Annotated in this window: 107 protein-coding genes (1 of these 107 running past the window's edge); 59 read left to right on the top strand and 48 right to left on the bottom strand. The window is 60.1% G+C overall.

What is annotated here, in order from left to right; all coding sequences use genetic code 11:
* Positions 1-401 precede the first annotated feature (401 nt).
* On the top strand, positions 402-5,690 hold the full coding sequence (locus BN3544_RS01245) for a beta strand repeat-containing protein (RefSeq protein WP_156417348.1): 5,289 nt from the start codon (positions 402-404) through the stop codon (positions 5,688-5,690).
* A 250-nt stretch (positions 5,691-5,940) separates the two neighbouring features.
* Positions 5,941-6,531 carry a helix-turn-helix domain-containing protein gene (locus BN3544_RS01255; protein ID WP_019431044.1) on the top strand — a complete coding sequence of 197 codons (591 nt, stop codon included), beginning with the start codon at positions 5,941-5,943 and terminating at the stop codon, positions 6,529-6,531.
* On the opposite strand, the gene BN3544_RS01260 is transcribed toward BN3544_RS01255, so the two are convergent.
* The 6 genes from BN3544_RS01260 to BN3544_RS01285 form a co-directional block, all read right to left on the bottom strand.
* Complete coding sequence (locus BN3544_RS01260; RefSeq protein ID WP_019431045.1) at positions 6,518-7,492, bottom strand: Bug family tripartite tricarboxylate transporter substrate binding protein; 975 nt, start codon at positions 7,490-7,492, stop codon at positions 6,518-6,520. The genes BN3544_RS01255 and BN3544_RS01260 overlap by 14 nt on opposite strands.
* A gap of 142 nt (positions 7,493-7,634) precedes the next feature.
* A complete protein-coding gene (locus tag BN3544_RS01265; RefSeq protein ID WP_231733880.1) occupies positions 7,635-8,078 on the bottom strand; it encodes a universal stress protein in 444 nt (147 codons plus the stop codon).
* 283 nt (positions 8,079-8,361) lie between these two features.
* Positions 8,362-8,940 (bottom strand): YceI family protein, encoded by a 579-nt coding sequence (locus tag BN3544_RS01270; protein WP_026036845.1) that lies wholly within the window; start codon positions 8,938-8,940, stop codon positions 8,362-8,364.
* 66 nt (positions 8,941-9,006) lie between these two features.
* Positions 9,007-9,573 carry a YceI family protein gene (locus tag BN3544_RS01275; protein WP_019431048.1) on the bottom strand — a complete coding sequence of 189 codons (567 nt, stop codon included), beginning with the start codon at positions 9,571-9,573 and terminating at the stop codon, positions 9,007-9,009.
* Positions 9,574-9,642: 69 nt separating this feature from the next.
* Positions 9,643-10,173 carry a cytochrome b gene (locus BN3544_RS01280; protein WP_019431049.1) on the bottom strand — a complete coding sequence of 177 codons (531 nt, stop codon included), beginning with the start codon at positions 10,171-10,173 and terminating at the stop codon, positions 9,643-9,645.
* Between the two features lie 20 nt (positions 10,174-10,193).
* The gene (locus BN3544_RS01285) at positions 10,194-10,979 is read right to left on the bottom strand and encodes a DODA-type extradiol aromatic ring-opening family dioxygenase (protein WP_019431050.1); all 786 of its coding nucleotides are present in this window, start codon (positions 10,977-10,979) and stop codon (positions 10,194-10,196) included.
* A 138-nt stretch (positions 10,980-11,117) separates the two neighbouring features.
* Between BN3544_RS01285 and BN3544_RS01290 the strand changes: the two genes are divergently transcribed.
* The 3 genes from BN3544_RS01290 (at position 11,118) to BN3544_RS01300 (ending at position 14,087) form a co-directional block, all read left to right on the top strand.
* Positions 11,118-12,005 (top strand): LysR family transcriptional regulator, encoded by an 888-nt coding sequence (locus BN3544_RS01290; RefSeq protein ID WP_019431051.1) that lies wholly within the window; start codon positions 11,118-11,120, stop codon positions 12,003-12,005.
* Between the two features lie 127 nt (positions 12,006-12,132).
* Positions 12,133-13,569 (top strand): NAD-dependent succinate-semialdehyde dehydrogenase, encoded by a 1,437-nt coding sequence (locus tag BN3544_RS01295; RefSeq protein WP_019431052.1) that lies wholly within the window; start codon positions 12,133-12,135, stop codon positions 13,567-13,569.
* Positions 13,570-13,658: 89 nt separating this feature from the next.
* Positions 13,659-14,087 carry a c-type cytochrome gene (locus BN3544_RS01300; RefSeq protein ID WP_019431053.1) on the top strand — a complete coding sequence of 143 codons (429 nt, stop codon included), beginning with the start codon at positions 13,659-13,661 and terminating at the stop codon, positions 14,085-14,087.
* Between the two features lie 35 nt (positions 14,088-14,122).
* Here BN3544_RS01300 and BN3544_RS01305 read toward each other — a convergent pair whose 3' ends face one another.
* Entirely contained in the window at positions 14,123-14,680 is a 558-nt protein-coding gene (locus BN3544_RS01305; RefSeq protein WP_231733881.1) for a lipocalin family protein, read from the bottom strand.
* A 28-nt stretch (positions 14,681-14,708) separates the two neighbouring features.
* On the bottom strand, positions 14,709-15,482 hold the full coding sequence (locus BN3544_RS01310; RefSeq protein ID WP_019431055.1) for a FadR/GntR family transcriptional regulator: 774 nt from the start codon (positions 15,480-15,482) through the stop codon (positions 14,709-14,711).
* Positions 15,483-15,673: 191 nt separating this feature from the next.
* On the opposite strand from BN3544_RS01310, the gene BN3544_RS01315 reads away from it, so the two are divergent.
* A complete protein-coding gene (locus BN3544_RS01315; RefSeq protein WP_019431056.1) occupies positions 15,674-17,392 on the top strand; it encodes an FAD-dependent oxidoreductase in 1,719 nt (572 codons plus the stop codon).
* An 18-nt stretch (positions 17,393-17,410) separates the two neighbouring features.
* Entirely contained in the window at positions 17,411-17,653 is a 243-nt protein-coding gene (locus tag BN3544_RS01320) for a DUF2783 domain-containing protein (RefSeq protein WP_019431057.1), read from the top strand.
* Positions 17,654-17,748: 95 nt separating this feature from the next.
* Here BN3544_RS01320 and BN3544_RS01325 read toward each other — a convergent pair whose 3' ends face one another.
* The 5 genes from BN3544_RS01325 to BN3544_RS01345 form a co-directional block, all read right to left on the bottom strand.
* The gene (locus BN3544_RS01325; protein ID WP_019431058.1) at positions 17,749-18,690 is read right to left on the bottom strand and encodes a ribose-phosphate diphosphokinase; all 942 of its coding nucleotides are present in this window, start codon (positions 18,688-18,690) and stop codon (positions 17,749-17,751) included.
* A gap of 27 nt (positions 18,691-18,717) precedes the next feature.
* Positions 18,718-20,304: a thymidine phosphorylase family protein gene (locus tag BN3544_RS01330; protein WP_019431059.1), complete on the bottom strand. Its 1,587-nt coding sequence runs from the start codon at positions 20,302-20,304 to the stop codon at positions 18,718-18,720.
* 167 nt (positions 20,305-20,471) lie between these two features.
* Complete coding sequence (metW, locus tag BN3544_RS01335) at positions 20,472-21,056, bottom strand: methionine biosynthesis protein MetW (RefSeq protein ID WP_019431060.1); 585 nt, start codon at positions 21,054-21,056, stop codon at positions 20,472-20,474.
* Positions 21,053-22,210, bottom strand: coding sequence for a homoserine O-succinyltransferase MetX (locus tag BN3544_RS01340; RefSeq protein ID WP_019431061.1), 1,158 nt, complete (start codon positions 22,208-22,210; stop codon positions 21,053-21,055). Before BN3544_RS01340 ends, metW begins: the two co-directional genes overlap by 4 nt.
* Positions 22,211-22,342: 132 nt before the next feature.
* Complete coding sequence (locus BN3544_RS01345; protein ID WP_019431062.1) at positions 22,343-22,906, bottom strand: TMEM165/GDT1 family protein; 564 nt, start codon at positions 22,904-22,906, stop codon at positions 22,343-22,345.
* 167 nt (positions 22,907-23,073) lie between these two features.
* On the opposite strand from BN3544_RS01345, the gene BN3544_RS01350 reads away from it, so the two are divergent.
* Positions 23,074-24,276, top strand: a complete 1,203-nt coding sequence (locus tag BN3544_RS01350; RefSeq protein ID WP_019431063.1) for an ammonium transporter — start codon at positions 23,074-23,076, stop codon at positions 24,274-24,276.
* Positions 24,277-24,504: 228 nt separating this feature from the next.
* Positions 24,505-25,080 carry an RNA recognition motif domain-containing protein gene (locus tag BN3544_RS01355; RefSeq protein WP_019431065.1) on the top strand — a complete coding sequence of 192 codons (576 nt, stop codon included), beginning with the start codon at positions 24,505-24,507 and terminating at the stop codon, positions 25,078-25,080.
* A 92-nt stretch (positions 25,081-25,172) separates the two neighbouring features.
* On the opposite strand, the gene lptC is transcribed toward BN3544_RS01355, so the two are convergent.
* The 3 genes from lptC to BN3544_RS01370 are packed head-to-tail and all read right to left on the bottom strand — an operon-like array spanning position 25,173 to position 27,326.
* Complete coding sequence (gene lptC / locus BN3544_RS01360) at positions 25,173-25,772, bottom strand: LPS export ABC transporter periplasmic protein LptC (protein ID WP_019431066.1); 600 nt, start codon at positions 25,770-25,772, stop codon at positions 25,173-25,175.
* A complete protein-coding gene (locus tag BN3544_RS01365; RefSeq protein ID WP_019431067.1) occupies positions 25,769-26,347 on the bottom strand; it encodes a KdsC family phosphatase in 579 nt (192 codons plus the stop codon). The genes lptC and BN3544_RS01365 overlap by 4 nt, the downstream gene beginning before the upstream one ends.
* A 1-nt stretch (position 26,348) precedes the next feature.
* Entirely contained in the window at positions 26,349-27,326 is a 978-nt protein-coding gene (locus BN3544_RS01370; RefSeq protein ID WP_019431068.1) for a KpsF/GutQ family sugar-phosphate isomerase, read from the bottom strand.
* Positions 27,327-27,446: 120 nt separating this feature from the next.
* On the opposite strand from BN3544_RS01370, the gene BN3544_RS01375 reads away from it, so the two are divergent.
* Positions 27,447-29,432, top strand: coding sequence for a monovalent cation:proton antiporter family protein (locus BN3544_RS01375; RefSeq protein WP_019431069.1), 1,986 nt, complete (start codon positions 27,447-27,449; stop codon positions 29,430-29,432).
* A gap of 62 nt (positions 29,433-29,494) precedes the next feature.
* Here BN3544_RS01375 and mnmE read toward each other — a convergent pair whose 3' ends face one another.
* The 5 genes from mnmE to rpmH form a co-directional block, all read right to left on the bottom strand.
* Positions 29,495-30,907, bottom strand: a complete 1,413-nt coding sequence (gene mnmE, locus BN3544_RS01380) for a tRNA uridine-5-carboxymethylaminomethyl(34) synthesis GTPase MnmE (RefSeq protein ID WP_019431070.1) — start codon at positions 30,905-30,907, stop codon at positions 29,495-29,497.
* Between the two features lie 56 nt (positions 30,908-30,963).
* A complete protein-coding gene (yidC, locus tag BN3544_RS01385; protein WP_019431071.1) occupies positions 30,964-32,655 on the bottom strand; it encodes a membrane protein insertase YidC in 1,692 nt (563 codons plus the stop codon).
* On the bottom strand, positions 32,652-32,924 hold the full coding sequence (yidD, locus tag BN3544_RS01390) for a membrane protein insertion efficiency factor YidD (RefSeq protein WP_026036846.1): 273 nt from the start codon (positions 32,922-32,924) through the stop codon (positions 32,652-32,654). Before yidD ends, yidC begins: the two co-directional genes overlap by 4 nt.
* A complete protein-coding gene (locus BN3544_RS01395) occupies positions 32,924-33,361 on the bottom strand; it encodes a ribonuclease P protein component (RefSeq protein ID WP_026036847.1) in 438 nt (145 codons plus the stop codon). Before BN3544_RS01395 ends, yidD begins: the two co-directional genes overlap by 1 nt.
* Positions 33,362-33,428: 67 nt before the next feature.
* A complete protein-coding gene (gene rpmH, locus BN3544_RS01400; RefSeq protein ID WP_005798102.1) occupies positions 33,429-33,563 on the bottom strand; it encodes a 50S ribosomal protein L34 in 135 nt (44 codons plus the stop codon).
* Between the two features lie 240 nt (positions 33,564-33,803).
* Between rpmH and dnaA the strand changes: the two genes are divergently transcribed.
* From dnaA to fic, 4 genes are all read left to right on the top strand, one after another.
* Positions 33,804-35,204, top strand: a complete 1,401-nt coding sequence (gene dnaA, locus BN3544_RS01405) for a chromosomal replication initiator protein DnaA (RefSeq protein WP_081499408.1) — start codon at positions 33,804-33,806, stop codon at positions 35,202-35,204.
* Positions 35,205-35,392: 188 nt separating this feature from the next.
* Positions 35,393-36,502 carry a DNA polymerase III subunit beta gene (dnaN, locus tag BN3544_RS01410; RefSeq protein WP_019431075.1) on the top strand — a complete coding sequence of 370 codons (1,110 nt, stop codon included), beginning with the start codon at positions 35,393-35,395 and terminating at the stop codon, positions 36,500-36,502.
* 85 nt (positions 36,503-36,587) lie between these two features.
* Positions 36,588-39,191, top strand: coding sequence for a DNA topoisomerase (ATP-hydrolyzing) subunit B (gene gyrB, locus BN3544_RS01415; RefSeq protein ID WP_019431076.1), 2,604 nt, complete (start codon positions 36,588-36,590; stop codon positions 39,189-39,191).
* A 185-nt stretch (positions 39,192-39,376) separates the two neighbouring features.
* Positions 39,377-40,492 carry a protein adenylyltransferase Fic gene (fic, locus tag BN3544_RS01420; RefSeq protein WP_019431077.1) on the top strand — a complete coding sequence of 372 codons (1,116 nt, stop codon included), beginning with the start codon at positions 39,377-39,379 and terminating at the stop codon, positions 40,490-40,492.
* Here the strand turns inward: fic and BN3544_RS01425 are convergent.
* The 6 genes from BN3544_RS01425 to BN3544_RS01450 all read right to left on the bottom strand — a co-directional run bounded on the left by BN3544_RS01425 (position 40,489) and on the right by BN3544_RS01450 (position 45,423).
* The gene (locus BN3544_RS01425) at positions 40,489-40,806 is read right to left on the bottom strand and encodes a DUF3427 domain-containing protein (RefSeq protein ID WP_231733882.1); all 318 of its coding nucleotides are present in this window, start codon (positions 40,804-40,806) and stop codon (positions 40,489-40,491) included. The genes fic and BN3544_RS01425 overlap by 4 nt on opposite strands.
* A gap of 142 nt (positions 40,807-40,948) precedes the next feature.
* Entirely contained in the window at positions 40,949-41,725 is a 777-nt protein-coding gene (locus BN3544_RS01430; protein ID WP_019431079.1) for an HNH endonuclease, read from the bottom strand.
* Between the two features lie 25 nt (positions 41,726-41,750).
* Positions 41,751-42,173 (bottom strand): hypothetical protein, encoded by a 423-nt coding sequence (locus BN3544_RS01435; protein WP_019431080.1) that lies wholly within the window; start codon positions 42,171-42,173, stop codon positions 41,751-41,753.
* A 250-nt stretch (positions 42,174-42,423) separates the two neighbouring features.
* Positions 42,424-43,479 (bottom strand): STAS-like domain-containing protein, encoded by a 1,056-nt coding sequence (locus BN3544_RS01440; RefSeq protein ID WP_019431081.1) that lies wholly within the window; start codon positions 43,477-43,479, stop codon positions 42,424-42,426.
* Between the two features lie 101 nt (positions 43,480-43,580).
* Complete coding sequence (locus BN3544_RS01445) at positions 43,581-44,270, bottom strand: metallophosphoesterase family protein (RefSeq protein WP_019431042.1); 690 nt, start codon at positions 44,268-44,270, stop codon at positions 43,581-43,583.
* A gap of 7 nt (positions 44,271-44,277) precedes the next feature.
* The gene (locus tag BN3544_RS01450) at positions 44,278-45,423 is read right to left on the bottom strand and encodes a Fic family protein (RefSeq protein ID WP_019431041.1); all 1,146 of its coding nucleotides are present in this window, start codon (positions 45,421-45,423) and stop codon (positions 44,278-44,280) included.
* Positions 45,424-45,543: 120 nt separating this feature from the next.
* Between BN3544_RS01450 and BN3544_RS01455 the strand changes: the two genes are divergently transcribed.
* Positions 45,544-46,158, top strand: coding sequence for a 3'-5' exonuclease (locus tag BN3544_RS01455; protein WP_019431040.1), 615 nt, complete (start codon positions 45,544-45,546; stop codon positions 46,156-46,158).
* A 118-nt stretch (positions 46,159-46,276) separates the two neighbouring features.
* Positions 46,277-47,455, top strand: a complete 1,179-nt coding sequence (locus BN3544_RS01460; RefSeq protein ID WP_231733883.1) for a Fic family protein — start codon at positions 46,277-46,279, stop codon at positions 47,453-47,455.
* Positions 47,456-47,483: 28 nt separating this feature from the next.
* On the opposite strand, the gene BN3544_RS01465 is transcribed toward BN3544_RS01460, so the two are convergent.
* The gene (locus BN3544_RS01465) at positions 47,484-48,083 is read right to left on the bottom strand and encodes a hypothetical protein (RefSeq protein ID WP_019431038.1); all 600 of its coding nucleotides are present in this window, start codon (positions 48,081-48,083) and stop codon (positions 47,484-47,486) included.
* A gap of 249 nt (positions 48,084-48,332) precedes the next feature.
* Here BN3544_RS01465 and phaP point away from each other — a divergent pair, with 249 nt between their 5' ends.
* The 3 genes from phaP (at position 48,333) to BN3544_RS01480 (ending at position 50,987) form a co-directional block, all read left to right on the top strand.
* Positions 48,333-48,890, top strand: coding sequence for a TIGR01841 family phasin (gene phaP, locus BN3544_RS01470; protein WP_019431037.1), 558 nt, complete (start codon positions 48,333-48,335; stop codon positions 48,888-48,890).
* A gap of 85 nt (positions 48,891-48,975) precedes the next feature.
* A complete protein-coding gene (locus BN3544_RS01475) occupies positions 48,976-49,764 on the top strand; it encodes an enoyl-CoA hydratase/isomerase family protein (RefSeq protein WP_019431036.1) in 789 nt (262 codons plus the stop codon).
* A gap of 77 nt (positions 49,765-49,841) precedes the next feature.
* Positions 49,842-50,987, top strand: coding sequence for a hypothetical protein (locus tag BN3544_RS01480; RefSeq protein WP_155820569.1), 1,146 nt, complete (start codon positions 49,842-49,844; stop codon positions 50,985-50,987).
* Between the two features lie 48 nt (positions 50,988-51,035).
* Here BN3544_RS01480 and BN3544_RS01485 read toward each other — a convergent pair whose 3' ends face one another.
* Entirely contained in the window at positions 51,036-51,878 is an 843-nt protein-coding gene (locus tag BN3544_RS01485; RefSeq protein ID WP_019431034.1) for an EamA family transporter, read from the bottom strand.
* 180 nt (positions 51,879-52,058) lie between these two features.
* Between BN3544_RS01485 and yajC the strand changes: the two genes are divergently transcribed.
* From yajC to secF, 3 genes are all read left to right on the top strand, one after another.
* The gene (yajC, locus tag BN3544_RS01490) at positions 52,059-52,391 is read left to right on the top strand and encodes a preprotein translocase subunit YajC (RefSeq protein ID WP_019431033.1); all 333 of its coding nucleotides are present in this window, start codon (positions 52,059-52,061) and stop codon (positions 52,389-52,391) included.
* A gap of 70 nt (positions 52,392-52,461) precedes the next feature.
* Positions 52,462-54,342 (top strand): protein translocase subunit SecD, encoded by a 1,881-nt coding sequence (secD, locus tag BN3544_RS01495; protein ID WP_019431032.1) that lies wholly within the window; start codon positions 52,462-52,464, stop codon positions 54,340-54,342.
* A 12-nt stretch (positions 54,343-54,354) separates the two neighbouring features.
* Positions 54,355-55,305 carry a protein translocase subunit SecF gene (secF, locus tag BN3544_RS01500; protein WP_019431031.1) on the top strand — a complete coding sequence of 317 codons (951 nt, stop codon included), beginning with the start codon at positions 54,355-54,357 and terminating at the stop codon, positions 55,303-55,305.
* Between the two features lie 234 nt (positions 55,306-55,539).
* Here secF and dprA read toward each other — a convergent pair whose 3' ends face one another.
* Together dprA and BN3544_RS01510 are read right to left on the bottom strand one after the other, a co-directional pair.
* Complete coding sequence (gene dprA / locus BN3544_RS01505; protein WP_019431030.1) at positions 55,540-56,766, bottom strand: DNA-processing protein DprA; 1,227 nt, start codon at positions 56,764-56,766, stop codon at positions 55,540-55,542.
* A 68-nt stretch (positions 56,767-56,834) separates the two neighbouring features.
* Entirely contained in the window at positions 56,835-57,563 is a 729-nt protein-coding gene (locus tag BN3544_RS01510; protein ID WP_019431029.1) for a phosphatase PAP2 family protein, read from the bottom strand.
* A gap of 213 nt (positions 57,564-57,776) precedes the next feature.
* Between BN3544_RS01510 and BN3544_RS01515 the strand changes: the two genes are divergently transcribed.
* The 7 genes from BN3544_RS01515 (at position 57,777) to pgk (ending at position 63,611) form a co-directional block, all read left to right on the top strand.
* Complete coding sequence (locus BN3544_RS01515) at positions 57,777-59,387, top strand: phosphoethanolamine transferase (protein WP_019431028.1); 1,611 nt, start codon at positions 57,777-57,779, stop codon at positions 59,385-59,387.
* Between the two features lie 94 nt (positions 59,388-59,481).
* The gene (gene def, locus BN3544_RS01520; protein ID WP_019431027.1) at positions 59,482-59,988 is read left to right on the top strand and encodes a peptide deformylase; all 507 of its coding nucleotides are present in this window, start codon (positions 59,482-59,484) and stop codon (positions 59,986-59,988) included.
* Between the two features lie 7 nt (positions 59,989-59,995).
* Complete coding sequence (fmt, locus tag BN3544_RS01525) at positions 59,996-60,973, top strand: methionyl-tRNA formyltransferase (RefSeq protein ID WP_019431026.1); 978 nt, start codon at positions 59,996-59,998, stop codon at positions 60,971-60,973.
* The gene (locus tag BN3544_RS01530) at positions 60,973-61,704 is read left to right on the top strand and encodes an AzlC family ABC transporter permease (protein ID WP_019431025.1); all 732 of its coding nucleotides are present in this window, start codon (positions 60,973-60,975) and stop codon (positions 61,702-61,704) included. The genes fmt and BN3544_RS01530 overlap by 1 nt, the downstream gene beginning before the upstream one ends.
* Positions 61,701-62,048: an AzlD domain-containing protein gene (locus tag BN3544_RS01535; RefSeq protein ID WP_019431024.1), complete on the top strand. Its 348-nt coding sequence runs from the start codon at positions 61,701-61,703 to the stop codon at positions 62,046-62,048. The genes BN3544_RS01530 and BN3544_RS01535 overlap by 4 nt, the downstream gene beginning before the upstream one ends.
* Positions 62,049-62,158: 110 nt before the next feature.
* On the top strand, positions 62,159-63,472 hold the full coding sequence (locus BN3544_RS01540) for a phosphoglycerate kinase (RefSeq protein ID WP_059355975.1): 1,314 nt from the start codon (positions 62,159-62,161) through the stop codon (positions 63,470-63,472).
* Entirely contained in the window at positions 63,378-63,611 is a 234-nt protein-coding gene (pgk, locus tag BN3544_RS14500) for a phosphoglycerate kinase (protein ID WP_082688194.1), read from the top strand. The genes BN3544_RS01540 and pgk overlap by 95 nt, the downstream gene beginning before the upstream one ends.
* 214 nt (positions 63,612-63,825) lie before the next feature.
* Here pgk and BN3544_RS01545 read toward each other — a convergent pair whose 3' ends face one another.
* On the bottom strand, positions 63,826-64,941 hold the full coding sequence (locus tag BN3544_RS01545) for a fatty acid desaturase (RefSeq protein WP_019429717.1): 1,116 nt from the start codon (positions 64,939-64,941) through the stop codon (positions 63,826-63,828).
* Positions 64,942-65,177: 236 nt separating this feature from the next.
* Here BN3544_RS01545 and pyk point away from each other — a divergent pair, with 236 nt between their 5' ends.
* The 3 genes from pyk to BN3544_RS01560 all read left to right on the top strand — a co-directional run bounded on the left by pyk (position 65,178) and on the right by BN3544_RS01560 (position 68,918).
* A complete protein-coding gene (pyk, locus tag BN3544_RS01550) occupies positions 65,178-66,611 on the top strand; it encodes a pyruvate kinase (protein WP_019429716.1) in 1,434 nt (477 codons plus the stop codon).
* A gap of 216 nt (positions 66,612-66,827) precedes the next feature.
* Positions 66,828-67,892: a class II fructose-bisphosphate aldolase gene (fba, locus tag BN3544_RS01555; protein ID WP_026036607.1), complete on the top strand. Its 1,065-nt coding sequence runs from the start codon at positions 66,828-66,830 to the stop codon at positions 67,890-67,892.
* 117 nt (positions 67,893-68,009) lie between these two features.
* Complete coding sequence (locus tag BN3544_RS01560; protein WP_019429714.1) at positions 68,010-68,918, top strand: phosphoribosylaminoimidazolesuccinocarboxamide synthase; 909 nt, start codon at positions 68,010-68,012, stop codon at positions 68,916-68,918.
* Between the two features lie 73 nt (positions 68,919-68,991).
* Here BN3544_RS01560 and BN3544_RS01565 read toward each other — a convergent pair whose 3' ends face one another.
* Positions 68,992-69,357: a hypothetical protein gene (locus tag BN3544_RS01565; protein WP_019429713.1), complete on the bottom strand. Its 366-nt coding sequence runs from the start codon at positions 69,355-69,357 to the stop codon at positions 68,992-68,994.
* Between the two features lie 257 nt (positions 69,358-69,614).
* A complete protein-coding gene (gene trxA, locus BN3544_RS01570) occupies positions 69,615-70,568 on the bottom strand; it encodes a thioredoxin (protein WP_019429712.1) in 954 nt (317 codons plus the stop codon).
* Between the two features lie 80 nt (positions 70,569-70,648).
* Between trxA and purE the strand changes: the two genes are divergently transcribed.
* The 3 genes from purE to BN3544_RS01585 are packed head-to-tail and all read left to right on the top strand — an operon-like array spanning position 70,649 to position 73,327.
* Entirely contained in the window at positions 70,649-71,149 is a 501-nt protein-coding gene (gene purE, locus BN3544_RS01575; protein WP_019429711.1) for a 5-(carboxyamino)imidazole ribonucleotide mutase, read from the top strand.
* On the top strand, positions 71,146-72,315 hold the full coding sequence (locus BN3544_RS01580) for a 5-(carboxyamino)imidazole ribonucleotide synthase (protein WP_019429710.1): 1,170 nt from the start codon (positions 71,146-71,148) through the stop codon (positions 72,313-72,315). The genes purE and BN3544_RS01580 overlap by 4 nt, the downstream gene beginning before the upstream one ends.
* Before the next feature lie 19 nt (positions 72,316-72,334).
* A complete protein-coding gene (locus BN3544_RS01585) occupies positions 72,335-73,327 on the top strand; it encodes an L-threonylcarbamoyladenylate synthase (protein ID WP_019429709.1) in 993 nt (330 codons plus the stop codon).
* 8 nt (positions 73,328-73,335) lie between these two features.
* Here the strand turns inward: BN3544_RS01585 and BN3544_RS01590 are convergent, their stop codons facing one another.
* Both BN3544_RS01590 and dacB read right to left on the bottom strand, forming a co-directional pair.
* Positions 73,336-73,590: a SemiSWEET transporter gene (locus tag BN3544_RS01590; protein ID WP_019429708.1), complete on the bottom strand. Its 255-nt coding sequence runs from the start codon at positions 73,588-73,590 to the stop codon at positions 73,336-73,338.
* Positions 73,591-73,594: 4 nt separating this feature from the next.
* A complete protein-coding gene (dacB, locus tag BN3544_RS01595; RefSeq protein ID WP_231733884.1) occupies positions 73,595-75,196 on the bottom strand; it encodes a D-alanyl-D-alanine carboxypeptidase/D-alanyl-D-alanine endopeptidase in 1,602 nt (533 codons plus the stop codon).
* Between the two features lie 53 nt (positions 75,197-75,249).
* On the opposite strand from dacB, the gene BN3544_RS01600 reads away from it, so the two are divergent.
* The 4 genes from BN3544_RS01600 to BN3544_RS01615 are packed head-to-tail and all read left to right on the top strand — an operon-like array spanning position 75,250 to position 78,339.
* Positions 75,250-76,233, top strand: coding sequence for a DMT family transporter (locus tag BN3544_RS01600; protein WP_019429706.1), 984 nt, complete (start codon positions 75,250-75,252; stop codon positions 76,231-76,233).
* Complete coding sequence (gene tsaB / locus BN3544_RS01605) at positions 76,230-77,006, top strand: tRNA (adenosine(37)-N6)-threonylcarbamoyltransferase complex dimerization subunit type 1 TsaB (RefSeq protein WP_019429705.1); 777 nt, start codon at positions 76,230-76,232, stop codon at positions 77,004-77,006. The genes BN3544_RS01600 and tsaB overlap by 4 nt, the downstream gene beginning before the upstream one ends.
* On the top strand, positions 77,003-77,512 hold the full coding sequence (rimI, locus tag BN3544_RS01610) for a ribosomal protein S18-alanine N-acetyltransferase (protein ID WP_019429704.1): 510 nt from the start codon (positions 77,003-77,005) through the stop codon (positions 77,510-77,512). The genes tsaB and rimI overlap by 4 nt, the downstream gene beginning before the upstream one ends.
* A gap of 8 nt (positions 77,513-77,520) precedes the next feature.
* A complete protein-coding gene (locus BN3544_RS01615; RefSeq protein ID WP_019429703.1) occupies positions 77,521-78,339 on the top strand; it encodes a uracil-DNA glycosylase in 819 nt (272 codons plus the stop codon).
* Positions 78,340-78,430: 91 nt separating this feature from the next.
* On the opposite strand, the gene BN3544_RS01620 is transcribed toward BN3544_RS01615, so the two are convergent.
* Entirely contained in the window at positions 78,431-79,315 is an 885-nt protein-coding gene (locus tag BN3544_RS01620; protein WP_026036604.1) for a DMT family transporter, read from the bottom strand.
* Positions 79,316-79,403: 88 nt separating this feature from the next.
* Here BN3544_RS01620 and pyrF point away from each other — a divergent pair, with 88 nt between their 5' ends.
* The gene (pyrF, locus tag BN3544_RS01625; protein ID WP_026036603.1) at positions 79,404-80,246 is read left to right on the top strand and encodes an orotidine-5'-phosphate decarboxylase; all 843 of its coding nucleotides are present in this window, start codon (positions 79,404-79,406) and stop codon (positions 80,244-80,246) included.
* 58 nt (positions 80,247-80,304) lie between these two features.
* Here the strand turns inward: pyrF and BN3544_RS01630 are convergent, their stop codons facing one another.
* The gene (locus tag BN3544_RS01630; protein WP_019429700.1) at positions 80,305-81,483 is read right to left on the bottom strand and encodes an acyl-CoA dehydrogenase family protein; all 1,179 of its coding nucleotides are present in this window, start codon (positions 81,481-81,483) and stop codon (positions 80,305-80,307) included.
* 260 nt (positions 81,484-81,743) lie between these two features.
* Between BN3544_RS01630 and BN3544_RS01635 the strand changes: the two genes are divergently transcribed.
* Positions 81,744-82,364, top strand: a complete 621-nt coding sequence (locus BN3544_RS01635) for a glutathione S-transferase family protein (RefSeq protein WP_019429699.1) — start codon at positions 81,744-81,746, stop codon at positions 82,362-82,364.
* 165 nt (positions 82,365-82,529) lie between these two features.
* Here BN3544_RS01635 and BN3544_RS01640 read toward each other — a convergent pair whose 3' ends face one another.
* The 6 genes from BN3544_RS01640 to uvrA all read right to left on the bottom strand — a co-directional run bounded on the left by BN3544_RS01640 (position 82,530) and on the right by uvrA (position 90,212).
* On the bottom strand, positions 82,530-84,152 hold the full coding sequence (locus BN3544_RS01640; RefSeq protein WP_019429698.1) for a long-chain-fatty-acid--CoA ligase: 1,623 nt from the start codon (positions 84,150-84,152) through the stop codon (positions 82,530-82,532).
* A 28-nt stretch (positions 84,153-84,180) separates the two neighbouring features.
* Positions 84,181-85,356: a serine hydrolase domain-containing protein gene (locus tag BN3544_RS01645; protein WP_019429697.1), complete on the bottom strand. Its 1,176-nt coding sequence runs from the start codon at positions 85,354-85,356 to the stop codon at positions 84,181-84,183.
* Positions 85,357-85,481: 125 nt separating this feature from the next.
* The gene (locus BN3544_RS01650; RefSeq protein ID WP_019429696.1) at positions 85,482-86,093 is read right to left on the bottom strand and encodes a CYTH domain-containing protein; all 612 of its coding nucleotides are present in this window, start codon (positions 86,091-86,093) and stop codon (positions 85,482-85,484) included.
* Positions 86,094-86,108: 15 nt separating this feature from the next.
* Complete coding sequence (locus BN3544_RS01655; protein WP_019429695.1) at positions 86,109-86,669, bottom strand: cytochrome b; 561 nt, start codon at positions 86,667-86,669, stop codon at positions 86,109-86,111.
* Positions 86,670-86,823: 154 nt separating this feature from the next.
* Positions 86,824-87,222 (bottom strand): glutaredoxin family protein, encoded by a 399-nt coding sequence (locus BN3544_RS01660; protein ID WP_026036602.1) that lies wholly within the window; start codon positions 87,220-87,222, stop codon positions 86,824-86,826.
* A gap of 62 nt (positions 87,223-87,284) precedes the next feature.
* Entirely contained in the window at positions 87,285-90,212 is a 2,928-nt protein-coding gene (gene uvrA / locus BN3544_RS01665; protein WP_019429693.1) for an excinuclease ABC subunit UvrA, read from the bottom strand.
* Between the two features lie 166 nt (positions 90,213-90,378).
* Between uvrA and BN3544_RS01670 the strand changes: the two genes are divergently transcribed.
* The 7 genes from BN3544_RS01670 to tcuB all read left to right on the top strand — a co-directional run bounded on the left by BN3544_RS01670 (position 90,379) and on the right by tcuB (position 98,014).
* Positions 90,379-91,566, top strand: a complete 1,188-nt coding sequence (locus BN3544_RS01670) for an MFS transporter (protein ID WP_026036600.1) — start codon at positions 90,379-90,381, stop codon at positions 91,564-91,566.
* A gap of 35 nt (positions 91,567-91,601) precedes the next feature.
* Positions 91,602-92,099 carry a single-stranded DNA-binding protein gene (gene ssb, locus BN3544_RS01675; protein WP_019429691.1) on the top strand — a complete coding sequence of 166 codons (498 nt, stop codon included), beginning with the start codon at positions 91,602-91,604 and terminating at the stop codon, positions 92,097-92,099.
* Positions 92,100-92,211: 112 nt separating this feature from the next.
* The gene (locus tag BN3544_RS01680; protein ID WP_019429690.1) at positions 92,212-93,546 is read left to right on the top strand and encodes a DUF3422 family protein; all 1,335 of its coding nucleotides are present in this window, start codon (positions 92,212-92,214) and stop codon (positions 93,544-93,546) included.
* A 4-nt stretch (positions 93,547-93,550) separates the two neighbouring features.
* Positions 93,551-94,510, top strand: a complete 960-nt coding sequence (locus tag BN3544_RS01685; protein WP_026036599.1) for a LysR family transcriptional regulator — start codon at positions 93,551-93,553, stop codon at positions 94,508-94,510.
* A 118-nt stretch (positions 94,511-94,628) separates the two neighbouring features.
* Positions 94,629-95,384 (top strand): SDR family NAD(P)-dependent oxidoreductase, encoded by a 756-nt coding sequence (locus BN3544_RS01690; protein ID WP_019429688.1) that lies wholly within the window; start codon positions 94,629-94,631, stop codon positions 95,382-95,384.
* 34 nt (positions 95,385-95,418) lie between these two features.
* The gene (gene tcuA / locus BN3544_RS01695; protein ID WP_019429687.1) at positions 95,419-96,861 is read left to right on the top strand and encodes an FAD-dependent tricarballylate dehydrogenase TcuA; all 1,443 of its coding nucleotides are present in this window, start codon (positions 95,419-95,421) and stop codon (positions 96,859-96,861) included.
* Positions 96,848-98,014, top strand: coding sequence for a tricarballylate utilization 4Fe-4S protein TcuB (tcuB, locus tag BN3544_RS01700; protein WP_019429686.1), 1,167 nt, complete (start codon positions 96,848-96,850; stop codon positions 98,012-98,014). Before tcuA ends, tcuB begins: the two co-directional genes overlap by 14 nt.
* Positions 98,015-98,044: 30 nt before the next feature.
* Here tcuB and mnmA read toward each other — a convergent pair whose 3' ends face one another.
* Positions 98,045-99,184 carry a tRNA 2-thiouridine(34) synthase MnmA gene (gene mnmA / locus BN3544_RS01705; RefSeq protein ID WP_019429685.1) on the bottom strand — a complete coding sequence of 380 codons (1,140 nt, stop codon included), beginning with the start codon at positions 99,182-99,184 and terminating at the stop codon, positions 98,045-98,047.
* A gap of 137 nt (positions 99,185-99,321) precedes the next feature.
* Here mnmA and BN3544_RS01710 point away from each other — a divergent pair, with 137 nt between their 5' ends.
* Positions 99,322-99,987: a lytic transglycosylase domain-containing protein gene (locus tag BN3544_RS01710; protein ID WP_231733885.1), complete on the top strand. Its 666-nt coding sequence runs from the start codon at positions 99,322-99,324 to the stop codon at positions 99,985-99,987.
* Positions 99,988-100,113: 126 nt separating this feature from the next.
* On the opposite strand, the gene BN3544_RS01715 is transcribed toward BN3544_RS01710, so the two are convergent.
* Positions 100,114-100,608, bottom strand: a complete 495-nt coding sequence (locus BN3544_RS01715; RefSeq protein ID WP_019429682.1) for an NUDIX hydrolase — start codon at positions 100,606-100,608, stop codon at positions 100,114-100,116.
* A gap of 217 nt (positions 100,609-100,825) precedes the next feature.
* Between BN3544_RS01715 and BN3544_RS01720 the strand changes: the two genes are divergently transcribed.
* The 4 genes from BN3544_RS01720 to BN3544_RS01735 all read left to right on the top strand — a co-directional run bounded on the left by BN3544_RS01720 (position 100,826) and on the right by BN3544_RS01735 (position 106,661).
* Positions 100,826-102,433 (top strand): Re/Si-specific NAD(P)(+) transhydrogenase subunit alpha, encoded by a 1,608-nt coding sequence (locus tag BN3544_RS01720; RefSeq protein WP_019429681.1) that lies wholly within the window; start codon positions 100,826-100,828, stop codon positions 102,431-102,433.
* A 57-nt stretch (positions 102,434-102,490) separates the two neighbouring features.
* Positions 102,491-103,906, top strand: coding sequence for a Re/Si-specific NAD(P)(+) transhydrogenase subunit beta (gene pntB, locus BN3544_RS01725; RefSeq protein ID WP_019429680.1), 1,416 nt, complete (start codon positions 102,491-102,493; stop codon positions 103,904-103,906).
* 210 nt (positions 103,907-104,116) lie between these two features.
* Entirely contained in the window at positions 104,117-105,799 is a 1,683-nt protein-coding gene (locus BN3544_RS01730) for a long-chain-fatty-acid--CoA ligase (RefSeq protein ID WP_019429679.1), read from the top strand.
* Positions 105,800-105,899: 100 nt separating this feature from the next.
* Positions 105,900-106,661, top strand: a complete 762-nt coding sequence (locus BN3544_RS01735; protein ID WP_019429678.1) for a 5'-methylthioadenosine/adenosylhomocysteine nucleosidase — start codon at positions 105,900-105,902, stop codon at positions 106,659-106,661.
* Positions 106,662-106,668: 7 nt separating this feature from the next.
* Here BN3544_RS01735 and corA read toward each other — a convergent pair whose 3' ends face one another.
* Positions 106,669-107,655 carry a magnesium/cobalt transporter CorA gene (gene corA / locus BN3544_RS01740; protein WP_026036597.1) on the bottom strand — a complete coding sequence of 329 codons (987 nt, stop codon included), beginning with the start codon at positions 107,653-107,655 and terminating at the stop codon, positions 106,669-106,671.
* Positions 107,656-107,868: 213 nt separating this feature from the next.
* Here corA and BN3544_RS01745 point away from each other — a divergent pair, with 213 nt between their 5' ends.
* From BN3544_RS01745 to hprK, 4 genes are all read left to right on the top strand, one after another.
* Positions 107,869-109,089: an MFS transporter gene (locus tag BN3544_RS01745; RefSeq protein ID WP_019429676.1), complete on the top strand. Its 1,221-nt coding sequence runs from the start codon at positions 107,869-107,871 to the stop codon at positions 109,087-109,089.
* 190 nt (positions 109,090-109,279) lie between these two features.
* Positions 109,280-109,609 (top strand): ribosome hibernation-promoting factor, HPF/YfiA family, encoded by a 330-nt coding sequence (hpf, locus tag BN3544_RS01750; protein ID WP_019429675.1) that lies wholly within the window; start codon positions 109,280-109,282, stop codon positions 109,607-109,609.
* Between the two features lie 156 nt (positions 109,610-109,765).
* Positions 109,766-110,233 (top strand): PTS sugar transporter subunit IIA, encoded by a 468-nt coding sequence (locus BN3544_RS01755; RefSeq protein WP_026036596.1) that lies wholly within the window; start codon positions 109,766-109,768, stop codon positions 110,231-110,233.
* A 25-nt stretch (positions 110,234-110,258) separates the two neighbouring features.
* Positions 110,259-111,200, top strand: coding sequence for an HPr(Ser) kinase/phosphatase (hprK, locus tag BN3544_RS01760; protein WP_019429673.1), 942 nt, complete (start codon positions 110,259-110,261; stop codon positions 111,198-111,200).
* A gap of 15 nt (positions 111,201-111,215) precedes the next feature.
* Here the strand turns inward: hprK and fur are convergent, their stop codons facing one another.
* Positions 111,216-111,644 (bottom strand): ferric iron uptake transcriptional regulator, encoded by a 429-nt coding sequence (fur, locus tag BN3544_RS01765; RefSeq protein ID WP_019429672.1) that lies wholly within the window; start codon positions 111,642-111,644, stop codon positions 111,216-111,218.
* Positions 111,645-111,729: 85 nt separating this feature from the next.
* Between fur and BN3544_RS01770 the strand changes: the two genes are divergently transcribed.
* The gene (locus BN3544_RS01770; protein ID WP_019429671.1) at positions 111,730-112,269 is read left to right on the top strand and encodes an outer membrane protein assembly factor BamE; all 540 of its coding nucleotides are present in this window, start codon (positions 111,730-111,732) and stop codon (positions 112,267-112,269) included.
* A 59-nt stretch (positions 112,270-112,328) separates the two neighbouring features.
* Positions 112,329-113,046 carry the 5' portion of a 4-hydroxy-tetrahydrodipicolinate reductase gene (dapB, locus tag BN3544_RS01775; RefSeq protein WP_019429670.1) on the top strand. Its footprint extends 98 nt past the window's final position, so the window shows 718 of its 816 coding nt (coding positions 1-718); its start codon is at positions 112,329-112,331; its stop codon lies off the right edge, out of view.

Consider the following 113,046-nt stretch of genomic DNA (forward strand, 5'->3'; position numbering starts at 1 on the left):
CCAAACTGTGGCCGCAGGCGGCACAGCAAGCCCAGCGCTTAGCCCGGCAGACTTGGGCAAGATTGGCCTGGCCAACGTGACCCCCGAGAACTTGGACGCCGTGCTGGCGGCCATTGCCGGCAAAGACAACGGCGGCGGCGAAACCGACAGCTTGGGTGAACTGCAAACGCTGATCAACGGCTTGAACACCGCTGCAGCCAACCTGGGCGTGTTCGCCGAAGCCAACACCCAGGGCCTTGCTACACCGACAGGCACCGTGCCTGTCTTGGCCAACTACACCGCCGCAGGTGTGACGGGCGTGACCGATGGTGCCAACGGCAACATCAGCGCGATCAACGACGCACTGGCCAGCGCGGCAGTGACGGGTGCCAAGGCGGACACCCCTGCAGAGCTGCAAGCGATTGTCCAACTACACCGCCGCAGGTGTGACGGGCGTGACCGATGGTGCCAACGGCAACATCAGCGCGATCAACGACGCACTGGCCAGCGCGGCAGTGACGGGTGCCAAGGCGGACACCCCTGCAGAGCTGCAAGCGATTGTGGACGCGTACAAAGCGATCTTGGCCGAAGCCAACGACGCCGACAACACAGCAGGTGATGGCACAACAGATGCCACCCCGACCGTTGACCCGACACCAGCTCAATACGCTGTCATCGGTGCTGACATTGGTGCAGCGGCGACAGACGCAGACAACCTGGCCTTGCTCAACGACATCGTGGGCGGCAAGCAGTTTGCAGACGTGGACACGATCGCCGAGATCAACGAGTTGGCCCGGATTGCCAACGCGATCCAAACTGTGGCCGCAGGCGGCACAGCAAGCCCAGCGCTCACCGTAGAAGACTTGACCAAGATCGGGTTGTCCACCACCAGCCTGACGCCGGCCAACTTGACTGCTGTGCTGGCGGCCATTGCAGGCAAGGACAACGGCGGCGGCGAAACCGACAGCCTGCTTGAACTGCAAGCCATCATCGACAGTGTGGACACCGCTGGGCCAACCGTGGTTTCTGTGGCCTTTAACGGCACCACCGGCGCAAACGGTGGCTGGTTGAATGAGGGCGACACCGTCACCTTCACCGTTAACTTCAATGAAAACGTTTTTGTCACGGGCACACCTCAGTTGCAGCTCAACGTAGGCGGCACACTGGTGCAAGCCTCTTATGTGAGCGGCGCCGGTGGCATGGCCTTGACTTTCAACTACACCATCCAAGCGACTCAAAACGACTCGGATGGCGTCAGCATCGAAGCCAACAGCTTGGGCTTCAACGGCGGCAGCATCAAGGACAGCACAGGTAACGTGGCCATCCTGACGCATGCAGGCTCTAGCGCCACCAACCCGCAGGACTACCGAGTGGACACCACCGCGCCCGTCATCACCGCCATGGCGACTGGTGTGGCCGACAACGAAGGCACTTACCAAGGTAACGTGGCTTCGGGCAGCACGACCAACGACACCAGCTTGACCGTGACCGGCACTCTGGGCGGCGCGAATGCCGGGGCTGCTTTGGTCTCTGGCGAAAGCCTGCGCGTGTTCGATGGCAGCACTTATCTGGGCAACGCTGTGGTCACCGTCAATGCCGGTGGCCAAAGCATCTGGAGTTTTGACGACACCCGCACACTGGCCAATAACCAGACCGTGAGCTATACCGCTCGCGTGACCGACGCGGCACTGAACCAAGCCGCTGCAGGCACGGCCTATACCGTCACGGTGGACACCACAGTACCGACTACCCTGGCGGCTGTGACTGGCCTGACCGACAACTACGGTGCCTTACAAGGCAACGTGGCCTCAGGCGGCACGACAGATGACCAATCTCTGACGGTGACCGGCACTTTGGGTGGCGCGACAGCTGGGGCCAGCTTGGCCTCAGGCGAGACCGTGCGGATCTACGATGGTGCCACCTATCTGGGCAACGCCACGGTGACCGTGGTGGGCAGTGGCCAAAGCACCTGGAGCTACATTGACACCCGCACACTGGCCAACAGCCAGACCGTGAGCTACACAGCCCAAGTGGCAGACAATGCTTTGAACCAAAGTGCGGCAGGACCGGCCTACACCGCCACGGTGGACATCATGGCGCCGGCACAACCGGCAGCGCCTACGGCTTACACCGACAACGCTGGCCCCCTGACCAACGACAACAGCACAGCGCTGACCAGCGACGACACTACGCCTGGCATCGTCGTGGGCACTGGCCTGACTACGCCCAAGCTTTACGTGGACGGCGTCTTAGTGGCGGCCACCTACAACGCGACCACGGGTACGCTCACACCGGATGTGGCCCTCACGCCGGGCGGCAACCGCGTCTTCACCTACACCGTGAGCGATGCAGCTGGAAACGAGAGCCAGCAAAGCGCTGGCCTGAGCATCAACATTGACATTGCACCGCCAGCGAACAGCGCCGCTGTGACCGGCTTGGTGGACAACGTTGGCACTGTTACAGGCAACGTGGCCTCGGGCGGCACGACAGACGACCAATCTCTGACGGTGACCGGCACYTTGGGTGGCGCGACAGCTGGGGCCAGTTTGGCCGCAGGCGAGACTGTGCGCATCTATGACGGTGCCACTTATCTGGGCAACGCCACGGTCAGCGTGGTGGGCAGTGGCCAGAGCACCTGGAGTTACATCGACACTCGCACGCTGGCCAATAACCAGACCGTGAGCTACACAGCCCAAGTGGCAGACAGCGCTTTGAACCAAACCGCGGCAGGCACGGCCTACACCGCCACAGTGGACATTACTGCGCCAGCGAACAGCGCCGCTGTGACCGGCTTGGTGGACAACGTTGGCACTGTTACAGGCAACGTGGCCTCGGGCGGCACGACAGACGACCAATCTCTGACGGTGACCGGCACTTTGGGTGGCGCGACAGCTGGGGCCAGCTTGGCCGCAGGCGAGACTGTGCGCATCTATGACGGTGCCACTTATCTGGGCAACGCCACGGTGAGCGTGGTGGGCAGTGGCCAGAGCACCTGGAGTTACATCGACACTCGCACGCTGGCCAATAACCAGACCGTGAGCTACACAGCCCAAGTGGCAGACAGCGCTTTGAACCAAACCGCGGCAGGCACGGCCTACACCGCCACAGTGGACATTACTGCGCCAGCGAACAGCGCCGCTGTGACCGGCTTGGTGGACAACGTTGGCACTGTTACAGGCAACGTGGCCTCGGGCGGCACGACAGATGACCAATCTCTGACGGTGACCGGCACTTTGGGTGGCGCGACAGCTGGGGCCAGCTTGGCCGCAGGCGAGACTGTGCGCATCTATGACGGTGCCACTTATCTGGGCAACGCCACGGTGAGCGTGGTGGGCAGTGGCCAAAGCACCTGGAGCTTCATTGACAACCGAACACTGGCCAATAACCAGACCGTGAGCTACACAGCCCAAGTGGCCGACAGCGCTTTGAACCAAACCGCGGCAGGCACGGCCTACACCGCCACAGTGGACATTACTGCGCCAGCGAACAGCGCAGCTGTGACTGGCGTGCAAGACAACTGGGGTGCCTACCAAGGCAACTTGGCCTCGGGCAGTGTGACCGATGACAACAGTTTGAGTGTGAGCGGCACCTTCGGTGGTGCGACAGCCGGTGCCAGCTTGGCCTCAGGCGAGACCGTGCGGATCTACGACGGTGCCACCTATCTGGGCAATGCCACGGTGAGCGTGGTGGGCAGTGGCCAAAGCACCTGGAGCTACACAGAGACCCGCGCGCTGGCTAATAACCAGACCGTGAACTACACAGCCCAAGTGGCCGATGCGGCCTTGAACCAAACTGCAGCAGGAGCGGCGTACACCGTCACGGTGGACACCCAGGCGCCAGCAAACAGCGCAGCTGTGACCGCCGTGCAGGACAACTATGGTGTCTTGCAAGGTAACGTGGCCTCGGGTGGCAGGACCGATGACACCAGCTTGAGCTTGAGCGGTACATTTGGCGGCGCGACAGCTGGGGCCAGCTTGGCCGCAGGCGAAGCTTTGCGCATTCAAGACAACGGCAATTTCGTGGGCAACGCCACGGTGACTGTGGTGGCTGGTGGCCAAAGTACTTGGACCTTCATCGACACCCGCACACTGGTCAACAACCAGACCCTGAGCTATGTGGCACGAACGGTGGATGTGGCACTGAACCACACCGCACCAGGCACGGCATACACGATCACGGTGGATACTGCACCGCCAGCGAACAGCGCAGCTGTGACCGGCTTGGTGGACAACATCGGTGCCTATCAAGGCAACGTGGCCTCGGGCGGCACGACAGATGACCAATCTCTGACGGTGACCGGCACCTTGGGTGGCGCGACGGCTGGGGCCAGCTTGGCCTCAGGCGAGACCGTGCGGATCTACGACGGTGCCACTTATCTGGGCAACGCCACGGTGAGCGTGGTGGGCAGTGGCCAGAGCACCTGGAGCTTCAACGACACCCGCACACTGGCCAACAACCAGACCGTGAGCTACACAGCCCAAGTGGCCGATGCGGCCTTTAACCAAACCGCGGCAGGCACGGCCTACACCGCCACGGTGGACATTACTGCGCCAGCGAGCAGCGCCGCTGTGACCGGCGTGACGGACAACGTAGGCAGTGTCACAGGCAACGTTGCCTCGGGTGGCAGGACCGATGACACCAGCTTGAGCTTGAGCGGTACATTTGGCGGCGCGACAGCTGGGGCCAGCTTGGCCTCAGGCGAGACTGTGCGGATCTACGACGGTGCCACCTATCTGGGCAACGCCACAGTTAGCGTGGTGGGCAGTGGCCAAAGCACCTGGAGTTACATCGACAGTCGCACGCTGGCCAACAACCAGGCCGTGAGCTACACATCCCAAGTGGCAGACAGCGCCTTGAACCAAACCGTGGCAGGCACGGCTTACAGCATCACGGTGGACACTGCCCCGCCATTGAACAGCGCAGCCGTGACAGGCGTGGCTGACAACGTAGGCGCTGTCACAGGCAATGTGGCCTCGGGTGGCACGACCGATGACAGCAGCTTGAGTTTGAGCGGTACATTTGGCGGTGCGACAGCTGGGGCCAGTTTGGCCGCAGGCGAGACCGTGCGCATCTATGACGGTGCCACTTATCTGGGCGATGCCAGCGTGAGCGTGGTGGGCAGTGGACAGAGCACCTGGAGCTACACCGACACCCGGACACTGGCCAATGCCCAGACCGTGAGCTACACCGCCCGCGTGGCAGACAGCGTCATGAACGAAACTGCGGCAGGCACGCCTTACAGTGTCACTGTGGAAACCAATACTTTGGATTTAGGAACAGTGTCCGGCGTCAACTTGAACCTCATTAACAAGGTCACTACGGCCAACGGCAAGGTGTACTATTTCCTTGACAATTCTGGTGATGGCATTGCTGCAGCTGGGGATGGCATCACCCACAATCTGCTGGATACCTTGCTCAATGGCGGTCCTGATACTGTGAATACGCAAACCACTGGCGCGGTCAAGGGTGTTGACGATGCCCGCACCGTTTTGGTAAATGGGTACACCTTGGTGTTGCCAACCATGACCGAGTTGCTTGCGTTGTACAACGATCCGTTGTCGAATCCGCCACCGGGCTGGATGAGCGCAAACTACTGGTCTGCGACGCTTTCGTCTCTAAACCAGCACGGCTTTGTATCTCTGCTTAACGGCAATCAGACCTTTGCCTCCGCTGATGAAAATCCCGTCTATGTGGCGTTTCAGGTGTTGTGATGCTTGTTGTGCACAAAGTGCATTTTTTGAAGTTTGAGATGTGAACTTTGAATCTGAACTTCGGCCTGTGGCCGAAGTTTGGGTGTTTTTCGACGCGCAGCATCAGGTGTTGATCAACCCGCGCTTTACAAGCGCCCTGATCGTTTTTACGGTCGACCTGGCCCAAGACCTGACACCCCTTGGGCACGGGCCATTTTTTTGCAAAGATGACATAACTGAGCAACGTTCGCGTAACAGCGACAGATAAACCATGCTGAATGACATCACAAAATACATGAGCGCAGCCAAGACGGCTGCCGATTTGGCTTTGTCGATTGGGTCGATCCAAAACATGGTGACGCGTGGTGAATTGAAAGCCATGCGAACACAGGGTGGCCACTGGCGGATTGACACCCATTCAATTGATGCGTACCGCAAAGCCCACAACTACAGAGATCGTCCCAACAGCGGCAAGATTTGCATCTTGCACCAAGGCGATGACCTAGACCCTTTGCTGGTTCAAAGCCTGGACCCTGATGCGATTCAATTGATGTTGCATCCGCTGGAATTGCTGGGCATTGAGCCCCACATCAGCGTGTTGTTCATCGATGCGCGTTACGTCTTGCAGCAAACGATGCACGAGAGAATGATCGAGGGCTTGCAAAGAAAGTACAAGTTTTTCATCTACAACAGCCAGGTGTTGCCTGAAAGCAGCCCTTTCTTGCGCATCCCTGATCTGCTGTTCGTGCCGGGCATGATCAACGCAGAGTTCATTTCTGGTTATGCCGTGGCCCAGCGGCTGGAACAAAAAACCCAGCGCGGGCCATTGAGCATGCCAGAGGCGGTAGTCAGTCCAGGTTGATCTTGGCGTAGCTGGCCACCTTTTTCCACTGCGCCATGTCGGCTTGCATGAAGCTGGCCATGCCCTGCGCATTGACCCAAGTGGGCTCGGCCCCGGCTTTTTGGATTGCGGCTTTGACTTCGGCTTGGTTGGCTACGCGCTCGAGCGCTTGTTCCAGCTTTTGCTGCACCGGGGCAGGCAAGCCTGCAGGTGCGGCCAAGCCAAACCATGCAAAAACCTGATAGCCCTTGATGCCCGCCTCCTCCATGGTGGGCACGTTGGGCAGCGCGCTGCTGCGCTGGGGCGTAGTCACGGCAATGGCCTTGAGCTTGCCTCCGTTGATCAGGCCCAAAGCCGAGGGCAGGTTGTCAAACATCATGCTGACTTCATCGGCCATGACGGCCGTCAGGCCTGCCGCTGCACCCCGGTAGGGGATGTGCGTGATGAACAAACCGGACAGGCTTTTGTAGAGTTCGGCGCTCAGGTGCAAAGAAGTGCCTTGTCCGTTGGACGCGTAATTGAGTTGGCCGGGCTTGGCTTGGATGCGGCTGCTCAGGTCGGCCACCGACTGGATGCCCGACGCCGGGTTGACCACCAGCACATTGGGCACACGGCCCAGCAGGCCGACCGGCACGATTTGCTCGGGTTTGTAAGGCAGTTTGGTGTAGAGCGCCGGGCTTATGGTGAGCGGTGGTGACGCCATCAAGAGCGTGTAGCCATCGGCTTGTGCGCGGGCCGCTTCGGCTGCGCCCAAGTTGCCACCGGCACCGGGCTTGTTGTCGATGACGATCGGTTGGCCCAGTTCTTGTGCCAGTTTGGGCGCCACCAATCGGGCCATGTTGTCGATCAGACCACCCGGTGGAAAAGGCACTACCAATTTGATGGGGCGTGCAGGCCATGCCTGAGCCAACGCGGATGTGGTCAGCAAAGGCGATACCGCGACCAAGGCGGCGGCTGCCGCAATCCAGTTTCTGCGTTGCATGAGGTGTCTCCTGATTCAGATTAATCAGGTCATCATACAAATTTTGAAAGAGCCTGACATCAGGGAGAACACGGGGCCTGACGCAGCCATCCCATCACCCACAGGGCCAGCGCCTGCCATAGGCGCTGGCTTGTCGCGTGGCTCAGTCAAATCCCCGGACCATCAGCACAGGCACAGGCGACATGCGCATCACCTGCTCTGCGCCGCTGCCCAGCAAGACGCGGCCAATGCCGCGTCGGCCGTGCGTGCCCAGCACAATCAAGTCGGCACCCCAGTTGCCCGCCTCATCGGCCACCGATTCCCCCAAACGTTGGCCGACCCGATCCACCAAGCGTGTGTCTGCTTTGACCTTGGCTGCACTGGCCAGCGCCATGCCGCTTTGCAAAATGGTGTGGCCGCTTTCGCGGGCCAGTTGAACCATCTCGCCTGAATAGGCGTGGCTACTGAGCAGTGACAACTCGTCAATGCAGTAGATGAGGCGCACTTCGGCTTGGTCTGCCTGTGCCAACTTGAGGGCATAGTCCAGCGCTTTGTTGGACGTGTTGCTGCCATCAATGGGCACCAGAATTTTTTTGAACAAAGACATCGTGGTCTCCACAAATGAATGCGACCACCGTCCCATCAGGGGGCGTGTTTCCGGGCGCATGGGGTTGATCGGCTTCTGAATGAAAAGAGCCCCCATGTTAGAAAAGCAGCCGTCGATCTGCCAGTGATCGACCGGTCAATTTGAGGCAGCGAGATGGGCTATACCGAACTGTGTAGGCATCGGCCTGACCCGCAAAAAAGCCACGCCGGTAAGCCGGCGTGGCCTGGATGAACTGCGCTGCAAGTGCGCTGTATGTGCGCTTCAAAAGCGCAGGGGCAATGGCTTACTGTGCAACCGCTTCGATGGCGATGTCGATGCGAACTTCGTCACCCACGTAAGGCGCGTATTTGCCGGCGTTGAACTCGGTGCGCTTGATGGTGGTGAAGGCGTTGGCGCCCAGCGCTGGCTTTTTCATCATGGGGTGGGGCATGGCCTGGAAGCTGGTGACCGTGAGGGTCACGGGCTTGGTCACGCCTTTGATGGTCAGCTGGCCTTCGATGGCTTTGGGCTTGTCGCCTTCAAACACCACTTTGGTGGACTTGAAGGTGGCGGTGGGGAACTTGGCGGTGTCGAGGAAGTCTTCGCCCTGGATGTGGCCATTGAAGTCTGCAAAACCGGTGTTGACCGATTTCATGTCGATCACGACGTCCACCGCGCCGGTTTTGGCTTCGGTATCCAAAACGACTTTACCGGTGGTGTTGCTGAAGCTGCTCAGCTGGGTCGAGTAGCCAAAGTGCGAGTACGAGAAACGCGGGAAGGTGTGCGAGCCGTCGACGTTGTAGGTCACGGGCGCGGCCAGGGCCGAGCCTGCGGCCACCGATGCGAAGGCCAAAGCAGCTGCGATTTTTTTGAAAGATGTCATGGGAAAGCTCCTGTTGATGAAGAAAGGTTGAGGGGGGTTGAAAGAGGGGTCCATGTCTTGGGGGGCTTACTTGCTGAGCGTCGTGGCAAGCGAGAAGTTGACCTGGATGTCGTTGGCCACCACATCGAACTTGGCCCACATGCCTTCGCCGATGGTGTAGTCGGCACGCTTGAGGGTGAAGCTGCCGGTCAGCAGGCCGTCTTTGCCTTGGGCGGTGTGTTTCATGGGGAACTTCACATCGCGGCTCAGGCCCTTGATGCTGAGCGTGCCTTGCACTTCGTATTGGTTGGGTGCAGTTTGTTTGATTTGTTTGGCGACAAAGCTGGCCTTGGGGAAGGCCGCGGCGTTGAACCATGACTTGGTCACCACCTCTTGGTCGGCTTCGCTGGAGCCTGCGTCCACGCTGGCCAGATCGACTTCAAAGCTGGCTTTGGCCTGTTCGGCTTTGGCCGGGTCAAAGTTCACTTGGGCGGCAAACTTTTTGAAGCGGCCATCCATGGCCACGCCCATTTGCTTGTAGCTGAAGGTCACGCTGCTCTTGGCGGGCACGATGGACTGGTAAGGCGCGGCTTGGGCTTGCAAACCGAGTGCGGTGGCGGTCAGGGCCAGCAGGGTTTTCAAAACGGTGTTCATGGTGTTCCTCAAAATGGCAGGGCAACGATCGGGGTTTCAGTGTCGGGCAAGACGCGAATGGGCAAGACGCTAGCGGCTTGGCAGCATGCGGCGCAGCGTGTCGTCTTTGTGAAAAAAGTGGTGAAACAAGGCCGCAGCAGCGTGGCCTGCGATCAGCAGCAGCAAGCCGATGTTCAGGGCTTCGTGTAATTCGGCCAGAGTGTGGCCCAGTTCTTTGTCTTTGCTCAGCAGGTCGGGGATGGGCAGCACGCCGAACCAGACCGTTTGCACGCCCTTGGCCGAGCTCATGAGCCAGCCGCTCAGAGGGATGGCGATCATCAGGGCGTACAGCGCAAAGTGACCCGCATGTGCCGCCCATTGCATGTGGGCGGGCATGCTGGCGGGCAGCGCGGGTGGGCGGTGCGTGATGCGCCAGGCCAAGCGCAGCCAGACCAGGGCGAACACGCTGACGCCCGCCCATTTGTGCCAAGCGTAGTACTGCAATTTGTCGGGCGACAAGGGCAGGTCGCTCATGTAAAAGCCCAGGGCCAGCAGGCCGAAGATCATCAGGGCCATCAGCCAATGCAGGCTTTTGGCGGTGCGGGTGTAGTGGGTGTTCATGGTGTATCTGTTGAAAACGATCAGTGAAAGGTGTAGCCATCCATGGCGATCACATGGTCGCTGATGCCGCGAAAAAACGCCTCTGGCTGTGCGCCATTGCCCGCAGCGCCCAAGGCGGTGAACAGGGGCAAAAGGTGTTCGTCGGTCGGGTGGGCACGCTGGCCTTCGGCTTGTTGGCGATACGCCAGCAGGCCGGGCACGTCGTGCTGCGTCATGTGGGTGTGAATCCAGTCGGCAAAGGCCTGCACATACGGGGGCGTTGCCCCGCCTTGCATGCTGACCAACATGAAATCACGCAGGTTGTGGGTGACGTTGCCCGAGGCAATGACCCAGATGTTGTGCGCGGCCAGCGAGGCCAGCGCTTGCCCGACCCGGTAAGCGTGTTCAGGCCCCAGGTGGCTTTGCACCGACAGGGGCACCACCGGAATGTCGGCATCGGGGAACATCTGGCGCAGTGGAATCCATGCGCCGTGGTCCAGGCCGCGCTGGGCGTCTTGCGCCGTGGGCAGGCCGGCGTTTTGCAAAGCGGTGACCACTTGCGCGGCCACTTCGGGGCAGCCGGTGGCGGGGTATTGCATCTGGTACAGGCGCGGGTCAAAACCGCCAAAGTCGTGGATGGTTTCGGGCCGGGTGGCAAAGCCCACCGTGGGCACCGTGGTTTCCCAATGCGGGCTGACCACCACGATGGCGCGGGGCGTGCCCAGTTGCGTTGCCAGCTGGCTCATGGCCGCACCTGCCGCACCGGGGTGCAGGGCAAACATGGGCGAGCCGTGAGGCACAAAAAGAACAGGGCGGCGGGCGGTCATGGCTGGGGGCTTGAAGGTCAGGGTTGAACGGCGTGAAGGCCCAAGGGATTTGGGCGTTGTCGATGGGGGGACTTTAGGGGGTTCAGCTGCATTGAAAAAGTAGCCAATGAGCAAATATTTGTTGCAGAATCAGCAACAATGGACAAACTCGATGCAATGCAAATCTTTGTGCGCGTGGCCGAAGCGGGCAGCTTCACCGCCGTGGCCGACCAACTGCAGGTGGCGCGTTCGGCGATCACGCGCCAGATTGCTGCGCTGGAAAAGCACCTGCGCGTCAAGCTCATCACGCGCAGCACCCGCAGCCTGACGCTCACGCCTGCGGGCTCGGCGTATCTGGAAAAGTGCCGGGTCATTTTGAACATGGTCGATGCCGCCGAGTCCAGCCTGGACGAAGAAAAGGCCGTGCCGCGTGGCCGCATCCGGCTGGGTTTGCCCATCAGTTTTGGTTTGGAGCGGCTCATGCCCGCGCTGCTGGCCTTTGCCAAGGCGCAGCCGCACATCGAGTTGATGATGGATTTTTCGGACCAGCGCGCCAACCTGATCGAAGAAGGCATTGACCTGTCGATCCGCATCACCGCCGATTTGCAGCCCGGCGACATCGTGCGGCAGTTGGGCCAGGTGCGCTTGCTCACGCTGGCTTCGCCCGCTTATCTGTCGGAGCACGGGGAGCCCAGCCACCCCGAGGCCTTGGCGCACCACGAGTGTCTGGTGTATTCGATGTCCATGAATTCGGCGACCTGGCCTTACCGGGTGGCTGGCCAGTTGCAGCAATTCCCGGTGCGCGGGCGCATCCGGGCCAACAATGGTTTGGCCCTGACCCGCGCCGCTGCCCAAGGCATGGGCATCACCTTGCAGCCCGACTTCATTGCCGAGCCGTATTTGGCGCGTGGCGAGGTGCTTGAACTGTTGCACGACTTTGCCCCGCCGCCTTTGGGCATTTATGCGGTCTTGCCCAGCAACCGCTACATCCCGCACCGGGTCAATGTGCTGCTGGAGCATCTGGCCGCTTTTTTGCGTCCGGTGTGAATGCGCCCGCCTGTCCCGTGGTTGACGGGGCTGGCCCGAAATCCAGACACAATTTGCCCACGCTTGCATTCACCCCTTTTCCCGCCTCTTTTTCTTGCATTTCAAACCCCGACTGACGGACAACGACATGACCTACCCCAACACCCAACTTTTTATCAACGGCCAATGGTGCGATGCCCAAGACGGCCGCACCTTGCCTGTGTTCAACCCCGCCACCGGCACCGAGATCGGTCGCTTGGCCCATGCCGGCGTGCCCGATCTGGAGCGGGCAGCGCAAGCCGCACAAAAAGGTTTTGAGTTGTGGCGTGATACCCCGGCCAACGAGCGCAGCGCCATCATGCGCAAAGCCGCCGTCCTGATGCGCGAACGCGCCCCGCAAATCGCCGAATTGCTGACACAAGAGCAAGGCAAACCTTTGGGCGAAGCCAAGGTCGAGGCCATGTCGGCGGCCGACATCATCGAGTGGTTTGCCGAAGAGGGCCGCCGCGTGTATGGCCGCATCGTGCCGCCGCGCAACATCAACGTGCAGCAACAGGTGCTCAAGCAGCCTGTGGGGCCGGTGGCGGCGTTCACGCCCTGGAACTTTCCCATCAACCAGGCTGTGCGCAAGATGTCCGCTGCCTTGGCCACGGGTTGCTCGATTATCGTCAAAGCCCCCGAAGAAACGCCTGCCGCACCTGCCGAGTTGATCCGCGCCTTTCACGACGCGGGCGTTCCCGCTGGCGTGATTGGTCTGGTTTATGGCACGCCCGCAGACATTTCAAACTACCTGATCGCGCACCCGCTGATCCGCAAGATCACCTTCACTGGCTCCACGCCCGTGGGCAAGCAACTGGCCGCGTTGGCGGGCCAACACATGAAGCGCGTGACCATGGAGCTGGGCGGCCACGCCCCGGTCATCCTGGCCGAAGACGCCGACATTGCGCTGGCCGTCAAGACCGCAGGCGCTGCCAAGTTCCGCAACGCGGGCCAGGTCTGCATCTCGCCCACCCGCTTTTTGGTGCACCACAAGATTGCAGACGAATTTGCCAAGCTGTTGGCCGCGCACGCCGAGTCGCTGCAGGTCGGCGACGGCCTGGTGGCAGGCACCAGCATGGGCCCGCTGGCCAACGAGCGTCGCCTGCTGGCCATGCAGGCCATCATGCAAGATGCCCGCGCCAAAGGTGCCAAGGTGCTCACCGGCGGTGAGCGCATCGGCACGCAAGGGCACTTTTTTGCGCCTACGGTGTTGTCGCAGGTGCCGCTGGATGCCGACGTGGTCAACAACGAGCCCTTTGGCCCGATTGCCGCGATTCGCACTTTCGAGAAGATCGAAGACGCGATTGCCGAGGCCAACCGTTTGCCGTTCGGCCTGGCGGGTTACGCCTTCACCAATTCGATGAAAACCGCGCACCTGCTGAGTCAGCGCCTGGAAGTGGGCATGCTCTGGGTCAACCAGCCCGCAGCACCTTGGCCCGAGCTTCCCTTTGGCGGCATGAAGGACTCGGGCTATGGCTCTGAAGGTGGCCCTGAGGCGCTGGAGGCGTATCTGACCACCAAGACGGTGTCGATTTTCAACGCCTGAACCGATCTGCGTGCTTTAGCGCGACAGCACACAGACGCGACATGGTGATTTTCGGATCATGAGGTTCCTTCAAGACAACAGGAGCCAACATGAAAAGCAACACCATCAGCCAGGCCGTGATCGCCAGCATCCTGAGCGTCACGGCCACAGCGTGGGCACAAACATCGGTGGGCTTGGGGCGTGCTGACTACAAAGACAATTGCGCCAGCTGCCACGGCGTTTCGGCCAAAGGCGATGGTCCTGTGCATTCCTTTTTGGTCAAGCCACCATCGGACCTGACCACGGTTGCCAGACGCAACGGCGGCAAGTTTCCGCAAGAGCTCATGTGGGAGGTGATCGACGGCCGCTGGTCGGGCGAATCCGGTCCGCACGGCTCGCGCGAAATGCCGGTGTGGGGCAATGAGTTCAAGGCCCGCGCCATGACCCAAACTGGCGACTCGCCACGCACGGCAGAGTGGTCCGCACGCAACCGCATCGTGTCCTTGCTCATGTACCTGGAAACGGTGCAGGTGCCTTGAACGCCAAAGGGCTTGCGCTTTGATGGCGCGGGGTTTCAGGGTGGGCTGATTTCCAGCCGTTTCAGGTCAAAGCCCGCAGTGGCCAATTTGTCCAGCAACTGCTGGACCGTCGCAGGCGGCAATTGCGGTGTGCGCGACAAGATCCACAGGTAGTCGCGTCTGGGCTCGCTCACCACCACCCACTGGTATTGCGGGTCTAGGTCAATGATCCAGTAATCGCCCCAGACCATGGGAATGAAGGACAGCCATTCGGGGGCAAAGCGCACCTTGAGCTTGGCCGAAGTCGGTCCGCCGATTTGACGGGCCACGCCCAGCGCTTCGCGCCATTCGCCCTTGTCGGTTTTGCAGCGGTTGAGCACCTGCACCCGACCGTCGGGCTGCAGGCTGTAAGTGGCTTGTGTGCTGCTCACGCATTGCTTTTGAAACCAGTTGGGGTATTTGGCGATCTCATGCCAAGTGCCCATGTAGCGCGGCACGTCCACCGAGGGCACTGTGGCCAGTGGCGTCACGGCGTTCTGGGCGTGACAGGCCGCAGCCCAAGTGCCCAGACAGACCAGTGCAGAAAGAGCGCTTGCGCGCAAAGCTTGTTTCATGGGGGTGTGTTTCATGTCCGTAACGGGCTTAGTTGCGCAGCCCTTTGACCAAGGGCTGCGCCAGGCGTTCGCCTTCATGCTGCCAAAAGTCAGCGGGCGCACCCTGAATGCGCACAATGGCGTTGCCCATGTGTGTGGCCGCTGCTTGCCGGGCGGCTTCTGCGTCGCCTGCCTCCACCGCTTGCAAGATGGCGTGGTGCTCGGTTTGCACTTCGACAGCAAAGTCGATGCGTCGGGCTTCGTTGGCCCGCGTCACTTGCGTGGCCCCGTGCAAAAACTGGCCCAGGTATTCCAGCGTCTGGATCAAAAACGGGTTGCGTGTGGCGTCGGCAATGGCCCGGTGAAACTTCACGTCTTCGGCCACGCCGTTGCCTCCCGCTTTCACGGCAGTGTCCAGCGCTTTGACGGCTTGTTGAATGGCGCGAATGTCACGGGCGTTGCGCCGCTGGGCGGCCAATGCGGCCACTTCGGCTTCCAGTGCCCGGCGCACCTCGACCATTTGAATCACCGCTTCTTGCGAGGCCGCATGGCGAGCCTCGAAGTTGAGCGGCGCGAAGGGCAGTTTTTGGTTGACAAACACCCCGCTGCCCTGGCGCGAGTCGACCAAGCCCAAGGACTTGAGGCGCGACACCGCTTCGCGCACCACCGTACGGCTGACTTGAAACTGCTCGACCAAACGGGCCTCTGTGGGCAGTTTGTCGCCCGGCATGAGGCGGCCTTGTTTGATCTCGGTGGCCAGTTGCTCGGCCACTTGGTCCGACAGGCGGGCACCGCTGGTCACGGGGGTGAAGTTTTGAGTCATGAGCTTGTCATACAAAAAGACAAGTCCCGAGCATAGCCTGACTTCGTGCCCCTGGCTGTCGACCCGATTCAGGCCCTTGGTGTGGGTGAAATCCGGCCCATTAAAATTACGGATAGGTAAACTAATTTATCTATAGTAAATTACGGCCTGTCGCACCGAGAGGTGCTTTTGACCATTCTGGAGCTCTTCACATGGGTGCTTACGTCAACCCGATTTATCCCTATAAAGGGCCTGCCGACTTGATGTCGAACCCGCCCCAGCGCAAAGCGCTGATCGTGATCGGTGCCGGGCCAGTGGGCTTGGCGGCGGCCATCGACGCCCGACTGCAGGGCTTGGATGTGCTGGTTCTGGACGACGACAAAACCGTCTCGGTGGGCTCGCGTGCTGTTTGCTATGCCAAGCGCTCGCTTGAAATCCTGGACCGTTTGGGCATTGCCGAGCAAGCCTGCGACATGGGCGTGAGCTGGAACATTGGGCGCACCTTTCTGGAAGAAGCCGAGGTCTATCAGTTCAATTTGGTGCCCGACGCAGGCCACAAGCGCCCAGGCATGATCAATTTGCAGCAGTACCACGTCGAAGAGATGCTGATTGCCCGGGCCTTGGCGCTGGGTGCCGACATCCGTTGGCAACACAAGGTGACCGCCGTCACGCCGTCTGCTGACCACGCTACCCTCACGGTCGAAACGCCCGATGGCACGTTTGACATCGAAGCCGACTGGCTGGTGGTGGCCGACGGCGCACGCAGCCCGGTGCGCCGCCACTTGGGGCTTGACATCGAAGGCCGCGTGTTCCAAGACCGCTTTTTGATCGCCGACGTGATCATGAAAGCCGACTACCCCGCTGAGCGCTGGTTTTGGTTTGACCCGCCTTTTCACCCCAACCAAAGCGTGCTGCTGCACAAGCAAAGCAACAACGTTTGGCGCATTGATTTTCAGCTTGGCTGGGACGCCGACCCCGAAGAAGAAAAGAAGCCCGAAAAAGTCATTCCGCGCCTGCAAGCCATGTTGGGCGACGACCGGCCCTTTGAGTTGGAGTGGGTCAGCATCTACACCTTCCAGTGCCGCCGCATGACCGACTTTCGCCATGGCCGCGTGTTGTTTGTGGGCGACGCGGCGCACCAGGTCTCGCCCTTTGGCGCTCGCGGGGCCAACTCGGGCTTTCAGGATGCGGACGATCTGATGTGGAAACTGGCGCTGGTGATCAAGGGCCAGGCCAGCGAGAAACTGCTCGACACCTACGCGCACGATCGCCAGTTTGCCGCTGACGAGAACATCATGAACTCGACCCGCTCGACCGACTTCATCACGCCCAAAAGCCGCACCAGCAAGACCTTTCGCAACCAGGTGCTGGCGCTGGCCAAGCATTACCCGTTTGCCCGCAAGTTGGTGAATTCGGGCCGCTTGTCGGTGCCCTCGTTCTTGACTGGCTCGGTGCTCAACACGCCCGATGCCGACGCCTTTGAGGGCAATATGGTGCCCGGTGCCCCGATGGACGACGCGCCGGTGCAAGTGGCTGGGCAAGACGCCTGGCTGCTCGACCAAGTGGGCAAGGGCTTTCAGATTTTGTGGTTTGTGGATGCACCGCCCTCGCCCGCGCAACTGGCGCAGCTCGCCGATGTGGGCGTGCAGGCTGACTGCGCGCGTCCAGGCGCGGGCGCGCATGCACAGCCCCTCAAGCCCACCATCCTCATCGTGGCGCCGCGCTTGCTGAGCATCCCCGGCATGGACGTCATCGTTGACACCCAAGGCTTGGTGGCCAAGCGCTACGACGCCACACCCGGCACCACGTATTTGCTGCGCCCCGACCAGCATGTGGTGGCCCGCTGGCGCAGTCTGAACGCGAACGCCGTGCAAGCCGCCTTGGCCCGCGCAACAGGTCTCAATGTGGGTGGCCACATGGGCCAGGCCTGACCCGCAGCAAGAACTGACATGAGCACCGACATGAACACCGCTTTGAAAACAGACCCCAACTTCCACGAAGCTGGCCGCCGATTTTTCCGTGACTTCTCACCCGGCGACGAGTTTTATGAACACCTGATCGACGCCCACAACGGCCTGAGCGACGAACAAAGCGAAGCACTCAACGCCCGCCTGATCTTGCTGTTGGCCAACCACATTGGCAATTTGAAGGTGTTGCGGGAGGCGCTGGGGAAGGCTCGGGAAAGCGCCTGAGGAGGGTGCTGTAAAGACAGACTCGCACCGGTTGCAGTTGCTCATAAAGACCTGTTTTTTGTCAATCTGACTGCCAAGCTGGCATGGACACCTGATCAAGCCGGGTGTGACAGAAGGGCACCGTCATGCCCGACTTGAATCTCATTGAGCGCCCCCGCCAGCAATGACGCCAACCCCACCACATTGCTCGCATGCGCAATGCTGTCTGTGCTCCAGAACTCGCCCACACCTGCTGCGTGAATGCGTTGCAGCGCATCGCCTGCCAGCAGGGCGTGCGTGACGGCCACGTCCACACTGGCAGCGCCTGCGGCCAAGGCCAGCGCTGCGGCTGTCGCCAGGGTGTGGCCGCTGCTGGCCACGTCGTCCAGCAGCACCACGACTTGGCCGCGCAGATCGCACGGCGGCAGCGTGATGGCCACGGCGTGGTCGCCGTGGCGCACTTTGCTACACACCGCATGTTGCAGACCGTGGGCGGCAGCGGCTTGTGTGACCCATTGCGCTGATTCGCTGTCTGGCCCCAGCAAAAATGCGCCGGGGCGGTGCTGCGCAATCCAGTCGCCGAGCAGTGGTGCCGCACTCAGCGTGATGGCTTGGCGGGCCGGCACGGCCTCGGCCAAAGTGGCCACCCGGTGCAGGTGCGGGTCTACGGTGATGAGCGCATCGAACAGCGTGGCCAGCCATGCGCCCACGATGCGTTGGCTGACCGCCTGGCCTGGGGCGAACGCCATGTCTTGCCGCATGTAAGCCAGATAGGGCGCAACCAGGCTGATGTGTTGTGCGCCCAGCTGGCGAGCGGTGGGCGCGGCCAGCAGCAGCTCGGTCAGTTTGTCGCCCGGCTGGTGCAGGCTGCGCAGCAACACCACACGCGGCGGCAAGTGCGCGGGCAGTGTCAGCTGGATTTCGCCATCGGGAAAGCGGTGGCTTTCCACCCGGTGTGGCGCCAGGCCCGTGGCATTGGCCAGGCGCAAGGCGGCGGGGGCTTCGTCTTCAAAATACAGCAGGGCACCGGGGGCATCGGCGGTATCGGGTTTGGGCATCACAACTCCAGCGCTTCAATTTGGCGGTCAAAACTCGACAAACACACGCGGCACTTCATCGGCCTGGCCCAGTGTGTAGCCGCTGGCTTTGTGGCACAGCTGCGCGGCAAATTCGAGGTCGCTCGGGTAGGCGGCATGCACGCGGTACAGCGGCTCGCCTTGCGTGACGCTGTCGCCCAGTTTGTGCAGCAGGTCCACCCCGGCGCTTTGTACTTTGGGGGCTCCGGCCATGCGGGCCACGCGGGCGATTTGCAGGTTGTCGATGCCGATCACCACGCCGTCGGTGGGTGCACATATTTCCAGTGTGAGCGCCCCCAGCGGCGGGTGGTTGTGGTCAAACGGGCGTGCGCCTTGTGCGGCGATGATGGCTTGCATGCGGCTGAGGGCTCGACCCGAATCGAGGATGTCGCGTGCGATGGCAAAGCCGTCACCGCCGCGCACATCGGGGCTGGCTTCGATCAAACGCCCGGCCAGTCGCAGCGATTTTTGCCGCAGGTCGTTGGGTGCACGCGGGTCGTTTTCGAGCACGCGCATCACGTCGCGGGCCTCCAACATGGGGCCTACGCCTTGGCCTACAGGTTGGCGTCCATCGGTGATGACCACTTCGAGAGACAGGTGCATGCGCGTGGCCACGTATTCAAACAACCTGCGCAGGCGCTGCGCATCGGGCATGGAGCGCACTTTGGCCGTGGGGCCGATAGGAATGTCCAGCACCAGATGGGTGGAACCGGCCGCGATTTTTTTGGACAGGATAGAGGCCACCATCTGGGCGGGTGAATCCAGCGACAGCGGCCTTTCGACCGCGATCAGCACGTCGTCGGCCGGAGACAAATCGGCTGTGCTGCCCCAGGCCAGGCAGCCCCGGTGGGTGCGCACGATCTCTGAGAGTTTTTCAAACGGCAGTTCGACATCGGCCAGCACTTCCATGGTGTCGGCCGTGCCTGCGGGCGAGGTGATGGCGCGCGATGAGGTCTTGGGACAAAGAATGCCGTAGGCCGCCAAGATGGGCATGACCAGCATCGACGTGCGGTTGCCGGGGATGCCGCCGATGCAGTGTTTGTCGACCACCAGGGGCTCGCGCCAGTCGAGACGGCGACCGGCAGCCACCATGGCTTCGGTCAGAAAGTACACCTCTTCGCGGTCCATCTCGCCCCGGTTGGTGGCCACCACAAACGCCGTGAGTTCGATCTTGGAATAGTGGTGCGCTGCGATGTCCTGCACGATGGCATGGAAGTCGTCCTGGTTCAGGCGTTCGCCATCGATCTTGCGAAACAGCGCTTCCATTGACGCCGGAGGTTCGGCTTGCGAGACCGACGCGGTGTGTCCGTCGGGAATGCCCAAATGTTGAAAGGCGTCTTCGGACAAACCCACTTCGCCGCAGGCCACGATGCTGTCATCGTCCACCACATTCAGCGTGGCCAGCACATGCCGCCCATTGGCGCGTACTTGTATTTTGGACAGTGCCTGAAAACCCTCAGCGCGGTACACGGCGCAGTTGCGGTTGAGGTAGGCCACGTTTTCTCGGTAAGTGTCGATGGCCACACGGCGCAAGGACAAGGGCGATGCTCGCTCGGGCGGGCTTTGGGACGGGGCTGTGGGTGTTGTTGTGGCCATGATTTTCAGCCTACACCGAAACCACAGGCGGTGGCACGCCCGCCACGCGACAGGCGTTGATGTTGATCAAGGTTTGCGTTCTGGGCAGCCGCCGCGTTCGCGGGTGCGCGCGTTGTCAGTCCGTCACCCCGGAGATTTGGCCACACAGGCCATCCCCGTCATGGGGTTCAGCTGCGCTGCAATTTGTAGACGGCGGTGCCCGCCATCAGGTTGGGCAATGTCCGAACTTCATGGCCGTTTTGCAGGCCAAAAGCGTCCACCACTTGCAAATGGTTTTTGCGGGCCAGATCACCAAAGTCAGCAAACGTGCCCACGCGGATGTTGGGCGTGTCGTACCACTGGTAGGGCAGGCGCTTGGTCACGGGCATGCGGCCTTGCAGCACGCTCAGACGGTTGAACCAGTGCCCAAAATTGGGGAAGGCCACGATGCCTACGCGGCCCACACGCACCGTTTCGCGCAACATGGTTTCGGCATTGCGCAGGTGTTGCAGGGTGTCGATTTGCAGCACTACATCAAACGATTGGTCGGCAAACAGGCTCAGGCCTTCGTCCAGGTTCAGTTGCAGCACATTGACGCCGCGTTGCACACAGGCGTGCACATTGGCATCGCTGAGCTCCACGCCGTAGCCGGTGCAGCCATTGTGCTGTTGCAAATGGGCCAGCAAAGCACCGTCGCCGCAGCCCAGGTCGAGCACGCGGGCGCCGTGCGGCACCAAGCGGGCAATGGCTTGCATGATCAGGGGATCGCTCATGCAGCACCTCCTTGGTTCAGGGCTTTGGCCATGTTGTCAAAGTAGGAGCGCACCACATTCAGGTAACGCGCGTCGTCGAGCAAAAAGGCGTCGTGCCCGTGTGGGGCGTCGATCTCGGCGTAGCTCACGTCCCGGCGGTTGTCCAGCAGGGCCTTGACCATTTCGCGGCTGCGGGCGGGTGAAAAGCGCCAGTCGGTGCTGAAGCTGACCAGCAGGAACTGGCAGCTGGCACGGGCCAGTGCGGCCGACAAGTCACCGCCAAAGGCGCGCGCCGGGTCAAAGTAATCCAGTGCGCGGGTGATCAGCAAATAGGTGTTGGCGTCAAAGTATTCGCTGAACTTGTCGCCTTGGTAGCGCAAATAGCTTTCGATCTGAAACTCCACTTCTTGCGTGGAGTATTTGTAGCCAGTGGCGTTGTGCGTGACGGCCTCGCGCAGTTCACGGCCAAATTTTTCGTTCATCACGTCGTCACTGAGGTACGTGATGTGGCCGATCATGCGGGCGATGCGCAGGCCGCGCTTGGGCACCACGCCGTGTTCGTAAAAGTGGCCCTCATGGAAGTCTGGGTCGGTCACGATGGCGCGGCGGGCCACTTCGTTGAAGGCGATGTTTTCGGCGTTCAGGTTGGGGGCGCTGGCCACCACCACCGCGTGCTTGACGCGCTCGGGGTATTGCAGTGTCCAGCTCAAGGCTTGCATGCCGCCCAAGCTGCCACCCATCACAGCGGCCAGCTGTTCGATGCCCAATGCATCCAGCAAGCGGGCTTGCGCGTTGACCCAGTCTTCCACGGTGACCACCGGAAAGTCTGCGCCGTATACGCGGCCTGTGTCGGGGTTGACATGCATGGGGCCTGTCGAGCCAAAGCACGAGCCCAGGTTGTTCACCCCGATCACGAAAAATTGGTTGGTGTCGAGTGATTTGCCCGGGCCAATCATGTTGTCCCACCAGCCCAGGTTGTGGGCTTGGTCGGCATACACGCCCGCCACATGGTGCGAGGCGTTCAGGGCGTGGCAGATCAGTACCGCATTGGACTTGTCGGCGTTGAGCGTGCCGTAGGTTTCGTAGCTCAGTGAATAGCCACGGATGGACGCGCCGCTTTGCAAAGGCAAAGGGGCTTCAAAGGTCATCGACTGGGGCGTGGCGATCAAATTCATGGTGCAAATGAAAAAACCCGATAACACTCAAGAAGCGGTACCGGGTTGGATCGGCCTCTTTAGCTGCATTTTGGAATCCCTGAGGTTCCTGCGCCCGCAAGCTGGAGCAAATCGGCGCGATGCAAGTATAAATCAGCCCCAGCCCAGCAGGGCCACAGCGCCCAAGACGGCAAATATGCCCGCCGATATCAGGTGCACCAGTCGCAGAGGCACGCGCTGGGTGATGGCGTCGCCCAGCCACACCACTGGGGCGTTGGCCAGCATCATGCCCAGTGTGGTGCCTGCCACGACCAAAAACCAGGCGTTGTATTGCGCCGCCAGCATCACGGTGGCGATCTGGGTTTTGTCGCCCATTTCGGCCAAAAAGAAGGCCACCAAGGTGGTGAAGAAAACGCCCATGCGCGGTGCGCTGTCGCCTTCATCGTCGTCGAGCTTGTCGGGGATCAGCATCCACACCGCCATGGCGATGAACGAGGCGCCCAACACCCAGCGCAACATGTCGGGGCCCATCATGGTCGTGACCCAGCTGCCCACTGCGCCCGCCAAACCATGGTTGGCCAGTGTGGCGACCAGAATGCCCAGAACGATGGGCCAAGGCTTGCGGAAGCGGGCGGCCAAAACCAGTGACAGGAGTTGGGTTTTGTCACCCATTTCAGCCAAGGCCACGATGCCGGTCGAGACGAGGAATGCTTCCATATCAATACGCTGCGCAGTTTATAAAAGAACGAATCTTACGTGACCCACTTTCGGGCATGAGGGTGTCGTGCATCAATTTGGGCCTATTTCTTGCTTTCGTTTGGTGCGCCAAGGGTTTTTAGGCCCTTTATGCACCAAATCAATTCAAAAAACCTTGAGAGATGGCTATGGAAGCACTGAAACAGGGCGCGGACGCGCTATTTATATTGTTGGGCGGCATCATGGTCTTGGCCATGCACGCCGGTTTTGCGTTTTTGGAGCTGGGAACAGTTCGCAAAAAGAACCAGGTCAATGCGCTGGTCAAGATCTTGGTCGACTTCTCTGTCTCCACCGTGGTTTATTTTGTGGTTGGCTACAGCGTGGCCTACGGCACGAACTTCTTTGTCGGTGCCGAGCAATTGGCGGCCAAAAATGGCTATGACCTGGTCAAGTTTTTCTTCTTGCTGACCTTTGCTGCGGCCATTCCCGCCATCATTTCGGGCGGCATTGCCGAGCGTGCCAAGTTCTGGCCCCAGCTGATCGCCACTGCTGTGATTGTCGGTTTTGTCTACCCCTTCTTTGAGGGCATCGCTTGGAACCAGCACTTTGGCGTGCAAGCCTGGATCAAGGCGGCCACGGGCGATGAATTTCACGATTTTGCCGGTTCGGTGGTCGTACACGCCATGGGCGGCTGGATCGCTTTGCCGGCTGTGGTGCTCTTGGGCGCTCGCTACAACCGTTACCGCAAAGACGGCGTGGTTTCGGCGCACCCCCCGTCAAGCATTCCTTTTCTGGCGCTGGGCTCGTGGATCTTGATCGTGGGCTGGTTTGGCTTCAACGTGATGAGCGCCCAAACACTGGACAAAATCTCGGGCCTGGTGGCGGTCAACTCGCTGATGGCCATGGTGGGCGGCACGCTGGTCGCCTTGGTCTTGGGCAAAAACGACCCAGGCTTTGTGCACAACGGCCCTTTGGCCGGTTTGGTGGCCGTGTGTGCCGGATCGGACCTGATGCACCCGTTTGGTGCATTGGTGGTCGGCGCTGTGGCGGGTGGTTTGTTTGTGGTCATGTTCACCCTGACCCAAAACAAATGGAAGATCGACGATGTGCTGGGCGTTTGGCCTTTGCACGGCATTTGCGGCGCTTGGGGCGGCATTGCCGCAGGCATTTTTGGCGCGACATCGCTCGGTGGTTTGGGTGGCGTCAACCTGAGCGCGCAATTGATCGGTACCGCCATGGGCGTGGGCTGGGCGCTGGTGGGTGGGGTTTTGGTCTATGGTGTCCTCAAATTGACTTTGGGTTTGAAACTCAGCCCCGAAGAGGAGTTTGATGGCGCCGATTTGACCGTTCACAAAATCAGTGCCACGCCCGACCGCGAAGTGAGTTGGTAAAACAACGGAAATGTGCTGCAACGCACATTCTGTTGATTTTCCCGGGAATATCACTTGCATTTATTTTTGTTTTCTCGCTCATAATTGCCACACTTCACTGTCAGAAGCAGCGAAGTCATGTTCGCGGTGACCAGATCAGTTTCGCTTTCCATCCGAAGTTTTCAGGTTTGTTGAATGCGTTTTCGGAGCTTCATCGCTTTTATCTCTGTGTTTTGAGGAGTCCCTTTCATGGGCAACAAACTTTACGTCGGCAACCTGCCTTACTCGGTTCGCGACAGCGATCTTGAACAAGCTTTTGGTGAATTCGGTGTGGTCACCAGCGCCAAAGTCATGATGGAACGTGACACTGGCCGCTCCAAAGGCTTCGGCTTTGTGGAAATGGGCAGCGACGACGAAGCTCAAGCTGCGATCAACGGCATGAATGGTCAGCCTTTGGGTGGCCGCAATGCGGTGGTCAACGAAGCCCGCCCCATGGAAGCACGTCCTCCCCGCACAGGTGGTGGCGGCTTTGGTGGCGGTGGTGGCTTTGGCGGTGGCCGCCGTGAAGGCGGCGGCGGCGGCGGTGGCGGTTACGGCGGTGGCCGCGAAGGCGGTGGCGGTGGCTACGGCGGCGGTCGTGAAGGCGGCGGCGGTGGTGGTTACGGCGGCGGTCGTCGCGAAGGCGGTGGCGGCTACGGCGGCGGCGAAGGTGGTGGTGGCGGTTTCCGCAGCCCCTACGGCGCAGGTCCTCGTGGCGGCAACGGCGGTTCTGGCGGTGGCGGTCGCCGCGAAGGCGGTGGCGGCGGCTACGGCGGCGGTTACTGATTCACGCGTCTGGCCAATCTGACGGTTGGCCAATGAATTTGACAAAGCCCTGCTCTGCAGGGCTTTGTTGTTTGTGGCGCTTGAGCCCAGCGTCAGTTTTTAGGTTTGGGCATCAACATGCCGCGTACGCGACCTTGCAGCAGGTATTCCCCTGTGTTGCTGTTGAAGTTCATGGATTCGGCATTGAACACGTCGGTGTCGCGGGTGATCTGTACAGGGTCAGATGACACCACGCGGTCTTCGTCGGGCAGCGCCACCAAGCGTTCACCCCGGAGTTCAATCTTGGGGCTGCTGTCGTGCGGATGGCGGATGGCGTAGGCACTGCCTATCAGCGTGACTTTTTTGCCATCGTCTGTGGCGATGCCTTGTGTGGCGCGGGCATTCATTTGTGTGCCGGTTTCGCTTTCGGCGTAGATGCGCACTTGTTCAATGTTCAAGGCTTCGGTTGCCGGGTAATGTTGCGCTTGGGTGCCGCTGACTTCGCGCGTCATACGGCCGCGGGCATCGAACGATGTGACCGAAAAATCAGCCAGGCGGTAATCGGGGTCTTGGCGCACAGGTTTGTTGGCTGTTGCAGTCAACAGTTCGGGCACGCTTCTGACCAGCCACCAACTGCCCGATGCCAGCAAAGCCATCACGATCAAAGGCAGGTAAACGCTCAGTTTGTCGAGCAAGCGGCGTCCCCAGTTCATGCGGATGGGCCTGTGTGTGCGCTGATTCCGACCTGGGCCAACAGCTTGGCGTAATGCCCGCTGGCCACCAGCAGCAGATCGCAAAATGCGCGTGCAGCACCCTCGCCACCCCGTTCTGTGGTGATGTGGTGCGCGACCGCTTTGGCTTGTGCGTGCGCGTTGGCGGGTGCGCAAGCAAATGCGGCGCGTTGCATGACGGGCAAGTCGGGCCAGTCATCCCCCATGGCCGCAGCCTGTGACCAGCTGAGCCCCAGAGTTTGTAAAAAATCTTCGGCAGCAGGACGCTTGTCTTCTGTGCCAAAACGCGCGTGTGCAATGCCCAAAGCCTTCAGACGCAAGCGCAGTGCAGGCGAGTCGCGGCCGGTAATGACCACGGGTGTGATGCCTGCTTGTTGCAGCAATTTAAGGCCTTGCCCGTCCAGCGTGTTGAAGCGTTTGAGGGCCTCACCTGCTTCAGAGAAATAAAGGCCGCCATCGGTCAACACGCCGTCCACGTCAAAAAAAGCAACGCGAATGCCCTGGGCTTGCAGCAGCAACTCGGGCGGGTAGTTCAAGGCGGGGATGAGGGTTTGCATGTCAGATCACTTTGGCCCGCATCAGGTCGTTGGTGTTGATGGCACCGCACAAGTGCCCGGCATCGTCGATGACCAGAATGCTGGTGATGCGGTATTGCTCCATGATGTCGGCCGCTTCGACGGCCAGCGCATCGACGCGAATGGTGCGCGGCTGGCTGTTCATCACATCGCGTGCTTTGAGGCTGCGCAGGTCGGCGCCTTTTTCGATCAAACGACGCAGATCACCATCGGTGAACACGCCCAGCACGCGGCCATCGGCGTCGGTCACTGATGTCGCCCCCAGGCCTTTGCTGCTCATCTCGCGCATCAGCGTGGTGAACTCGGCGTCAGGCCCGACCTGCGGCACATCCGTGCCTTTGCGCATGACATCTGACACATGCGTCAACAGTCTGCGGCCCAAAGAGCCGCCGGGGTGTGAGCGGGCAAAGTCTTCGGGCTTGAAACCCCGCGCATCGAGCAATGCGACGGCCAAGGCATCGCCCATGGCCAGTTGGGCTGTGGTGCTGGCTGTGGGCGCCAGGTTCAAGGGGCAGGCTTCTTTTTCGACCGAGCAGTCAAGCAACACATCCGCATGACGGGCCAATGAAGAGGTTAAACCGCCAGTCATGGCAATCAGTGGCACGCCTTGGCGCTTCAACACCGGCAGGATGGCCACGAGTTCATCACTCTCACCGCTGTTGGAGATCGCCAGTACGACATCGATCGTCTGAATCATGCCCAGATCGCCGTGGCTGGCCTCGCCCGGATGGACAAACATGGCGGGTGTGCCGGTGGAGGCCAAAGTGGCGGCAATCTTGCGGCCAATGTGCCCGCTCTTGCCCATGCCGGTGACGACCACGCGGCCTTTGACACCCAGCACCATGTTCACGGCATTGACAAAACGATCATCAAGTCGGGCTTTGAGTTGCAACAAGGCCGAGGCCTCGATGTCGAGGGTCTCACGGGCGAGTTGCAGGGTTTGGGCGGTATTGGCGAGCATGGCTGCATTTTATCGGGCACCGTGCAATGGCCTGCGCAGATGGCGCTCGAGCCCACACAAGGCACTTGTTTGCTTGGGTGAACTGCCCGTTTTGTCACAAGTGCTTGTTACCATCGATGCATGAGTGCTTTGGAGTTGACCCTGCTGTATTTGCTGGCTGCCGTGTTGGGTGTGGTGGGCTGCCGCATGCTCAAGTTGCCGCCCATGCTGGGTTATCTGGCCGTGGGCGTGGTCATTGGCCCCAATGCGTTGGCGTTGGCACAAAATTCGGATGGGGTGAAGCACTTGGCCGAGTTCGGCGTGGTCTTTCTGATGTTCGTGATTGGCCTCGAGTTCAATCTGCCCAAGCTGCGCTCGATGCGCAAGCATGTGTTTGGTCTGGGTTTGCTGCAGGTGCTGCTGACGTTGGTGATCGTGACGGTGTTTTCCTTGTTCTTGGCTACCATGGCACCGACCTTGTGGAAGATGGAATGGCAAACCGCCCTGGTGCTGTCGAGTGCGATGGCCATGAGCAGCACGGCCATCGTGATCAAACTGGTGGCAGATCGTCTGGAGCTGGAATCAGAGCACGGCAAGCGAGTGATCGGGGTGCTGCTGTTTCAGGATTTGGCCGTTGTGCCCCTGATCGTGATGATTCCGGCTTTGAGTGCGCCCGCGGAAGAGATGTTTTCTGCCTTGATGCTGGCCGGTGCCAAGGCGGCGGTTTTGATCACCCTGCTCATGACGGGTGGGCAACGCGTGATGCGCTGGTGGCTCACGTTGGTGGCGCGTCGCAAAAGCGAAGAGTTGTTTGTGCTGAACCTCTTGCTGGTGACGCTGGGCTTGGCCTGGATCACCGAGTTGGCGGGCCTGAGCTTGGCCTTGGGCGCCTTCATTGCCGGCATGCTGATTTCAGAGACCGAATACAAACACCAAGTGGAGCTGGACATCCGCCCCTTCCACGATGTGTTGCTGGGCCTGTTCTTCATCACCATTGGCATGATGCTCGACTGGCACATTGTGGTCGACCGGTGGCCACTGGTCTTGTTGCTGACCACCTTGCCGGTGATTTTCAAATTGGTGCTGGTGACTGCGTTGGCCAAGATGACGGGTGCGCCCAATGGCGTGGCCTTGCGCACGGGTTTGTATCTGGCGCAAGCCGGTGAATTTGGTTTTGTGTTGCTCACGCTGGGATCGCAAAACAACCTGATTCCGCCCGCCTTGTTGAACCCGGTGTTGGCCAGCATGGTCTTGTCGATGATGGCGACGCCGTTCATCATCATGCACAGCAACGCCATGGTCATGAAGGTGGTCGCCAGTGAATGGTTGCAGCAGTCCCTGCAAATGACCACGATTGCGCGCAAGTCGATCAACACCAGCAAGCATGTGATCATTTGCGGCTATGGTCGCTGCGGGCAAAACCTGGCGCGCATGCTGGAAAAAGAAAACATTCCGTACATGGCGCTCGACTTGGACCCGGACCGGGTGCGCCAAGCGGCGGCGGCTGGTGATTCGGTGGTGTTTGGCGATGCCGGGCGTCTGCAGTCGCTGATGGCCGCGGGCTTGGCCCGTGCCAGTGCCGTGGTCATCACCTATCTCGACGTTCCTGCCGCCATGAAGGTGCTGGACCACACCCATAGCCATGCCCCGCAGGTGCCGGTGATCGTGCGCACACAAGACGACCTGGACTTGGAAAAGCTGCAACTGGCCGGGGCCACCGAGGTGGTGCCCGAAGCGCTGGAAGGCTCCCTCATGCTGGCCAGTCATGCGCTGGCGCTGGTCGGCGTGCCCATGCGGCGTGTCATCCGCATCGTGCAGGACCAGCGCGATGCCCGCTACAACCTGCTGCGGGGCTATTTTCATGGTGCGGACGACGACACGCTGGACGAAATTGACCATGAGCGCTTGACCTCTGTGGGCTTGCCCCTCGCCTCGCCTTGGTTGGGTCAGAAGGTCAAGGACCTGGCTTTCCATGCCATGGGGGTGCGCGTGGTCAATTTGCGCCGAGCCAATGGGCAGCCCGAAGACGTGACCGATGAAACTGAGTTGCACCCAGGTGACACCTTGGTGCTGTCAGGCAAATCACAAACGTTGGCGGTGGCCGAAGAAAAGCTGTTGCGCGGTTGAGGGCCAGGGCGATTTGATCGCATCAATCCCAGCGTGAGCTTTTGGGGCTGACCTTGGTCGATTCACTTGCCGATGCAAAAACTCGAGAAGATCACGCCCAGCAAATCGTCTGCGCTGAACTCGCCCGTGATCTCATTCAGGGCGTTTTGCCCCAGACGCAGTTCTTCGGCCAGCAGGTCGAGGTTTTGCGCTTGTGCGGCCAAGTGCGCATCGGCGATTTCAAGGTGCTCCCGCACCCGGTGTAGCGCTTGCACATGGCGCTCGCGTGCAATGAACAGGCCTTCGCTGGCTTGCTGCCAACCGGCTTGCTGCAGTAACCACTGGCGCAGCGCCTGCAAGCCGTCGCCCGTGCGTGCCGACAAGGTCAAGCCGGTGCGCTCATCTGACTGGGTGGCCGCATCGGCCTTGTTCCACACGTCGATCACGGTCACGCTGGCGGGCAGGCGGGCTTTCAGTGCGACGGCGATGTCGGCATCGGCGTTGTCGTAATCGGCCTGGCCTGTGCGTGTCAGGTCGTGCAAAAACAGCACCGCGTCGGCATTTTCAATCTGGCCCCAAGCGCGGGCAATGCCGATTTGCTCGACCTCGTCCACCCCTTCACCTTCGCGCAGACCCGCAGTGTCGATCACATGCAGCGGCACGCCCTCGATTTGGATGGTTTGTTGCACCACATCGCGGGTGGTGCCTGCAATGGGGGTCACGATGGCTAGCTCTGCCCCGGCCAGGGCGTTGAGCAGTGAGCTTTTGCCCGCATTGGGCTGGCCTGCAATCACCACCTTGATGCCTTCGCGCAGCAACGCGCCCTGCTTGGCTTTGCCCAGCACCGTCATCAAGGCCGATTGCAGGCGCGTCAGCTGTCCTTGCGCATCGGCTTTTTGCAGGAAGTCGATTTCTTCTTCTGGAAAATCCAGCGTCGCCTCGACCAGCATGCGCAGATGAATCAAGGCGTCTCGCAGCAGGTGAATTTCTTTGGAAAAGTCGCCCGCCAAAGACCGGCTGGCGCTGCGGGCGGCGGCTTCAGTGCTGGCATCGATCAAGTCGGCAATGGCTTCGGCTTGGGCCAAGTCGATCTTGTCGTTCAAAAAGGCGCGTTCAGAAAACTCGCCCGGTTGCGCCACACGCAAGCCCGTCAATCGTGGCTGCCCCGTGACCGTGTCGGCCTCTGCCGCAGCTTGCAGGCAGCGCGCCACCAGCAGCTGCAACACCACCGGCCCGCCATGCGCTTGCAGCTCCAGCACGTCTTCGCCTGTGAACGAATGCGGGGCCACAAAGTGCAGCGCCAAGCCGTGGTCGATCGGGCTGCCATCGGCATCGGCAAATGGCAGGTAGGTCGCTTCGCGGGGCTTGAGGCTGCGCCCGCACAGGGCCTGAATCAGCGATGAGAGGTTGCGGCCAGAGACACGCACAATGCCCACCGCGCCGCGACCGGGTGCGGTGGCGATGGCAACGATGGGTTCCTGGTGTCTGGCGAGCATGGCGTCAACGGTCGTGGTGAAGGCAAAAAAAGGCCGCTTGCGCGGCCCTTGGGGGTTTACTTGAAGTTCGGCAGATTGAACTGCGGTGGCACGCCCATGCGGGTGTTGATGACCCACTGCTGTGCAATCGAGAGCACGTTGTTGGTGATCCAGTACAACACCAAGCCCGCAGGAAAGAAGAAGAACATCACGCTGAACACCAGCGGCATGATCCACATCATTTTGGCTTGCATCGGGTCTGGTGGCGCGGGGTTGAGCGCCGTCTGCAGCAAGGTGGTGAGGGTCATCACGACGGGCAAGATGAAGAAGGGGTCGGGTGCCGACAGGTCATGAATCCAACCCACCCAAGGTGCGTTGCGCATCTCGACGCTGGACAGCAGCACCCAGTACAAAGCGATGAACACAGGGATCTGGATCATGATCGGGAAGCAGCCACCCATGGGGTTGACCTTTTCCTCGCGGTAGATCTTCATCATTTCTTGCTGCATCTTCTGCGGATCGCCCTTCAGACGTTCGCGCATCTCCATGATCTTGGGGTTGATGGCCTTCATCTTGGCCATGCTCGAGTAGGCCTTGGCGTTGAGCCAATAAAAAGCAATCTTGAGCAAGAGCACCAGCGCCACGATCGACCAGCCCCAGTTCTGGATGAAGCTGAACAGCTTGTCCAGCAACCAGTACAGAGGCTTGGACAGCATGGCCAGCCAGCCGTAATCCTTCACCAGGTCCAGGCCAGGAGCCAAGGCTTCGAGGACTTTTTCTTCTTGTGGGCCGCTGAACAACTGAGTGCTCACGGTTTTGGATTGGCCAGGTGCCAGGTCGGCCAAAGGCGTGATCATGCCCACGGCGTACAGGTTGGTGTCGACTTTGCGCACGAAGTTTTCGCGCTGAATGCCGTCGGGCAACAACCAGGCGGTCGCAAAGTAATGCTGCACCATGGCCACATAACCATTGGGCGAGGTTTTGTCGACTTCGGCCTTGTTCTTTTCAATGTCGCTGAACTCCACTTTTTGGTACTTCTTGGCATCGGTGTAAACAGCCGGGCCGGTGAAGGTGGAGTAGAAAGACGACTCGCCAGCGGGCTTGTTGCCATCCCGCACCAGCTGCAAATACAACTGGGGCGACACGTTGTTGGTGCCGGAGTTGATCACCTCGTGCTTCACGCCGATGGCGTAGCTGCCACGCTGCAAGGTGTAGGTTTTGACCAGTTTCACGCCGTTTTGCACGTCCGATTCGAAGCGCAAGGTCAGCTCGTTTTGGCCGTCTTTCAAGCTGCGTTCGCCGCTGAACTTCATGGGTGACTTGTGCGTTGGGAAATCACCGCCGATCAAGCCAGTCTGAGCCGTGTAGACGCGGCTGCTGCTTTGGTCCAGCAAGACAAAGGGCTTGCTGCTGTCGACAAAGTCAGCGTGCTGGGTGAATTCGGAGCGCACCAAGGTGCCGCCTTCGGTGTCAAAGCTGAGCTTGAGCACATCGGTGGCCACTTCGATCTTTTCGCGCGGTGCGTCCAAAGCGACCGGGGCAGACGTTGGCACCTGACCTGGTGTGGCTGCTGCCGCTTTTGTCGCGGCAGAAGGCACGCCATTGGCGCTGGCCGCAGAGGCCGCAGACGCTGCTGGTGCAGCCGCCGCTGTTTCTGGCTTGGGGAAGAAGGTGGCTTTGTGGCCGTTGTAGATCTGCCACTGGTCCCACAACAGGACCATGGAAAAACCAAAAATCACCCAAAGGATGGTGCGACGGATATCGTTCATGGGGTCTTCTTTGACGAAGTAGGGGAAAACAAATCAGAGAACAAGCGAGGGGCTTGTGCGGGAACAGGGTCGTGGCCACCCGTGCACCAGGGGCCGCAGCGCACCAGGCGGTGAACAGTCAAATAGCCGCCCTTGGCTGCGCCATGCTGCTCCAGTGCTTGCAAGGCATAAGCCGAGCAAGTGGGTTCAAAACGGCACGACGACCCAAGCCATGGGCTCAGCAACAAACGGTAACCGCGCACCACACCCATCAACAAACGCTGAACGATCATGCGCGAACCTCCGGCCTGACCGCACGTTCAAACAACTGCTCCAGCTCTTGCCTGACAGCAAGCTTCAGGTGCTCAGAGGTGGCGCTGATGAATTGTTTGCGGTCAAAAGTGGTGCGCAGACGCACCACATGGGCGGCCACAGGCAAGCGATCGCCAAAGCGCTCGCTCACGTTATAGATTTGTCGCTTGATGGCATTGCGTGTCACAGCGCGACGCGCCCAGCGTTTGGGCACCATGGCACCCAGCCAAACGTCAAACAAGCCAAAAAGGGCCTGCTCCGGTGAAGGTGCAGGCCCAACTTGTTCAGCAGGAGCCGATGGCTTGTCTGTGGGATGGGTCAAGGTCAGTCGGTGCAACACAAAATGCGTTGTCCGCGAGACTGTTCCACCCGCCAGGGCGGCCTGAAATTGTGGGCGTGTTTTCAAACGCTGCACGATGGCCAAACCCTGGAATCAACCGCCCGCAGTGGCATCCGGCCACAGCCAGACGGTCGAAAAGGCATTAGACAGCCAGACGCTTGCGGCCTTTGGCGCGGCGTGCATTGATCACAGCGCGACCGCCACGGGTTTTCATGCGAACCAGAAAGCCGTGGGTACGGGCGCGACGTGTCTTGGATGGTTGGTAGGTGCGTTTCATAACTCTTCCTTTGTGCCCAATGCCATGAATCAGCGTTGGGCGAAACCCAAGATTATCGCAAACTTTCGGGCACTCGGCAAATAAACCATCTTTTAAACCTTCGGGTGTTCCCGGTGCAAAACCGGAACGATGTGGTTTATGATCCCGCTTCGAATGCGAACTGGCATGTGGATAAGCTCTTGATAAGCCGGATTCCGCTACCGTTTTTTCTCTCAACTGTCCACAAAAAATAAATACAACATGTCCGAGGGACTCACCCCAGAATTTTCGATGGATGCCGGTCAGGCTTTGTGGCAGGCTTGCGTGGACGAGCTGTCCCGCGAGCTGCCCGAGCAGCAGTTCAACACCTGGATCAAACCCCTGACAGCACAGATCTCGGACGACCAGCAACGCCTCACTTTGTTTGTGGCCAACCGCTTCAAGCTCGACTGGATCCGTGCCCAATACGCAGGCCGTCTGGCCGCCATGCTGGAAAGCCTGCAAGGGCACCCAGTTCAAATCGAGTTAGTGCTTACTCCTCGTGATGGCGGCATAAGGCCTGTGCGTCAGTCCACGCCATCGTCCATGGAAAATGGCCCCGAGCCGATCGACTTGCCCGAAGAGCCCGCCACCAACACCTTCCGCAGTCGGCTCAACACCGCCCTGACTTTTGACACCCTTGTCGAGGGCACGGCCAACCGGATGGCGCGTGCGGCGGCCATGCATGTATCGGGTTCGCCCGGGCACTTGTACAACCCGCTTTTCATCTACGGCGGCGTGGGTCTGGGCAAGACCCACTTGATGCACGCCATCGGCAACAAGTTGTTGGCGGACCGTCCTGAATCCAAGGTTCTCTACATCCACGCAGAACAGTTTGTGTCGGATGTGGTTAAAGCCTATCAGCGCAAGACTTTTGACGAGTTCAAGCACCACTATCACTCGCTCGATTTGCTGCTGATCGACGATGTTCAGTTTTTTGCCAACAAAGACCGCACCCAAGAAGAATTCTTCAACGCGTTCGAGGCCTTGCTGGCCAAAAAGTCCCACATCGTGATGACCAGCGACACCTACCCCAAGGGGCTGGCCGACATTCACGAGCGCTTGGTGTCGCGCTTTGATTCTGGTCTGACGGTGGCCATGGAGCCGCCCGAACTCGAGATGCGAGTGGCCATTCTGATCAACAAGGCCATCAGTGAGGGCAGCGAAATGCCCGAAGAAGTGGCATTTTTCGTGGCCAAAAACGTGCGTTCCAACGTGCGCGAGCTCGAAGGTGCTTTGCGCAAAATTCTGGCGTATTCGCGTTTCAACCAGAAAGAAATCTCCATCCAGCTGGCCCGAGATGCCTTGCGCGATCTGCTGTCCATTCAAAACCGCCAGATCAGCGTCGAAAATATCCAGAAAACGGTAGCCGACTATTACAAGATCAAGGTCGCCGACATGTACAGCAAAAAGCGGCCCGCCAGCATTGCCCGGCCGCGCCAGATCGCCATGTACTTGGCCAAGGAAATGACCCAAAAGAGCCTGCCCGAGATCGGCGAGCTGTTTGGCGGGCGTGACCACACCACCGTTCTGCACGCCGTGCGCAAAATCAACGCCGAGCGTCTGCAGCTGACCGAACTCAACCAGCAACTGCATGTGCTGGAACAGACCCTGAAGGGCTGATGAGCGCCCGTGTTTTTTCAGCGGGGGCTTGCTCCTGCAAAGTCCAAGCCCGATTCCTGGCAAAAGAATGCCCAATCAAGGGTCTGCGGCCGGTAAAACAGCTAAAAAACGGCGAAAATGTACTCTGTTTGCATCCATCTGCCCATCGCGGGCTGACGCCTCAAAAGAACCACCAAAGGTAGACACCCATGATCGTCCTGAAGGCCACCCAAGACAAATTGTTGTCGGTCCTGCAATCCGTGTCCGGCATTGTCGAGCGCCGTCACACACTGCCCGTGTTGGCCAACGTGCTGATCCGCAAAACGGGCCACGCCGTGCAGCTGACCACCAGCGATCTGGAAATCCAGATTCGCACCACGGCCGAGATGGAAGGTGACCCGGGCGACTTCACCACCACCGTGGGTGCCCGCAAACTCATCGACATCCTGCGCACCATGCCCGCTGACCAAACCGTCAGCCTCGAATCGTCGCAAGCCAAGCTGATCCTGAAAGGCGGCAAATCCAAGTTCACCTTGCAGACCTTGCCTGCAGAAGACTTTCCGCTGGTTCAAGAAGCCGCCAGCTTTGGACCCGTGTTCAGCGTGCCGCAAAAAACCCTCAAGCAATTGCTGGGGCAAGTTTCATTTGCCATGGCTGTGCACGACATCCGTTATTACCTCAACGGCATTTTGTTTGTGGCCGAAGGCAACCGCCTGAGCCTGGTCGCCACCGACGGCCACCGCCTGGCCTTCACAGCCGCCACGCTCGACGTGGAAGTGCCCACCAAACAAGAAGTCATCTTGCCGCGCAAGACCGTGCTCGAGTTGCAGCGTTTGCTGTCCGACACCGACGGCGCGATCGACATGCAGTTTGCCAACAACCAAGCCAAGTTCAGTTTTGACGGCATGGAGTTCGTGACCAAGCTGGTCGAGGGCAAGTTCCCCGACTACAACCGCGTGATCCCCAAAGGCCACAGCAACAACCTGACGCTGGGCCGTCAAGCCCTGTTGTCTTGCTTGCAGCGCACCGCCATCCTGACCAGCGACAAATTCAAGGGCGTGCGCCTGAACCTCGACCCCGGCAGCCTGCGCGTGGCTTCGACCAACGCTGAACAAGAAGAAGCGGTAGACGAACTCGACATCGACTACGGTGGCGACAGCATTGAAATCGGCTTCAACGTCACCTACATCATCGATGTGCTCAGCAACATGGGCCAAGACATGGTCCGCATTGATCTGGCCGATGCCAACAGCTCGGCGCTGATCACGATCCCCGAAAACGATAACTTCAAATACGTGGTGATGCCGATGCGCATTTGAGGCCCGAGCCAGCAGGCGATAGACCTTATCGAAACCCGCGACCTCTCGCGGGTTTCGGCCATTCAAGCGACAGAGAAAAATTCACATGACCGACGAAATCAACCCCAGCGAAGAAGCGTTCACCACCGCTCAACCCAAGATCGACGCCCATCAGGCCGGCGCATCCGAAGGCTACGGCGAAGGCTCCATCCAGATTCTGGAAGGTCTGGAAGCGGTGCGCAAACGCCCCGGCATGTACATCGGCGACACATCCGACGGCACCGGTCTGCACCACTTGGTGTTCGAGGTCGTGGACAACTCGATTGACGAAGCGCTGGCAGGTCATTGCGATGACATCGTCGTCACCATCCACAGTGACAACTCCATCAGCGTGACCGACAACGGGCGCGGCATCCCCACCGGCGTGAAGATGGACGACAAGCACGAGCCCAAACGCAGTGCGTCAGAGATCGCCCTGACCGAACTGCACGCAGGCGGCAAGTTCAACCAAAACAGCTACAAAGTCTCGGGCGGTTTGCACGGCGTGGGTGTGTCATGCGTGAACGCGCTCAGCAAATGGCTGCGCCTGACCGTGCGCCGCGAAGGCAAAGTTCACCAGATCGACTTTGCCAAAGGCTTTGTGCAAAACCGCTTGCTCGAAACCGTCAGCGGCGTTGAAGTCTCGCCCATGCGCGTCACGGGTGCCACCGACAAACGTGGCACCGAAGTTCACTTCTTGCCCGACACTGAAATCTTCACGCAAAACACCGATTTCCATTACGAAATCCTGGCCAAGCGTTTGCGTGAACTCTCGTTCTTGAACAACGGCGTGCGCATTCGCCTGAAAGACGAGCGCAGCGGCAAAGAAGACGACTTCTCTGGCGCTGGTGGCGTCAAGGGCTTTGTCGACTTCATCAACGCCAACAAAAAAGTGTTGCACCCCAACGCCTTCCACGCCAACGGCGAACGCCCGGCCGACAGCTACGGCGGCATTCCTGGCACCAGCATTGGTGTCGAAGTGGCCATGCAATGGAACGACGGCTACAACGAATCGGTGCTCTGCTTCACCAACAACATCCCGCAGCGTGACGGTGGCACCCACCTGACCGGCCTGCGTGCGGCGATGACCCGCGTCATCAGCAAGTACATTGAGAAAAACGAGATCGCCAAAAAGCAAAAAGTCGAAGTCAGCGGCGACGACATGCGCGAAGGCCTGTGCTGCGTGTTGAGCGTCAAAGTGCCCGAGCCCAAATTCTCAAGCCAGACCAAAGACAAGCTGGTGTCCAGCGAAGTGCGAGCCCCGGTGGAAGACATCGTGGCCAAGGCGCTGAATGACTATCTGGAAGAGCGCCCGAACGACGCCAAAATCATCTGCGGCAAGATTGTCGAGGCTGCCCGCGCCCGTGAAGCCGCCCGCAAAGCCCGCGAAATGACGCGCCGCAAAGGCGTGCTGGACGGCATGGGCCTGCCCGGCAAACTGGCCGACTGCCAAGAAAAAGACCCGGCCCTGTGCGAAATCTACATCGTCGAGGGCGACTCCGCCGGCGGCTCGGCCAAGCAAGGTCGCGACCGTAAATTCCAGGCCATCCTGCCCCTGCGCGGCAAGATCCTGAACGTCGAAAAAGCCCGCTACGAAAAGTTGCTGACCAGCAACGAAATCATCACACTCATCACCGCCTTGGGCACCGGCATTGGCAAGGCCAGCGCCGAATCTGGCAAGAGCGGCACCGACGACTTCAACGTCGACAAACTGCGCTACCACCGCATCATCATCATGACCGACGCCGACGTGGACGGCGCGCACATCCGCACCTTGTTGCTGACCTTCTTCTATCGCCAAATGCCCGACTTGGTCGAGCGTGGCCACATCTACATTGCCCAGCCACCGCTTTACAAAGTCAAGGCCGGCAAAGAAGAGCTGTACCTCAAAGACGGCCCGGCGCTTGACGGCTTCTTGCTGCGCATCGCGCTCAAAGACGCCAGCATCACCACCGGTGGCGCTGCGCCGCAAGTGCTGACGGGTGAAACACTCGAAGCGCTGGCCCGCAAACACCAAGTGGCTGAACACGTCATTGCCCGCCTGTCCAACTTCATGGACGCCGAAGCCCTGCGGGCCATGGCCGACGGTGTGTCACTGAACCTGGACACGCTGGAGCAAGCCGCCGCATGCGCCCCCGCGCTGCAAGCCAAGCTGCGCGAACTCAACACCACGGGCATCCCAGCTGAAGTGGCCGCCGAGTTCGACGTGCGCAGCGACAAACCGATTCTGCGCATCAGCCGCCGCCACCACGGCAACATCAAGAGCAGCATCATCACGCAAGACTTTGTGCACGGTGCCGACTATGGCGCACTGGCCGAAGCGGCCGAGACCTTCCGTGCTTTGCTCAGCGAAGGTGCCAAAGCCAGCCGCGGTGAAGGCGAGCGCCAGAAAGAAGAAAAAGTGGGCGACTTCCGCCAAGCCATGCATTGGCTCATCAGCGAAGCCGAACGCACCACCAGCCGCCAGCGCTACAAAGGCTTGGGCGAGATGAACCCCGCCCAACTGTGGGAAACCACCATGGACCCCACCGTGCGCCGCCTGCTGCGCGTGCAGATCGACGACGCCATCGAAGCCGACCGCGTGTTCACCATGCTCATGGGCGACGAGGTTGAGCCACGTCGCCACTTCATCGAGAGCAACGCGCTGCGGGCGGGGAATATCGATATTTGATCGATTAATGACCCCCATGTTGTCAAAATCATATTTTGGCGACATGACAGGGTTGACGTGTACTCACCAAGAACATGAGGCTTCTCTCATGTTTGAAAAATTGAATTATTGCGACACATTTGCTTGACGTGTCGCTCTTGAGAACATATTCTTCGAACATGTTTCAATAATTAAATTTCAAGTACATGTACGATATCGAAACCGTTTGGCAGCCAGACCGGGCGCACAACCAGTTACCGACACTGCCTCCGGGGCACGACCTGGAAAGCAAAGCAGTGCTGCGTGCCTGCATTGCGGCCCGCGTTGCATTGGCAGAGTTGAAACAAGCCGCCGAGCTGATCCCCAACCAGACCATGCTCATCAACACGATTCCGCTGTTGGAGGCCAAAGACAGCTCGGAAATCGAAAACATCGTCACCACCACCGACCAACTGTTTCAACATATGGATGGTGATGGGCAAGCCGATCACGCCACCAAAGAAGCCTTACGTTACCGAACCGCACTGCACCATGGCTATCGGTCACTCCGATCCAGGCCCCTGTGCACGGCTACTGCGGTCGAGGTGTGTCGCACCCTCAAAGGTGCAGACATGGATATCCGGCGAACACCCGGCACCCAACTGGCCAACGACCGGACGGGAGAAGTGATCTACACACCGCCGGAAGGGGAAGACCGGTTGCGGACCTTGCTGGCCAACTGGGAACGGTTTCTGCACAACGAAACCGAACTGGACCCATTGATACGCATGGCCGTTGGGCATTACCAATTTGAAGCCATTCACCCCTTCACGGACGGAAACGGACGCACAGGCCGTGTCATCAACATCCTGTTTTTGATCCAGCAAGAGCTGCTGAACCTGCCCATCCTCTATTTGAGTCGGCACATCATCGCGAACAAAGCCGACTATTACCGCCTTTTGCTGGAAGTCACGCGGGACCAGGCTTGGGAGCCTTGGGTCTTGTTCATGCTCAAAGCGGTGGAAGAAACATCGCGATGGACCACCGGAAAGATCGCGGCCATCCGACAATTGGCTGAACACACCACCGAACACATTCGCCTGAGCTTGCCCAAAGTCTACAGCCGCGAGCTGGTGGATGTGATCTTTGAACAGCCCTACTGCCGAATTGGCAACCTCGTGGACAAGAAGATTGGGCAACGGCAAGCCGCATCGCGGTATTTGAAAGAGCTCGTGGCCTTGGGTGTGCTGCGCGAGATGACCTATGGGAAAGAAAAGCTCTTCATCCACCCCAAACTGATGCAATTGATCAGCCGCGATAGCAACGAATTTCAAGCGTACTAGGCGGTCAGCCCAAACACAATGCTCATGGGCCTGCTGCCCTGGTGCGACTGGTAGCGCACCCGGCCGTGGTACGTGAACGGTGCGGCCTTGCCAGCGGCCAGCTTGGTGTCGCGCACAAAGAGATGGATGTCGATGCCTAAAGCGGCGTGACGGATGATTTCGTCGCCGCGCTTGCTGCTCGGGTCGGTGGCGTTCTGGCTTTGCCAGTGAAAGTGCGTGCCATCGATCCAGTGGTCCATGTATTTGTGCTTGTCAGCCCGGCCTTGTTTGTTGAGCGTGACCAGCAGGATGTGCGCCTTTTTCTGGGCCAGCACCACATGGCCGACATTCCAATTGCCGGGTTGAATGTATCCCCAAAAAGTGCTGGAGCTATTTTTGCTCCGCGTACCTCACACCGTCATTGAATGAGATCGCGTGCGACTTAGGCAACCTAAAGCTTCACCATGCGCGCAGTGCTTACAAATAACCAAACCGTTCAGCGTGAGCCGCCAGAAACTTCGGCGCAGGTCGAAAGCGCTCTGGGAGTGTGATGACCCGCCCATCGCACGCAGCCAAAGTGTCACGTGTGAAGGCATCGGCTGTGGCATCTTTCAAGTCTTTTGACACTCTGATCGTCAGGTCGGGCAGAACGGTCATTAGCCCAATGTCATAAGCACGGTCGTGCAGAGCAGACAGACATAAGCCGTTGCTGGGATTCAAGCGGTTTTTGGCATCCATGCTCCACGGCACGATGTGGCTGGCCACCAGCAACTTGGGCACGCGCAGTCCGCTCATGCAGCAAGTGGCGTTGTAGCTGGCCAAGATGGCACGTCGAAACCGGGCTTGGTTGACGCGCACCTGAACAATGGCGGTAGTAGTTTTGCCTTCGGCGATTTCGGGCACTTCGTCGATGACGTCCACAAAAGCAGGGAGGCCGTTTTGTTCAGCATAGGCCGCATAGCAAGTGGATGCTTCTGTGATCACGCTATCACTGGCTCTCAAAAACTCTTGCCAGATCAGCCCGTCGAGTTTGGACGTATTGCCCATGCCGCGCCGCCCACTTGCCACAATTTGAGGGTCGAGGCTGGCCAGATTCACGAGTTTGAGCGCGACGGCATTGGCAGTGCGTCCCAGCCACTGTGACAGTTGGATAATTTTGGGTTGACTGCGGTGTAGCTGACCAAATGGCAACTGAAGGTAAATGTGAAATGCGGCCAAAGTCTCTTGGCGTGTCCAGTCGGTGGATCGTGGCATGAATGGTTCTCCCAGAATGCGGATATTAGCTGTCCTCGTCCCACGGGACCGGTTTTGCTTGCCTGCGCAAATCATTGGGCCTGTTGTTTTGGCGAAAGGTGTCGGGTGGCCTGAAGCACTCTTCGGGCGAGACCCAATACACCGTCCAGTCGCCGTACAGCTTGCCGTCAAAGCACAGCAGGTCGCCATTGATGGCCAAGTCCATGAGCGTGTCGTGGGTGCCTGTGAGCAGTTGGGCATCTGTGGGGCAGACAAATTCCATATTCACCGAACAGGCATAGGTGGTGTGAAAGTACCTGAGCGGCCCAATGGTCGGGCCATCAAAGCCCCAGTCGTTCATGGCTTCATTGGGCGTGTCGCGGCCATGAAACAAGCCCAGATACAAGCCGGGCTTGCTGGGGCGAACGCCATAAATGGGTGTGGTGCTTGGGTCGGGTGCGGTGTGCATGCTGCCTCCAGTGGAAGAAGGCGTTCAGCATAAAAATTGGCGACGCGTTTGTGCACCAGGGCTTTGCCTGGGTTGACGTGCCAGCATGCGTCCAAATACCTGCCCATGCTTCCTCCCAGACGCGACCTGCGCAAAGGCGTGATCGACTCTGTTGTCCTGATGATTTCCACGCGGCAGGTGGGGCAACAAGATCTGGCTTCGGTGCGGGATGGCGTCAATCGATTGAGCCACGGGCACGAGGCCTGTGGAATCAGGCCCCTCCAAACAAGCTCACGAGCTTGGCCACCTCGGGTGTCATGCCCATGGTCTTGAGCCGAACATGGGGGTGTGCGGTGGCAAAGACGCGAAAAACTTCATCCACAAAGGCTTGGCCGACGTGGGCCACGCCTTCAAAGTCAAGCACCACGGTCTTGAACTGTGTGGCGCGGTTCATGACCCATTTGGCTTGCGAGCGCGAGACCAGCTCGCTGCTCAGTTGGGCCAGACGCACCGGGATTTCTGTGGTGTGAAAGGCTTCACCGGGTTCTGCCTCGCCCACGTTGCTGGCTTCAAAGTATTTGAAATACACATCGTTGCAGGTGCGGGTGCTGTCCACCGCCAGCGACATGCGCACCACGGTTTGCACCTGTGACGGCTTCAGAGCGGCGTTCACGTCGATCCAGTCAAAACGGGCCAAGGGGGTGCTGGCCTCGTTGGGGTCAAAACGCAGGCCACACGATTCGATGACGAAGCCGTCCATCATGCGGGACGACACAAAAATGCCCATGCCCGAATGGCCTTGGGCAGCCGTGGTGAACTTGCCTTTGGCCAACTCCAAAATGGCCAAGCGTTCATCAAAAAGGTGTGCCGATCCGGCGATTTTGTAAAAGATCCCTTCGCCGTCATCGGCCACCAACATTTCCAACTGTCCGTCTTGCATGTGCATGCCCATGAGCACCTGCAAACCGTTGGAGTGGTCCAGCGCGTTGTTGAGCATTTCGGTGAATGCGGTGTTCACCAGGCTTTTGACGTTGGGCTTGAGGTCGGTCAGCAGGGGAGCAAGGCGCTGCTCCCAAACGGCCATTTCGCCGCCGCGCTGCAAAATGCTTTCGCGCTGCTGCAAGCCCAGCCAAAAGCGCTTGTTGCCCAGGCTGTAGGTTTGCCGCGTGCCTGTGCCGTGCCGCTGCAAATAGCCACTGTCGGCCAGCTTCTTGATGCGACGTGACACGGCCACCCGCGTCAGGCCGGTTTGCTCGGTCGCCACACTGGCCATGGCCCCGCCTTGGGCGGCACAAGCGAGGATGATTGCATCGTTAGGGTCAACCATTTGTATCGCTGTATGTGAGTTTTTATCTTTACATTGTATATATTTAATCAATTTATTGTATTGTTGATGTCAGTTAACGGTCAATTCCCCCCCCACCGCCATCACCCCCCACCGCCATCACCCCCCACCGCCATCACCCCCCGCAGCCCCACCCCAAAACTCTGAAAGCCTTGCTCAGCCCAGTGGGCGCTGCTGTCAATGCAGTCGTGTTGGTGGCCGTGCACCGTCATGCGCACGCCCATGCGGCGGGCCAGTGTGTCCAGCGCTTTGAAGCCGTGTTCGTGGTAGCCGGGCGCTTCGTGGGTGATGAGGATGTCGGCTTGCAGCGCGGCCAGTTGCTCCACCTCGTCGGGGTAGATGCTGGACCAGTGCTTGAGGTGCACGCTGCCTTGCCAGCGGTCTTGGCGCGGGGTGACGCTGGCGTGCGCTTCGCGGTTGTGAAACCTGGGCGCTTGTGCGTCTTTGGGGTACCACACCGCACCGCGAAACACGCCGCCCAGCCCGCCAATGCGCGTGCCGCAGGGCAGCGTGATGACGCGCCCATGCAGGCTGCGCTCGGTCAGCTCGGGGTGCCACACATTGGCAAAGTTGTCAGCGTGGTCTGTGTCGTGGTTGCCGTGGATGAACCAGACGCGATCCCAAATGGCTTTCAGCTCGATGTGCAGCGGCCGTGCCGGCTCCAGATCGCCGAGCAGGATGACGGCACGGGCGTGGGTTTGCTCGGTCGCATCGATGATGTGCTGCCATTGGCCGTGCGGGTCGCCGCAGAAGAGGATGGGGCCGGGGTGCATGGGTTGATCAAGTGCTCAGCAATTCCACATAGGTTTGGTAGCTGTAATGACGGTTCTTTTTTTGCCCGGTCTGCTCGACCACGATGCCGAGCTTTTCCAGTGTTTTGACCGCTGCATTGGCTGTGGGGAACGTGGTTCCCAGTCGTTCGCAGACTTGATCGATGGAAAAAGTGGGCATCAGTGGCAAGAGTTCAAATAGACGAAGACTGGCTGGCGTGATTCTGGGCTCTTGGAGCAGGCGACGCCGGTCGGTGTTGATCAGGCTGGCCAATGCGACGATGCCACGCTCAGCGGTGTCTGCTGCGCGGGCAACACCTTCCAGGAAAAAAACCACCCAGCCTTCCCAATCGCCATCCGTGCGGACTGCAGAAAGTCGTCGGTAGTATTCGGTTTGATGCTGCTTGAGGTAGGCGCTCACGTAGACCAAGGGCTCTGACAACAAGCCCCATTGCTCCATGAGTGCGGCAATCAGCAATCGCCCAATGCGTCCGTTGCCATCCAAAAAGGGGTGAATGGTTTCAAACTGAACGTGCACAAGCCCAATGCGCACCAGAGGGGGCAGGGTGGGCCGTGTGTCGTGAATGAAGCGTTCAAGATCGGCCAGCAGGGCGGGTACTTGCGTGGGCGGCGGGGGGACAAATGCAGCGTTGCCGGGCCGAGTGCCGCCGATCCAGTTTTGAGATTGGCGCAATTCGCCCGGTTGTCGACCTGAGCCACGGGCACCATCCATGAGCATGCGGTGGGCTTGCCGCATCAGGCGCACGCTCATGGGTAGGCCGTTGGGGTCCCGCAATGTTTGTTCTGTCCAGCGAAAGGCACGCAGGTAATTGGTGACCTCCTCCACATCGTCTGTGTTGCTGACGACCAGCCCCGCCTCTTTGTCAAACAGGTCGACCAGTGTCGCTTGGGTCCCCTCAATCTGGGATGTGAGCAGAGCCTCTTTGCGGATGGCACTGTAGAGTAACCAGTCGATCGAAGGTACCAAGCCTGCCACCCCTGCCAGACGTGCTAGGGCCAGTTCAGCCGTGCGGTTGAGTTCTGCATAGCAAGCAGCGTCCAGTTCGGGCTCTGCAGGTGGCAGCGCATGGGGCACAAAAGCGCGCACGCTCTCGCCGAGAGTGGTTGAGGTGACGTAGGTTCCGGTGACGCGCATGGCGAGATATTAAAGGGTGCTTGAATACAGGTCTTTCATATTAAAACCTTCTTTAATATGGCGCAAGCCTGTGAAAGCGGGTTTTAATCTGAGACCCGTTTGTGCATCGGCCAACTTACCATGACCCCCATCGCCATCATCGACTTCGAAACCACGGGCATCTCGCCCAATATGGGCGACCGCGCCACCGAGGTGGCCATCGTCATGCTCGAAGGTGGCCGGGTGGTGGACCGCTATCAAAGCCTGATGAACGCCGGGGTGCGAGTGAACAGTTTCATCACCCAACTCACAGGCATCACCAACGAGATGGTGCAGGCCGCGCCGCCGGCCGAGCAGGTGATGCGCGAGGCGGCCCGCTTTGTGGGCGGGCGGCCCATGGTGGCGCACAACGCGGCCTTTGACAAAAAGTTCTGGCAGGCCGAGCTGGCCCGTTGCGGCCAAGACGGTTCACACGCCTTTGCCTGCACTTTGCTGTTGTCGCGCCGCTTGTACCCGCAAGCGCCCAACCACAAGCTGGGCACGCTGGCGGCGCTGCACCATTTGCCGTCGTCAGGCCGTGCCCACCGTGCGCTGGCCGATGCCGAAATGGCCGCGCATTTGCTGGCGCAGATGCAGCACGACCTGAAAACCCGCTACGGCTGCCAGCAGCCCGACCACGCTTTGTTGATGGGCCTGCAGCGCACCAGCCGCCACTTGGTGGGGCCGTATTTGAAGCAGCGGGCGGGGGCAAAATAAAAGCCGCATTAAAAGTCGCAAAAATCCACGCATAATTTGTTAAAAACCTTTATATGACATAGACTTGCATGCTATGTCGAAGTCGCAAAAATTCCAGCTTTATGACCATCCCACACAGATGGAGCCTTTGCTGCCCACCGAGCATCGCATGGGGCCTCTGCTTGAGCGTGCGCATGACCTGATACGCAAGGCGGACCGTTTGTCGGGCTGGTGCCCGCGTGGGGCACTGCCGGGGCTGCGGTCATCTTTGCGGGCCATGAACTCGTATTACTCCAACAAGATCGAGGGGCAGCACACCTTGCCGCTGGAAATCGAGCAAGCCCTGCGCAACGATTACGCACAGGACGCCGACAAGGCCCGCCGTCAACGCATGGCACTGGCTCACATGGCCACTGAGTCGCAGTTGGAGGCGTTGTGGCCTGCGTGGGACAGCGCCCAAGTCTGGTCGGTGCAGACCGTATGCGACATCCACCAAGATTTGTTTGCCCGCTTGCCCGAATCCGATCGCCAGATCGAATCCCCCGCTGGCCCGCAAATCTTGCAACCTGGTGCCCTGCGTGAACGCGAGGTGAGTGTGGGGCGTCATGCTGCACCCGCTGCGGCAGCTTTGCCTGCTTTTTTGGCGCGGTGGTCTTCTGTGTATTCGGGCTTGCGCCGAGGCGAGCTGCAATTGGTGGCCATGGCGGCAGCGCACCAGCGGCTGGCCTGGATTCACCCCTTTGCTGACGGTAACGGGCGTGTGGCGCGGCTGCATAGCCATTTGGTGTTGGGCCATATGGGCTTGACCAACGATTTGTGGTCGCCTTTGCGGGGGTTTGCCCGCACACACGAAGCGTATTACGCCAACTTGGCTGCAGCCGATGAACCCCGGGCAGGCGATCTGGATGGCCGGGGCAACCTGACCGAGGCGGGCTTGATCCGCTGGATTGATTACGTGTTGGGTGTGTGCCTTGATCAAGTCGACTTCATGGCAGGCTTGCTGTCACTCGATGGCATGAAGGACCGCATGGCAGCGTGCTTGGCCTACGAACAAAATGTGGTCAAGCAAGGCGTGCGTTCCGAGGCTTTGCGGGCGCTGCACTACTTGTTTGCTTCGCAAGCCGAGCTGGACCGGGCCGATTTCAAGGCCATGTTGGGATTGGGCGATCGCTTGGCCACGGCACAGGTTTCTGCCTTGCTCAAAAGGGGCTTATTGGAAAGTGATTCACCCCACGGCAAGCTGCGCTTGGGCGTGCCGCAGCATGCGTTGCGTTTTTATTTTCCGAGTTTGTGGCCCGAGGCCGAAGCGCAGGCTTGACACCTATGCCGCCGCATGATGGCGTCTTTCAAACCTGCACCACGTCCAGATAAGCCTCTCGCGTTTCGGGGCTGACGGCGCTCAGGGCTTGTTCGTAGCGGGTTTGGTGTTGGGTCAACATGCGGGCCGAGGCGATGGTTTTGGATTTGCAAAACCAGTGGCAGCTGTGCTGCATCAAAAACATCTCGCCCATCATGCGGAAAGCGCGTGCTTTGGGGGTCAGGCCTTGACGGTTGGTCACAGTGCGCTCGATGCCTTGGGCGTGCACTGTCAGCATGCGGCGCATGTCAAAGCAGGCTTTCGGCGAGAGTTGGTCAAGAAAGGGCAGCGCTAGCTTGAGGCCCCGTGTGACAGGCGCCGGTAGTTTGGCAAATCCGAGGGCCAAATTCTGGAACTCGGTGGCCAGTTGCTGCTCGGCGGCTTCTTGCAGTTGCAAAATTTGCTGCTGCCGCTCGGGGTCACTTTCTCCCAGTGCCCGCATGTAAGCACCCGTGAGTTGCTCCATGTGCTTTTCAATTTGATACGGGCGCAATTGCTCGGCCAGCAGGGCGGTGCGTTTGCGCTGGCCTTGGGTGTTGAGCCAGTGGATGGCCGTGGCCAATAAGAACAGCAGACTGAGAAATTCCATAAATACAGTGTGTCTTGACCGGAATGGCCGTTGCGCCAAGTGTAGTGAGGTCGGGTGCTGCGTCGCCCAGCGGCGCTTGAAACACCTTCTGCCCGCTGTGTCAGGGCGCTGTTGCACACAGATGGCCATTTGGAGGCAAATTGGGGGCCAATTGGAGAGTGGACTCTAAAGTGCGGGTTTTCCCTTGTGTTGGGCACAGTGAACTGTTCAAATTGCTGCATTGCAACAAACCTTTCCAAGGAACACACCATGAACTTCAATGCCGAACAATTCGCCGCCGCCCAGCAAGCCAACCTGACTTCTGCTGCCGACCTGTCGCAAACCGCTTTCGCTGGTTTCGAGCGTCTGGTTGAGCTGAACATGGCCGCTGGCAAAGCCGCTGTGGGCGAAACACTGTCCAACATGCAAGCTTTGATGGGTGCCAAAACACCTCAAGACATGATGGCCGTGCAAGCCGCTTTGGTGCAGCCTGCTTTCGAAAAGTCGGTGTCTTATGGCCGTCACCTGTCTGACATCGCCAACAGCACAGGTGCCGAGTTCACCAAAGCTGTCGAAAGCAAAATGGCCGAATCCGAAAAAGCCGTCAAAAGCTTGGTCGAGACCAGCCTGAAAAACGCCCCAGCCGGTTCTGACGCTGCGGTTGCCGTCTTCAAGACTGCTTTCGAAGCCAGCCAGACTGCTGCTGAGAGCCTGAAAAAAGTGGCCAAGCAAGCCGCTGACACAGCCGAGACCAACCTCAAGGCTGCCACAGCCCAAGCCGAAGCTTCGGTCAAAGCCGCCATGTCCAAGGCCAAAGCCAAGGCCTGAGCTGCCGCTCAATAAGTGGGCGCTTGCCGCTCGCTTTCTACAATCAGGGTGTCTTCGGGCACCCTTTTTGTTTTGGAATTCACCCATGTCATCTGCCTTGGCCCAAGCCTCTGCCCCTGTTTTGCACATCGAAGGCGGCGTGGCCACCATCACCTTGAACCGTCCGGCCCAGCGCAACCGTCTGGAAAACGGTGACCTCAAGGCTTTGTTGGCGCATTTTGAAACCGTCAACCAGCAGCCCGATGTGCGTGTGCTGGTGCTGACCGCCAACACGGCGGGGCAGCCCAAGCCGGTGTTTTGCGCGGGTTATGACATTGGGGGTTTCGACGAGCCCGGTCATGGGTCGTCGTTCTTTGAAGAAATTCCCGATGCGTTGGCCGCGCTGCGCCCCGTCACCATTTGCGCCCTGAACGGCAGTGTGTATGGCGGTGCCACCGATGTGGTGCTGGCGTGTGATCTGCGCATCGGTCTGCAGGGCATCGAGTGGCGCATGCCCGCCACGGCGCTGGGCCTGCATTACTACCCCAGCGGTTTGCAGCGTTATGTGAGTCGGTTCGGGCTGGCGGGGGCCAAGCGCGCGTTTTTGACGGCGCGGCCTTTCACGGCCAGCCAGCTGGATGCCATGGGCTTGTTTGAAGCGCTGGCGACGCCAGAAGAATGGCGCACCACTTTGCTGGCGCTGGTGCAGGACATTTTGGCCCTGGCCCCGCTGGCCGTCCAAGAAACCAAAAAGTCGCTGCGCGAGATCGAAACCGGCCAGGCCAACACCGCCCGTTTGCGCGAGCGCGAGCACATGACCAGCCGCAGCGCCGACTTTGCCGAGGGGCGTGCTGCGTTTGCCGAGCGTCGCAAGCCGGTTTTTGTGGGGCGATGATGGGGCAGAGATGGGGCGAGGATGGGGCCGCCCTGGGGCGCTCAAGATCAGTCGGCTCGAGCCGATTCTTATCTGTCATGCAATCAAATTCAATCTGTCGACGCGCCCTGAATCTCGGGGGCTTTGTGGCCGCCCTTTTGGGGGGGCTGGCCTTGGCTGTGCCGGTTAAAGCTGGGCAATACCAGTTGTTGGCAGAGCAAGCCAACACCGTGGTCGTGGCTGCGCGTGTGCAAAACGCCGAGCAAGTGTGCAATCTGGAAATCTCGATCCAGGGTCAAGCCAGTTTGGAGCGCGAAGTGCGTGCCCCTCACTTTGAGGCCCGCATCGACATCACGCCGAAAGACGCCGAATCGGTTGTTGTCACTTGGCGCGGCAAATCCAAGCGGGTCAACGACGAGGTGGTCAACGCCTGCCCCACGCTGGGCCGCACCCAGTTTCAAGTCGTGAATGACAACGTGGCTTTGCGTGCCGCGTGGCTCAGTGGTTTGGCCGCCATGGGGCAGGCCAAAGCCGAATGCGTGCGAACGGCTTTGCAGTTGGACCGTGTGCGCATCGAGTGGTTCGACATGAACAGCCCAGAGTCGAGCCCCGAGGATTGGAAAATCCAGCGCGCGATGGGCCAATGTGATGCCTTTTTGGCACAGAAAAAAGCATGGGGCGAGCAAAACCCCAAGAGCTTCCCTTGTGTGCAATCCGGTGTGAAGACCCGGTGCGAGGGCTTTTACAGCGTGACTGAAAACGGCAAAAACCGGCCTATCAGCGCTGAGGCGGCCATTCGCAGGCAGCTGGACAAGCAGCCTTGGGGCACGGGCATGAGAGAAACCGCGGGTGCCAAAGTGGCCCGTCAAAAGCAGGAACAAGCCCTGAAAGACCAGCAGTTGGCCGAAGAACAAGCCAAAGTGAAGGCGGCCATCGAAGCGCGAGAGCGTGAAGAGCAAATGGCAATAGAGGCCATCGCGGCTCAAGCCCGTGAACGCAAAGCCAAGGCCGAGGCGGACCACGCCCGGCGTTTGCAAGAACTGGAACGGCGCGAGCAAGAGCGCTTGGAAAAGCGCAGCTGGATGCTCAAGCAGCTGGAAAAGCTCAAGAGTGACCCAAAGGCCGACGCCAAGTCAGACGCCAAACCTGTCGACGGCAAGGCACCCGAAGCCCAGGCTGAACAGGTCAAGCCGAAGGATGCTGCCACCAGCGACGTGAAGTCCGAAGAGCCCAAGCCCAAATAAGGTGCGCCGCGTGCAGGAGCGGGCCCCCGCTCGCGAATGGCTGTTTTGTTAATTGGACGTTGAGGCCGAGCGACCGGCTGACCATGCCGTGCCCATCGAGGCGGCCATCACCATCGCGATGGCCATACCCTGGAAAAGCGTCAAGCGCTCGGACAGCACCAACCAACCGGCCAGTGCGCCTACGGCGGGCTCTAGGCTGAGCAAGATGCTGAAGGTGTTTTTGGGCAGGTGGTTCAGCGCATACATTTCCAGCGCATAAGGAATGGCGCTCGACAGCAGCGCCACGGCCAGGCCTGCCATCAGCCACTGCGGATCAAACAAGGCGCTGCCTGTGTGAAGCACACCAATAGGTGCCACCACCAGCGCGGCGGCCAACATGCCCAGCGGCGTGGCCATGCCGCCGTAGCGCATGGCCACACGCTGGCCAAAGACGATGTAAAGCGCCCAACAAATGCCTGCTGCCAAAGCCAGACCCATGCCCTGCGGGTCCAGTGTCGTGGCCGCTTGGGCGCCGGGCAAAGGCAGCAACAATCCCAAACCCAGCGCCGCCAACGCCACCCACAGCCAGTCGCTGGCCTTTTGCGAGGTCCAGACGGCAACGGCCAGCGGGCCGGTGAACTCGATGGCAATCGCCACCCCAAACGGAATGGTCTTGATGGCGCTGTAAAACAGCAAGTTCATAACGCCCAAAGTGACGCCATACAGACCCAGCGGCAGGGCGTCGGCCCAGACCCAGCGGCGACGCCAGGGTCGGAACACGGCCATCAGCATCAGCATGGCAAACACGAGGCGATAAGCCGTGGTGCCCTCGGCCCCTAAGGCGGGAAACAGGCTTTTGGCAAACGAGGTGCCAACCGACAAAGACACCAAGCTGCCCATCAAGGCCAGCATGGCCCACAAACGCGAATTCAAGGGGGTGTTTCTTTCCGTGGGGCGCGGTTTGCGAGGGCATTCCGTCGTGTCAAAAGGCTTTTAGGCGGCATCATAGCGCCGCATACAATGGCGGCTTCGTCCGCGGGGCGCGCACGCGTCACCCGATCAAACCCGAATTTGCCTTTTTGTGGAGCTTTCATGTTCATTTCTTCCGCTTTTGCCCAAACTGCACCCGCCGCTGCCGCTGGTGGCGACATGCAGTCCACTTTGATGAGCATGCTGCCCTTGTTGCTGATGTTTGCGGTGTTGTATTTCGTCATGATCCGCCCCCAGATGAAAAAGCAAAAAGAGCACCGCAGCATGATCGATGCCTTGGCTAAAGGCGACGAAATCGTGACCGCTGGTGGTTTGCTGGGCAAAGTCAGCAAGATCGGTGACGCCTACATTGGTGTGGAATTGACGGCTGGCGTCGAAGTGCAAATGCAGCGCAGCGCGGTGGTTCAGGTCTTGCCTAAAGGCACCCTGAAGTAATTTACCCGGGCTCATCCATGGGGCTTTGGCCGTTGCCGGCCCCGATTTTTCATCCTGCACGCGAGTCACTATGAACCGTTACCCGGTCTGGAAATACGCGATCATCGTGATCGCCATGTTGCTGGGGGTGGTCTACACCCTGCCCAACTTTTTTGGTGAAGCCCCTGCGGTGCAGGTGTCTTCGGGCAAGGCGACCATCAAGGTTGACACCCAGGCTCTGCAAAAGGTCGAAGACGCCCTGAAGGCCGCTTCGGTCATCCCCCAAACAGTGATTCTGGAGGGTGGCTCGATCCGGGCCCGCTTCGAGAACACCGACCAGCAACTCAAGGCCAAAGACGCGATTCAAAAAGCCTTGATCCCTGACGGGGCCGATCCCCAGTTTGTGGTGGCTTTGAATCTGGTGTCGCGCTCGCCCGCTTGGTTGACTGCCTTGCACGCCTCGCCCATGTATTTGGGCTTGGACTTGCGCGGTGGCGTGCACTTCATGTTGCAGGTTGACATGCAGGCCGCATTGACGCAAAGGGTGGAGGCCATCGCGGGCGACCTGCGCAGCATGCTGCGCGAAAAAGACGTACGCCACGGCGGTATCAGCCGCAATGGCCAGACCATCGAAGTGCGTTTGCGCGACGCGCAGCAGCTCGAAGCGGCCAAGCGCGTGATGGCGGCCCAATTTCCGGATTTGCAGACGCAAGACGCGGCAGACGGCAGCGAGTTCCGCCTGAGCGCCAACATCAAGCCCGAAGCGGCGCGCAAGGTGCAAGAGCAGGCTTTGAAGCAAAACATCACCACACTGCACAACCGAATCAACGAGCTGGGCGTGGCCGAGCCGGTGATCCAACAGCAAGGACTGGACCGCATCGTGGTGCAGTTGCCCGGTGTGCAGGACACCGCCAAGGCCAAAGACATTTTGGGCCGCACCGCGACCCTCGAAGTGCGCATGGTGGACGAGAGCACCGAAGCGCGCGGTGCAGAGCAAGCGGGCGGCATCGTGCCGTTTGGCGCTGAACGCTACTTGGAGCGCGATGGCCGCCCCTTGATCGTCAAAAAACAAGTGGTGCTCACCGGTGACAACCTGACCGATGCCCAGCCGGGTTTTGATGGACAGACCCAAGAGCCGGTGGTCAACCTGACGCTGGACGCCAAGGGTGCACGCATCTTCAAAGACGTGACGCGCGACAACGTGGGTAAGCGCATGGCCATCATCTTGTTCGAAAAGGGCAAGGGCGAAGTGGTGACGGCACCGGTGATTCGCGCCGAGATCGGTGGCGGCCGTGTGCAGATTTCTGGCCGCATGACCACAGCAGAAGCCAACGACACGGCGCTGCTTTTGCGTGCAGGTTCTTTGGCCGCGCCGATGGAGATCATCGAAGAGCGCACCATTGGCCCCAGCTTGGGTGCCGAAAACATCGCCAAGGGTTTCAACAGCGTGACCTGGGGTTTCTTGGTGATCGTGGCCTTCATGATGGTTTATTACGCCATGTTCGGCCTGTTCTCGGGCATTGCGCTGGGCGTGAACTTGCTGTTCTTGGTGGCCATTTTGTCGATGCTGCAAGCGACCTTGACCTTGCCCGGCATGGCCGCGATGGCGCTGGCCTTGGGCATGGCGATTGACTCGAACGTGTTGATCAACGAGCGTGTGCGCGAAGAGTTGCGCAACGGGGTCAGCCCGCAAGCGGCCATTCATGCCGGTTACGACCGAGCTTGGGCCACGATTTTTGACTCCAACATCACGACCTTGATCGCGGGCGTGGCCTTGTTGGCCTTTGGTTCTGGCCCGGTGCGCGGCTTTGCGGTGGTGCATTGCATTGGCATTTTGACCAGCATGTTCTCGGCGGTTTTCTTCTCGCGGGGTTTGGTCAATCTTTGGTACGGCGGCAAAAAGAAACTCAAATCGGTGTCGATCGGCACCGTGTGGCGGCCTGAGGCTGGCACTGCGGTGAAAGCCGACTAAGGGGACAGGACCATGGAATTATTCAAAATCAAAAAAGACATCCCGTTCATGAAGCACGCGTTGGTGTTCAACGCGATCTCCTTCATTACTTTTGCGCTGGCGGTGTTCTTTTTGTTCAGCCGTGGCCTGCACCTTTCGGTGGAGTTCACGGGCGGCACCCTGATGGAAGTCAGTTACAGCCAGCCCGCAGACTTGCAAAAGGTGCGCGGCACGGTGAGCACGCTGGGTTTTAGCGAAGTGCAGGTGCAAAACTTTGGTTCGGCACGCGATGTGATGATCCGTTTGCCCGCGCAAAAAGGCGTGAGCTCGGCACAGCAAAGCGACAAGGTGTTGGCGGCCCTGAAAGCCGACAGCCCCGATGTCACGCTGCGCCGCACCGAGTTTGTCGGGCCTCAAGTGGGCGACGAACTGGCCGAAGACGGCTTGAAGGCGCTGGGCTTTGTGGTGCTGGGCATCATGATTTACTTGGCCGTGCGCTTTGAGTGGAAGTTCGCGGTCTCGGCCATCATCGCCAACTTGCACGACGTGATCATCATCTTGGGGTTTTTTGCCTTCTTTCAGTGGGAGTTTTCACTGGCGGTTTTGGCGGCGGTGCTGGCGGTGCTGGGTTACTCGGTCAACGAGTCGGTGGTGATTTTTGACCGAATCCGCGAGAACTTTCGCCGTTACCGCAAGATGAACACCGTCGAGATCATCGACAACGCGATCACATCGACCATCAGCCGCACCATCATCACCCACGGTTCGACCCAGATCATGGTGCTGTCGATGCTGCTGTTCGGTGGCGAGACGCTGCATTACTTCGCCATGGCCTTGACCATTGGCATTTTGTTCGGCATTTACTCGTCGGTGTTTGTGGCGGCCGCCATTGCCATGTGGCTGGGCATCCAGCGCGAAGACCTGATCAAGCCACTCAAGAAAGACAACGACCCCGGCGACGAAAATTCAGGCGCAGTGGTCTGACCTCGCCAAGCCGGGCTGGATCGTCGTCATGCCCGGCGTAAATGTCTGCACACCTTGCCGTGTTGTTGCCGCACCTGACATCAATGCTGTCATGCCCGGCCTGACCGGGTATCTATCTGCAACGACTGCGTGGACCCCCGATCAAGTCGGGGGTGACAGCGTCCTAAGTCGGGGTGACAGCGTCCTAAGTCGGGGTGACAGCGTCCTAAGTCGGGGGTGACGAAGCCTGTCAGCTTATCCCGCCCCTACCCGCTGAAACAGCCCACCCGGCAAGCGCCCTACTTGCCCCAGCAGTTCCAGTTCCAGCAATTGCGCTTGCAGTTGTGCGGTGCTCCAGCCGCAGCGGGCTTGCAGGGCGTCCAGGCTCACCGGGTCATGGCCCAAAGCGTGGAGCAGCGCATCCTCGGACTTGTCGGAGTGCGTGCCCCGCGTTTCGCTGTCTGCAGCGCTGTCCAGTGCCAAGGGCACTGCCCGCATCGTGTCGGGCAGGTGCAACTCTTCCAGCACGTCTTGTGCGGATTCCACCAGCTTGGCCCCTTGCTTGATGAGCCAATGACAGCCTTTGGATTGGGCCGAGTGAATGGAGCCCGGGATGGCCATCACATCGCGACCTTGTTCGAGTGCTTGTTTGGCGGTGATGAGTGAGCCCGATTGCAAGGCCGCCTCAACCACCAGTGTGGCTTGCGCCAAGCCCGATATCAGCCGGTTGCGGCGCGGAAAATTGGGGGCCAGTGGGGGTGTGCCCAAAGGGTATTCGCTGAGGATCAGTCCCCTTTGGGCAATCTGGTGTGCCAGGTCGCGGTGCTGGCGCGGATAAACCCGGTCCAGCCCGGTGCCGACCACGGCGATGGTGGGCAGGCGGCCATCCAGTGCGCTTACCTCATGCGCAGCCAACAGCGCCCCTTCATGTGCCGCGCCGTCCACGCCCAGCGCCATGCCGGAGATGACGGTCAGTCCGCTGCCGATCAGGCTTCGGGCAAATTCGCGGGCATTGATCAGACCTTGGGGTGTCGGGTTGCGGCTGCCGACCATGGCCACCGTGCGCGTCACTTGCAGCTTCGAGAGGGCATGGATCTGGCCCATGGCGTACAGCATCATGGGGGGGTCGGGGATGTCCAGTAAAGCGCCGGGGTAGTCGGCATCGCCCAGCGTGACCACGGCCCGGCCAATGCCTGCTTCTGGGGTGGCTTGGAGCCAGCGCCAGGTTTCGTCGGTCAGCTCGGACCAGCCCATGGGCGTTTCACGCAACGCCTTGGCTTGCAGTGCCGAAACCACTTGGCGCAAGCCTGACTCGGCTTGACCAAAGATCGCATCGGGTTCGCCAAATGCAGCCAGCAAGCGCCTGGCAGCGTCAGGTCCGATACCGGGCGTGAGCGCAAGGCGCAGCCAAAAGCCCAAGGCTTGGGGGGTGTTCACCATCATGTCTCCCTGCGCAGCCTTGTTGGCTGTCTGTGCAGGCATTGTGTGCCAAACCCGGTGTGCTGCCTAGGGCTTTGGCTGAGGGCGTGGGCGTGGGTGCGGGTGGGTGCTTAAGGGCGGCGGCTTTGCCGTTGGTGTGCCAGCCAGCCAAACAACAGGTGGTTGGCCACAGCCACGGCCCAGCAGATAAAGCCTGTCCAGAAGGTGTGGCTAGGGTAGTGCGCGCCACGCAAGGTTTGTGTGAGGCCTAAAACCAAACCGATCACAAGCACGCTGACCAGGATGCGTCGCCCCAGTGCGCGTTGAGCCGTCAACCCTGAACCGAGCCACGGCAAAGCCAAGCCGACAAAAGCAAGAGCCGATGAAGCGTGTCCACCAGGGAAACAATGGCCTGCGCCACCGTCCAGCACGCCCCAATGCCAGTGCGATACATAGCTGGCTGCACCGCCAAAATCCTGCAAATCCCATGGGCAACTGGTCAGGCTGAAGTGCTTGAGGGTGCTGATGGCGATGAGCCCCAGCGTGATGCCCACCATGATTTCGCTGCGTTGCAAGCGGGTCAACTGGCGCATTGCGCCTTGCGGCCACCAGACCATGCCCAGCAGGCCGAGGTAGACCAAGATGGCCAGTTGTTTGGCCCGGGTGTGCAAGATTTCTTCCATCCACCAGTTGTCGCGCAGGCCAAAGCCGCTGCTGTCGGCAATCCAGTGCATCACCGTCCTGTCGAGGCCGGAAAAATCCCAGGCCAACAAGCACATCAAACTGACCCAGGTGAACTGTCCTAGGCGCCTGGAAGGGCTGAGGTCGCCCGGGGTGGCGTAAGCGGTTGCTGGGGTCATGTGTCGTGAAACGCTAAAAAAGCTGCAGCCCAGAATGTAATGGGGTTTGCACTGCGTGTAGACAGTCAGCTGGGTTTTGTCATGACATTCCCAGGCGCTTCAGCGCAACTTCATAGGCCGTGTCTAGAATCGAGCTCATTTGTATCCTGGATCTATCTTGTGACGGCCCCCATAAAGCTTCTCTCTGCGCGTACTGATTGGCACCCCACGACCTTGTTGGCGGTCTTGACCGTCTGGTTGTGCACCGTGGGCAATTTCCCGTTCTGGATGACCATCTGGAATCTGCCAGAAACACAGGGTTTTCGTGCGCTGACCACCATGACCAGCCTGTGGCTGATTTTGCTGGGCTTGGTGGGCTGGTTCTTGTGCCTTTGGGTCTGGCCACGCTGGCTCAAGCCTGCGGCCATGGTGATGTTGCTGACGGCGACTTCCAGCAGTTATTTCATGCTCACTTATGGGGTGGTCATCGACCCCAGCATGTTGGCCAACGTGGTGCAAACCGATGTGCGCGAGGTGCGTGACCTGTTGTCGTGGCCCATGCTGGCGGCCTTGATGGTCGGGGTGGTTGTGCCTGCCACTTGGTTGTGGCGTCAGCCTGTTCGGGCCGTGAGCGCCAAGCCGCTGATCTTGCGGCAATTGGGCGTGGCCATGTTGGCCTTGCTGGTGGCCTTGGGCTTGTTCTGGATGTCGTTCCAGGACATCGCCTCACTGACGCGCAACCACAAGCCTTTGCGCTACATGATCAATCCTTTTAACAGCGTGTATGCCATCGCCCGGCTGTTTGTGGGGCAAGCGGCTCAGGCCAGCCAGCCCTTGCAGACAATTGGCGAAGACGCCCAAGTGGTGGCCCCCGTTTCGACGCCAGACCAAGCGCCTTTGGTGGTGTTTGTCTTGGGCGAGACGGCCCGAGCCGCCAACTTTGGCTTGAGTGGCTATGCCCGCGACACCACGCCACAGTTGCGTCAATTGCAGGCGCAGGGCGACCTGACCTATTTCTCAGATGTGAAATCCTGTGGCACCAGCACGCAAGCTTCGGTGCCTTGCATGTTCTCGCATTTGGGCAAGGCGGCTTATGAGGGTAATAACCAGCGTTTTGAGAGCGTGCTCGATGTCTTGCAGCGGGCCGGTTTGGCGGTGCTTTGGCTGGACAACCAGTCCGGTTGCAAAGGCGTGTGTGAACGCGTGCCGACGGTGTCCACCACGGCGCTGAAGGTGGCCGAGTTTTGCCAAGACGGTGAATGTCTGGACGAGGTGATGCTGCACGAGTTGCCCAAACAGCTCGCCGCGCTGGACCCTGCCAAGCGGTCCAAAGGCACGGTGGTGGTGATGCACCAGATGGGCAGCCACGGCCCGGCGTATTACAAGCGCTCGCCAGACGCGATCAAACAGTTCAAGCCCGAGTGCAGCAGCCACGCTTTGCAAAACTGCCCGCCCGAGCAGATCGTCAATGCCTACGACAACTCGATCCTTTACGCCGACCATTTCATCGCCAAGACTGTGCATTGGCTGCAAGCCCAACCACGCCCCACCGCCTTGATGTACATGTCTGACCATGGCGAGTCTTTGGGCGAAAAAGGGCTTTACCTGCATGGCATGCCCTACAGCATGGCCCCGAAAGAGCAAACCCATGTGCCCATGGTGGTGTGGCTGTCCAAGCCCATGCAGCGTCAACGTGGCTGGAGCATGTCGTGCTTGCAGGCGCAAAGCGGCAAGGCCTTGACGCACGACAACCTGTTCCATTCGCTGCTGGGCTTGACCCAAGTTAAAACCAGCCTGGCCCAGCCGGAGTTGGACATCTTTTCGGCCTGTTCAGCCACCCGCTGAGCTTGCACGCCGCCACTGAGATGGCCGACTTTGGCAGATGCTTTGGAAATTGGGGACAATACGGCCCTGATTTCCTCTCCGTTTTGAGCACCTCATGGCCCTGCTTCCCATTCTTTGCTACCCCGATGCCCGCCTGCACAAGGTGGCCAAGCCCGTGCAAACGGTCGATGACCGCATTCGCGCCCTGATCGACGACATGCTGGCCACCATGTACGACGCCAGCGGCATTGGCCTGGCGGCCACGCAGATCGATGTGCACGAGCGTTTGGTGGTGATCGATGTGTCTGAAGAGCGCAACCAGCCGCTGGTGCTGATCAACCCCGAAATCACCTGGATGAGCGATGAACGCGTCAAAGGCGAAGAGGGTTGCTTGTCGGTGCCGGGCATTTACGACGGCGTGGAACGCGCCACCGCGGTCAAGGTCACGGCGCTGGACCGCCACGGCAAGCCGCAAAGCCTGGAGGCCGAGGGCATGCTGGCCATTTGCATTCAGCACGAACTGGACCACTTGCTGGGCAAAGTGTTTGTCGAATACCTGTCGCCGCTCAAGCAAGGCCGCATTAAGACCAAGCTGGTCAAAGCCCAAAAAGCCGAGCGCTGAGCACCGCATGCGTTTGATTTTTGCGGGCACGCCCGAATTCGCCCAAGTGGCCATGGCCGCCTTGCACGCCGCAGGGCACGAGATCGTGCTGGTGCTGACGCAACCCGACCGCCCTGCTGGTCGCGGCATGAAACTCCAGCCTTCGCCTGTCAAGCAATGGGCTTTGGACCACGCTGTGCCTGTGGCCCAGCCCCGCAGCTTGCGCTTGGACGGCAAATACCCCGAAGACGCCGCAGCCGCCCGCGAGGCCTTGCTGGCCGCCAAAGTCGACCAGCAGGCCGATGCCATGATCGTGGCCGCTTATGGCTTGATCTTGCCGCAGTGGACCTTGGACCTGCCGCCCAAGGGCTGCCTGAACATCCACGCTTCGCTGCTGCCGCGCTGGCGCGGTGCGGCGCCCATTCACCGCGCCATTGAGGCCGGTGACACGCAAACCGGCATCACCATCATGCAGATGGACGCGGGCCTGGACACGGGCGACATGCTGCTGGTACGCCACGAGGCCATTTTGCCGACCGACACCACCGCCGTGTTGCACGACCGACTGGCTGCTTTGGGCGGCGAGGCGATTGTGCAAGCGCTGGCCTCGCTCGATGCCTTGACGCACGAAACCCAAGTGCTGGCGGGCGTGACCTACGCGCACAAAATCGAAAAAGCCGAAGCCGCGCTGGATTGGGCCTTGAGCGCTGAGGTGTTGGCCCGGCGCATCCGCGCGTTCGATCCCTTCCCGGGCATGACAGCGCCTTTGACGACGGCATCCGGCACAGAAACCCTCAAGCTCTGGCAGGCTGTGGCCGAGCCCTTGCAGACTTGGGCCGAGCCGGGCACGGTGGTGCAGGCCGATGACAGCGGAGTGCGTGTGGCCTGCGGGCAAGGCCAGTTGTGCCTGACGCAGTTGCAGCGCCCAGGCGGCAAACGATTGAGTGCCGCCGATTTCTTGCGCGGCTGCCCCTTGCAGGCTGGCCAGCGCTTGGTGGTGGCTTGATGTTTTTCCTTTCGCGTCTGTACCGTCACCCCGCCTTTGTGGTGGGCATGAGCGAGGTATCGCCCCAGTCGCCGGGCATTGCCGCTTGGGGCCTGATGACCGGCGTGGCCATGGTCAAGTCGGGCATGAGTGTGTTCGAAGCCAGCGCCATGACGCTGCTGGTGTTTGCGGGCAGCTCGCAGTTGGCATCGATTCCGCTCATCGTGGCGGGTGCGCCCGCATGGGTGATCTTGGCCACGGGGTTTTGCGTCAATTTGCGCTTTGTGGTGTTCAGCCTGCACTTGCGGCCTTTCCTCATCCACCTGCCGCGTTGGCAGCGCATGTTCCACGCCTACCTGACGGCCGACATCAGTTACGTGCTGTTCACCCGCAAATACGCGCAACCGGGCCAGACAGCGCCAGAGCGGCACGAGCAAGAGGCTTACTTGGCGGGCAACGATTTCCTCAACTGGTTGTCCTGGATCGTGGCGAGTTTTGTGGGCATCGCATTGGCCAACCTGATCCCGCCCAGCTGGGGCTTGGGCTTTGCAGGCATTTTGTGCCTGTTGGGCATCCAGTGTTCCTTGGCCAGTTCGCGCATGCGCATGTTGTCGGCTGCGGTGGCGGGTGTGGCGGCGGTGGTGGCTTACAGCTTGCCACTCAAGCTCAACATCGTGGTGGCGATTGCCGTGGCCGTGGTTTTGTGCCTGACGGTCGAAAAAATTCGGCCTAGCCCAGGAGCTTCCGCATGAGCTTGCAATGGGGTGACACCGATCTTTGGACTTTGGCGGTCATCGTGGGGCTGACACTGGTGACCGTGCTCACGCGCAGTTTCTTTTTCATCTCCAGCAAGAGCTGGCAGTTGCCCCACTGGGCACAGCGCGGCTTGCAATACGCACCCATTGCCGCTTTGTCGGCGGTGGTGGTTCCCGAAATCGTCACCGTGCAAGGCGTGCTGATCACCACCTGGCAAGACGCGCGCTTGTTTTCGGCCGTGGTCGGTGCGGCCGTGTTTTTCTGGCGGCGCGATGTGCTGTTCACCATCATCGCGGGCATGGCCGTGTACCTGCCTTTGCATCTTGGCCTGGGCTGGTGATTCATGGGCCATCCCGGCGTTGTTCGGGGTTCGTACCGGCCAAGGTGTCAGCCGCTGTTCATGCCCGCTTTTAAAATCACAAACAGTCATTTTCTCAACCGAGCCCCATCATGAACGTCATCCGCTTTTCTGATCTGTGTGCCAATGGCCAAGCCGCAGGCCAACGCGTTTTCATCCGTGCCGACCTGAACGTGCCGCAGGCCGACGACGGCAGCATCACCGAAGACACCCGTGTGCGCGCCAGCGTGCCCTGCATCCAGATGGCGCTGGCCGCCGGTGCCGCCGTCATGGTGACCAGCCACTTGGGCCGCCCCACCGAAGGCGAGTTCAAGCCCGAAGACTCATTGGCCCCGGTGGCCAAGCGCCTGGCTCAGTTGCTTGGCCGTGATGTGCCCCTGGTGGCCAACTGGGTCGATGGCGTGACCGTGGCCCCCGGCCAAGTCGTGTTGCTGGAAAACTGCCGCGTCAACCCCGGCGAGAAAAAGAACAACGAAGCGCTGGCCCGCAAGATGGCCGCGCTGTGCGACATCTATGTGAACGATGCCTTTGGCACCGCCCACCGCGCCGAAGGCACCACCTACGGCATTGCGCAGTTTGCGCCCATCGCTTGCGCTGGCCCCTTGTTGGCCGCCGAAATCGACGCCATCGGCAAAGCCCTGGCCAAGCCGAAGCGCCCGCTGGCGGCCATTGTGGCGGCCCACCGCGCCGAAGGCACCACCTACGGCATTGCGCAGTTTGCGCCCATCGCTTGCGCTGGCCCCTTGTTGGCCGCCGAAATCGACGCCATCGGCAAAGCCCTGGCCAAGCCGAAGCGCCCGCTGGCGGCCATTGTGGCGGGCAGCAAGGTCAGCACCAAGCTGACCATTCTCAAAAGCCTGTCGCAAAACGTGGACCAACTGATCGTGGGCGGCGGCATTGCCAACACCTTCATGCTGGCTGCAGGCCTGAAGATCGGCAAAAGCCTGGCCGAAGCCGATCTGGTGGACGAGGCCAAGGCGGTGATCGAGGCCATGAAAGCCCGTGGGGCCGAAGTGCCGATCCCAACCGATGTGGTCACGGCCAAGACCTTTGCGGCGGACGCAGTGGCCACGGTGAAAAAAGCCACCGAGGTGGCTGATGACGACATGATTTTGGACATCGGCCCCGAGACGGCGGCCAAGCTGGCCGCTCAGCTCAAGCAGGCGGGCACGATTGTCTGGAACGGACCGGTGGGCGTGTTTGAGTTTGCGGCCTTTGAAAACGGCACCAAGGTGATTGCACAGGCGATTGCCGAGTCCAGCGCGTTCAGCATCGCAGGCGGTGGTGACACCTTGGCGGCGATTGCCAAATATGGCATTGAAAAGCAGGTGGGCTACATCTCGACAGGTGGCGGCGCGTTCCTCGAAATCCTCGAAGGCAAGACCTTGCCCCGCAGGCGGTGGTGACACCTTGGCGGCGATTGCCAAATATGGCATTGAAAAGCAGGTGGGCTACATCTCGACAGGTGGCGGCGCGTTCCTCGAAATCCTCGAAGGCAAGACCTTGCCCGCATTTGAGATCTTGGCCAAGCGCGCTGCGGGCTGAAGTTGCCGTCGGGACAGCCAGGAGCCAATTGGGCCCATGGGTCTTTTTGTCACCCCCGACTTGATCGGGGGTCCATGCCTTCGGTGGCCATGGATACCCGCGTTCGTGGGTATGACAAGACCAGGTGCCCGTGACCAAGCTGGACATGAGCTGCATGCGCCCAACAAAAAACCCCGCATGGCGGGGTTTTTTGTGGTTTCAAACGAATGATCGTTCAGGCTTGTGCTCCGGCGGGCAGATTGCCGCGCACCGGGCTGGTCATGTTGCCCTTGAAATCGGTCCAGCATTCGCGGGTGAAGTCGTACATTTTGCAGTTCTTGGCGGTCTCGAAGTACCACTTCCAAGAGAAGCGCTGCACGATGATGCGGCCGGGCAGCATTTCTTCGAGCTTGGACTGCGCTTGCTTCAAACGGTAAAGCGGGATGCTCATGTCCACATGGTGTGCGGTGTGCTCCATGATGTGGTGCATCAGTGCGCCGATGTTGAACGGAAAGGTCAGGTGCACGGTGGTGGACACAAAGGGCGCAGCCTTGGTCCAGGCGGCCTTGTTGTCATGCCAAGACACTTTGACGTGTGTGTGGTGCACATAGACCACAAAACCGATCATGGTGTTCCAGAAGAAGAAGGGCACGGCAAAACCCAGCAACACAGACAGCCAAACCGATTGGCCGGTGTACACGGCCGCCGCCGCGATGGTGGCGATCCAGAAGGCGCCAAAGAGGCTGACCAGCATGCTGTCCTTGAAGAAAATCGGACGGCGTGTAGGCATGTGGGTCTTGTTGGGGAAGAACTCGCGCTTCCACCAGATCTCGATCATGTAATACAGGCCCGGTGCCCAGCCGCTGCGGTAGGCGCGTTGCAGCAGGCGCTGCATGGGGCTCAGGGCCTCAAACTCTGTCGCTGTCAGGGGTGTCCAGACAAAGTCCACGCCCTTGAGGTTGGTGTAGCCGTGATGCACCACGTTGTGGCCGGTGTCCCACAGGCTGTAGGGCGTCAGCGAGGGCAAAAATGCGATGCGGCCCAGCACCTTGTTGAGTTCGCGGTGGGGCGTCAGGCTTTGGTGGCAAGCGTCGTGGCCGATGATGAACAGGCGGCCAATCACGAAACCGGCGGCCAGCGCGCAAATCACTTTGGCCCAGACGGCATCCAGGGCGATGGTGCCTGTGATCAGGCTGAAAAACAGGGCGTAGTCCAGGATCAACAGCACAAAGGCCCGAACGGTGCTGCGCTCGGACAAGGGGATCAGCCATTCGCGCAAAGTTTTGCGGTGCGGCAAAGGCTGGTCCAAAGAAATGGGCTGGTCAGTGGTCGGTGTGTGCAATGCGGTCATGACGATTCTGTTTAAATAGCTTGAGCGTAAGTTTAGTCGCCCTGACATCTTGTTGGGCTGACAAGGATCAATTGAGGGGCCTCAGAAGGGGGGAATCGGCCTATATCCCTGGATCTCTGGGTTGGGGCGTCGCCCCGCCCTTGCCACCCGGCGTCTGGGGCAGCGCAGCCAAAAGAACCCGTCATGTAACCGATTTCGTGTGAAAATTGAAATCAAATTACATGGAGATCTCTCGAATGACACGTCGTGCCACCAAAATTGTTGCCACCTTAGGCCCTGCTTCCAGCGATCCTGCCCTGCTCGAAGCCATGATCCGCGCCGGGGTCAACGTGGTGCGCCTGAACTTCAGCCACGGCAAGGCGCAGGACCATGTGGACCGCGCCATCTTGGTGCGTGCAGCATCTCAGCGTGCCGGTCGCGAAGTGGCCATCATGGCCGACCTGCAAGGCCCCAAGATCCGCGTGGGCAAGTTTGCCGAAGGCAAAGTGATGTTGGAGCCGGGCGAGCCTTTTGTGCTGGACGCCTCGCGCACCGAACCCGGCGACCTGCAAGGTGTTGGCCTGGACTACAAGGAGCTGCCCCGTGACGTGAAAGCGGGCGACGTGCTCTTGCTCAATGACGGCCTGATCGTGCTGACGGTGAATGCCGTCAGGGGCGAGCAGGTGCACACCACCGTCAAGCTAGGGGGCGAGCTGTCCAACAACAAGGGCATCAACAAACAAGGTGGCGGCCTCACAGCCCCGGCGCTGACTGCCAAGGACATGGACGACATCAAGACCGCCATGAGCCTGCGTGCCGACTATGTGGCGGTGAGCTTTCCCAAAAACGCCACCGACATGGAAATGGCCCGCCAACTGTGCAACGTGGCGGGGGCCGAATACGGTCACAAGCCCGGTTTGATCGCCAAGATTGAACGCGCCGAAGCCATCCCCCACCTCGAAGCCATCCTCAAGGCCAGCGACGGCATCATGGTTGCTCGGGGTGATTTGGCCGTCGAGGTGGGCAACGCCGCCGTGCCTGCGCTGCAAAAACGCATGATCAAGCTGGCCAAGGTGCACGACAAGGTCGTGATCACCGCCACCCAGATGATGGAAAGCATGATCACCAACCCGGTGCCCACCCGCGCCGAGGTGTCCGATGTGGCCAACGCTGTGCTGGATGGCACCGACGCCGTGATGCTGAGTGCCGAGACCGCAGCGGGCAAATACCCGCTTGAAACGGTGGAAGAAATGGCTAAGATTTGTTTGGCTGCCGAAGGCGCTGAAGATGTGTTGCTGGACGCCGATTTCCGCGGCCAGTCTTTCAGCCGCATTGACCAGTCGATCGCCATGGGGGCCTTGTTCACAGCCCACCACCTGGGTGCAAAAGCCATCGTGGCCATGACCGAATCGGGTTCTACTGCACTGTGGATGAGCCGTCACCGGGTGCACATCCCGATCTACGCCCTGACCACTAAATTGACCTCGCAGCGCAAGATGGCCTTGTTTCGCAACGTGCGGCCTTTGTTGATGGACACCAGCGCCGACCGTGACACGGCCCTGGCCGAAGCCGAAACGCACCTGAAAAGCCGGGGCATTGTGGGTTCGGGCGATGTGTACGCCATCACCTGCGGAGAGCCCATGGGATCGCCCGGCGGCACCAACATGCTCAAAATCTGCAAGGTCGCCTGACAGCGAGGGCCTCAAACGGTCCTTCTCGAGGGGCGCGCCAGTCAAGCGCTGGGCCCTTCGGGCTGCTCGCGCAGACCCTGAGTTCGACAGTCGATGGTCTTCAGACGGCTGGGTGGTTCAGCCTTGTGTCAGATCGAAACCTATAAAATCAGGCCTAGTTACAAGCCGGTTACATGCCGGCGAGCCTGAATTTTCAACTTCCCGGGATATACCACCATGGCACTCGTTTCAATGCGCGAGCTGCTGGACCACGCAGCCGTCAACGGCTACGGCATTCCAGCTTTCAACGTCAACAACCTGGAGCAAGTCCAGGCCGTCATGACCGCTGCCGACGAGGTCGGTGCGCCGGTCATCCTGCAGGCCAGCGCGGGCGCTCGCAAATATGCGGGTGAGCCTTTCATCAAACATTTGATTCAAGCCGCAACCGAGCAGTGGCCACACATCCCGCTGGTCATGCACCAAGACCATGGCCAAAGCCCGGCCATTTGCCAAGGCGCCATGAACCTCGGTTTTTCGTCGGTGATGATGGACGGCTCTTTGCTCGAAGACGGCAAAACGCCGGCCGACTTCGCCTACAACGTTGATGTGACGCGCCGTGTGGTCGAGATGGCGCACCAGTTGGGCGTCTCGGTCGAGGGCGAACTCGGTTGCTTGGGCAATCTCGAAACCGGTGAGGCCGGTGAAGAAGACGGCATTGGCGCGGCGGGCAAACTCGACCACAGCCAGATGCTGACCGACCCCGAAGAAGCCGCGCAGTTCGTCAAAGCCACGGGTTTGGACGCGTTGGCCATCGCCATTGGCACTAGCCACGGGGCTTACAAGTTCAGTCGCAAGCCCACGGGCGACATTCTGGCCATCTCGCGCGTCAAAGAAATCCACGCCCGCATCCCCAACACCCATCTGGTGATGCACGGCTCGTCCAGCGTGCCGCAAGAGTTGCTGGCCATGATCAACCAGTACGGTGGTCAGATGAAGCAAACCTACGGCGTGCCGGTCGAGGAAATCCAGGAAGCCATCAAGTTTGGTGTGCGCAAAATCAACATCGACACCGACATCCGCTTGGCCATGACGGCCGCTTGCCGCAAGTTTTTGTTTGAAAACCCCGACAAATTTGATGCCCGCGAATGGCTCAAGCCCGCCCGCGAAGCAGCCAAACAGTTGTGCAAACAGCGCTACCTGGAGTTCGGCTGCGAAGGCCAGGCTCCCAAAATCAAGGGTGAGACTTTGCAAGTGGTCGCTGCCCGCTACGCCAAGGGCGAACTGGCCCAGGTGGTCCGCTGATTCGCGTGACCTGTGGCACCGAAAGTGTGCGGCCGGTCCTGCGATAATTGACCCGAATGGCCCGTTGCCTGTTCAACGGGCCTTTTTCTTTTTTGTTGTTGCTTGACTGTTTTTGCCATGACCTCTGCGCTTCACACCTCGGCCCTGACTTCCTTGCCCTTGCTGGCCCGTGGCAAGGTGCGCGACAACTATGCCGTGGGCGACGACCGCATCCTGATGGTGGCGTCTGACCGCATCAGCGCCTTCGACGTGATCATGGGCGAGCCGATTCCCGGCAAGGGCGTGTTGCTGACGCAAATGGCGCTGTTCTGGTTTGACCAACTCGGCCCCAAGGGCTTGAACATCTGCCCTATCCACCTGACAGGCGATGCCCCCGAGAGCGTGGTGTCGGCCGATGAGGTGCCCCAGGTCAAAGGCCGATCCATGCTGGTCAAGCGCCTCAAACCCATCCCGGTCGAAGCGGTGGTGCGCGGCTACTTGGCCGGCAGCGGTTGGAAGGAATACCAAGACAACCAGGCGGTGTGCGGCGTGAAGTTGCCTGCGGGCCTGAAAAACGCCAGCTTGTTGCCCGAACCCATTTACACACCTGCAGCCAAGGCGGCGGTGGGCGAGCACGACGAAAACATCACCTTCGAGCAAACGGTGGACATGATTGGCGCCGATTTGGCCGGCCGTATCCGCGACATCAGCATCCAGCTGTACAAGGCAGCCCGCGACATTGCCGCGACCAAAGGCATCATCATTGCCGACACCAAGTTCGAGTTTGGTCTGGACACCGACGGCACGCTGGTGTTGATGGACGAGGTGCTGACACCCGACTCTTCGCGTTACTGGCCTGCCGAAAGCTATATGGAAGGGGCCAATCCCCCCAGCTACGACAAGCAGTTTTTGCGCGACTGGCTGGAAACGGCGCAGGTCAATGGCAAGCCCTGGGACAAAACCCCACCAGCACCCCGTTTGCCGCGTGAGGTGATTGAGAAAACGGCCGCCAAATACGAAGAAGCCATGAACAAGCTGATGGCCTGAACCCATTCAGGCATTTTGAAACCCACAAAAAAGGCGCTGCATGGCAGCGCCTTTGACATGGGGGAATGCGAAATCAGCCAGCGAAAGCGAGCAGGGTCATGGCGTCCATGAGCAAAGTGGTGCTGGCCACCAGCATGCTGGCGAAGGCGACAGAGCGGCCCCGTGGGTGCAGTGCGGCCCCCCAGAAGGCCGACAGGCACACCAGTTCCAGGCTGCCGCGCAGCCAAAAGTAGCGGCTGCTGCCCATCAAGCTGGCGGTTTCTGTGCTCATGAGCACGCCATACAGAAAAATGCCTTTGACCAACCAAAGCGCTGCTCCCACATGCAGCACATGCTGCCAGAGGCCGGCGCCCCAACCCGCACCATGCGCAGGTGCCTGTGCAGAACCGAGCAGGCATTGCAGCTCTTCAGGGGTGACCAAGGGTTGAGTACGCGGCATATGAAAATGAATCACAAAGTGGTGTTTTGAATTCTAGGTGCGTAGATCCTTGGACTGTCTTCGGCATGGGGTCATGGCCTTGCAAATCCGTAAGTGTCTGTAACGCCAGGGATGACCTCGCGATTGAAAATGCCATTTGAATCAATTCGCATTGACGTTTTGAGTCATGCGTCTCAGTCGACGGCGATGAAAAAAGCCCGGAAAGCCTGCACAGGGTGCAGCTTGTCCGGGCCTTTGTAGCGCGAAAACGCGGATCGTCAGTTCAGCATCATGCTCAGCTTGCGCCGGTAGCTGGAGATCATGGCCAGCAGCGGGTCTTCTTGCAGGGCGGCTTTGCCCATCAGCTCGATGCCCCCTGCCGATTTGCCTGTGGCGTCTTGTGCCTTGGATTTGGGTGGGGTCATCAGCTCCAGCAGGGCGACAAAGGTTTTGCGCGGCGCTTCGGCGTCCCACTTTTTGTCGCGCATGATGATTTCCAGCAACTCGTCCATGGCCGCTTCCCACTGGCCCACGGCGATCAGCAGGCGGCTTTTGGCAAAGCGGGTTTCAAAGTCGCGCTTGTTATGGCCAATCAGTTCGTCGAATTTCGCCAGTTCCCATTGGCCGCGTGGGTCTTGGCTCACAAACTCCAGTGCATTGAGCCACTGGGTTTGGGCCTCAAAGCGCAAGGGCACCGGGATGCGGCTCATGGTCGGGGCCAGCAAGGCAGCGGCTTCGGCCAGCTCACCCAGTCCGATCAGCAGTTTGACCAAGTCAAAGCGGGCGTCGTCGTTGCCGGGGTCGGTGGCCAGAGCTTGCTCTAGGGCGGCGCGGGCGCTGGGCTCGTCACCCGCTTGCACTGGCTCGTGGGCTTCTTCGGCGGCCGCTTGGGCCTGCAGTGCTTCGGCTGCGGGCAGGTGTTTGTCCAGAAATTGCTTAACTTGGCCTTCGGGCAAAGCGCCCATGAAACCATCGACCGGTTGGCCATTCATCAGCAAGACGCAAGTCGGGATACTTTTGATGCCAAAGGCCTGGGCCAGTTGTTGTTCTTCGTCGGAGTTGATCTTGACCAGTTTGAAGCGGCCTTCGTAGGCGGTTTCTACCTTTTCGAGGACGGGGCCCAGCGATTTACAGGGGCCGCACCACGGCGCCCAAAAGTCCACCAGCACGGGTGTGGTCATGGAGGCTTCGATGACCTCGGCTTCAAAATTTTGTATCGTGACGTCCATCATGGCGGGCAGTGTTCCGGGTTGTGTTTCGGACCCGTGCGGGTGAAACCTTAAAATTCGACATTGATCACGAAAAGCACCCAATGACTCAAGCGCTCATCGGCGTCGTCATGGGTTCCAGCTCCGACTGGGACACCATGCAGCACGCAGTCCAGATTCTCCAACAGTTTGGCATCCCTCACGACGCCCGCGTGGTTTCGGCCCACAGAATGCCGGACGATATGTTTGCCTATGCACAGAGCGCTGCCGAACGGGGCCTGCAGGCCATCATCGCGGGGGCAGGCGGCGCGGCCCATCTGCCCGGCATGATCGCGGCCAAAACCGTGGTGCCTGTGCTGGGCGTGCCGGTGCAAACCAAGGCCCTGTCGGGCGTGGATTCGTTGCACAGCATTGTGCAAATGCCCAAGGGCGTGCCGGTGGCCACCTTTGCGATCGGTGCGGCGGGTGCGGCCAACGCCGCCCTGTTTGCCGTGGCCATGCTGGCTAACCACGACGCGGCGCTGCGCCAAAAGCTCGACGCCTTCCGCGCCGCGCAGACCGAAGCGGCACGCGCCATGACCTTGCCACCTGTGGGCAGCGCATGAGCCGGGCCATCTTGCCGGGGGCCACGGTCAATGGCCAGCCCGCCACGCTGGGCGTGATGGGCGGTGGCCAGTTGGGCCGCATGTTTGTGCACGCGGCGCAAGCCATGGGTTATTTCACCGCCGTGCTCGACCCCGACCCGGCCAGCCCAGCGGGCTTAGTCAGCCACCACCATGTGCAGACCGACTATATGGACGAGCAGGGCCTGGTGCAGTTGGTGCAGTGCTGCGCGGCCATCACCACCGAATTTGAAAACGTGCCTGCGCCTGCCCTCATGACCTTAGGCGCTCAACGCCCGGTGGCGCCCAGCGCCGACGCCGTGGCCATCGCGCAAGACCGCGCGGCAGAAAAAGCCCACTTTGTGCGCTGCGGCGTGCCGGTGGCCCCGCACGCGGTGATCGCCACGCCCGCACAACTGGAAGCCGTGGGCGATGACTTGTTGCCCGGCATTTTGAAGACGGCCCGCATGGGCTACGACGGCAAGGGCCAGATTCGCGTCAAGACCCGCGCAGAACTGGTGGCGGGCTGGGACCAGCTCAAGAACGTGCCCTGTGTGCTCGAAAAAATGCTGCCATTGCAGGCCGAGTGCTCGGTCATCGTGGCGCGTGGGGCCGATGGCCAGATCGTCAACTTTCCGGTGCAGCTGAATCTGCACCGCGAAGGCATCCTGGCGGTGACCAGCGTGTACGAAGGCGCCGTGCCTGCCGAGTTGGCTGCACAAGCCGTGGCCGCGACACGCGCCATTGCCGAAGGCATCCACTACGTGGGCGTGTTGTGCGTGGAGTTTTTCATCCTCGAAGGCGGTCAGCTGGTTGTCAACGAAATGGCCCCGCGCCCGCACAACAGCGGCCATTACACGATGAACGCCTGCGACCAGTCGCAGTTTGAGCTGCAAGTGCGCACCTTGGCCGGTTTGCCGCTGACCCAACCGCGTCAGCATTCGCCCGCCATCATGCTCAACCTGTTGGGCGACCTGTGGCCCCAAGGTGCCAGCCCTGCTTGGGAGCGTGTGCTGGCTTTGCCCGGCACGCATTTGCACCTGTACGGTAAGTTGTCGGCCCGACCTGGTCGCAAGATGGGGCACCTGAACATCACAGGGGCCACACCCGAGGCCGTGCGGGCCACCGCCTTGCAAGCGGCAGCGCTGCTGGGCATTGAAGCGTTCTGACTTCAGCAGCAAGGCGACCATGATCCTGAGTGCCAACGACGCGGCCATTGCCCAAGCCGCGCAAGCCTTGCAAGGCGGCCAGCTGGTTGGCTTGCCCACCGAAACCGTGTACGGCTTGGCGGCCAACGCCACCGACGACGCAGCCGTGGCCCGCATCTTTGTGGCCAAAGGTCGCCCCGCCGACCACCCGCTCATCGTGCATGTGGCCAGCGCTGACCAAGTGCCGGTGTTTGCCGCGCAGGTGCCTGACTTTGCGCAGCGCCTGATCCAGGCTTTTTGGCCCGGCCCCCTGACCCTGATCCTGCCGCGCCAGCCCGGTGTGGCTACGGCTTCCGCCGGGGGGCAAGACTCGATCGGTTTGCGTTGCCCATCGCACCCGGTGGCCCAGGCGCTGCTCAAGGCGGGCTTGGCGCTCGGCGTGCAAGGCGTTTCGGCCCCCAGTGCCAACCGCTTTGGCCGCGTCAGCCCGACCACCGCGGTGCATGTGCAGTCTGAGCTGGGGCCTGACTTGCTGATTTTGGACGGCGGTGAATGCGAAGTGGGCATCGAGTCCACCATCGTGGACTGCACGCGAGGCGAGCCGGTGTTGCTGCGTCCCGGACACATCACCCGGCCCCAAATCGAGGCAGCTTGCGCACGCGCCCTGCGTGACAAAGACGCGTTGGCCCAAGCCGCGCCCCGCGCCTCGGGCACGCTCGAATCACATTACGCGCCCCGAGCCAAAGTGCGCTTGATGTCAGCGCAAGACATCGCTGCCAAGCTGCAGGCCCTGGGGCCGCATGCCCACAATCTGGGGGTGTGGTCGGCTGTGCGCCCTGATGACGGCGCAGGCTTGGGTGCCGGTGTGGTGTGGCGTGCCCAGCCGCAAATGGCCGAGGAAGCTGCACATGCGCTGTTCAGTGTGCTGCGCGATTTGGATGCCCGTGGCGTGCAGCAAATTTGGGTGCAACTGCCGCCCGACACCCCTGATTGGGAAGGTGTGCGCGATCGCTTGCAACGCGCTGCGGCCTGAAAAAGGTTTCAGCGGTACCGCAGCTTCATCACCAAAATCATCAGCGCCAAGGTTGTGGTGATGGTGTTGGCGATGATGATGGGCCAAGCCATCAACAAAATGCCATAGACCAGCCACAGCGCTACGCCCACGGTGAACAGGCTGTACATGCCCAGCGAAATGCCACTCACATCTCGTGTGCGGAAGGTTTGCCAAGCTTGCGGAATGAAGCTGGCTGTGGTGATCAATGCGGCTAAGGAGCCGATCCAGTCAATCAAGGTCATGGGCTTATTGTCGTTGGCCTTTGGTGCTGGGTCGAACGGCTGTTCGCGCACTTTCAAAGTTGTTCTGGTCACGTACCGCCCATTCCAGCAATTGGTCGATGGCGGGGCGGGCTTGGTTGGCGTTGGGGTGGTTGACGATGGCGACAACGGTGTAGCGCTGGCCGCTTTGGCCTTGCACATAACCGGCAACCGACACCACGTCGCGCAGCGAGCCGGTTTTGAGCCAAGCCTTGCCGATCACTGGGGACTGCGGGTTGCGCTCTTTCAGGCGGGCGGTGGTGCCATCGACCCCGGCCAGTGAGAGCGATTGGGCAAAAGCCTGGGCGTGCGGGCCACTGTGGGCCGCTTGCAGCAAAGCCGTCAAAGTCGCCGCGCTGCTGCGTTCGGTGCGCGACAGGCCCGAGCCGTTGTCCAGCGCGGGCTCGTCGAATTCGCTGAACCCCTCGCGCCACCAACGGGACATGCGCAAACGCGAGGCTTCAAAGCGACCGGGTGCGCCCAATTCGCTGGACAGCGTCAAAAACAACTGCTGCGCCATCACGTTGTTGGAAAACTTGTTGATGTCCTGAATGACTTCGGCCAAGGTCAACGAGGGGGCGTCCACCAGCAAGCGTGCCGATGCAGGGCGCAGCCCGTAGCGCACTTGACCACTCAGACGCCCGCCTGCGGCCAGCCACATCGCTTGCATGACGCGGGGCGCATATTGTTCGGGGTCCGGATAGGCCACGGGCCACTCGCGTTCACCACAGCGGGTGGGGTAGCTGCCCGTAAAACGCACTTGCAAAGGCTGGCTGAAGTCGGCTTTGAGCTGGCTGCGCCAATCGCTGCATGGCGCGGCACTGGCAGGCACGTGTGTGGGCGCGTCCATGCCCGCCAAGGGCGGCTCGAAGCGCACCTGCACTGGCCCGTTGGCCGCGTCGGGTGTGAACTTGTAAACCACGGCTTTGAAGTTGAGCAGAAGCCCGTCGGGCGACACGTTGTAAGGGCGCAGTGGTTCGTCGTCAAAGGGCTCGCTGCGTTCACGCACATCAAACACGCTGCGGTCGAGCACGATGTCACCGCGCACCTCGCGCACGCCTGCTGCGACCACCTGGCCCAGAAGATCTTGCAGGCGCTCCAGCACCAATTTGGGATCGCCGCTGCCGCGCACCACCAAGTTGCCTTGCAGCACGCCGTCACGCACCGGGCCATCGGCATAAACGCGGTTGCGCCAGACATAGTCTGGACCCAGCAAGCTCAAGCCCGCATAGGTGGTGAACAGCTTCATGACCGAGGCCGGGTTGCTGGCCGCTTGTGGGCGATGCGACAGGCGCGGGGGCTGCGCATTGGCCCGCTTGCCCGGTGTGTCCGAGGCAGGCAAAGGGGCGATCAGCACACTCAAGGCCGAGGCAGGCACTTGCGCTTGGCGCAGGGCTTTCAGCAGGGCAGGGGGCAGCGCGGTGGGGTGGGCCTGCGCCAAGGGGCCTTGTTTGTGTGGTGTGGGCGCAGTTTCTGCGCTGGCGGGTGTCGGCAGTGTGCTGGTCAAAGCCAACGTCAACGTCAACGCAGCGCACACGGCCATCGACCACACAGGAAAAAGGGGGCGCGTTGCGCGTGAGAAGCTCATTCAGTGAGTCTAATGGTCAGGGCTTGGCACGGCGGGGCCGTATCATTCGGGCCATGCGATTTTCTTCAAAAACCGTGGGCTTGGCCTCGGCGGTCATCACGGTGCTCATCTGGACGGGCTTCATCGTCATTGCGCGTGCGTCGGCGTCTCGGGGCTTGCTGCCTTTGGACATCGCGTTGGCGCGCGTTTTGGGGGCCAGCACCATCTTGCTGCCTTGGGCTTGGTGGCTCATGCGCCCAGCCCGGCAAGCGGGTCAAAAGGTGGGCTCGCTTTACGGCTTGTCGCCTTTGCCTTTGGCCCCCACGGTGCAGGCGGGTTTTTTGGGTGGCTTGCTCTATGCCGTGCTGGCCTATAACGGTTTCTTTTTTGCACCCGCCACGCACGCCTCGGTGCTGATGCCCGGCAGCTTGCCCTTGTGGACCACCTTGTTGGCTTGGCTGGTGTTGCGCGAAAAAATCTCAACGGTCCGTGCGGTGGGTTTGGGCTTCATCGTGCTGGGCGATGTGTTGGTGGGCGGCGCGAGTTTGCTCAAAGCGTTTGAAGGCGGCGAGGTCTGGAAAGGCGATTTGCTGTTCATGACGGCGGCTTGTTGCTGGGCGGGTTACAGCGTGACCGTGCGTCGCCATGGCCTGGACGCGGTGCGCGCCACCATGGCCATCACCGCCTTTGCTTTTGTGAGCTTTGTGCCCGTGTATCTGGTTTTGATCGCCACCGGTATGGTGCCCACCCATTTGATGCAGGTGCCGTGGACCGAGATCTTGTTCCAAGCGGTTTTCCAAGGGGTGGGCTCAGTCGTCATATCAGGCATCACCTTCACGCAAATGGTGCGCCACTTTGGCCCTGTGCGCTCGACCATGATCACGGCCTTGGTGCCAGGTTTGTCGGCCTTGGGCGCGGTCTGGTTTTTGGCTGAGCCGATGCATTGGAATTTGCTGGCGGGGCTGGCGCTGGTGACCGGCGGCATTTTGTTGGGCGTTCGCCAAGCCAAGCCGGTGGTCGTTTTGCCCAACGTGGCCACAGCCGGAGGCAAGCCATGAGCGTTGTCGCAAAAGAAGGGCGTTGGTTGGCTTTTGACACCAGCACCGATGTGCTGTCTTTGGCCGTGGCCCGAGGAGATCGGGTCTGGACGCAAACCCTGCCCGGTGGCGCTCAGGCTTCCAGTGGCCTGATCCCGGCGGTGCTGGCCCTGTTGGCCGAAGCCGACATGCCCCTCGCCTCATTAGACGCGATTGTGTTTGGCCGTGGGCCGGGCTCGTTCACGGGTTTGCGCACGGCCTGTGCCGTGGCGCAAGGCCTCGCGTTTGGTGCCGATTTGCCGGTGCTGCCCGTGGACACTTTGCTGGCTGTGGCCGAAGAGGCGCGGTGGGCGCAGGTGCAAGCAGGTGTGCTTTCAACCGACACCGATGTGACGGTGCTGGCGCTGCTCGATGCCCGCATGGACGAGGTGTACAGCGCCGCCTACCGCTGGCAGGTGGCGCCCGGTCAAACCGAGGGGCGCTGGCAAGAGGTGGCACCTTTGCAGGTCGGTGCGCCTGAAAAGATGGCCATGCCCGAGGGGGCGCGGGTGCTGCTGGCCGGCAATGCGTTTGCCGTTTATGGCGAGCGCCTGCCCGTGGGCGAGCGTTGTGTGGCCTTGCCCACCGCAGCGGCCTTGTTGCGTTTGGCACCGGCCTTGTGGGCGCAGGGGCTGGCGGTGTCGGCCGATCAGGCCATGCCGCTGTATATCCGTGACAAAGTGGCCAACACCACCGCCGAACGCGAGGCCCTGAAGGCCCAGGCCGCGCAGGCGAAGGCGGCAGTTCAGCCATGACCAGTTTGACCACGAAGCCCGACACCACTGCACGCGTCCAACCCTCCGAAACGGTGCGCAATGCGGTCACCCTGGCCCCCATGACCTTGGACCATCTGGACGCCGTCATGGCCATCGAGCAAACGGCCTACAGCCACCCTTGGTCGCGGGGCAATTTTCGCGACTCGCTGAACCCGCTTTTCGATGCTCAATGCCTGTGGCTCGAAGGTGAATTGCTGGCTTACTTTTTGGCCATGCGCGGCTTTGAAGAGATGCACTTGCTCAACATCACCGTGGCACCCGCGCGCCAAGGCCAAGGTTGGGGCCACATGATGCTGGACGCCTTGTCGCTCATGTCGCGTCACGAGGGTGCCCAATGGCTTTGGTTAGAGGTGCGCCAAAGCAACCTGCGCGCTTTGCAGGTGTACGAGCGTTATGGCTTTCGGCAAGTCAGCATCCGCAAGGATTACTATCCGGCAGGCCGCCAGCAGCGTGAGCATGCGGTGGTGATGAGTTTGAAACTGTGAGCCCGAACATGAGCGACCCCACCCGATTTGACCTAGACGACCGCCAACGCGCCATGCTGGCCGAAATGGGTGTGCGCGTGTGGTGGCCACAGCGTGCAGACGATGCGCCATCTGCCGCTCCCCAAGTCAGCCCCTCCGTTGCACTGCATCAGACGCCCGCAGCCGTCGTGCCCGCCATGACGCCACCGAGCACGCGCCCTGCCCCTGTAGTCTCGGCGCAGCCTGCCGTGATCGTGACAGGCCAGCCATTGGCCGAAGGTGTGGACCGCATGGACTGGACCACGCTGCAAGACACAGCCGCCGCCTGCCAAGCCTGCGATTTGTGTGGTCAGCGCAAAAAATCGGTGTTTGGCGTGGGCGATGTGCAAGCCGACTGGATGGTCATTGGCGACCCGCCGGGTGAAGACGAAGAGCAACAAGGCGAGCCTTTTGCCGGTCCGGCCGGACAGTTGCTCGACAACATGCTCAAAGCGGTGGGCTTGGCACGCAAGGCGCAAGGCGCTGGCGGCGTTTACATCACCAGTGCCGTCAAGTGTCGCCCGCCTGGGCGCAATCCGTCGCCGCAAGAACTGAGCACCTGCTCGCCTTATTTGGCACGACAAGTGGCCTTGGTTCAACCCAAAGTCATTTTGGTTATGGGCCGATTTGCCGTTCTATCGGTGTTGCAAAGCTCGGAACCTCTGGGCAAGCTGCGCGGGCAGTTGCACACTTACCAAGGCGTGCCTGTGGTGGCGACCTATCACCCGAGCAGCTTGCTGCGCACGCCGGCAGACAAAGCCAAAGCCTGGGTCGATCTGTTGCTGGCGCTCAAGACGGTTCAAGGCTGAGCAGCCATTCACGATCAGCGGCTCGCTGCCCACGCAGGCAGGTTTGAACCGTCTTTGTGGCAAGTCGCCCCAGTGACCGAATGTTGAAGCGTCAGCTCGTCTGGCGCTTGGGCCAGAGCACGGCCGCGATCGACAACATCATCAAACCCACAGCCGCCCAGTCTTGCCAGTGCAAGACCTCCCCCAGCCCCACTGCGCCGCTGAAAACACCCAGCACCGGGATCAGCATCACGCTCAGGGTAGAGGCCACGGGCGGCAGGCTGCGGGCCAAATAAAACCAGGCGGCTTGTGCAAAGCCAAACACCAGCACCGCATTGAAGGCGATGGCGCCCCAAGTGGCCTCAGACGGGGCATGCCACTGGTCACGTTCTAACAAGACCGCAAGCACAGTCATGACCCCGGTCGTCAAAAACGCCATCCAGAAAGAAATGGCCAAGGTGGGCACGGGCATTTTTGTGCGGCGCAACAGCTGTGTGCCCAAGGCCCAGGTGCTGGCAGCGCCCAAGGCCAGCAGCACGCCCATGGGCTTGCCGCTCAGGTTGGACAGTTCGTGCCAGAGCAGCAAGACCACGCCGACTGACGCGGCCGCCACGCCGCCCCAGGCGCGTTTGGCCAGACGGTCTCCAAACACCAAGGCCCCCAAAACGGCCGAAAACATCGGCATGGTGTAGCCCAAAATCGCCGCCCTTCCGCTGGACAGCGACTGCACCGCCACGATGATCAGACCATGCCAGAAAAACATGTTGAAGGTCGCCAACAAGAGCAACTCGCGCCAATGTTCTCGCCCGATGCGAAACGGCACGCGCTGCACCACCAGCACCAAAGCCAAAACCGGCGTGCCCAGCCACATGCACAAAGCACGAAAGGTCAGCGGCGGAAACCCCGTGACCCCGATTTTCATGATCGGCCAGTTGATACCCCAGACCAGAGTGAGCAAGATCAAAACAGTCCATTGCCGGGATGAGAGTTTGTGCATGGCGGCCATCTTAGCTGTGGCCGTGTGTGTCTGGGTGTTGCCGCCAGCGCCTGCGCCGACCTGCCCTGTCGCCGCTTAAAATGCCCGCATGACCTTTCTCGACATGTTGCGCACCGCCGAGCGCCAAAACGGCTCCATGCTCTGTGTGGGCCTGGACCCTGAGCCCACCAAGTTCCCGGATCGCATCAAGGGCGACTCGAACAAAATTTACGACTTTTGCGCCGCCATCGTGGATGCCACAGCCGATCTGGTCAGCAGCTTCAAACCCCAAATCGCCTACTTTGCAGCCCACCGCGCCGAAGGCCAGCTGGAACGCCTGATGGAACACATGCGCCGCGTGGCCCCCCAGGTGCCGATCATTTTGGACGCCAAGCGCGGCGACATTGGCTCAACCGCCGAGCAATACGCCATCGAAGCCTTTGAGCGCTATGGTGCCGATGCCGTGACCCTCTCGCCCTTCATGGGCTGGGACTCGGTGGCCCCGTATCTGAAGTACCACGGCAAAGGCGCGTTCTTGCTGTGCCGCACCTCCAACCCCGGCGGTGACGATCTGCAAAACCAACGCCTGGCTTCGGTCGAAGGCCAGCCGCTGCTCTACGAGCATGTGGCGCGTTTGGCCCAAGGCCCATGGAACTTGAACGGCCAGCTGGGCTTGGTGGTGGGCGCAACCTACCCCAAAGAGATCGAACGGGTGCGCGAATTGGCCTCCACCGTGCCCTTGCTGATCCCCGGCGTGGGCGCACAAGGCGGCGATGCAGTGGCCACGGTCAAAGCCGGTTGGCGTGCCAACGCCGACGGCAGCAGCGCCGGGCCGATCATCGTCAACTCATCGCGGGCGGTGCTGTATGCATCGAGCGGTGACGACTTTGCAGCGGCTGCCCGCAAGGTCGCGATGCAAACGCGTGAGACGCTGGAAGCAGCCAAGGCCTGAGCCTTGACACTGAACCAGACCCCTAGCGCAAGGGGGCTGGTTTACTGGGTGCGTACCCTCAGCCCTTTGCCGCTTTTTGCGCCTTGTGCACCAGCTTGCGCGCCATGCTCCAGCGGTGCACTTCGCTTGGGCCGTCATAAATCCGGAAGGCCCGCATGTCCATGAAGATGCGCATCACCGGTGTCTCGGCCGTCACGCCTTGGCCGCCCAAAATTTGCACGCAGCGGTCCACCACGCGCCACTCGGCTTCTGAGCAGGCCACTTTGGCTCGGCTGGATTCAAAGCCGCCTTTTTGACCCTGGTCCAACAGCCAGGCGGTGTGCCAGATGTGCAGGCGGGCGGTGTGCAGGTCGATGTCGTTGTCGGCCAACATGAAGCCCACACCTTCGTGCTCGGCCAGCGGTTTGCCAAACGCCTTGCGGCGGCTGGCGTAATCCAGCGCGATGTCATGCGCCCGGCGGGCCTGGCCCAACCAGCGCATGCAGTGAGTCAGCCGTGCCGGGGCCAGTCGCACTTGCGCATACCGAAAGCCTTGACCCACCTCACCCAATACATCGCTGGCCGGCACGCGCAAACGGTCAAAGCACAGCACGCCATGCCCGCCGGTAAAGCAGTTGTCCATGGCATCCATGCTGCGCTCCAGCCGAATGCCCGATTGGTTCATGTCGGTCAAAAACATGGTGGCGGTGCCATCTTCCATGCGGGCCATGACGATGGCGTAATCGGCCCCATCAGCCCCGGTGATGAACCATTTGCGGCCACTGATCAGGTAGTCATCGCCATCGCGCACGGCGGTGGTGGTCAGCATCGACGGGTCCGCCCCCGCGCCCGGGTCGGGCTCGGTCATGGCAAAACATGAGCGGGTGAGCCCGGCCACCTGAGGGCGCAGCCAGCGCTCTTTTTGCGCTGGGGTGGCCACCTCCTCCATCAAGTGGATGTTGCCTTCGTCGGGTGCGTGGATATTGAGCGCGGTCGGCCCCAGGTTGGAGTAACCGGCCTCTTCAAACACCACCGCCTTGGCGATGTGGCTCAGGCCCAGCCCGCCCATCTCGACCGAGGCATGCGGGGTGAGCAGGCCCGCAGCGCGTGCGCGTGCCACCAATTCGCGACGCAGCTCTTCGGAAGGGCCGTGCACACCGTGGCGCGGGTCGTTTTCCAGAGGGATGACCTGTTCGGCGATGAATTGACGGGTGCGCTCGCGCAGTGCTTGCAAGTCTGGGGGGATGTCAAAGTTCATGGAATAGGTGATTCTGAAAAAAGGGTGAAACCAATGGCCATGAACCGATTGGAAAGGCGGGAACATGCTTGCGCTGTCCGGCCTGTGACTCACTGTCGCATTCGGGTTAGTTCTGTGCGAAGCTGAGTGCAGGGCTGTCATCTGCGCGGCTGTCTGATCAAGGGTGAGGTGATAGCCTGTGCTGAACGTATGGGCTGGCTGCGATGCTGTTTGTCGCTATGCCGCCAAGGTAAGCAGCTTAAAAACCACAAGGACAAGCCATGAAGCTTTACACCGCCCACCGCGCCCCCAGCCCCCGCCGAGTGCTGATGTTTTTGGTCGAGAAAAATATCACCGGCATCGAGATGGTCAACCTGGACTTGAACGGCGGTGAGCACCGTCAGCCTGACTATTTGGCCAAGAGCCCGCTGGCCAAAGTGCCTGCGCTGGAGCTGGACGACGGCCGCGTGATCACCGAGACCCGCGCCATTTGCACCTTGCTCGAAGGCCGTTACCCCGAGCCTAACCTGATGGGCGTGGATGGTGACGAGCGCGGCTTTATTGAGATGGCCGACCGGCAGGTGGAGTTGTATTTGCTGGGCGGCATTGCCAATGCCATTCGCCACAGTCACCCGGGCTTGGCCGCTTTGGAAAAACCGCAGTTCCCCGAGTTCGGCCGCTCGCAAGCCGAGAAGGTGCGCGAGGTGGCGAGGGGTTTTGACCAGCGCCTGCTAAGCCAGCCTTGGATCGCTGGCGAGCGCTTCACCATCGCCGACATCACCGCGTTTTGCGCACTGGAGTTTGCACGCGGCTTGATGAAGTTTGTGCCCGGCGATGACGGCATGAGCGCCTTGCAAGCCTGGCGCGACCGGGTCTATGAGCGCCCCAGCGCCAAGGTTTAGGGGTAGGCGCCAACCGCTCCCATCTGTCACGTGCTTCTCTCTGTCACCCCGCTCCCATCTGTCACCCCGGACTTGATCCGGGGTCCATGCCGGTTCAACCATGGATGCCGGATCAAGTCCGGCATGACAGGGCTAAGTGCTGGATCAAGTCCAGCATGACAAGCTTCAGCTGAACACGCCGCCGTAGTCTTTGCGCAGGTCGTTTTTTTGCACCTTGCCGGTGCCACCTACGGGCAACGATTCGAGGAAGACCGCATCGTCGGGGACCCACCACTTGGCGACCTTGGTGGCGAGAAAGTCGAGGATCTCTTGTTTCTCAAGCGCCTGCCCCGGCTTGCGCACGATGAACAGCAGCGGGCGTTCGTCCCACTTGGGGTGCTTGACGCCGATCACCGCCGCCATGGCCACGGCGGGGTGGCCGATGGCGGCGTTTTCCAGATCAATCGAGCTGATCCACTCGCCACCGGTTTTGATCACGTCTTTGGTGCGGTCACGGATTTGCATGGTGCCGTGCGCATCGATGGTGGCGATGTCGCCGGTGGGGAACCAGCCGTCCACCAACGCGGTTTTCTCGGCTTTGAAATAGCGCTCCACGATCCACTGGCCGCGCACCATCAGCTCGCCTTGCGATGTGCCGTCGCGGGGCAAGGTGGTGCCGTTTTCATCGACGATCTTGATCTCAATGCCCGAGACGGTTTTGCCTTGTTTGGCCACAATGGCGTGCTGCTCGGCAGCGGGCTTGAGGCGGTCGATGCGGCTCAAGTTGCTCATGGTGGCTACGGCGGTGGTCTCTGTCATGCCCCAGCCGTGGCGCACTTCCACGCCGTAGTTGTCCATGAACTTCGCGATCAGCGCCATGGGCATGGCCGAGCCGCCCACACAGGTGCGCTTCATGTGGGCAAAGCGCAAGTTGTTTTGCTCGACGTGCTGGATCAGGCCCATCCAGATCGTGGGCACGCCCGCACTGATGGTGACTTGCTCGCTGTCCATCAACTCAAACAGGCTGTGGCCGTCGAGCTTGGGGCCGGGCAAGACCAGCTTGGTGCCGGCCAGCAGTGCGGCATAGGGGATGCACCAGGCGTTGATGTGGAACATGGGCACCACGGGCAAGATGGTTTCTTGCGTGGACAGGCCCAGCACATCGGGCAAGCCCGCGGTGGTGGCGTTCAGCACGATGGCGCGGTGCGTGTAAAGCACGCCTTTGGGGTTGCCGGTGGTGCCCGATGTGTAGCACAGGGCCGCGCCGGTGTTTTCGTCGAGCTCCGGCCAATCAAAGCTGTCGTTGTGGCCGGTGATCAGGTCCTCGTAATTCATCACGTTGGCCACGCCCTCGATGGCGGGTGTGTTGGCGGCATCGGCCAGGCAGACCCAAGCGCGCACCTTGGGGCAATGCGCGGCAATGCCTTTGACCAGCGGCGCGAAAGTGGCGTCAAACAACACCACCTCGTCCTCGGCGTGGTTGATCACATAGATCAGCTGCTGTGGGTGCAGGCGCGGGTTGCAGGTGTGCATGACCATGCCGCTGCCCGAGACGGCGTAATAGGCTTCCAGATGGCGGTGGTTGTTCCAGGCAATCGAGCCGACCGCGCTGCCCGCTTTCAGGCCCATCTGGGCCAGTGCATGGGCCAATTGGCGGGCGCGCTTGGCCGCATCGGCATAGGTGGTGCGGTGCAGCGGGCCATGCGTTTCGCGCGAGACGATTTCTTGATCGCCAAACTGCGCTGCGCCGTGTTCGAGGATGCCCGAAATGAGCAGGGGGCGGTTCATCATGAGGCCGGTTTGGGGCATGTTTTTGTCTCCAGTGTTTTTGAGTTTTTTACAGCATGGCCGCGTACACCATGTCGCGAAACAGGGGGCGATAGTCATCGCGCTGGTTGGGTGCCTGGATCATCAGCATGGCGACCATGTCGAGTGCCGGGTCGACAAAGAAGGTGGTGCCCGCGATGCCGCCCCAGTAATACAAACCCACCGAGCCTGGCACGGGCGACAGGCCCAGATGCGTGCGCACGGCAAAGCCCAGGCCAAAGCCGTGGCCCGGTGGCAGCAAGGTGCCATCGACCGGGATGCCGCCCAAATGGTCTGCGGTCATGAAGTCCACCGTGTGGGGGCCGAGCAAGCGCACGCCGTTCAGCTCGCCCCGGTTGCGCAGGCACTGCAAAAAGCGGGCGTAGTCCATGGCGGTGGACATGAGGCCACCGCCACCGCCTTCCATGGCGGGCACCTGGCGTGGCTCCAGCACCTTCATGGGCACGCCACCGTCAGGGTCGTGCGCAAAGGGCTCGGCAATGCGGTGCTGCTGATCGGGCGGCACGGCAAAGCCGGTGTCCACCATGCCCAGGGGGCCAAAGATCTCCGCTTGCAAGAAAGCGCCCAAGCCTTGCCCGCTGACCACCTCGACCAGCCTGCCCAGCACATCGGTCGCGCGGCTGTAGGCCCACACGCTGCCAGGCTGAAACTGCAAAGGCAGCGCCGCCAGCGTTTGCGAAAACTCGGCATTGGTGCGATCGCGCGAGGCGATCTTCACTTGGCCGTATTGCTGCTGCACGGGCGATGTGCCCAGAAATTCGTAGGTCATCCCGGCCGTGTGGCGCAGCAGGTCTTGCACCGTGGCCGGATTGCGCACCGGCTCCAGCCCGTGGGCGGTGGCTACTTGTTGTGCAGCGTATTCAGGCAACCAGCGGCTGATCGGGTCGGAGAGCAGCAACTGACCGCGTTCGACCAGCATCATCACCGCCACCGACACCACCGGTTTGGTCATCGAATAGATGCGAAAGATGCTGTTGGTCTGCATGGGTGTGCCCTTGGCGGGGTCTTGCTGGCCCACCGCCTCGAACAAAGCGATCTGGCCTTGGCGGGCCACCATGGCCACCGCGCCCGGCAGACGGCCGCTGTCCACTTCGCGGCGCAACACGTCCATCAGCCGTTGTGTGCGGTCGGGGCACAGGCCCACATCGGCGGGGCGGGCGTGGGGCAAAGGAAAATGGGGGGTCATCGGCGCTCCAGAATAAGGGTGTTTTGTACACCAGCGACCGACGAGGGGGTATCACCTAAAGCAACCGGGGTGCAGTTGCGAATGCGAATGCGAATGCGGATGTGGATGTGAATGCGGTTGCCTGCTCAAGCCCGCCGCCAAAGCCCCATTCCCCGCTGCGCCTTGCTGGCATCGCTGGGCGTTAGCGCCACGGGGCCTTGCGGCGTCTGGCGCAGCACATCGGCCAGCGCCATCAGGGCGGACTCGGGGCCGCTGAGCAGTTCAAGTTCCAACTCCAGCAGCGGTTCGCTCAAGTCGGTGCCGGGCACATGGATGCGGCCTTGGTCGAGGGCCACTTCAATTTGTGCACCATCGTGCTCGATGACCCAGCGTTGGCGTTCAAAGTCGGTGCAAAACAGGGCTTTTAGATTTGGCCGCATCGCCATCAAGTCTGCGGCCAGTGCGGCGTCGTCCACCAGTGTGTCGAATTGCAGGGCGCCCGGTGTGGTCGGGCCTTCCCACTCTGATCTGCGCGACAGGCCGTTTTGGCTTTGCCCAGCGGTCTTGACGGTCAGCAGCCACTGGTCGCCCGCCAGCCGTTCGCGCACCGCCATGCGGCGCTGCTGCAGGGCCAGATGCGGTGTGTCGAAATAAGTGTTGAGCAGGCGCTGCGTTTTGCTCGCCCCCGCCAGCAGCGGGTGGGCCAGCAGGCGCGGCAGGTCTGCGTCGGTCAGCGACAGTTTGAGTTCGGTTTCCAAGGCGAGCTAGGGCGTTCAGCGGCGTGAACGGAGCATGGACATCAAGACGCCATCTTTGAGGAAAAAATGGTGGTAAAGCGCGGCGACAGCATGCAGGCCCGACAACCATAAGATCATGTCACCCAGCATGCCGTGCACATCGCCCCAATCGGCCAGATTGGCAAGGGGTGACTGTGCGATGACGGGCATTTCATTGATTCGCAGGCCACCCAACAAAGTCAGTGGGTGCCCTTCGCTGCCCAAGGCCAACAAGGCGCTCATTGGGACAGCCAGCAGCATCAACCAGAGTAAGCCGTGAGTCGCGCGGGCTGTCAGGTGCATCCAGCCGGGCATGTCAAAACGCGGTTGGGCCGGGCGCACCGCCACCCACACCAAACGCAGCAAAGTCAAGGTCATGACCAATAGGCCCAATGTTTCGTGCACCACGATGTCCCATCGGGTGGCTGGGTCCAGCCCTTGGCGCATTTCGCGGCCAAAGTGCTCTGGGCCGAGGATGAAGGCGGCGATGACCGCGATGGCCGTGAGCCAATGGAGTGCGCGGCTCAAGGTGTCGTAGTGGGTGTTTGGCGTGTTCATTGTTGTTCCCTGAAAAACGCCATTGTGCAGGGTGAATATGAACGCTTTGTGAATTGATCGTTGGCCTTCGTTGAGGCGCATCAAGTGACCGCATGTCTGATGGGTCCAAGCTCACCACCCTGCCTGGCCCGTGTGGCACAACGGTTGTGGTTTGTTAAGCGGCGGGTGTCGCAAAGTGCTCCCGCAGATAAGCCACGATCGCCCCCGAGTCTTGCAGCCAACGGGTTTGCCCATTGGCGTCGGTGATTTGGAGACAAGGCACTTTGGTGGCTCCGCTGCCTTCCAGCAAGGCATTGCGATTGGCTGCGTGGTGCTGTGCATCGCGCTTTTCAATGGGCAATGACAAGCGGCGCATTTCCTGACGCACTTTGATGCAAAACGGGCAGGTGCTGAATTGGTAAAGCGCCAGGCTTTGGCACTGCAAGTCAACTGCAGCTTGCGCCGCTGGCGCGCGCTGCACACCAACCGGTTGTGTTTGGCGCTCTTTGAGCAGCATGAAGGGGCCGAGCACGACGCGCAGGGTTCTAAAAAAGGCACGGATCACGGTTTTCATAAAGGTCTTCAAAAAATCAAAAAGGGTGTGGATGGCCAACGGGGCAGTTCAATAAAGCGACATCACAGCAAGCGTGCCAAATAGTGGCCCGTGAAGCTGGCCTTGTTTTTGGCCAACTGCTCTGGCGTGCCTTCACCCAGCACGGTGCCGCCGCCTGCACCGCCTTCCGGTCCCATGTCGATCAGCCAGTCGGCGGTTTTGATCACGTCGAGGTTGTGTTCGATGATGACGATGGTGTTGCCCGCGTCGCGCAGCTGGTGCAGCACTTTGAGCAGCAGGTCGATGTCGGCAAAGTGCAGGCCGGTGGTGGGTTCGTCCAAGATGTAGAGCGTGCGGCCGGTGTCGCGCTTGGACAGCTCCAGCGCGAGCTTCACGCGCTGCGCTTCGCCGCCCGACAGCGTGGTGGCGCTTTGGCCCAGGCGGATGTAGGTCAGGCCCACATCCAGCAGGGTCTGCAGTTTGCGCGCAATGTTGGGCACGGCGCTGAAGAACTGGTGCGCGGCTTCCACTGTCATGTTCAGGATCTGTGCGATGTTTTGGCCCTTGTATTGCACTTCCAGTGTTTCGCGGTTGTAGCGCATGCCGTGGCACACGTCGCAAGGCACGTAAACATCGGGCAAAAAGTGCATTTCCACTTTCACCACGCCGTCGCCTTGGCAGGCCTCGCAGCGGCCCCCGGTCACGTTGAAGGAAAAGCGCCCGGGGCCATAGCCGCGCTCGCGTGCAGCGGGCACTTCGGCCATCAACTCGCGGATGTGGGTGAACAAGCCGGTGTAGGTGGCGGGATTGCTGCGCGGTGTGCGGCCAATGGGGGACTGGTCCACGTTGATGACTTTGTCGAAATGCTCAAGCCCTTTGATCTCTTCGTGCTTGGCGGCCTCTTCGTGTGCGCGGTGGATCTGGTGCGCCGCTGCGGCATAAAGCGTGTCATTCACCAGCGTGGATTTGCCCGAGCCGGAAACGCCGGTCACACAGGTCAGCAAGCCCACGGGGAATTTGACGTTCACGTTTTTCAGGTTGTTGCCCGATGCGCCCACGATCTCGATGAAGTCCTTGCCTGCTTTGTGGCGCTTAGGGATAGCGATTTTTTTACGACCCGACATGTACTGGCCAGTGACCGAATCGGGCGCGGCCAAAATGTCGGCGCAGGTGCCTTGCGCCATCACGCGTCCGCCGTGTACGCCTGCGCCCGGCCCCATGTCAATCACATGGTCGGCCACGCGGATCATGTCTTCATCGTGCTCCACCACCAGCACGCTGTTGCCAATGTCGCGCAGGTGTTGCAGCGTGCCGATCAGGCGGTCGTTGTCGCGCTGGTGTAAGCCGATGCTGGGCTCGTCCAGCACATACATCACGCCCGTCAAGCCCGAGCCGATCTGGCTGGCCAGTCGGATGCGCTGCGATTCGCCGCCCGACAAGGTGTCGGCGCTGCGGTCCAGGCTCAAATAATTCAGGCCCACGTCGTTCAGAAACTTCAAACGCAAGGCGATTTCGCGGACCACCTTGTCGGCAATCTCGGCCTTGGCCCCGTGCATCTTCAGGCTCTGAAAATACTGCTGTGATTCGCCCAAAGTGATGTGGCTGATGTCGTAAATGGCGCGCGACTGCGCACCTTCGCCAATGCGCACATGACGGGCTTCGCGCCGCAGCCGGGTGCCTTGGCAATCGGTACAGGCCTGCATGTTGCGGTAGCGCGCCAAGTCCTCGCGCACCACGGCCGAGTCGGTCTCGCGGTAGCGCCGCGTCATGTTGGGAATGATCCCTTCAAACGGGTGTTTCTTGCTGACCTTTTTGCCCTGCGAGGCACCGGACTCCATGACGTAGCTGAACTTGATCTCTTCGTCGCCTGAGCCATTCAGCAGCACCTGTTGTGCGCTGGTGGGAAGCTTTTCAAATGGGGTTTCGATGTCGAACTGGTAATGCTTGGCCAGGCTTTCGAGCATGCTGAAGTAAAAGCCGTTGCGTCGGTCCCAGCCCTTGATGGCACCGCTGGCCAGACTGAGCGAAGGGAAAGCCACAACCCGCTCCGGGTCAAAAAATGCCATGGTGCCAATGCCGTCGCAGGTCGGGCAAGCGCCCATGGGCGAGTTGAACGAGAACAACCTCGGCTCCAGCTCGCTGATCGAATAAGTGCACACCGGGCAGGAGAACTTGGCGTTGAACAGGTGTTCTTTGCCGGTGTCCATTTCTAGGGCTACGGCGCGGTGTTCGGCCAGGTGCAGCGCGGCCTCAAAGCTCTCGGCCAGGCGCTGGCGCAGGGCATCGCGTGCCTTGGCATCTTCCTCGGCGCGAACCTTGATGCGGTCCACCACCACGTCGATGTTGTGTTTTTCGGTTTTCTTGAGCGCAGGCAGGTCTTCCACTTCAACGGTTTGTCCATTGATGCGAAAGCGCACATAGCCCAGTGCCTGCATTTGCTCAAAGATTTTTTCAAACTCACCTTTTTTCTCGCGGGCAATGGGCGCGAGGATCATCAGCTTGGTGTCTTCGGGCAGGGCCAGCACGGCGTCCACCATCTGGCTCACAGTCTGCGCTTGCAGCGGCAGATCATGGTCGGGGCAATACGGCGTGCCTGCGCGGGCATACAACAGGCGCAGGTAGTCGTGGATCTCGGTGACCGTGCCCACAGTGGAGCGCGGGTTGTGGCTGGTGGCTTTTTGCTCGATGCTGATGGCGGGCGAAAGGCCCTCGATCAGGTCCACATCGGGCTTGTCCATCAGCTGCAAAAACTGCCGTGCATAGGCCGACAGGCTTTCGACATAGCGGCGCTGGCCTTCGGCGTAGAGCGTGTCAAAGGCCAGGCTGGACTTGCCTGAGCCCGACAGCCCGGTGATCACCACCAGCTGGTTGCGCGGGATGTCGAGATCGATGTTTTTCAGGTTGTGGGTGCGGGCACCGCGCACGCTGATGTGGGTTTGCCGCAGGGCTGACGCCAGATACCGCGCTTGTTCGGGTTCGTCGGGCAAGTAAGGGGAGTCAACAAGGTTCACGGTGGACGGCCAGATCAGCAAAACCTTTGATTATCCCTGTCGGCGCTTTTTTTGGCGCCGGGGCTGACCAATCAGGGACAATCACCCTTTTTCCCTGACTCTCTGACCCTGGCTGCTCCGCGTGACCGAAACCCCTGAAAAGCAATTTGCTTCCTCGTCTGTGTCCATGACACCCATGGAGCGTCGCGCCAGTGCCTCGTTGGCCGGCATTTTTGCGCTGCGCATGTTGGGTTTGTTTTTGGTATTGCCCGTGTTTGCCCTTGAGGCGCGCAAATACCCGGGGGGTGATGACCCTGCTCTGCTGGGTTTGGCCATGGGCATTTATGGCTTAACGCAAGGTTTGTTGCAGTTGCCTTTTGGCATGGCCTCAGACCGCTTTGGTCGCAAACGCGTGATTGTTTTGGGCCTGGTCATTTTTGCCTTGGGCAGTTTTTGGGCTGCGGGCGCGACCGATTTGACGGGTTTACTGGTGGGGCGTAGCTTGCAAGGCGCTGGTGCTGTTTCGGCCGCCGTGACGGCTTTGCTGGCCGATTTGACCCGCGACGAAGTCCGCACCAAAGCCATGGCCTTGGTGGGTGCCAGCATCGGCTTGATGTTTGCCTTTTCTTTGGTGGTGGCGCCAATGCTGGTCGCCGTCATGGGTTTGTCAGGCCTGTTCGGCTTGACCGGCGTGTTGGCCCTGTTGGGCATTGCGGTGGTGGTTTGGGGTGCGCCCCCGGCACCGGCCCGGATGAAGGGCCAAGCCCGGGGCAGCCTGAAGGATGTGCTGCGCCATGCGGGCTTGATGCGCCTGAATTTTGGGGTCTTCGTACTGCATGCGGTGCAATTGGCCATGTGGGTGGCGGTGCCCGCTTTGCTGGTGCAATCGGGTTTGCCCAAGGCCGCGCATTGGCAGGTTTATTTGCCTGCCGTGCTGGGGTCGTTTGTTTTGATGGGCGGTGTTTTTGCTTTGGAGCGGCGGGGGCATCTCAAAAAAGCGTTTTTGGCTGCAATTGCCCTGATTGCGCTGGTTCAAGTTGGCTTGCTGGTCCAGTCATCCGGCACGTCCAGCGTGGTGGTCATGGCCGGGCTGTTGTTCGCTTTTTTCTGTGGTTTCAATGTGCTGGAAGCCACGCAACCCAGCATGGCCTCCCGCATGGCGCCCTCTGCGGTTCGCGGCACGGCATTGGGCGTTTACAACACTTTGCAGTCGCTGGGCTTCTTTGTCGGTGGCTGGCTGGGCGGTTGGTTGGTGAAAAGCTGGGGCAGTCCGGCCTTGTTTGCCAGCTGCGCTTTGGCCATGTTGGTGTGGTGGCTGGTCGCGTTGCCCATGCAGACGCCGGGGCGTGCTGCATCCGCCCAGCTTGCAGAGTAAAAGCCGCATAATCCGAGTCTTATCGAGGAGTTTTCATGGCATCCGTCAACAAAGTCATCATCGTCGGCAATCTGGGCCGCGATCCCGAAACCCGCTACTTGCCCTCTGGCGATGCTGTGAGCAACATCAACGTGGCGACCACCGACCGCTACAAGGACAAAGCGACCGGCGAGATGAAAGAGGCCACCGAGTGGCACCGCATCAGCTTTTTCGGCAAATTGGCCGAAATTGCAGGCCAATACCTGAAAAAGGGCTCGCAAGTCTATGTGGAAGGCAGTTTGCGCACCCGCAAGTACACAGACAAAGACGGCGTCGAAAAATTTGCCACCGAAATCCGTGGCGAAACCATGCAAATGTTGGGTGGCCGTCAAGGCATGGGCGGCCCGTCCGATGACGGCGGTGGCGGCGGTTATGCGCCTCGATCGTCGGCACCGGCTGCACGCCCGGCGGCAGCTCCTGCCCAGCGGCCAGCGGCTGCACCCAAGCCAGCGGCCAGCAGTTTTGACGACATGGACGACGATATTCCGTTCTGATCCAGCGCAGATGTCTGCATTCGAGCCCGCCGCACATGTGCCGTGGGCTTTTTTCATGGATCCGGGCATTTTCAAATGACCCGTCCTGAGCTTCTTAATTCACAATGTACTGATGAATGAAATGAACGCCCGTTATTTGCCGCTGGACGATGAGCAGCGTCGTCAACTTCACAACGAAGTGCATGCCCGACCATCGGCCCGGGTTCGATTGCCCGCTTTGATTGTTTATGTGGCCGTGCTGAACGAGGGTGTAGCGCGCGAGCAAGAGTGGCAACACCTGAAAAACTTGCCCGGTCATGCCGACTTGGCGCTGGACCGCTTGAATGGCAATTTTTTACGCCTGCGTTGCGACGGTTTCACCGTCAAATGGGAGCGCCACACCGAGTTCACGCGCTATTCGATCGTTCAGCCCTTGCCTGAGCATGCGGGGTGGGGCTCGGTCTCGCCCGAGCTGGCCGCGCATCTGGTGACGGGGGCCGCGTGGTTGCGCGACATACCGGGCAAAACCGTGGCCGCCATCCATTTGGGCATGCTGGCCGCTGCGGTGGATGCGCCCAACACCGTCGCTCAGGCGCAGGCTTGGTTGGGCGAGGGTGCTGTGGTGGGCTCGCGCATGGGCAACACCACCGAAGGCTTGCCACACTCTTGTGTGCTGACCCATTTCAGATTGGGGGCCGATGGCTTTGAGCGCATGTTGGTGCTGGCGCCGGCGGACACCAGCGAGGCCCGTGCCGGGCGCATTTCGCAGCGTTTGCTGGAGCTGGAAACCTATCGCCTGATGGCCTTGCGGGGCTTGCCCGTGGCCAAAGCCTTGTCGCCCGTGCTGTCTGACGCCGAAGCCCAACTGGCCGAAATCACGGCTCGGCTGGAACGCAAAGAAGACAGTGACCAGGCTTTGCTGGATGTGCTGGTGTCTTTGGCTGCCCGAATCGAACGGGCCACAGCGGAACACGGTTACCGTTTTTCGGCCACACGGGCTTATGACACTTTGGTGAGCCAGCGCATTGCCGAGTTGCGTGAACGACCGATTGCCGGCACCCAGACGGTGGGTGAATTCATGCAGCGCCGTTTGTCGCCCGCCATGGCCACGGTGGCGGCCACGTCGCAGCGCCTGTCGGCACTGTCAGAGCGGGTGTCGCGCACCAGTGCTTTGCTGCGGACCCGTGTTGATATTGCCACCGAGACTCAAAACCAGGTCTTGCTGGAAAAGCTCACCCGTGGGCAGGACCTGCAACTGCGTCTGCAAAGCACGGTGGAGGGTTTGTCGATTGCGGCGATTTCATATTACGTGGTCAGCTTGGTGCTGTATGGCGCCAAGGCCCTGAAGGCAGCGGGTGTGCCTATTCAGCCCGAAGTTGCGGCAGGGGTGATGGTGCCCGTGGTGTTGTGGGGCGTTTGGCGGACCACTCGCCGCATCCATGCCCGGCTGCACCAAACGCCGGATTGACACCATGGAATTGCGGCAACTGCGTTATTTTGTGAAGGTGGTCGAGGCGGGGAGTATCAGCCGTGCCGCCCTGGACCTGGATTTGGTGCAGTCCGCGTTGAGCCAGCAAATCACGCGGCTGGAGAGCGAGTTGTCGACCCGTTTGTTGCAGCGCACGCCGCAAGGTGTCACGCCCACTGAAGCCGGAGTGGCTTTTTTTCGTGAGGCCCAATTGACCTTGCGCCATGCAGAGCAAGCGGTGCGTTCGGCCCAACAGTCCCGGCTCACGGGGACGGTCAGCGTGGGGCTGGCACCCACAACGGCGGCTGTTTTGGGTTTGCCCTTGATGCAGGCCATGCGCGAGCGTTATCCGGATGTGCGTTTGCACATGGTTGAAAGTTTGTCTGGGCATTTGTCGGCCATGCTGAATGCAAGGCAGCTGGATTTGACGGTCTTGTTCGACTCGCCGATCCGTGCCAGTCAGCATTTGCAGACCGCCAGGCGCTGGAGCGTCTTGCCTCTGATCGAGGAAGATATCTTTTTGATCGCATCGCGCCAGACCCGTAAGGCCAAAGCGCCCGAGAGTTTGCGCATGGCCCAGCTGGCTCACGAGCCGTTGATATTGCCGACGGGGCCGCACGGTTTGCGCAGTGCCTTGAATGCGGCATTTGCCCGTGCCAATGTCACGCCGCAAGTGACGCTGGAGATCGATTCTCTGGCCATGTTGATGGATGCTGTGCGCGCGGGCCTAGGCGGAACCTTGCAGCCTTGGGCGGCCGTGTCACGCATGGCGCAAGAGGGCGAATCGTTGTACATGGCGCGCATCACCGACCATCAAGTGACCCGCGTGAATTTGTTGTGTGGATTGTCCGATGATGAGTTGTCGCCTGCCGCTTTGGCGACCCGTGTGGTGATGGGTGATTGTGTTCGTGCCTTGGTGCAAAGTGGCGCTTGGCAAGGCGCGTCCATCAGCCCGTTGGGCTAGGGTCGGCATGGTTTTAGGGGTATCACGAAATGTGATGCCCCCATCCCCGTACCCTGCTGCACAAACAGGGCTCGGGTGTCTAAAGTATCACTTTCAGATATCCCAATGGAGACACAACATGGACTTGCAGCTCAAAGACAAAACCGCCCTGGTGACGGGTGCCAGTGTGGGCATTGGCCGAGGCATTGCCAAAGCACTGGCGGCTGAAGGGGTGCGGGTGGCCGTGTCGGCCAGACGCGTGGACAAACTTCAAGAGTTGGCCGCCGAAATTGTGGCGGCCGGTGGCCATGCGCCGGTGATCATCGAATCCGATCTGTATGCCGAAGATGCGGCCGCCCGTCTGTCGCAAGCGGCCTTGGCAGGGTTGGGGAGTGTTGATATTTTGGTCAACAACGCCGGTGGCTCGCGCAGTTTCAAAGAGCTGCATGTGAGCGAAGAAGCCTGGCAAGAAGCCATCACCTTGAACTTTCACCGGCCACGTCAGGTGGCCGATGCCCTGATTGACCAGATGATCGCGCGGCAGTGGGGGCGCATCATCAACATCACGGGCAAGAGTGAACCAGAACATACCAATGGCGCGTTTTGCGCCAAGGCCGGTATGCACAGCTGGGCCAAGGGTTTGTCGCGCATGGTGGGCAAGCATGGTGTGACGGTGAACTGTGTGCCGCCCGGGCGCATCCACTCCGAGCAGATTTTTCGCAACTACACACCGGAATACCGCCAGTGGCAGTGTGACAACGAAATCCCGATGGGCCGTTACGGCGAGCCTGAAGACATGGCCAATCTGGTGACGTTTCTGGCATCGCCTTTGGCCAGTTACATCACCGGGGCGGTGATCCCGGTTGATGGTGGCCTGCGCAAATACCAGTTCTGAGTTTGGCTTCAACTGTCCTCACTGAAAGAGTTTCATGACCGTGGATATTTTGGTGATCGGCGGAGGCAATGCCGCCTTGTGCGCGGCGCTGATGGCCCGTGAAGCCGGCGCCACCGTGCGGGTGCTCGAGTCGGCGCCACGCGAATGGCGCGGCGGCAATTCGGGCCACACCCGCAATCTGCGCTGCATGCACGATGCACCACAGGATGTGCTGATAGACGCATACCCCGAAGAAGAGTTCTGGCAAGACCTGCTCAAAGTGACGGGGGGCCTGACCGATGAGCATCTGGCGCGTCTGGCCATTCGCCACTCGGCGACCTGCAGGCCTTGGATGTTCAAGCACGGCGTGCGCTTTCAGCCGTCGCTGTCGGGGGCTTTGCACACGGCCCGCACCAACGCCTTTTTCATGGGGGGTGGCAAAGCCCTCATGAACGCTTATTACCGCAGCGCCGAGAGACTCGGTGTGCAGATCGATTACAACGCCGAGGTCGTTCAGATCGAGTTGGATGCGGGCCGCTTTGTGTCGGCGTCGGTCATGCACAAAAGCCCGGATGGTTCGGTGCGGCGTGAACGCCTTGAGGCCAGCGCCTGTGTGCTGGCCGCCGGAGGCTTCGAGTCCAACCGCGAATGGCTGCGCGAAGCCTGGGGCCAAAACGAGCGCGGTGAATACCCGGCTGATCAGTTTTTGATCCGTGGCACGCGTTACAACCAGGGTGTGTTGCTCAAGCACATGCTGGACCAAGGTGCCGACCTCATCGGTGACCCGACCCAAGCCCATATGGTGGCGATTGACGCCCGTGCCCCACTCTACGACGGTGGCATTTGCACGCGCATTGACTGCGTGTCTTTGGGTGTGGTGGTCAACCGCGAAGCCCGTCGTTTTTACGACGAAGGCGAAGACTTCTGGCCCAAACGCTACGCCATTTGGGGCCGATTGGTGGCGCAGCAGCCGGGGCAGGTGGCGTATTCCATCATCGACGCCAAAGCCGTGGGCCGCTTCATGCCACCCGTGTTTGAAGGCACCCAGGCGGACAGCCTGCCCGAGCTGGCCCGCAAGCTGGGGCTGGATGAAGCTACTTTCATGCAGACCCTGAACGACTACAACGCAGCCTGCCGAGAAGGCTCTTTTGACCACACGGCGCTGGACGACTGTCATACCGAAGGCGTGAGCCCCGCCAAAACCCATTGGGCCAGGCCACTGGATACCGCGCCCTACTACGCCTATGCCGTGCGGCCTGGCGTGACCTTCACTTATCTGGGCCTCAAAACCGATGACACCACTGCTGTGCGTTTCAACAACCAACCCAGCCCCAACCTGTTTGTGGCGGGCGAAATGATGGCAGGCAATGTGCTGGGCAAAGGCTACACCGCCGGGGTGGGCATGACGATCGGCACCGCCTTTGGGCGCATCGCAGGCGAGCAGGCGGCCAAGGCCGTCAAAGCACAAAAACAAGGAGCAGGCCATGCAAACGCTTGAAGCCCTGACCCGTGATGCCCGTGCTTTGGCGCGTGGTGAGATGACGGCGCCCGAGGCCGAAGTGGCGCGGCAAATGCAGATTTGCAATGGCTGCCGTTACTGCGAGGGTTTTTGTGCGGTGTTCCCTGCGATGACGCGGCGTCTGGAATTCGGCAAGGCCGACATCCATTACATGGCCAACCTGTGCCACAACTGCGGTGCCTGCCTGCATGCATGCCAGTACGCGCCGCCGCATGAATTTGCCATCAATGTGCCCAAAGCCATGGCGCAGGTGCGTGGCCAGACTTATGTCGACTACGCCTGGCCTCCTGCATTGGGGCGGCTTTACCAGCGCAATGGCTTGACGATTTCTTTGATGCTGGCGCTGGGCTTGGGCCTGTTTTTGGTGCTGGCCATGCTCAAGCAAGGCACGCTGTGGGGTGCGCCGGTCGCGGGTGGGTTTTATGCCGTGTTCCCGCACAACCTGATGGTCAGTTTGTTCGCCCCGATTTTTCTGTTTGCCGTTCTGGCTTTGGGCCTCGGTGTACAGCGCTTTTGGCGAGAAGTGACCCCGGCTACCAGCGGGGCACCATTGAGTGCACCAGCGGCCGCAGAAGCGACCGATGCCGCATTGCGTTTGAAATACCTGGATGGCGGACATGGCGAAGGTTGCCACAACGAAGACGATGCCTGGACGCATGCCCGTCGGCGTTTTCACCACCTCACGTTTTACGGTTTCATGTTGTGCTTTGCGGCCACCAGCGTGGCCACCGTTTATCACTACCTGTTGGGTTGGCCGGCCCCTTACGCCTTGCCCAGTTTGCCCAAGTTGTTGGGTGTGGTGGGAGGGGTGAGTTTGCTGTGCGGCACGTGCGGTCTGGCTTGGTTGAACATCCAGCGGCACCCTGACCATGGTGACCGTGCACAAAAGCCAATGGACCTAGGCTTCATGGCCTTGCTGGCCTTGATCAGTTTGAGTGGCCTGTTGTTGTGGTGGTGGGGTGCTACCGCAGCCATGCCTGTGCTGCTGGCCGTCCACTTGGGGGCGGTGATGGCCTTGTTTTTGACTTTGCCTTATGGCAAGTTTGCCCACGGCATTTTCCGCACGGCGGCCTTGTTGCGTTTTGCGGTCGAAAAGCGCGAGCCCAACCGTTTGGCTCTGGGCGGTGAATAAAGCCGCTCCTGAGATGGGCGCTTCAGGGCTTCAGACCATGTGCATGGTGGGCGCAGAGTGGATCACGCCGCCGCCCAGGCACACCTCGCCGTCATAGACCACGGCGCTTTGGCCGGGTGTGACGGCCCACTGGTGTTCCCTGAAGCTCAGTTCGAAACCGGCTTGACCATCGGTCATGCGCATGTTTTGTAATTCACAGGCAGCGTCCGCTTGTCGGTAGCGTGTTTTGGCGGCATAGCGGCCAGGCTCGGGCGCGGTGCCTGCGCACCAGCTCACATCGGTCGCTTGCAGTGTGGGTGATTGCAGCCAAGGGTGGTCATGGCCTTGCACCACCCACAGCGTGTTTTTCTCGGTGTCTTTGCGCGCCACAAACCAGGGCGTGTGTTCGCCACCGCCACGTTGTGCGCCTTTGGCTTTGATGCCGCCAATGCCCAAGCCTTGGCGCTGACCCAGCGTGTAAAAGCTCAGCCCCACATGCTGCCCGATGGTGCGGCCCGAAGGGTCCTTGATGGGGCCGGGCTCTTTGGAGATGTATCGGTTCAAAAAATCGCGGAAAGGTCGCTCGCCAATGAAGCAGATGCCGGTGGAGTCTTTCTTTTTGGCGTTGGGCAGGCCAATTTCTTCGGCAATGCGGCGCACTTCGGTCTTGTGCAGTTCGCCGACAGGGAACAATGTTTTGGACAATTGCGCTTGATTTAGTCGGTGCAAAAAATAGCTTTGGTCTTTGGACGCGTCTAGGCCCTTGAGCAGTTCGTGCCGGCCTGTTGCGCTGTTCAGGCGCACGCGAGCGTAGTGGCCGGTGGCGATTTTTTCGGCCCCCAGCCGCATGGCGTGGTCCAGGAATGACTTGAACTTGATTTCCGCGTTGCACAAAATGTCGGGGTTGGGGGTGCGCCCGGCCTGGTATTCACGCAGGAATTCAGAGAAAACGCGGTCCTTGTAGTCGGCTGCGAAATTAACGTGCTCGATCTCGATGCCCAGCACATCGGCCACGGCGGCGGCATCGACAAAATCAATGTTGGAAGAGCAGTACTCGCTGTCATCGTCATCTTCCCAATTTTTCATGAAGATGCCAATGACGTCATAGCCTTGTTGCTTGAGCAAATAGGCGGTGACAGCTGAGTCGACGCCGCCGGACAAGCCGACGACCACACGAGGGAGTTGGGACATGCCGTAATTATCCCGTGACTGCCTGCGATGTCCGCCGAGGTCATGAATTTATAATGCCAAATGGGTCAAAATTCATGAACCGAGCTTGCACTTGGTGCCAACACTTCAGAACATTTCTGCACGATGTCGCGCATGGCATGTTCATCATCACCCACAGTGGTCTGGCCATGGTGGGCTTGACTGCGGTCAGTCTGGGATTGGCTTTGTGGTTGAACCCGCAGTGGCTGCACAGCGCCGAAGGTGAAATGTTCAACTGGCTGCGAGAGCGCAGGGTCTTGTTTGCATGGTTGCCCGAAAACACGGCGGAACGCGCAACAGCCCTGAACTTGCAGGAATTGCCCCCTTCTCAAGCCGCTGTGGCCGAGTGGTTGGGGCGCAAATACAAGGTTGCACCAGAGCCCTTGGCGGCTTTGGTGGTCGAATCTCATGTCTTGTCGAAAAAAACCAAGTTGGCGCCGCATTTCATTTTGGCGGTGATGGCCATTGAGTCCAATTTCCATCCTTACGTGCAAAGCCAGGCGGGAGCTCAGGGCCTGATGCAGGTGATGACCGATATTCACGTCAAGCGTTATGAGGCCTATGGGGGCCGTCTTGCTGCGTTTGACCCTATTTCCAATTTGCGTGTGGGCGTAGCGGTGTTGTCTGACGCCATCAAGATGCGGGATGGCTCTCAAGAAGAGGGTTTGAAGTTCTATCTGGGGGGCTACGGCCTGACCGAAGATGGTGGCTATGTGGCCAAAGTGTTCGCCGAGCAGGCGCAGTTGGACCAAGTCGCCGCAGGCAAAAAACCGCCTGTCCAATGAATTTTTCTTGTGACCTTGCAGTCAGTGCGCGGGCTGTTTATTGCTTTTGGTCAAAATCTGCAGATCATCCCATCGCTGGCAGATGACCATTCGATGGCTTACGGCCATCAGTAGGCCTTTGAGCGCTCAGGTTGGCAAGACAGGCCGCTGAGTCACGGCCTGATCGGTGTAGATCACCTCCAGCGGAAAGCGTTGCCCAGCCAGATGGTCTTCAATGCAGCGCAAGACAAGCGGGCTGCGGTGACGAGCTGAACTGTTGCGCACTTCTTCAGGCGTCATCCACAAAGTGCGGACAATGCCTTCGTCCAGGCTCAAGTGGGGCTGCAACTCACCGATGTCGCCGCAAAAAGCCATCCGCACGTAGGTGATGTCTTCCCCAGTGCTCGGGCGCTGAAAACGCGACAAATAGAGGCCAACCAATGCCGTTGGTGTGAACGGGTGGGCCGTTTCTTCCAGGGTTTCGCGTGCACAGCCATCGGCGGGTGATTCGCCCTCGTCCAGATGGCCGGCCGGGTTGTTCAGGCGCAAACCTTCTTGGGTGTGCTCTTCGATCAACAGGTAGCGGCCTTCTTTTTCGATGATGGCGGCGACGGTGACATTGGGTTTCCAGCGTTTGTCCATGACGGTGATTATGAAGTGCCCGCTGGACACGGGCGGGCTTGATGCGGGTTTTTCCGGCAAACAAATGGCATGTTTCGTTTAATATAAGAGGCTGCTGATATTCTGCTTCTGGGCGCGTCAGTTGCTTAAAAGCAGGGCTTGTACGGGTTTTGAAAATGTTGACTTGGGTTAAGCTGACGAATCGGCTATTTTTAGTGAATTGAGTGAGGAGACTTTCATGCAGACAGGCGAAAACGCCCCCACGCCCCAGCGCATTGGCGTGCCGCGAGAGATTTTTTCGGGCGAAAAACGGGTAGCTACGGTGCCCGATTCGGTGACCAAGTTGATCAAACTCGGCTTTGCCGTGGTGGTCGAGCGGGGTGCAGGTGAGCTTGCCGACCTGTCCGATGGTGCTTACATTGAGGCTGGTGCGACCATCGCGCCGAGCGCCGCAGCCCTCTGGAGCGGCAGCGACATCGTCTTCAAAGTGCGTGCTCCCACGTCGGAAGAGGTGGCGCTGATGCACGAAGGTCAGACGCTGATTGGCTTTTTGTGGCCCGCCCAAAACCCCGATTTGATGCAGCAGTTGGCAGCGAAAAAGGTCACGGCGTTGTCGATCGACGCCCTGCCGCGCACGCTCAGTCGAGCCCAGAAGATGGACGCACTGACCTCCATGGCGGGTGTCAGTGGCTACCGCGCCGTCGTGGAGGCGGCCAATGCCTTCGGCCGTTTCTTCAACGGCCAGATCACGGCCGCAGGCAAAGTGCCACCCGCCAAGGTGTTTATCGCCGGGGCCGGGGTGGCCGGTTTGGCTGCGATCGGTGCCGCTTCCAGCCTAGGGGCCATCGTGCGCGCCAACGACACCCGTGCTGAAGTGGCCGACCAGGTCGTGTCGCTGGGTGGTGAATTTGTCAAAGTGGATTACGAAGAAGAAGGCTCAGGCGGTGGCGGCTACGCCAAGGTCATGAGCGAGGGCTTTCAGGCCGCGCAGCGCGAGATGTATGCGCAGCAGGCCCGCGAGGTGGACATCATCATCACCACTGCGCTCATCCCTGGCAAACCAGCGCCCAAGCTGATCACCGCCGAAATGGTCAAGAGCATGAAGCCCGGCAGCGTCATCGTCGACATGGCGGCCGAGCAAGGCGGCAACTGCGAACTGACTGAGCGCGGCAAGGCCGTCGTCAAACACGGCGTGACCATCGTCGGCTACACCGATTTAGCGTCGCGCATGGCGCGTCAGTCGTCCACGCTTTACGGCACCAACTTGTTCCGCTTGACCGAAGAGCTGTGCAAAACCAAAGACGGTGTGATCAACGTCAACATGCAAGATGACGCCATTCGGGGCCTGACGGTCATCAAAGATGGCGAAATCACCTGGCCCGCACCCCCGCTGGTCGTGGCCCCCAAACCTGCGCCGAAGCCCACGGCAGCGGTGGCCGAGAAGAAAAGCGGTCATGGCCACGGCAGCAGCGGCCCGATGCCCGTCAAAACCCTCGCCATGGTATTTGGTTTGGGTGCACTGGCGTTTTGGGCCATTGGTGCCTACGCCCCGGCGGCCTTTTTGGGCCATTTCACGGTGTTTGTGCTGGCTTGCTTCATCGGCAACATGGTGGTCTGGAACGTGACCCCCGCACTGCACACGCCGTTGATGAGCGTGACCAATGCGATTTCCAGCATCATCGTGATCGGTGCGCTGGTGCAAATCTTGCCACCCGAGGCAGGCAGCAATGGACGACCTGATCAGCTCATTCAGTGGCTGGCTTTTGCCGGCATCGTGCTCACCGCTGTCAACATGTTCGGTGGCTTTGCCGTCACCCGCCGCATGTTGGATATGTTCCGCAAATAAGGATTTTGGGGGCGGCTCGTGAGCGCCACCCTCAGCCGATCAAGAAAAGACACACCCATGAACTTTAACCTGGCCACGACCGCCTATTTGGGCGCAGCCATCCTCTTCATCCTCAGTCTGGGGGGCTTGTCCAACCCAGAAACTTCGCGCCGGGGCAACCTGTATGGCGTGGTGGGCATGGCACTGGCTGTGCTGGCCACCATTGTGGGGCCACGTGTGGCTGCTGCAGGCGTTCCCTGGATCATCGCTGCTTTGCTCATTGGCGGCAGCGTGGGTCTTTATGCCGCCAAAACCGTCAAGATGACCCAAATGCCCGAGCTGGTGGCGCTCATGCACAGCTTGGTGGGCCTGGCGGCCTGTTTGGTGGGCTTTGCCAGTTATGTGGACACCTCGGTGCAGTACCAGGGAGCAGAAAAAGCCATCCACGAAGTGGAGATTTATGTCGGCATCCTGATCGGTGCGGTGACTTTCTCGGGCTCGTTGATTGCGTTTGGCAAGCTCAACGGCAAGATCGGTGGCAAACCTTTGCTGTTGCCCGCACGCCATTGGCTGAACTTGCTCGGCTTGTTGGCCGTGGTCTGGTTTGGCCGTGAATTTGTCAATGCACACGATGTGCAAAGCGGCATGACGCCGCTGATGGTGATGACCGCGATCGCGCTGCTGTTCGGCATCCATATGGTCATGGCCATTGGCGGTGCCGACATGCCGGTGGTGGTGTCCATGCTCAACAGCTACTCGGGTTGGGCTGCTGCGGCCACGGGGTTCATGCTCAGCAACGACTTGCTGATCGTGACCGGTGCCTTGGTAGGCTCCAGCGGGGCCATCTTGTCTTACATCATGTGCAATGCCATGAACCGCAACTTCATCAGCGTGATCGCGGGTGGCTTTGGTGGTGGCGCCCCTGCTGCACCCAAAGCCGACGGCGCCGCAGCCGAGCCGCAAGGCGAAGTGGTGCCCGTGAGTGCCACAGAGACAGCTGAGTTGCTGCGCGAGGCTAAGAGCGTGATCATCGTGCCCGGTTACGGCATGGCCGTTGCCCAAGCCCAGCACACGGTCAACGAGATCACCAAGACTTTGCGTGAGCGTGGTGTGACGGTGCGGTTTGGCATTCACCCCGTGGCAGGCCGAATGCCGGGCCACATGAACGTGCTCTTGGCCGAAGCCAAAGTGCCCTACGACATCGTGCTGGAGATGGACGAGATCAACGACGACTTTCCTGACACCGATGTGGTCATGGTCATCGGGGCCAACGACATTGTTAACCCGTCCGCGCAAGACGATCCGACCAGTCCGATCGCCGGCATGCCTGTGCTCGAAGTCTGGAAGGCCCGTGCCAGCATTGTCATGAAGCGCTCCATGGGCAGCGGCTACGCGGGTGTGGACAATCCGCTGTTTTACAAGGACAACAACCGCATGCTGTTTGGCGATGCCAAAAAAATGCTCGACGAAGTGCTGGTCGCATTGAGGGCATAAGGTCGCCTTACAGGGCGGAAGCCTTGCGTCAAGAGGGCGGAAGCCTTGCGTCAAGAGGGCGGAAGAATCAATTCTTCCGCCCTTTTTTCTTGAGCAAAAAGAAGGGGCGGATGACCTGCGCCAAGGTGCATTTTTTCGCGTAAACCCTGAGGCCTTGCATGTCAGTCTGCCGTCAGATCTACGTTAGACTGATCCTCAGGAGAACTTGACATGAACTTGAATCCCGTTTGGCTGAAAAGTTACCCCGAAGGCGTTCCAGCCGACATTGATACAACCCAATACAGGTCCTTGGTGGCTTTGCTTGAGGAGAGCTTTGCCAAATACGCAGACCGTCCGGCCTACAGCTTCATGGGCAAGGACATCAGCTATGCCCAGACCGACCGGGAAAGCTTGGCCTTGGCGGCGTATTTGCAATCTTTAAGACTCAACAAAGGAGATCGCATCGCGATCATGATGCCCAACGTGCCGCAGTATCCGGTAGCCGTTGCCGCCATCTTGCGTGCAGGTTTTGTGGTCGTCAACGTGAACCCGTTGTACACCCCGCGCGAACTCGAACACCAGCTCAAAGACTCTGGTGCCAAAGCGATTGTGATCGTCGAGAATTTTGCTGCCACGCTCGAAAAATGCATCGCTCAAACCGCGGTTCAGCATGTGGTGCTGGCTTCTATGGGTGACCGTCTGGGTTGGTTCAAGGGCCACTTGGTCAACTATGTGGTGCGGAACATCAAGAAAATGGTGCCTGCCTTCAACCTGCCCCAGGCTGTCCGCTTTAACGATGCCTTGACCCGAGGCAAGCAGATGGCGTTCCTTCGGCCCGAGTTGTTGGCCGAAGATATTGCCGTGTTGCAATACACCGGAGGCACCACAGGCGTTTCCAAGGGAGCAGTGCTGCTGCACCGCAACTTGATTGCCAACGTCTTGCAATCCGATGCCTGGAATGAACCGGTGATGAAACGCATCCCTGTGGGTCAACAACCCACTTCGGTATGCGCTTTGCCGCTGTACCACATCTTTGCTTTCACGGTGAACATGATGCTGTCGATGCGCTCCGGTGGCAAAACCATCCTGATTCCCAATCCACGCGATTTGCCCGCTGTGCTCAAAGAGCTGTCCAAGCACACGTTTCACAGCTTTCCGGCCGTGAACACCTTGTTCAATGGCTTGGCCAACCACCCGGATTTCAACACCGTTGACTGGTCCAACCTCAAGGTGTCGCTGGGGGGGGGCATGGCCGTGACGCCCAATGTGGCCAAGCTCTGGCTCGAGAAAACCGGCTGCCCGATTTGCGAGGGCTACGGTTTGTCAGAAACCAGTCCTTCGGCCAGCTGCAACCCGACCACCAGCACCGAGTTCACGGGCACGATTGGCGTGCCGATTCCGGGCACGTTCATGAAGCTGCTTGACGATGAGGGCCACGATGTGACTACACCCGGCATGGCCGGCGAAATCGCCATCAAGGGCCCACAAGTCATGGCGGGTTATTGGCAGCGTCCCGATGAAACGGCCAAGGTCATGACGGTTGAGGGGTACTTCAAGTCGGGTGATGTCGGCATCGTGGACGAGCGGGGTTATTTCAAGATCGTCGATCGTAAGAAAGACATGATTCTGGTCAGTGGTTTCAACGTCTACCCTAATGAAGTAGAAGAAGTCGCTTCTGCTTGTCCGGGCGTAATGGAGTGCGCGGCCATTGGTGTGCCTGATGAGAAAACCGGCGAGGCGGTCAAGTTGGTGGTGGTCAGAAAAGACCCTGCGCTGACCGATGCGCAAGTCATCGCCTATTGCCGCGAGAACATGACCGGTTACAAGCAACCCCGTGTGGTCGAGTTTCGCGACGAATTGCCCAAAACGCCCGTCGGCAAAATCTTGCGGCGCGAGTTGCGCAACAAGGCCTGATCGCCGACCTGCGGGGTTTGTATCCCGACACACTGCCAAGCGGCCACACCGTTCACTTGTGGCCGTTTTTCTTTTTGACGCATTGCACAAGGGGTGATCCATGGCCGTGATCGGCATCATGAGCGCCATGCACGAAGAATTGGCGGCTGTACTGGCTTGCCTGCCAGACGAGCAGCGCGTTGCGGTGGCCGGGCGGGAGTTTTGGCTGGGTCACTGGCAAGGTCATGCAGTGGTGGCTGTGCTGTCGCGTATTGGCAAGGTGGCAGCGGCCACAACGGCCACGGTGTTGATCGAACGCTTTCATGTCGACACCCTCGTGTTCACGGGTGTGGCCGGGGGGATGGGCTCGGGTGTGCGTGTGGGCGATGTGGTGGTGGCCAACGGGTTTGTGCAGCACGACATGGACGCTTCCCCGCTGTTTCCCCGTCATGAAGTGCCGCTGTATGGCCGAGCCCGTTTTGAGACCGATGCAAACCTCTCGGCACAACTGGCGGAGGCTGGCCAACAGGTGCTGGCGCAAGCTGCGCAGCACTTGGGTGCGGGCACTTTGGCTGAGTTTCAATTGGATTCACCCCGCGTGCACCAGGGACTGGTCATCAGTGGCGACCGATTTGTCGCAACCTCGACCGAAAGCCAGGCCTTGCGTCTGGCTTTGCCCGATGCTTTGGCTGTGGAGATGGAAGGAGCGGCAGTGGCGCAGGTGTGCCACGATTACGCGGTGCCCTTTGCCGCTGTACGCACCATTTCAGACCGGGCTGACGATGCCGCCCACACCGACTTCAATCGCTTCATTCGTGAAGTCGCCAGCCGCTATAGCCTGGCGATTTTGTCGCAATGGTTGACCAACAGGCCCCCCGATTGATGGCGGCTTACTTGAGCCAGCCGCGACGTCGGAAATACCACATGGGCACCACGGCGCTGGCCACCATCAGGGTCAGTGCGTAGGGGTAGCCCCACTTTTGCGACAGCTCGGGCATGTACTGGAAGTTCATGCCGTACAGGCTGGCAATCAAGGTGGGCGGCAGCAAGGCCACGCTGGCCACCGAGAAAATCTTGATGATCTTGTTCTGGTTGATGTTGATGAAACCGACCGTGGCGTCCATCAAGAAATTGATCTTGTCGAACAAAAAGGCCGTGTGTGAGTCCAGCGAGTCGATGTCGCGCAGGATCTGGCGGGCTTCTTCAAACTGCTCGGCGTTGAGCATCTTGGAGCGCATCATGAAGCTCACGGCGCGGCGTGTGTCCATCACATTGCGACGGATGCGGCCATTCAAATCTTCTTGCCTGGCAATCGCGCCCAGCACTTCTCCGGCCATGGCATCGGTCACATCGCCCGACAACACTTTTTTGCCTGCGATTTCGAGTTTGTCGTAAATGCCCTCCAGCGTGTCGGCCGAGTATTCGGCGTCGGCGTCAAACAGCTTGAGCAGCACTTCTTTGGCGTCTTCAATCAGGCCCGGGGCGCGTCGTGCCCGCATTCGCAGCAGGCGAAACACCGGCACGTCTTCGTCGTGGATAGAGAACAGTACGCCTTGGCTTTTCAGGTTGGCGTTGTGCTGGTTCAAAATAAAGGCGCAGCGCACGGTGCGGGGCTCGTCTTCGTCTGCAATCAAAAAGTCAGAGCGAATGTGCAGCTCACCGTTGTCTTCTTCGTAGAAACGGGCTGATTCCTCAATGTCCTCGTCCATCGCATCTTCCGGGATGGACAGTCCAAAGTACTGTTTGATCCAGCGCTTTTCATCCAGTGTGGGCGACTCAAGGTCGACCCAGATGGGCTGAAAGCGGGAGAGTTCTTCCAGCGACTCGATCTCTTCCTGAAAGAGGCGGCCGTTGGCGAGTGTGAAGATGTTGAGCATGGCGAATCCAAAAATGGCCAAGTGCCAAAAGTTCAAAGGGGCGGCGAAGTGTTTTTGCAGCTTTCGAACAATGGGCAGGGTGCTCAAGTCGTTCGAAAGCTACCAACTCGGGGTAGTTTCCACGGCAATGTGTCTCCAGAATGAATCGGCGGATTATCGCACCGGATGTTGGGCGGGGAGTGTTAGATTCAGGCAACTTTATTGCATTGTTCCATGACACCCCATTTGACCCCTCGGCGTGAACGCTGGCTGCTTTTTACACTGGCCGGCATCCAGTTCACCCATATTCTTGATTTCATGATCATGATGCCGCTGGGGCCGCAGTTCACGGCCCTGTTCGGCATCAGCAATGCCCAGTTTGGCTTGTTGGTTTCGGCCTACACCTTATCGGCAGGCCTGTCCGGGCTAATGGCGTCTACGTACATAGACCGTTTCAGCCGCAAACGCTTGCTGCTTGTGATGTACACGCTGTTTGGGCTGGCTACGCTGGCCTGTGGCTTGGCCCCTGACTATTTGGGGTTGATGGTGGCACGTGTGGCTGCTGGCTTGTTTGGCGGTGTTTTGTCCGCCTTGTCCCAGACCATCGTGGCCGATGTTGTGCCCTTCGAGCGCCGAGGCCGGGCCATGAGCGTGGTGATGACTTCGTTTTCTGTGTCCACCGTGGCGGGGGTACCTTTGGGCTTGTTTTTGGCAGCGCACTTGAGCTGGCATGCGCCCTTTTTTGGCATCGCCTTGCTGGTGGGGCTATTGGCACTCGGCGCTTGGCAAACCTTGCCCCGGCTCGATGCACACCTGCATCACCCAGAACGGACGGGTGTCTGGCGTGGCATTGGGCAGGTGCTGTCCGAGGGCAACCACCTCAAAGCCTTCGGCGTGTCGGGTTTGATGATGTTCGCCGGTTTTACGGTCATTCCTTACATCACCATTTACTTGCAGTCCAATGCCGGCATGCAAACCGCTGAAGTGCCCTGGATTTACCTGTGCGGCGGCCTAGCCACCTTGCTGAGTGCGCGTTATTTTGGGCGATTGACGGACCGGGTAGGCAAAGTCCGGGTGTTCCAGCGCCTGGCGCTGGCTGTGGCGGTGCCATTGATGGCCACCACGCTTTCGCAGGGATTGCCCTTGTGGGGCTTGCTGGTGATATCGACCTTGCTCTTCACGGTCATGAGTGGACGCATGATTCCTGGCATGGCGATGATTTCATCGGCGGTGGAACCTCGTTTGCGCGGCACCTTCATGACCCTCAATTCGGCGGTGCAGTCGGCGGGCATGGGCTTGGCGGCCCTGCTGGCGGGCCTGATCATCGGGCGTGATGAACAGGGGCACCTCACGTTTTACTGGGTGGCGGGTTTGTTGGGGGTGGTGGCCAGTTTGCTCAGTGCTTGGCTGGCTGGGCGTTTGCGCTTGCATGGCGCACCAAGCGCTTCGAATTGAGTTCAACTGGAACGATAGCACCGAAAAGTCTGTTTCGAGGCAATTGTCCAGGCCAATCGGGGTTTACCTTGTGGCGCCTTGCTTTTCAATTCTTGGCGGCGCATAGTGGAGCTGAATCACCCGAAAGGGTGGTTTCGGAGTCCCGCTTCGGCGGGGCTTTTTCTACCCTGCATCTATGGAGGCGACGACTATGAATTTAACCATCAGCGGACACCATCTGGAAGTGACCCCGGCCTTGCGTCAGTACGTCACGGGGAAGCTCGATCGCATCACGCGACATTTTGATCAGGTGGTCGATGTCAAAGTGCTGCTGACTGTCGAAAAGCAGAAAGAGAAAGAAAAACGCCAGCGGGCAGAATGCAATATCCATGTCAAAGGCAATGACTTGTTTGCAGAAAGCGCGCACGAAGATTTGTATGCCGCCGTTGATGAACTGGTCGACAAATTGGACCGCCAAGTGGTCAAACACAAAGACCGCATCACCGACCACCACCACAGTGCGCCCAAGCGCATGATGTGACCGGGTTAGTTTTTTGTACAAAGCGGGGCCACTTCAAGTGGCCCTTTTTCATGGCCGTGCTGTGTCCGCCATTGCCAGGCCATAAGACCCTTGACAGTCCGCCGGACACGTTAAAGACGGGGGTGCTCGCGCAAGGTGCATAATCCGGCCTCGACCATGAATCGCCTCTCCTCCATATTGCCTGTTGCCCAAGTTCTTGTCGGGGTGGAAGCCACCAGCAAGAAACGCGCATTCGAAGAAGCCGGACTTCTCTTTGAGAACCTGCATGGGCTTTCCCGCGCTTTGGTGACCGACAGCTTGTTTGCCCGTGAGCGACTGGGCTCGACAGGCTTAGGGCACGGCGTGGCCATTCCGCATGGCCGTATCAAGGGCTTGAAAGCCCCCATGGCCGCCGTCTTCCAGTTGGCCCAGCCGATTGGTTTTGATGCACCCGATGAGCAAGCTGTCAGCTTGTTGATTTTCTTGCTGGTCCCTGAGGCGGCTACCCAAAAGCATTTGGAAATCCTGTCAGAGATCGCCGAGTTGCTGAGTGACACAGCCCTTAGAGAAAACATCAAGAACAGCACGGTCCAGGAAAACTTGCACCAACTGATTGCCCAGTGGCAATCGGCCCAAACCGCCTGAGTGAGCGAAAGCCGGTGTTTTAGCGATGAAACCTTCCGTTATCAGCGCCGATGTCTTGTTCGAGGACCACCGCAGCAAGCTGAAGTGGCAGTGGGTTGCTGGCTTGGGGGCCTCAGAGCGCAGGTTTGACGAAGTCGCCGTGCGCGAAGCCCGATCCGGTGCAGATCTGGTGGGTTACCTCAATTACATTCACCCTTACCGGGTTCAAATTCTGGGTCCGCGTGAGGTGACTTACCTCAGCAATGACACGCCCGAAGACTGCGCTCGCAGGATCGCACGCATCGTCACGCTGGAGCCGCCTGTCTTGGTGTTGGCCGATGGCCAGGTTGCACCTGACGCCTTGTTGTCAATGTGCGAACGTGCCCAGATTCCGATGTTCTCGACCGATCAGTCGTCGGCGTTTGTCATTGATGTGTTGCGTGCTTATTTGTCCAAGCACTTTGCCGATCGCATCACCATGCACGGCGTGTTCATGGACATTTTGGGCATGGGCGTGTTGATCACAGGCGAGTCTGGGCTGGGCAAGAGCGAATTGGGCTTGGAGCTGATTTCTCGTGGCAATGGCTTGGTTGCTGACGACGCCGTTGATTTGTACCGCATCAACCAGACCACCATTGAGGCGCGGTGCCCTGACTTGTTGCAAAACCTGCTGGAGGTGCGTGGCATTGGCTTGCTCGATATTCGGGCCATTTTTGGTGAAACGGCGGTGCGCCGCAAGATGCGCCTGAAGCTCATTGTTCACTTGGTGCGCCGTGAAACGCTTGAGCGTGACTACGAACGCTTGCCTTCAGAACCCTTGGTGCAGGACGTGCTGGGCATTCCGGTGCGCAAAGTCGTGATTCAGGTGGTAGCGGGTCGCAACATCGCTGTGTTGGTGGAGGCGGCAGTGCGCAACACCATTTTGCACATGCGCGGTATTGACACCTACCAGGACTTTATCGATCGACAGCGGCGAGCCATGGAGTAAATGCCTCGCTTCAGCTCAACGCTGACGGTGGGGACAAGGGGTTTGCGTGCAGTGCGCATACAGACTCAAAGCGTGGTCTGCGATCACAAAACCCTTGGCTTCGGCCACGGCTTGCTGTCGGGCCTCGATTTCCGGGTCATAAAACTCTTCAACCCGACCGCAGTCCAGACACACCACATGGTCATGGTGCTGGCCTTCGTTGAGTTCATAAACCGCTTTGCCGCTTTCGAAGTGGTTGCGGCTCAAAATGCCGGCTTGCTCAAATTGAGTCAAAACCCGATACACCGTGGCCAAGCCAATGTCCGTATTTTCCAGCAGCAATTGGCGAAACACATCTTCAGCCGTCATGTGGCGCTGTGCGCCGCTTTGAAAAACTTCGAGAATTTTCAGGCGGGGCAGGGTGGCTTTTAGACCATTGTTTTTCAGTTCGTCGATTTGGGTCATGGTCAAGGGTATCTGGGTATGCAAAACCGGTACCGGCATGAAGCTGCCGCTACAATGACTCGATCATATCGGCCTGCCTTCAACCATGACAGCTTTCCTGACTTTTCCCTTGACAGGCAACCGCCTGGCCATGCTCTTTGTGTGCGCCAGTTTGGCGGGGTGCGCAAGCATGGCCAGCTTCACCGGCGACACGTTCAAGCCTTACGTGCCAGAGGTGGTGCAAGGCAATTTCGTTTCAAAAGAGCAGCGCCAGGCCCTGACCCCGGGCATGGCGCGGGCACAGGTTCGTGACATTTTGGGCACACCCTTGGTGACCAGTCTTTTTCACGCAGACCGCTGGGACTATGCTTTCAGCATTCGCCGTCAAGGTGTGCCTCCTCAGACTTTCCAGCTCACGGTGTTTTTCAAAGGCGATGTGCTGCAATCTATTGAAGGGGGCGACTTGCCCAGTGAGGCCGAGTTCGTGGAGCGCTTGGTCATTCAGCGCAAGGCCACCAGTGCGCCCAACTTGCAGGCCAGCGAAGAAGACCTGAAGAAGTTCCCTGTGCAAAAAGCACAAGGCGGTGCCGAGCGCGCAGCGCCGTTGCCCGCCAGTTACCCTCCCTTGGAGCCAACACCCCGCTAACGGGTGTCTGTTCGGGTCTTGTGCCCGATGGCGTGCGACCCTTTCATTTTGAACATGATATGACTCAATTGACCGATTTGCCCATCACCGTTGCCGGGGCTTCTGGCCGCATGGGGCATATGCTGATCGAAGCCATCATGGCCTCGGCCGACTGCCACTTGGCGGGTGCGCTCGACATCGCAGCCAGCCCTGCACTGGGCCTGGATGCCGCAGCCCCTTTGGGCAAATCCAGTGGCGTTCTGGTCACGTCGGACTTGCATGCTGGCTTGAAGAATGCGGCTTGTCTGATCGATTTCACACGCCCTGAAGGTACCTTGGCGCACCTGAAGGTTTGCCGAGAACTGGGTGTCAAAGCCGTGATCGGCACCACCGGTTTCACGGACGAGCAAAAAGCCGAAATCGCTGAAATTGCCAAAGACATTGCCATCGTGATGGCCCCTAATATGAGTGTGGGTGTCAACGTCACGCTCAAGCTGCTGCAAATGGCGGCGCAGGCCATGTCGACCGGCTACGACATCGAAATCATCGAAGCCCATCACCGCCACAAAGTGGACGCGCCATCGGGTACCGCCCTCAAAATGGGCGAAGTTATCGCCGAAGCCATGGGGCGCGACTTGAAAGACTGCGCGGTTTATGAGCGCTACGGCCACACGGGTGAGCGCGATCCGTCGAGTATCGGTTTTGCCACCATTCGGGGCGGCGACATCGTGGGCGATCACACGGTGTTGTTCGCGGGCATTGGCGAACGCATCGAAGTGACCCACAAATCCTCCAGTC

This window comes from Limnohabitans sp. Rim47, assembly GCF_001517545.1.
GTDB lineage: Bacteria > Pseudomonadota > Gammaproteobacteria > Burkholderiales > Burkholderiaceae_C > Limnohabitans_A.

Coding starts and splice junctions, on each gene's coding strand:
- BN3544_RS01255 (WP_019431044.1), top strand. CDS start 5,941: ATGCTGAATGACATCACAAAATACATGAGCGCAGCCAAGACGGCTGCC.
- BN3544_RS01260 (WP_019431045.1), bottom strand. CDS start 7,492: ATGCAACGCAGAAACTGGATTGCGGCAGCCGCCGCCTTGGTCGCGGTA.
- BN3544_RS01265 (WP_231733880.1), bottom strand. CDS start 8,078: ATGTCTTTGTTCAAAAAAATTCTGGTGCCCATTGATGGCAGCAACACG.
- BN3544_RS01270 (WP_026036845.1), bottom strand. CDS start 8,940: ATGACATCTTTCAAAAAAATCGCAGCTGCTTTGGCCTTCGCATCGGTG.
- BN3544_RS01275 (WP_019431048.1), bottom strand. CDS start 9,573: ATGAACACCGTTTTGAAAACCCTGCTGGCCCTGACCGCCACCGCACTC.
- BN3544_RS01280 (WP_019431049.1), bottom strand. CDS start 10,173: ATGAACACCCACTACACCCGCACCGCCAAAAGCCTGCATTGGCTGATG.
- BN3544_RS01285 (WP_019431050.1), bottom strand. CDS start 10,979: ATGACCGCCCGCCGCCCTGTTCTTTTTGTGCCTCACGGCTCGCCCATG.
- BN3544_RS01290 (WP_019431051.1), top strand. CDS start 11,118: ATGGACAAACTCGATGCAATGCAAATCTTTGTGCGCGTGGCCGAAGCG.
- BN3544_RS01295 (WP_019431052.1), top strand. CDS start 12,133: ATGACCTACCCCAACACCCAACTTTTTATCAACGGCCAATGGTGCGAT.
- BN3544_RS01300 (WP_019431053.1), top strand. CDS start 13,659: ATGAAAAGCAACACCATCAGCCAGGCCGTGATCGCCAGCATCCTGAGC.
- BN3544_RS01305 (WP_231733881.1), bottom strand. CDS start 14,680: ATGAAACAAGCTTTGCGCGCAAGCGCTCTTTCTGCACTGGTCTGTCTG.
- BN3544_RS01310 (WP_019431055.1), bottom strand. CDS start 15,482: ATGACTCAAAACTTCACCCCCGTGACCAGCGGTGCCCGCCTGTCGGAC.
- BN3544_RS01315 (WP_019431056.1), top strand. CDS start 15,674: ATGGGTGCTTACGTCAACCCGATTTATCCCTATAAAGGGCCTGCCGAC.
- BN3544_RS01320 (WP_019431057.1), top strand. CDS start 17,411: ATGAGCACCGACATGAACACCGCTTTGAAAACAGACCCCAACTTCCAC.
- BN3544_RS01325 (WP_019431058.1), bottom strand. CDS start 18,690: ATGCCCAAACCCGATACCGCCGATGCCCCCGGTGCCCTGCTGTATTTT.
- BN3544_RS01330 (WP_019431059.1), bottom strand. CDS start 20,304: ATGGCCACAACAACACCCACAGCCCCGTCCCAAAGCCCGCCCGAGCGA.
- metW (WP_019431060.1), bottom strand. CDS start 21,056: ATGAGCGATCCCCTGATCATGCAAGCCATTGCCCGCTTGGTGCCGCAC.
- BN3544_RS01340 (WP_019431061.1), bottom strand. CDS start 22,210: ATGAATTTGATCGCCACGCCCCAGTCGATGACCTTTGAAGCCCCTTTG.
- BN3544_RS01345 (WP_019431062.1), bottom strand. CDS start 22,906: ATGGAAGCATTCCTCGTCTCGACCGGCATCGTGGCCTTGGCTGAAATG.
- BN3544_RS01350 (WP_019431063.1), top strand. CDS start 23,074: ATGGAAGCACTGAAACAGGGCGCGGACGCGCTATTTATATTGTTGGGC.
- BN3544_RS01355 (WP_019431065.1), top strand. CDS start 24,505: ATGGGCAACAAACTTTACGTCGGCAACCTGCCTTACTCGGTTCGCGAC.
- lptC (WP_019431066.1), bottom strand. CDS start 25,772: ATGAACTGGGGACGCCGCTTGCTCGACAAACTGAGCGTTTACCTGCCT.
- BN3544_RS01365 (WP_019431067.1), bottom strand. CDS start 26,347: ATGCAAACCCTCATCCCCGCCTTGAACTACCCGCCCGAGTTGCTGCTG.
- BN3544_RS01370 (WP_019431068.1), bottom strand. CDS start 27,326: ATGCTCGCCAATACCGCCCAAACCCTGCAACTCGCCCGTGAGACCCTC.
- BN3544_RS01375 (WP_019431069.1), top strand. CDS start 27,447: ATGAGTGCTTTGGAGTTGACCCTGCTGTATTTGCTGGCTGCCGTGTTG.
- mnmE (WP_019431070.1), bottom strand. CDS start 30,907: ATGCTCGCCAGACACCAGGAACCCATCGTTGCCATCGCCACCGCACCC.
- yidC (WP_019431071.1), bottom strand. CDS start 32,655: ATGAACGATATCCGTCGCACCATCCTTTGGGTGATTTTTGGTTTTTCC.
- rpmH (WP_005798102.1), bottom strand. CDS start 33,563: ATGAAACGCACCTACCAACCATCCAAGACACGTCGCGCCCGTACCCAC.
- dnaA (WP_081499408.1), top strand. CDS start 33,804: ATGTCCGAGGGACTCACCCCAGAATTTTCGATGGATGCCGGTCAGGCT.
- dnaN (WP_019431075.1), top strand. CDS start 35,393: ATGATCGTCCTGAAGGCCACCCAAGACAAATTGTTGTCGGTCCTGCAA.
- gyrB (WP_019431076.1), top strand. CDS start 36,588: ATGACCGACGAAATCAACCCCAGCGAAGAAGCGTTCACCACCGCTCAA.
- fic (WP_019431077.1), top strand. CDS start 39,377: ATGTACGATATCGAAACCGTTTGGCAGCCAGACCGGGCGCACAACCAG.
- BN3544_RS01430 (WP_019431079.1), bottom strand. CDS start 41,725: ATGCCACGATCCACCGACTGGACACGCCAAGAGACTTTGGCCGCATTT.
- BN3544_RS01435 (WP_019431080.1), bottom strand. CDS start 42,173: ATGCACACCGCACCCGACCCAAGCACCACACCCATTTATGGCGTTCGC.
- BN3544_RS01440 (WP_019431081.1), bottom strand. CDS start 43,479: ATGGTTGACCCTAACGATGCAATCATCCTCGCTTGTGCCGCCCAAGGC.
- BN3544_RS01445 (WP_019431042.1), bottom strand. CDS start 44,270: ATGCACCCCGGCCCCATCCTCTTCTGCGGCGACCCGCACGGCCAATGG.
- BN3544_RS01450 (WP_019431041.1), bottom strand. CDS start 45,423: ATGCGCGTCACCGGAACCTACGTCACCTCAACCACTCTCGGCGAGAGC.
- BN3544_RS01455 (WP_019431040.1), top strand. CDS start 45,544: ATGACCCCCATCGCCATCATCGACTTCGAAACCACGGGCATCTCGCCC.
- BN3544_RS01460 (WP_231733883.1), top strand. CDS start 46,277: ATGGAGCCTTTGCTGCCCACCGAGCATCGCATGGGGCCTCTGCTTGAG.
- BN3544_RS01465 (WP_019431038.1), bottom strand. CDS start 48,083: ATGGAATTTCTCAGTCTGCTGTTCTTATTGGCCACGGCCATCCACTGG.
- phaP (WP_019431037.1), top strand. CDS start 48,333: ATGAACTTCAATGCCGAACAATTCGCCGCCGCCCAGCAAGCCAACCTG.
- BN3544_RS01475 (WP_019431036.1), top strand. CDS start 48,976: ATGTCATCTGCCTTGGCCCAAGCCTCTGCCCCTGTTTTGCACATCGAA.
- BN3544_RS01480 (WP_155820569.1), top strand. CDS start 49,842: ATGCAATCAAATTCAATCTGTCGACGCGCCCTGAATCTCGGGGGCTTT.
- BN3544_RS01485 (WP_019431034.1), bottom strand. CDS start 51,878: ATGCTGGCCTTGATGGGCAGCTTGGTGTCTTTGTCGGTTGGCACCTCG.
- yajC (WP_019431033.1), top strand. CDS start 52,059: ATGTTCATTTCTTCCGCTTTTGCCCAAACTGCACCCGCCGCTGCCGCT.
- secD (WP_019431032.1), top strand. CDS start 52,462: ATGAACCGTTACCCGGTCTGGAAATACGCGATCATCGTGATCGCCATG.
- secF (WP_019431031.1), top strand. CDS start 54,355: ATGGAATTATTCAAAATCAAAAAAGACATCCCGTTCATGAAGCACGCG.
- dprA (WP_019431030.1), bottom strand. CDS start 56,766: ATGCCTGCACAGACAGCCAACAAGGCTGCGCAGGGAGACATGATGGTG.
- BN3544_RS01510 (WP_019431029.1), bottom strand. CDS start 57,563: ATGACCCCAGCAACCGCTTACGCCACCCCGGGCGACCTCAGCCCTTCC.
- def (WP_019431027.1), top strand. CDS start 59,482: ATGGCCCTGCTTCCCATTCTTTGCTACCCCGATGCCCGCCTGCACAAG.
- fmt (WP_019431026.1), top strand. CDS start 59,996: ATGCGTTTGATTTTTGCGGGCACGCCCGAATTCGCCCAAGTGGCCATG.
- BN3544_RS01530 (WP_019431025.1), top strand. CDS start 60,973: ATGTTTTTCCTTTCGCGTCTGTACCGTCACCCCGCCTTTGTGGTGGGC.
- BN3544_RS01535 (WP_019431024.1), top strand. CDS start 61,701: ATGAGCTTGCAATGGGGTGACACCGATCTTTGGACTTTGGCGGTCATC.
- BN3544_RS01540 (WP_059355975.1), top strand. CDS start 62,159: ATGAACGTCATCCGCTTTTCTGATCTGTGTGCCAATGGCCAAGCCGCA.
- pgk (WP_082688194.1), top strand. CDS start 63,378: ATGGCATTGAAAAGCAGGTGGGCTACATCTCGACAGGTGGCGGCGCGT.
- BN3544_RS01545 (WP_019429717.1), bottom strand. CDS start 64,941: ATGACCGCATTGCACACACCGACCACTGACCAGCCCATTTCTTTGGAC.
- pyk (WP_019429716.1), top strand. CDS start 65,178: ATGACACGTCGTGCCACCAAAATTGTTGCCACCTTAGGCCCTGCTTCC.
- fba (WP_026036607.1), top strand. CDS start 66,828: ATGGCACTCGTTTCAATGCGCGAGCTGCTGGACCACGCAGCCGTCAAC.
- BN3544_RS01560 (WP_019429714.1), top strand. CDS start 68,010: ATGACCTCTGCGCTTCACACCTCGGCCCTGACTTCCTTGCCCTTGCTG.
- BN3544_RS01565 (WP_019429713.1), bottom strand. CDS start 69,357: ATGCCGCGTACTCAACCCTTGGTCACCCCTGAAGAGCTGCAATGCCTG.
- trxA (WP_019429712.1), bottom strand. CDS start 70,568: ATGATGGACGTCACGATACAAAATTTTGAAGCCGAGGTCATCGAAGCC.
- purE (WP_019429711.1), top strand. CDS start 70,649: ATGACTCAAGCGCTCATCGGCGTCGTCATGGGTTCCAGCTCCGACTGG.
- BN3544_RS01580 (WP_019429710.1), top strand. CDS start 71,146: ATGAGCCGGGCCATCTTGCCGGGGGCCACGGTCAATGGCCAGCCCGCC.
- BN3544_RS01585 (WP_019429709.1), top strand. CDS start 72,335: ATGATCCTGAGTGCCAACGACGCGGCCATTGCCCAAGCCGCGCAAGCC.
- BN3544_RS01590 (WP_019429708.1), bottom strand. CDS start 73,590: ATGACCTTGATTGACTGGATCGGCTCCTTAGCCGCATTGATCACCACA.
- dacB (WP_231733884.1), bottom strand. CDS start 75,196: ATGAGCTTCTCACGCGCAACGCGCCCCCTTTTTCCTGTGTGGTCGATG.
- BN3544_RS01600 (WP_019429706.1), top strand. CDS start 75,250: ATGCGATTTTCTTCAAAAACCGTGGGCTTGGCCTCGGCGGTCATCACG.
- tsaB (WP_019429705.1), top strand. CDS start 76,230: ATGAGCGTTGTCGCAAAAGAAGGGCGTTGGTTGGCTTTTGACACCAGC.
- rimI (WP_019429704.1), top strand. CDS start 77,003: ATGACCAGTTTGACCACGAAGCCCGACACCACTGCACGCGTCCAACCC.
- BN3544_RS01615 (WP_019429703.1), top strand. CDS start 77,521: ATGAGCGACCCCACCCGATTTGACCTAGACGACCGCCAACGCGCCATG.
- BN3544_RS01620 (WP_026036604.1), bottom strand. CDS start 79,315: ATGCACAAACTCTCATCCCGGCAATGGACTGTTTTGATCTTGCTCACT.
- pyrF (WP_026036603.1), top strand. CDS start 79,404: ATGACCTTTCTCGACATGTTGCGCACCGCCGAGCGCCAAAACGGCTCC.
- BN3544_RS01630 (WP_019429700.1), bottom strand. CDS start 81,483: ATGAACTTTGACATCCCCCCAGACTTGCAAGCACTGCGCGAGCGCACC.
- BN3544_RS01635 (WP_019429699.1), top strand. CDS start 81,744: ATGAAGCTTTACACCGCCCACCGCGCCCCCAGCCCCCGCCGAGTGCTG.
- BN3544_RS01640 (WP_019429698.1), bottom strand. CDS start 84,152: ATGCCCCAAACCGGCCTCATGATGAACCGCCCCCTGCTCATTTCGGGC.
- BN3544_RS01645 (WP_019429697.1), bottom strand. CDS start 85,356: ATGACCCCCCATTTTCCTTTGCCCCACGCCCGCCCCGCCGATGTGGGC.
- BN3544_RS01655 (WP_019429695.1), bottom strand. CDS start 86,669: ATGAACACGCCAAACACCCACTACGACACCTTGAGCCGCGCACTCCAT.
- BN3544_RS01660 (WP_026036602.1), bottom strand. CDS start 87,222: ATGAAAACCGTGATCCGTGCCTTTTTTAGAACCCTGCGCGTCGTGCTC.
- BN3544_RS01670 (WP_026036600.1), top strand. CDS start 90,379: ATGACACCCATGGAGCGTCGCGCCAGTGCCTCGTTGGCCGGCATTTTT.
- ssb (WP_019429691.1), top strand. CDS start 91,602: ATGGCATCCGTCAACAAAGTCATCATCGTCGGCAATCTGGGCCGCGAT.
- BN3544_RS01680 (WP_019429690.1), top strand. CDS start 92,212: ATGAATGAAATGAACGCCCGTTATTTGCCGCTGGACGATGAGCAGCGT.
- BN3544_RS01685 (WP_026036599.1), top strand. CDS start 93,551: ATGGAATTGCGGCAACTGCGTTATTTTGTGAAGGTGGTCGAGGCGGGG.
- BN3544_RS01690 (WP_019429688.1), top strand. CDS start 94,629: ATGGACTTGCAGCTCAAAGACAAAACCGCCCTGGTGACGGGTGCCAGT.
- tcuA (WP_019429687.1), top strand. CDS start 95,419: ATGACCGTGGATATTTTGGTGATCGGCGGAGGCAATGCCGCCTTGTGC.
- tcuB (WP_019429686.1), top strand. CDS start 96,848: ATGCAAACGCTTGAAGCCCTGACCCGTGATGCCCGTGCTTTGGCGCGT.
- mnmA (WP_019429685.1), bottom strand. CDS start 99,184: ATGTCCCAACTCCCTCGTGTGGTCGTCGGCTTGTCCGGCGGCGTCGAC.
- BN3544_RS01710 (WP_231733885.1), top strand. CDS start 99,322: ATGTTCATCATCACCCACAGTGGTCTGGCCATGGTGGGCTTGACTGCG.
- BN3544_RS01715 (WP_019429682.1), bottom strand. CDS start 100,608: ATGGACAAACGCTGGAAACCCAATGTCACCGTCGCCGCCATCATCGAA.
- BN3544_RS01720 (WP_019429681.1), top strand. CDS start 100,826: ATGCAGACAGGCGAAAACGCCCCCACGCCCCAGCGCATTGGCGTGCCG.
- pntB (WP_019429680.1), top strand. CDS start 102,491: ATGAACTTTAACCTGGCCACGACCGCCTATTTGGGCGCAGCCATCCTC.
- BN3544_RS01730 (WP_019429679.1), top strand. CDS start 104,117: ATGAACTTGAATCCCGTTTGGCTGAAAAGTTACCCCGAAGGCGTTCCA.
- BN3544_RS01735 (WP_019429678.1), top strand. CDS start 105,900: ATGGCCGTGATCGGCATCATGAGCGCCATGCACGAAGAATTGGCGGCT.
- corA (WP_026036597.1), bottom strand. CDS start 107,655: ATGCTCAACATCTTCACACTCGCCAACGGCCGCCTCTTTCAGGAAGAG.
- BN3544_RS01745 (WP_019429676.1), top strand. CDS start 107,869: ATGACACCCCATTTGACCCCTCGGCGTGAACGCTGGCTGCTTTTTACA.
- hpf (WP_019429675.1), top strand. CDS start 109,280: ATGAATTTAACCATCAGCGGACACCATCTGGAAGTGACCCCGGCCTTG.
- BN3544_RS01755 (WP_026036596.1), top strand. CDS start 109,766: ATGAATCGCCTCTCCTCCATATTGCCTGTTGCCCAAGTTCTTGTCGGG.
- hprK (WP_019429673.1), top strand. CDS start 110,259: ATGAAACCTTCCGTTATCAGCGCCGATGTCTTGTTCGAGGACCACCGC.
- fur (WP_019429672.1), bottom strand. CDS start 111,644: ATGACCCAAATCGACGAACTGAAAAACAATGGTCTAAAAGCCACCCTG.
- BN3544_RS01770 (WP_019429671.1), top strand. CDS start 111,730: ATGACAGCTTTCCTGACTTTTCCCTTGACAGGCAACCGCCTGGCCATG.